Below are 87,836 nucleotides of genomic sequence, written 5' to 3'. Positions count from 1 at the left end.
GGCTTGCCGAGGACGGCATGGAGGAAAACCCCGTCAACCTCGATCCCCGCATGGCCAAGCTCGCCGGCGGCGTCCACCGCCTCGACGGTCAGCTCATGGTCGTCCTCGACGTCGATCGCGTCCTCGAACTCAAGACCGAAGTGCAGATGGCTGCGTGAGTCCCAAAAACATCGAAGCCGGAGAACCAAAATGAAGACGTGTTTGGTGGTCGATGATTCCAGCGTCGTGCGCAAGATCGCGCGCCGGATCCTGGAAGGCCTGGAATTCGAAGTCACCGAGGCCGAGGACGGATCCAAAGCCCTCGAGGTCTGCCAGCGCAAGCTGCCCGACGCGGTGCTGCTCGACTGGAACATGCCGGTGATGGACGGCTTCGAGTTCATGGGCCACATGCGCCGCCTGCCCGGCGGCGACCAGCCCAAGGTCGTGTTCTGCACCACCGAAAACAACGTGGCTCATATTGCTCAGGCGCTCAGCGGCGGCGCCAACGAGTACATCATGAAGCCCTTCGACAAAGACATCATCGCCGACAAATTTGCTGAAGTCGGCCTGATCCCGGTCGGACAGGCCATGGTCTGAGTGTCTGGCGGAGTGTTCCAGCCAGAGTGTTCCCAGTACAGCTTCCGAGAGGCTATCAGTGACCCCGACCGAGTATGAGTATCTGCGTAAGTTCCTGAGGGATCATTCCGGGCTCGATCTGTCCGCAGACAAGCAATATCTGATTGAAAGCCGGCTGCTGCCGCTCGCCCGCAAGGCCGGGCTCTCCGGCATCGGCGAACTCGTGCAGAAGCTGCAAGGCGCTGGCTCGGGCGCACTCGTCACCAGCGTGGTCGAGGCGATGACCACCAACGAGACCTTCTTCTTCCGCGACAAGGTCCCGTTCGATCATTTCCGCGACACCATCATGCCGGAGATCATCAAGGCCCGCGCCGGCCGCCGCAGCGTGCGCATCTGGTGCGCCGCCGGCTCGACCGGGCAGGAGCCCTATTCGCTGGCGATGAGCCTGAAGGAGATGGGTGCGGCCCTGACCGGCTGGCGCGTCGAGATCATCGCGACCGACCTGTCGCAGGAGGTGCTCGAGAAGGCCAAGGCCGGCATCTACAGCCAGTTCGAAGTGCAGCGCGGCCTGCCGATCCAGATGCTGATGAAATATTTCAAGCAGACCGGCGAGACCTGGCAGATCAATCCCGAGCTGCGGGCGATGATCCAGCACCGGCAGCTCAATTTGCTGCATGATTTCGCCCAGCTCGGCACCTTCGACGTCATCTTCTGCCGCAACGTGCTGATCTATTTCGACCAGGACACCAAGATCAACATCTTCAACCGCCTGGCACGCCAGATCGAGGGAGACGGCTTCCTGGTGCTCGGCGCGGCCGAAACCGTGGTCGGATTGACCGACACGTTCAGGCCGATTCCGGAGCGGCGCGGTCTCTACAAGCCGAACGATCCGCGTGTCGCAGCCGCCAGGCCGGCTCTCGCCGGCGCAGCGCCGCGCATGGCGGTCATGGCAGGACGATAGGCATGGCCGAGGATGGCAAGGGCGCGGAACGCGTGACGTTCAGTCGTGGCTATGATGTCTGCATCATGGCCATCGATGGCACCTGGCGCCGCGACTGCAAGCTCAACGCGATCTCCGACACCGACGCCATCCTCACGGTGGAAGGTTCGATTCAGGGCCTGAATCTGAAGGAGTTCTTCCTGTTGCTGTCGTCCACCGGCCTCGCCTACCGCCGCTGCGAGCTGGTGCGCGTCAACGGCCTCGAAATGGACATCCAGTTCCTGCGCGGCAAGAACCGGAAGAAGCGCGGCGCGGCCGGTGGCCGTGACGAGGCGGCGTGATCGTCACGTGCGTCTCGTCGCCGTTTGCTTAAGTCGTTGGTTCATATTTGCTGAAACATCCAACTGAATTTGCCGTAGCGACTTTACGTCGCCTAAGCGCGAACCGTGTATCCATTGCCGGTCTCAATCTCAGGATACGGTAATGCCCAGAAGCCCTCTCTCCCCCCTCCCGTCAAACCTGCCCGGCGGCGCCGAGCGGCGCGCATTTCAGCTTCTGGTGGTCGATGACGACGCCACGCAGCGCAGCCTGATCACGGTCGCGGCCAGACAGGCCGGCCATGAAGTCACCGTGGCGCCGTCCGTGGCGGAAGCGATCGAAAAGCTCCGCACCGCGCGCTTCGACTGCGTGACACTCGATCTCGTGCTGGAGGATGGCGACGGCATCGACGTGCTGGGCGAGATGGCAAAGGCGAAATTTGCCGGCGCCGTGATCGTCATCAGCGGCATGGACGGCAAGCGCCGCAGCGCCGCTCGCAGCTTCGCGCGTTCCGTCGGGATCGGGCTCCAGAGCCTGCCCAAGCCGCTGGATCTGGCGGCGTTGCGCATCAGCCTCGCCAATCTCGGCAAGACCGCGATGGGCCTGCCGGCGATCCACACCTGGGGTGGTGTCGCCACCGACGCGATCGTGGAACTGCACCGCGCCTGAGCTGCGGGGCTGCCATGCGATGCGATGCGGCCGCGGCCGCACCGATCGCGACCTACAGCGCGCTGCCAGCTTCCGACAGGCATTCCAGGGCGTGGCCGAGGCCCGCCCTGCAGGCGTCGAGGGCGGCGCACGCCGTGGCATACCGAGGCGTGACGTCGTCGAGTACGAAGACGTCGGCGGAACCTTCCGGATCGCTGCCGTGTTCTTGATCCATGGCTGTGGCGATCCGGCGCATGCTGGTCTCGATCTGCGAGATCAGCACGCGAAGGTCAGCCGCAATCAGCTCACGGCTCTCGACTTCGGGCATTGCGACCAGAGGCGGCGTACCGGCCAAATTTAGCATGGATATTCTCCGTCCTCTGCAATTAGGCGCGTTGCCGCTACTTGTGCGTTAAGTCCATGTCCCGTACAAATACGGGTGGGCCGAATCCGCGCCGAACGCCATAACGGTTGGCGCGGACGCGAGTCCTTCATGCCAACCGGATGTGTGGCACATGGCCGAACAAAGCTCTCGCGGTGAAATCTTCGTGGTCGACGACGACGCTGCCGTTCGCGACACCTTGTCGATGGTGTTGAAGGCGGCGGGCTATGAGGTGATCTGTTTTGCGGACGGCGCAGCATTGCTCTCCGTCGCGCGAAACCGCACACCTGCGGCGATCCTGCTCGATGTGCATATTCCCGGCAAGGGAGGTCTCGACATTCTGAAGGAGTTGCACGGCGAGGACTATCCGGCGCCGATCTTCATGATCTCCGGGCAGGGCGACATCGCGATGGCGGTGGGCGCCATCAAGAGCGGCGCGCTCGACTTCATCGAGAAGCCGTTCCGCGGCAGCGAGATCGTCGGCCGGCTCGACGAGGCGATCGGGGCCTATGCACGCAGGCAGGCGGAGAACGCGGCGCCGAAATTCGGCTCGCTGCATTTCCCCGGACGCGAGCCGTTGACGCGCAGGGAGCGCGAGGTGCTCGAGCAGTTCGCCGCCGGTGCCTCCAACAAGGAAGCCGGTCGCACGCTCGGCATCAGCCCGCGCACCATCGAGGACCACCGCGCCAACATCATGAAGAAGCTCGGTGCGCGCAATGCCGCCGACCTGATCCGCATCGTGATGACCGCGGCCCAGCGCGCGTCGTAAGTCTTTCGGTAGAGTTTTCGTAGCCCGGGTGAGCGAAGCGATACCCGGGAACGCTGCCGCAGAGTCCCGGATGTCGCTTCGCTCATCCGGGCTACGGGTTCGCCTTACCCGTTCAACGCCTTGCGGATGATCCGCGCCAGATCCGATTTGCGATAGGGCTTCGCCAGCAGCAGAACGCCGGAATCCAGCCGACCGTGATGGATGATCGCGTTCTCGGTATAGCCGGACGTGTAGACCACCCTGAGATCGGGACGCGTCCTCTGGAGTTCGTCGGCGAGCTGCCGTCCGTTCATCCTGCCGGGCATGATGATGTCCGTGAACAGGAGGTCGAACGGTTTTCCGGCGGCGACGATTGCGAGCGCCTCCGCGGCGTTCGCCGCCTGCAAGGTGACGTAACCCAGCGAATGCAGCTGCGCCAGCACGTAGTCGCGCACCAGCCGGTCGTCCTCGACCACCAGGATCGTCTCGTGTCCGCCCTCGATCGTCGCCGGCGTCACGCCCTCGCCGACCACCGTCGGCGTCTTGCCGGGCGGCAGGTACATCTTGATCGTGGTGCCGTGACCTTCCTCGCTGTAGATCTTGATATGGCCGGCGGACTGCTTGATGAAGCCGTAGACCATCGAAAGCCCGAGGCCGGTGCCCTTGCCTGGTCCCTTCGAGGTGAAGAAAGGGTCGAATACCCTGGCCAGCATGTTGGCGGGAATTCCGGTGCCGGTGTCGCTCACGGCGATCAGCACGTAGTGGCCTGGCCGGACGTCGTTGACGCTGGCATAGACCTCGTCGAGATAAGCGGCGCCCGTCTCCACGATCAGCTTGCCGCCGCGGGGCATGGCGTCGCGGGCGTTGAGCGCGAGGTTGAGCATCGCGGTGGTAAGCTGGTTGGGATCGACGATCGCGACGCAGCTCTCCGCCTCGAACACGGACTCGATCTGGATCTGCTCGCCCAGCGTCGGCCGCAACAGCTTCGCAGTGTCGATGATCAGCGAGTTGATATCGATCTCGCGCGGCTGGAGCGGCTGCTTGCGCGCAAACGCCAGCAGATGCTGCGTCAGCTCGGCGCCACGCCCGGCGGCCTCGTCGATCATCTTCGTGATCGCTGCAAGCTCCGGCTCCTTGGCTACAGCGTCGGCCAGGATCTCGATCGTGCCGGTGATGACGGTGAGGATGTTGTTGAAGTCGTGCGCCACGCCGCCGGTGAGCTGGCCGACCGCCTCCATCTTCTCGGCATGGCGGATGCGCTCCTCGGCCGCGATCTTGTCGGTAAGGTCGCGGTAGAACACGTTGAACAGGATGCCCTCGCGGCGCCGCAGCGCCGTGACGCTCAGCTCGGCCTTGAACTCCTTACCGTCGCGGCGGCGAACCATCAGCTCGCGGCGGCGGTTGAGCGTCCGGCCGTCCGCGGACTCGACGAAACGCGCGAGGCCGGCATTGACCCTCCTGCGCTCACCCTCCGCGACGATCAGATCGACCGCATTCTTGCCCAGCGCCTCGTCGCGCCGCCAGCCGAACAGCTGTTCGGCCCGCGAGCTCCAGTTCAGGATGCAGCTGGTCTCGTCGGTCTGGACGAAGGCGTCGAGCGAGGTCTCGACGATGTTGCGGGCGAGCCGCTCACTCTCGCGCAGGGATTCCTGCGCGAGCCGGGCCTCGGTCATGTCGCGCCCGACGAAGAAGAAGCGCTTGGCCTGGGCGGACCAGTTGCCGAGCCAGGACAGCCAGACCTCGTGGCCGTTCTTGTGCAAACAGCGGGTGTCGGCGAGCTTGGGACGTTCGCCGCGCCGCATCGCGCGCATCTCGCCGCGCGATTGGTCGAGATGGTCGGGATGAATGAAATCGGCGCCGCTGCGGCCGATCATCTGCTCGGGCCGGTAGCCGAGAATGACCTCGCTGCTCGGACTGATCTGCGCGATATGGCCGTGCGCGTCCATCACCATGATCAGATCCTGCGAGGTCTCGAAGATCTGTCGTCGTTCCTCGAGCTGCTGCTGCAGCGCCCGCTCGGTCCGTCGCGCCTCGGTCAGGCTGCGGGCCGACCCGGAGACGCCGATGATCTCACCCGACGGCCCCCGGATCGGGGAGAGGCTGAGCGAGATCTCCACCGGCGTGCCGTCCTTGCGCAGGCGCACCGTCTCGAAGCGCTCGATCGGCTCGCCCCGGGCGATCCGCCGTAGAATGTCCTTGCCCTGCTCGCGACGGTCGGGCGGGACAATGATCGAGGTGGATTTTCCGATGGCCTCGTTGGCCGAATGGCCATAGAGGCGTTCGGCGGCGGGATTCCAGCCGGTGATGATAGCATCGAGCGATTGCATCACGATCGCATCGTCGGAGGATTCGACCGCGGCGCTGAACAAGCGCTCGCGCGCTTCATGATGGCTTCGCGCGGCCTCGGTGCGGCGATGCTCCTCGACCTCGCGTTCGAGAGCGGCCGTCTTCGCTCGCGTCTCTTCGACCATCCGGGCAAAGGCCCGCGCCAGCACGCCGGTCTCGCCGCTGGCATCGACGGGAATGTCGGCGGGCCGTCCGCTTCCGATCGCCTCCACCGCCGCGGTCAGACGTCCGATCGGACGCGTCAATGAGCGCGCCAGAAGCACCGCGAGCGAAGCCGCGGCGAGGACGGCAAGCACGCCGACGAGCAGGGAGGTCTTTTGGATGGCCGCCGGCACGCGGGCGAACACGGACGGGGGAACTGTCTCGATGATTGCGACCCATTCCTTGCCCGCAAGCAGCGCCGGCGCGATCGCCGCGCCGCTCGGCCGGCCCGACCCGTCGGTCAGAAGCTGCGTGGATCCCTCCACCGTGCCAACCAGGGTTGCAAAAAATGGAAAGTCATTGCGCCAGTTGGTGGGGTGGCCTCGCAATGAGCCGAATTCTCGCGCGCGATCGGGATGGACGAGATAATCGCCGCGCGAGTTCACGACGTAAACCTCTCCCCCTGAGCCCGCGGCCGAGCGGACGCCGTCGAGTGCCGGACGCATGTCGATATTGGCGATGATGATACCGAACGGCTTGCCGTCCTGTGTGAACAGCGGCGTCGCGACTCGCAAAGTCGGCGTGTGAAAGACCGTGGTCCCTCCCTGGCGGGTGGCGAGATCGATCGGCGAAACGTAGATTTCGCCCGGCGCCAGTCGAATTGTTTCCTGAAAATAGGTTCGCTCGCTCTTGCGCTCCAGTTCGCTGTTGGGGACGATCCGTGCCGCTCTATTCGGGCCGGAGCGATCGACGCGGACCAGCTCGCGCTGGTCGTCGTCGAGACCGATGATTCGGAACTGTCCGTAGCGGGGTTTGGCCTCGATCTCGGCCGCGAGCCGCGCAGCGATGCGGTCGCGCCAGGTTTGCTCCGAAACGCCGTCAAGGGCGTCGATGCCTCCGCCGAGGTGAGCGCGGATCAGGCCATTGATGGCCGCAGCGGAGCGATAGCCCGCCAAATCGCCGCGAGCTCCGGCAACGTAGGATTCAAGATTGGTCGCCCGCAGGCGTGACTGGGCTTCGATGCGTTCCAGGACTCGCGGAATGACGGCTTGGGTGGTGTTGCGATAGCCCAGCCAGCCGACTGCGGCCACGGTCACCGCCACCAGCAGGATCATCGCGATGGCCAGCCGCGTGGTGAGCGTCATGGGGATGTTCGCACCGCTTCTCGAGGCGCCGCGCCTGTTCTGGTCTGGAACAGAACGGGCGTCCTCATCATCGGCTACTGGTGCTGACATCGGGCCCCTCCGGCTTGCCCGCGTCCAGGCAGCCGTCGACCGCGGCGAGCAGCGCCTCGGCTCTGAACGGCTTCTGCAGGCTCGCCAACGCACCGAGCTTGGTCGCCATCCTTAGAAAATCCGGCTCCGCATGGGCGTCAAGCGTGATCGAGCGGCCGGAAATGACAATGATCGGAATGGCCGCCTGTTGCGCCCGGATGTGGCGCATGGTCTCCAGCCCGTCCATGCCGGGCATGAAGATGTCGAGAAACAGCAGGTCGAATTGATTGGTCTCGAACAGCGCGAGCCCCGTGCGGCCGTCGCCGGCGACCGTCACGTGATGACCGGCCCTCTCCAGGAGCAGCCGGATCGTGAGCTGGACGGCCGGATCGTCATCCACGATCAGGATGTTGGCCACGTCTGGAATCCTCCGGGCCGGGTGGGACGTCTTCCGGCGACCGCAAATCAAAGCCATCGAGCACGAAATGGTTGCGCGGATTCTGCCCAGCCTGCAAGCACTTCGCGACCGGTGCGAGGGTTGGCCGCCACAACCGATTCCACTGATGCTTCCATATGCATGCCTTCGTGCACAAGACCTTGAGCGCATGGCGTAAGATCTTACGCCATCTCCGGAAAGACGGCGGAACTATATTTCTCGCCGTAGTTGCACGGAACCGGAGTTTCACCGAGAATTAAAAGCTCATCGATTAGAATTGCCGTCAGTTTCAGCAGTCAATTGTCAAGGCGTCGCATCGCTCACGTTTGGGCACCCAGCGAAACCGGCCGATCAGCCGATATCAGGACGAGATCCCAATGTTCAAATCGATGGCGGATACCGGAATTCGCACCCGGCTGCTCGGCGGCTTCGCGCTGATCTGCATCCTGCTCGCGGCGACCGTGATCTATACGGTCTCCGTCGTCTCCGACGTGTCCTCGCGCATCAACCAGGTCGTGCAACAACGGGCGCCGGTCGCGATCGCGAGCACCGAGCTGGTCGGCAATCTCTACTCCACGCTCTCGACGCTGCGCGGCTACCTCCTGACCGGCGACGCGCAGGCAAAGCGCGACCGCGCGGCGGTCTGGGCCGAGCTCGATCGCACCGCGGCCGCGGTCGACCACATGGCCGAGGGATTTTCCAGCCCGCAGAACCAATCCAATTGGCGCGAGGCGAGGGCGCTGATCGCGGGATTCCGCCAGGCCCAGGACAGGGCCGAGCTGGTCGCCTTCACCCCGGCGGCCTATCCGGCGAGCGAACTCCTGGCGAAGGAGGCCGCGCCGCTGATCGCGACGATGTTCGCCGAGATCACCGCGATGATCGACGAGGAGGAGAAGCTGGACGCGACGCCGCAACGCAAGCGCCTGCTCAAGACCTTCGCAGACGTCCGCGGCAATCTCGCCGCGGCGGGATCGCAACTGCGGCTCTACGTGGCCTCGGGTGAAGCCGCCGACCGCGACAAGTTCGAGAAGCCGCTCGCGACCTTCCGGGCCGCGCTCGCCTCGGTCGGGATGCAGGAGGAGCTGCTCACTCCCACGCAGGGGACCGCCTATCAGGCCATCGTCAAGGCCAACGAGGCCTTCGCGCCGCTGCCGGGGAAGATTTTCGCGATCCGCCAGACGCCGCAATGGAACGCGCCGGTCTTCCTCTTGTCCACCGAGGCGGCTCCCCGCGCGGCACGGATCCTCGATCTCCTCGACGGCAGGAAAGACGCCGAGGGCAAGCGCGCGGGCGGCCTGAAGAGCGACCAGCAGTCGAAGCTCGCGGAGGACGCCCGCAGCGTGGCCGACGAGGTCGAGAAGCTGCTCCTGCTGCAATGGATCCTGCTCGCCGCAGGGCTTGCGCTCGGGACGGCGATCGCCATCCTGGTGGCCCGCTCCATCACGGGTCCGATCGTCGAGCTGGTGGCCGATTCGGCGCGGCTGTCCAGCGGCGATACCAGCGTCGAATTCAGGACGGCGCAGCGCGGTGACGAGATCGGAATCGTCTCCCAGGCGGTGGCGAAATTCCGCGACAACGTCATCGCCCAGCAGCAGGCGGCGGCGAATCTCGCGCGTGAGGCCGAAGCGCGCGAGGCGGCCAACCGCAATGTGGAGCATGCGGTGGAGGAATTCCGCGTGACCTCGCACGATCTTCTCGCATTGGTCGGCGAGAATGCCGGCACCATGCGGATCACCGCACAGGGCCTGAGCGGCATCGCGAACGAGGCGACCAGCCAGGCGGCTTCCGCGGCGAACGCCTCCGAGCAGACTGCCGCCAACGTCCAGACTGTGGCCGCGGCGGCGGAAGAGCTCGCGAGCTCCATCGTCGAGATCGGCCGGCAGATTGAATTGTCGAACGCGACCGTGCGGTTGGCGGGCGACGTGACCGCGCGCTCCGAGGTCGAGATCGAGGGCCTCGCCCAGGCGGGCCAGAGGATCAGCTCCGTCGTCGACTTGATCGAGGCGATCGCCGCCCAGACCAACCTGCTGGCGCTCAACGCCACGATCGAGGCGGCGCGCGCCGGCGAAGCCGGCCGCGGTTTTTCCGTGGTGGCGTCCGAGGTCAAGGCGCTGGCCGATCAGACCCGCAATGCGACGCAGGAGATCAGCCAGCACATCGCCGCGATCCAGAATTCGACCGGCAGCGCAGTTGCCTCCGTCAAGGAGGTCGCAACCGCGATGCGCCGGATCGACGAGGTGACGGCGGCGATCGCCAGCGCCGTGGAGCAGCAGGGCGCGGCGACGCGGGAAATCTCTCAGAACGTCCAGATGGCGGCGTCGGGAACACAGACGCTCGCCACCAGCATTGTCACCGTCTCCGGCGCGATCTCGGAAACCAACCGCTCGGCCGACAACGTGATGGGGGCGGCGAACCAGGTTTCGGGGGCGGCCGAGCGTCTTGCCGCCGAGGTCCAGGCCTTCTTCGTCAAGCTGCGGAGCGGTCCGATGGACCGCCGCAAGGTTGCCAATTCCGAGTATCGCGAGCCGGAGCGGCGAACCGCCGCGCCCAAAGCATGATCCGGAAAAGTGCGAAGCGGGTTTCCGAAAAGATCATGCTCAAACAACAACCTAAAGCGCGATGATGATTCATCCTGATCTCATTGCGCTTTTAATCGGTGAGGTACTCGGGATAGTGGCTTCGGATCTTGTCGAGCTCGCTCAGCGTGCCCGACAGGTGCTTGCGCAGATGCTGTTGCGCGGCATCGGCGTCCCCGGCCTCGATCGCGCGCGTGATCAGCTTGTGGTGGCGGACGATGTTCTGGGCCTTGCCGGGTGAGGGCAGGTGCAGCCGGCGTAGCCGGTCGATATGTCCGCTGCGGCTGCGCACCAGCGTCCAGAGATCCTGCTTGCCGGAAGCGGCATAAAGCTGCGCGTGAAAATCATTGTCGCCAGCGATGAAGCTCTCGAAGTCTCCGGCCTTGGCGAATTGCTGCTGAAGCGCGATCGTCTGGTCGAGGCGGATGACCAGGGCGTCGTCATGCTGCTCCGCGAGCAGCCGGACGATTTCGAGCTCCAGCGCCTGACGAAGGAAATGGGCCTGCTCGGCGCGGCCGACATCGACCCGGCTGACGACGGTCGCGTGCTGCGGAAACACGTCGACCAGCCCTTCTTCCTCCAACCGCATCAAGGCATCGCGGATCGGCGTCGAGCTGACGCCGAATTGCGCGGCGAGGTCGGTGCGCGACAGCGGCGAGCCCGGCGGCAGTTCGAGCGCAAGAATGGCGTTGCGCAGCCGCTCGAACACTTGCGGTGCCGCCTGCCGGGCCCGGTCGAGCCGCGCGCCGGGGCGGGCGGCCGCGCGGGACGCGGGTTGGGCTGTTTCCATGCGAAGAGCTCCGGCGGCCTTGCCTTTGATGCACTAATGCATTAGTGCATCAGTCGGATCGCTCGTCAATGGCGGCCGGAGGAAACGAACAACAATGATCAAGCAATTGCAGTGTGGCCTCGCAGCCGTCGCCCTGATCGCCGCAACGGCGCTGTCGGCCTCGCCCGCGAAGGCGCAGCAGAAGTCCGAGATCGCACTGTCGCGGCAGCCCGGCATTTTCTACATGCCGAGCCACATCATGGAGAAGCAGAAGCTGATCGAGAAGCACGCAGCTTCTCTCGGCGTCTCCGGTGTCACCACCAAATGGATCACCTTCTCCGGCGGCGGCGCGCAGACCGATGCGCTGCTCGCAGGTGGCGTCGACATTCTCAACACCGGCACGGGCAATCTGCTGCTGCTGTGGGACCGCACCCGCGGCGGCGTCAAGGGCATCGTCGCGACCTCGGCGCAGCCGATGACGCTGATCAGCCGCGACGCCGACATCAAGTCGATCAAGGATTTTGGCCCCAGCGACAAGATCGCTGTGCCGACCGTGAAAGTCTCGACCCAGGCGATCGTGCTCCAGATCGCCGCCGCCGAGGCTTTCGGCGCCGACCAGTGGGCGAAGCTCGACGTCAACACCGTGCAGCTAGGCCATCCCGACGCCTATGCAGCGCTGTCCAATTCCAAGCACGAGGTGCACACCCACTTCTCGATCCCGCCCTTCACCTTCCTGGAGCTGAAGAACGTGCCGGGCGCGCATGTCGTGCTGAGCTCGCCGGACGTGATGGGCGGCCCGCTGAGCCAGGCGCAGTTCTTCACCACGACGAAGTTCGCCGATGCCAATCCGAAAATCATCCAGGCCGTGCGCGACGCCACCAAGGAGGCGCAGGATCTGATTCGCAGTGACACCAAACAGGCGGTCGAGATCTACAAGGAGATCACCGGCGACAAGACCTCGGTGGAAGAGCTGCTCGACCTGCTTAGGGAGCCCGGCATGATGGAGTGGAATCTCGAGCCGCAGGGCACGATGAAATTCGCCGCCCATCTGTTCAAGACCGGCACGCTGAAGACTCAGCCCAAGGCCTGGACCGACTATTATCTTCCCGTCGCGCACGATCTGAAGGGCAACTGATGGCGCTGCTCGACGTCAGCTCCGTGACGCTGCGCTACAAAACCTCCAGTGCCGTCGTCACCGCCACGGAAAGAGTGAGCTTCACCGTCGACAAGTCCGATCGCTTCGTGCTGCTCGGGCCGTCCGGCTGCGGCAAGTCGACCCTGCTCAAGGCCGTCGGCGGCTACATGGCGCCGAGCGAAGGCCGAATGACCATCAACGACCGCGAGATTCGAGGTCCCGGCGCCGACCGCATGATGATCTTCCAGGAGTTCGACCAGCTCCTGCCCTGGAAGAGCGTGCTTGGCAACGTGATGTTTCCGCTGCTCACCGCGCGAAAACTGTCGCGCAAGGACGCCGAGGCCCGCGCGCGCGCCTATATCGAGAAGGTCGGCCTGACACGCGTGGTCGAGGCCTATCCGCACACGCTGTCCGGCGGCATGAAGCAGCGCGTCGCGATCGCGCGCGGCATGGCGATGGAGCCGGATATTTTGCTGATGGACGAGCCGTTCGCCGCGCTCGATGCACTGACGCGCCGAACCTGCCAGGACGAGTTGCTCCAGCTCTGGAGCGAGACCAAGTTCACCGTGCTGTTCGTGACGCATTCGATCGCCGAGGCGATCCGGATCGGCAACCGCATCCTGCTGCTGTCGCCCCATCCCGGCCGCGTCAAGGCCGAGGTGGTCGACGTCGACAAGGTCTCCAATGAGGATGGCAGCGCCGGCCGGCTGGAGAAGGAGATCCACGATCTCCTGTTCGCCTCCGAAGCAACGGCGCATTGAAGGAGCCGCCATGGGCGAAGCCAGAATATTGCTGCGTGACGCGCCGGTCGCCGGCGGCGCAACCGAGGTCGAGCGCAAGCTGAGCGTGCTTGAGCTGTTGTGGAACGACGGTCTTGTTCGCAAGACCGTCATCATCCTGTTCCTGGCCGCGGTCTGGGAAGCCTACGGCCTCACGCTCGACAATCCGCTCCTGTTTCCGACACTGCACGACACCGTCATCACGCTGTTCGACCGCGTGAAGGACGGCACGATTCCGATGCGGGCCTGGGCCTCGCTGAAGGTGCTGTTCATGGGCTATTCGGCGGGCATCGTGCTCGCCGCGATCTTCACCGTGCTCGCGATCTCCACCCGCATCGGCACCGACTTCCTCGAGACGGTGACGGCGATGTTCAATCCGTTGCCGGCGATCGCGCTGCTGCCGCTCGCCTTGATCTGGTTCGGTCTCGGTAACGGCAGCCTCGTCTTCGTGCTGATCCATTCGGTGCTGTGGCCGGTCGCGCTCAATACCCATTCCGGCTTCAAGAGTGTCTCGAACACGCTGCGCATGGTCGGGCGGAATTACGGTCTGCGCGGGCTGCCTTATGTGGCGAAGATCCTTATTCCCGCGGCATTCGGCTCGATCCTCACCGGCCTGAAGATCGGCTGGGCCTTTGCCTGGCGCACGCTGATCGCGGCTGAGCTGGTGTTCGGCGTCTCCTCGGGGCAGGGCGGGCTCGGCTGGTTCATCTTCGAGAACCGCAACCTCCTCGACATACCTGCGGTCTTCGCAGGCCTCTTGACGGTGATTATCATCGGGCTTTTTGTCGAGAACCTGATCTTCCGCGCCATCGAGCGGAACACCGTGCAGAAATGGGGCACCCAATCATGACCAAGAAGAAAATATCGCCCGACCAGCTCCGTAGCGCGCGCTGGTTCGCGCCCGATGATCTCCGTTCGTTCGGCCACCGCTCCCGCACCATGCAGATGGGCTACGCGCCGGAGGAGTGGAAGGACCGCCCGATCATCGCGATCCTCAACACCTGGTCGGACGCGCAGCCCTGCCACATGCATTTCAAATCGCGCGTCGACGACGTCAAGCGCGGCATCCTGATGGCCGGCGGCCTGCCGCTGGAGTTGCCGGCACTGTCGCTGTCGGAATCGTTGTTGAAGCCGACCACCATGCTCTATCGCAATCTGCTGGCGATGGACGCGGAGGAGCTGCTGCGCAGCCATCCCGTCGACGGCGTGGTGCTGATGGGCGGCTGCGACAAGACCACGCCGGCACTGCTCCTCGGCGCCACCTCGATGAACATTCCGGCGATCTATCTGCCCGCAGGCCCGATGCTGCGCGGCAACTGGAAGGGCAAAACGCTCGGCTCGGGCTCGGACGGCTGGAAATACTGGGACGAGCGGCGCGCCGGAAAAATCTCCGACAAGGACTGGCTCGACATCGAAGCCGGCATCGCGCGCAGCTACGGCACCTGCATGACCATGGGCACGGCTTCCACCATGACCGCGATTGCCGAGGCGATCGGCATGACGCTGCCGGGCGCCTCCTCGATTCCCGCCGCGGACGCCAACCATATCCGCATGGCCTCTGAATGCGGCCGACGGATCGTCGAAATGGTCTGGGAAGATCTGACGCCGAAGACGATCCAGACCCGCAAGGCTTTCGAGAACGCCATCGCCGTGGCGATGGCGATGGGCTGCTCGACCAATGCGATCATCCATCTGATCGCGCAGGCTCGCCGCGCCGGTCTCGACATCGGCCTCGACGATTTCGAGATTGCGAGCCGCAAGGTGCCCGTCATCGCCAACGTGCGGCCGAGTGGCGATGCCTATCTGATGGAGGACTTCTTCTATGCCGGCGGCCTGCCGGCGCTGATGGGCCAGATCAAGCCGCACCTGCATCTCGATTGCATCACGGTCACCGGCAAGACTCTCGGCGAGAACATCGAGGGAGCCGAGGTTCACAATGACGACGTGATCCGCTCGATCGACAATCCCATCTACAAGGAAGGCGCGCTCGCCGTGCTCAAGGGCAATCTCGCGCCAGACGGCTGCGTCATCAAGCCCTCCGCCTGCGCCCCGCGGTTCCTCAAGCACACCGGGCCTGCCCTGGTGTTCGACGACTATCCCGCGATGAAGAAGGCGGTCGACGATCCCGATCTCGACGTCACCGAGGACCACATCCTGATCCTGCGCAATGCGGGACCGCAGGGCGGACCGGGCATGCCGGAATGGGGCATGCTGCCGATCCCGACCAAGCTTGTGAAGCAGGGCGTGCGCGACATGGTGCGGATCTCGGATGCGCGTATGAGCGGCACCAGCTATGGCGCCTGCATTTTGCACGTCGCCCCCGAATCCTATGTTGGCGGTCCGCTGGCGCTGGTGCGGAACGGAGATCGCATCACGCTCGATGTCGCCGCCCGCACCATCAATCTCGATGTGTCGGAGGCCGAACTGGAAAAGCGCCGCGCCGCCTGGAAGCCGCCGGAGCGCCGCTTCGAGCGCGGCTATGGCTGGATGTTCACCAAGCACATCAAGCAGGCCAATGATGGCTGCGACTTCGACTTCCTCGAGACCGATTTCGGCGCGCCGATCGGCGAGCCGTCGATTTACTAGAGAGCACCAAATGACCAAACTCACCGAAGCCACCCGCAACAAGCTCAAATCCGTCTCCACCGCCACGGTCGCCACCGCCTTGTTCAAGCGCGGCCTGCGCATCCAGATGATCCAGGATGTGCACCCGCTCGGTGCCGATCAGCCGACCATGGTTGGTGAGGCCTTCACGCTGCGCTACATGCCGGCGCGCGAGGATCTCAACACCATCGACGTCTTCAAGGACCGCTCGCATCCGCAGCGCAAGGCGGTCGAGGATTGTCCGGCAGGCAGCGTGCTGGTGATGGACAGCCGCAAGGACGCGCGCGCGGCGTCAGCCGGTGCGATCCTGGTCACCCGCTTGATGAAGCGCGGTGTCGCCGGTGTCGTCACCGACGGCGGTTTTCGCGATTCAGCCGAGATCGCCAAGCTCGGTATCCCCGCCTACCACCACCGCCCGAGCGCGCCGACCAATTTGACGCTGCATCATGCGATCGAGATCAACGTCCCGATCGGCTGCGGTGATGCGCCGGTGTTTCCCGGCGACGTCATTCTCGGCGACAGCGACGGCGTGATCGTGATCCCCGCGCATCTGGCCGACGAGATCGCCAACGAAACCTTCGAGATGACCGCGTTCGAGGACTTCGTCACCGAGGAAGTCAACAAGGGCCGCGGCATTTTTGGTCTCTATCCGGCGACGGATCCGCAGACGCTTACCGACTTCGCCGCATGGCGGAAGGCGAACGGCCGGTAAGGCCCACGCGCCGGCACCAAGTCATATCAAGAAACAGGCCGGCCGCACCAAGCGCCGGCCTTAATTCACCCAGGGAGGACGCTTATGAATTTCACACGACGCAATCTGTTGGCCGGCGCTGGCGTGGCGGCGGCTTCCACGTGTCTCGCCCGCGCCGCCGGCGCCCAGTCGTTTCCGTTCACGCCGAACCAGCGCTACCCGGACCCGGCCATCCAGATCCTCGATCCGGGCTTTGGAAAATACCGGCTCTATTCCTCGACGCTCGAGCAGGTCGCGACCGGCATGCGCTGGGCCGAAGGGCCCGCCTATTTCCCCGAAGGCGGCTATCTGCTGTTCTCGGACATTCCCAACAACCGGATCATGAAGTTCGACGAGAAGACCGGGCAGACCAGCGTGTTCCGCGCCAACGCCAACTACGCCAATGGCAATGCGCGCGACCGCCAGGGCCGCCTCGTCAGCTGCGAGCACTCCGTCACCCGCCGCATCACCCGTACCGAGAAGGACGGCAAGATCACCGTGCTCGCCGACAAGTTCGACGGCAAGCGGCTGAACGCGCCGAACGACATCGTGGTGAAATCCGACGACAGCATCTGGTTCACCGATCCGCTGTTCGGCATCAACGGCGAGTGGGAGGGCAAGAAGGAGAAAGCCGAGCAGGCCACCACTAACGTCTACCGCATCACCAAGGACGGCAAGATCAGCGCGGTCCTCACCGACCTCATCAATCCGAACGGCCTCGCCTTCTCGCCGGACGAGAAGAAGCTCTACATCGTCGAGTGGAAGGGGACGCCCAACCGCAGCATCTGGAGCTACAATGTCGGCGACGATGGCAGCCTCAGCGGCAAGACCAAGCTGATCGACGCCGCCGACCAGGCCTCGCTCGACGGTTTTCGCGTCGATCGCGACGGCAATCTCTGGTGCGGCTGGGGCTCCAACGGCGCGCTGCAATCGGAGCCGACCGACATCGGCGGCCGCAAGGTGTTTCAGCTCAAGGGCAAGCCCGAAGATCTCGACGGCGTGATGGTGTTCAACGCGGACGGCAAGCCGCTCGCCTTCATCAAGCTGCCCGAACGCTGCGCCAACCTCTGCTTCGGCGGCCCCAAGAACAACCGTCTCTATATGGCCAGCAGCCACTCGGTGTATGCGCTCTACGTGGAGGCGCACGGCGCGGTGTGAGGCGGCTTGATGTCGTCCCGGCGAAGGCCGGGACCCATAACCCCAGGGAATAGTTTGGCGAAGACTCGGAGTCGTCGTGTTTTCGCGCGGTACTGGCACCGACCTTTATCGGATAGATCACGCTGTATGGGTCCTGGCTTTCGCCAGGACGACGATGGGGAGGCATATGAGCGCCTACACCCCAGTCTCCGCCATCCCAACCGCCCACAGCGCGAACGCATAGACGATCGCGACTTCATCCAGCCGGTTGAAGCGCCCCGAGGCGCCGCCGTGGCCGGCGCCCATGTTGGTGCGCAGCAACACCGGGCCGCCGCCGCTCATGGTCGCGCGCAGGCGCGCGATCCATTTGGCGGGCTCCCAGTAAGTGACTCGCGGGTCAGTCAACCCGCCCATCGCCAGGATCGCGGGATAGTCTTTCGCCGCGACATTGTCGTATGGCGAGTATGACAGGATGGTGCGGAAATCGGTCTCGCTCTCGATCGGGTTGCCCCATTCCGGCCATTCCGGCGGCGTCAGCGGCAGCGTGTCGTCGAGCATGGTGTTGAGCACGTCGACGAACGGCACTTCGGCGACGATGCCGGCGAACAATTCGCCGGCACGGTTGGCGACCGCGCCCATCAGCATGCCGCCGGCCGAGCCGCCGTGGCCGACGATGCGCGTTGCGCGGGTGTACTTCGCATCGATCAGCGCGCGGGCGCTGGCTGAGAAGTCGTCGAACGAATTGGTCTTCTTCTCGCGCTTGCCGTCGAGGTACCAGCCCCAGCCCTTGTCGGCGCCGCCGCGGATATGGGCGATGGCGTAGACGAAGCCGCGATCGACCAGCGACAGCCGGTTGGCGCTGAACGAGGCCGGCATCGCCATGCCGTAGGAGCCGTAGCCGTAGAGCAGCAGTGGCGCCGCGCCGTCGAGCTTGAGCCCGCGGCGATGAAGGATCGACACCGGCACCTCGGCGCCGTCCTGCGCCTTTGCCATGATGCGGGTCGTGACGTAGTCGCTCGCATTGTGGCCCGACGGGATCTCCTGGCGCTTGCGCAGGGTGCGGGTGCGGCTGGCCATGTCGTAGTCATAGACTTCCGACGGCGTGGTCATCGACGAGTAGGCAAAGCGCAGCGTCGTCGTGTCGAACTCGTAGGAGCCCATCGTATCCAGCGAGTAGGCCGCTTCATCAAATGCGATGGCGTGTTCCTCGTTCGAGGCGAGGTCGCGGATCACGATGGACGGCAACGCGTTGGCGCGCTCCAGCCACACCAGATGGCCGGCATAGAGATCGAGGTCGATGATGTAGATGCCGGGACGATACGGGATCAAATCGCGCCAGTTCTTGCGCTCGGGAACGCTAAGCGGTGCGCTGACGATCTTGAAGTCGATGGCGTCGTCGGCATTGGTGAGAATGAAGAGCTCGTCGCCGCGGTCGGCGAGCGAATATTGCACGCCTTCCTCGCGCGCCGCGACCAGGCGCGGCGGCGCTTCGGGGTTACCGAGATCGATCAGCCGCTGCTCGGAGGTCTCGTGATCGCCGCCCGCGATCACGCAGAAGCGGCCGCTGGTACTCTCGTGCAGATGGGTGAACCAGCCGGAATCCTGCTCCTCGTAGACCAGCGTGTCGTCGGCCTGCCTGGTGCCGAGCTTATGCCGCCACACCTGCATGGGGCGATGATTGTCGTCGAGCTTCACATAGAAGAACGACGTCGCGTCCTTGCTCCAGACCACGCCGCCGTCGGTCTCCTCGACGACGTCGTCAAGATCCCTTCCGGTCGCCCAGTCGCGCACGCGGATGGAGAAATATTCCGAGCCCTTGGTGTCGGCGCTCCAGGCCTGCAGCTTGTGGTCATTCGAGTGCCGGCTGCCGCCGAATTTGAAATATGTGTGGTCCTTGGCGAGCGCATCGCCGTCGAGCACGATATGGCCCTCGCCGCCATCGCGCGGCATGCGGCCGAACAGCTCGTGCTGGCCGCCTTCGCGGAACTTGCGGAAATAGGCGAAGGGACCGTCCGGCGACGGCACGCTGGAATCATCCTCCTTGATCCGACCCCGCATCTCGCGCACCAGCGTCTTCTGGAGGGCTGCGGTATGGCCGAGCAAGCTCTCGGTGTAGCCATTCTCTTCGTCGAGATATTTGCGGATGTCGGGATCGAGCACCGCGGGATCGCGCAGCACCTCCTGCCATTTCTCGTCCTTCAGCCAGGCATAGTCGTCGGTCACGGTAATCCCGTGCCGCGTGAAGGAATGCGGCCGGCGCGGGGCGACGGGCGGCTGGGAAGGCGTTTTGGCTTGTGTCACTCGATCCTCGTTGCGTGTCACGTTCGTGCGGCGCTCCTTCTTTACCTCTCCCCGCTTGCGGGGAGAGGTCGGATCGCACTTGCGATCCGGATGAGGGGGTACAGGTCCGTCGACGATCTCCTGCGCGGAGAGAGGCCCCTCACCCCAACCCTCTCCCCGTAAGAACGGGGAGAGGGAGAAGAAAGCTACGCACTGTCTTATATCGTCTCGATTCCGCGAATTGCCAGCGCCGCTGCGCCAAGTCGCGGGGTTGTTGGGGCCCGGCTTGTATGCTTTAGGGACCATGTCCCCGCCGCCGGTCCAGCCTGATGCTGTTCAATTCCTACCCGTTCATCCTGCTGTTCCTGCCGGCTGCGCTGGCTGGCTATTTCTGGCTCGGGCGACGCAGCAATCTGGCCCCGGTGATCTGGCTCGCGGCCGCCTCGCTGGCGTTCTACGCCATCGGCAACTGGCAGTTCGTGGCCCTGCTGCTGGTGTCGATCGCCTTCAACTATGGCGTCGGCTATCTCCTGATTGCGGCGGAGCTCGCTCCCTCGCAGCGCCGGGCGGCACTTGCCCTCGGCGTCGCCGGCGATCTCCTGGTGCTTGGCCTCTTCAAATATGCCGGCTTCGCCGCCGACAACATCAACGCGCTAGCCGGGACGCACTTCGCGGTCCACTTCCTGCTGCCGGTCGGCATCTCCTTCTACACGTTCACCCAGATTGCGTTCCTGGTCGATGCTTATCGCGGCCAGGTCGCGGCTTACGCGCTGCCGCACTACGCGCTGTTCGTGACATACTTTCCGCATCTGATCGCGGGGCCAATCCTTCACCACAAGGACATGATCCCGCAATTCGAGCGGAAGGAAACGAAGCATCCGCATCCGCATCTGATCTTGTGCGGCCTCATCATCTTCGCGATCGGCCTGTTCAAGAAGACGTGCCTTGCCGACGGCATCCAGCCGCTGGTCGCGCTGGCCTTCGAGGCGCGTTCGCCGAGCTTCGACCAGGCCTGGCTCGGTGCGCTCGCCTACACGTTCCAGCTTTATTTCGACTTCTCCGGCTATTCCGACATGGCGATCGGGATATCGCTGATGTTCGGCATCTTCCTGCCGGTCAATTTCAACTCGCCCTACAAGGCTGCCAGCATCGTCGAGTTCTGGCGGCGCTGGCACATGACGCTGTCGCACTTCCTGCGCGACTATCTCTACATCCCGCTCGGGGGCAACAGGCGCGGCCGCGTGCTGCGCTATGTCAATTTGATGCTCACGATGCTGCTGGGCGGGCTCTGGCACGGCGCGGCCTGGACGTTCGTCGTCTGGGGCGCGCTGCATGGCGCCTATCTCTGCGTCAATCACGCCTTCAACGCGCTGGTGCCTGACATTCCGACGCTCCTTGCGCGCCCGGTCCGTATCGCCGGGGCCGTGCTGACTTTCCTTGCCGTCGTCGTCGCCTGGGTGTTTTTCCGGGCCGAGCGGGTCGATTGGGCGCTGCGGGTTCTCCACGCCATGGCCGATCCCGCGAACATCGCCTTCGGCCGCGAGGAGATCGCGGCGCTGGTGCAGGTATCGATCTATGCTGCGCTGGTGTGGCTGGCGCCGAACACGCAAGGACTCATGGGATACGACCACGCCAATCGCAGGGTCGGCGAGCGCTTGATGGCCGGACGGATGCGGCCTTTGGTCCTGTATGGCGCGTCGCTGGTGCTTGCGTTCGGGATTTTGGGCATCCAGAGCCACAGCGAATTCATCTATTTCCGGTTCTGATGCGAGGCGCGTTCACACATCCAAGGCGTCTTCTCCTCGCGAGCATCGCGTGCGTGCTGGGGGCGGCTGCGCTCACCTACGTCATCGATCCCCTGCAACTGTTTCGGCCCTCGCGTGTCGTCGCGCCGTTCTATTCCGACGATACGCGCGTGCAGAATGCCGGGCTGATCCGCAGCCAGTCGTTCGACGCCGCATTCATGGGCACCTCGCTCGCGATCCATTTCCGTCAGAGCGACATCGACCGTGCGCTCGGCGTGCACTCGCTCAAGCTGGCGATGACCGGGTCCAATTCGCGTCAGCAGGGCTTTGTGCTGGAGCACGCGATCGACCGCGGCGCGAGGCGGGTGATCTGGGCGATGGACGATTTTATCTTCGTCGATGCGGCAGACATCGAGTCGGATCCCTTTCTGTCCGTCGATCTCTATCGCGGGACGGCCAAGGGCATCGCGTCCTATCTGTTCAGCGCGGCGATGGCGAAGGAATCCCTGTTCGCTCTGCTGCGGTCGGTTCCACCGTTGCGAGGGCCGTTGTCCCGCGCGTCGCCCTTTCTCCCCGTCAAGTTTGCGCTGTCCGACGTCGACGACATCTACGCGCTGCCGCGCGATTTCGACGTCGCGCGTGGCTACAACGCAGAGAAGACGCTCGCGGCCTTCGCCTACATCACCAGTCCCGTACGCAGCCGCTTTCTCGGCGACGGCTATGGCTACGAGGCTATGGTGCGGCACTTCGAGCGCGATGCCGTCGGCCTGATCACGCGCCATCCGGACGTGACCTTCGACATCTACTTCCCGCCCTATTCGATCCTGCAATTCGTCGCGATGCGCGATGCCTCGCCTGCGACGCTGAAGATCGTTTACGACCTCACGGCTGTCATTGCGCAGCGCCTGACACAGTTTCCCAATGTGCGCCTGTACGATTTTCGGACGATCAAGGAAGTGACGCACGACCTCGACAACTACGGCGACGTCATCCACCATTCGCCGGTGGTGGACGCGAAGGTGTTGTCGTGGCTGGTGGGTGGGGAGTATCGGGTCGATCCGAAGGCGCCGCTCACATCACTGAATGAGCTGAAGGCGCAGGTTGAAGCGTATCGGTTAAAACAACCGGGTCGTCCCGGCGAAGGCCGGGACCCATAACCCCAGGGAGGAGTTTGGCGAAGACTCGCAGTAAAACGGTCTTCGGTACTACGACCGCGCTCTGTCGATAGATCACGCGGTATGGGTCCCGGCTTTCGCCGGGACGACCGCGGATACTACACCGCCACCTCTTCGCCGAGATACGCGACCGCGGCCTCGAGCCCGCCCTTGCCGTGCGGAATCTTCAGTGCGTTCAGCCCGATCTCGATCACCCCTAACGTGCCGAGCAGCATCGGGGCGTTGACATGGCCCATATGGGCGATGCGGAAGGCCTGTCCCGAGAGATCGCCGATGCCGGTGCCGAGCACCACGCCGCACTTCTCCTTGCAATAGCGTTGCAGGATTGCGGGATCGTGGCCGTTGCTCATGGTCACCGTGGTCACGGTGTTGGAGCGTTCGCTGGCTTCGGCGACGTTGAAGCCGAGCACCTGGCCTTCCGACCATGCGCCGACCGCGCGGCGCGCCGCCTCGCCGAGCAGGCTGTGGCGGCGGAAGGCGTTCTCCAGCCCCTCCTCGTGCAGGAGGTCGATGGCCTGGCGCAGCGCGAACAGCAGATGCACCGGCGCGGTGCCGGCATATTTGCGATAGTGCTCGGTGCCCTCGCGCTCGCTCCAGCTCCAATAGGGCGTGCTCATGTTGGCCTTCTTCTGCACCTCGAGCGCGCGCGCGTTGGCGGCGACGAAGCCGAGGCCGGGCGGCGTCATCAGGCCTTTTTGCGAGCCGGACATCGCGACGTCGATGCCCCATTTGTCCATCTCGAACGGCATGCAGCCGAGCGACGCCACGGTGTCGACCATGTACAGCGCGGGATGGCCACTCGCCTTGATCGCCTTGCCGATGCCCTCGATGTCGTTCTGCACGCCCGAGGCCGTATCGACCTGGACGACGACGACCGCCTTGATGGTGTGCTCCTTGTCGCGGCGCAGGCGCTCCTCGACCTCGTGCGGCCGTACCGCGCGGCGCCAGTCGCCCTTGAGCACCTCGACCTCGGCGCCCATCAGCGCCGCCGCATGGCCCCAGCCGATCGCGAAGCGCCCGCTCTCCAGCACCAGCACCTTGTCGCCGCGCGACAGCACGTTGCTCAGCGCCGCTTCCCAGGCGCCGTGGCCGTTGGCGATGTAGATGTAGGACTTGCCCTTGGTCGCAAACAGGTTCGAGATATCGCGGAGCAGGCTCTCGGTCAGATCGGTCATCTGTTTGGAGTAGATGTCGATCGCCGGACGGTGCATCGCCTGCAGCACCTCGTCGGGCATCGTGGTGGGCCCGGGGATGGCCAGAAATTCCCGGCCCGCGCGAACGGTCATTGCTGTTGGTCCTTGTGTCGTGAAGACGCTCTGGAGGGTAGACGACTGCGTTTCTACGCGGTGGAGGCGTCCAAGAAAAGCACGGAAAATGCAGGTCTGAAGTGGGTTATCGCTTCGTCTCGCGGCAGCCCGCGGCTTCGGCGTCCTCGACCGAGCAGAACCAGCGGGTACCCTTGCTGATCTTCATCTTGATCTGGGTGTACCAGCGGCTGTTTGGCTGGTGGTAGATGCACTCGCCGGCGCTGTTGACGTTGCCCTTGATGGTGCAGTCGGGCGAGGGCGCAACCGGCCCCGAGGCCGAGGCGAGCAGCACCGAATGCGCGCCGTCGGGCGGCTTGATCGCGCCCAATATCGTGGTCTTCTTGTTGCGTACGCGCCAGTCCCAGGGCGCGATGAAGGCGCCCTGCCACATCCCGGCTTTTGCCTCCCGCGCGGCGGCCTCATCGGCGTCATAGTCGTGCGAGACGCGGGTGTAGGACAGCGCCCAGCCGCTCCGCACCAGCCATTTCTGGATGTCCTCGCCGCCGACCTCGCAGCGCGCCACGGTGCGGCCGCGCCGGTCGGTCGACCTTGCATGGCAGACCCAGCTCTTGCCCTCGGTGTATTTGGCGAGCTCGTCGCGCGCCGCGATGCCGCAGGTCCAGCGCTCGTCCTTGGTGTTGAGGCAGAGCTGATCGGACGACGGCGCATCGATGCCGCCGAGCCGGATCCTTGTGTTGCCGATCAAGACGGAATCGCCGTCGCGGACCTTTGCCGTGCCGGTGATGTCGGCGGCCTCAGCCGGCGACGGCAAGCCGGGCAAGGATAAGGCGACCAATGACAGCGCAATCAGGAGTTTTCGCAACATGCCGGTCCGCGTCTGATGAAAATGGCGATAAACCCCGCAATTGTGGTCGGCTTTTGTCCGCCCGGCCAGCATATGCCTGACAGTTGGGCTTTCAACTTACTGTCATCGAGCCGGGGGATGAGACCATCTTACCCGCGCCCCGCCATCGCCCGCTTCGCCACCGCCAGCCCCATCAGCACGAACGCCGACGTGACCTCCGGACCGCCCACCAGGATCCGCGTCGGCGTCTTCATCTTGTTCCATTCATAGGCGCGGAACGGGCCGCGGCGGCCGCCTTCGCCGATGGCGCCGACGATCACGTTCAGCGCCGGCGCAAAGGCGCGCGGGTCGGCGCCGAGATGGCCGAGCGCGATCAGCGCCAGTGCCGCGTCGAACACGTTCATTTCGGCGGCCATCAGCTCGCCCTTGACGTAAGAGAGCACGCGGTGGCGGATGAAGTCGAAATCGCCGTCGGGATCGATCGCGGCCTGCGCCGCCAGCGGCAGCGCCAGGAACGCCGCGTAGCAGCGGCCGAAATAGGCGCTGTAGAGTTCCGGCAGATAATAGATGTGCGAGCGCGGATTGGCGAAGGCGCCGCTTGCGGCGAGCCGCTTCTGGAAGCCGATGATGCGATGAACGGTGGCAAGCCGCGCCGGCGTCTCTAATACCTTCCAGCGCGCGAGGTTGCGGAAGCTGACCTCGAGAATGTCGAGATTGAGCGTCGGATCGAGATCGTTGCCGTAGGGCCGCTCGCCTTTGAGGTTGTCGATCCAGGTCGCGACCCCGCCCTCGTAGTCGATATTCTCGTTGATCGGCACGGTCACGCGCGGCTCGTTGACGCCGGCGCGCACCTGATAGCCGGCGTAGAAATCCAGCAGCGGCTGGTCGAGGATCGGATCGGTGCAGCCGGCCTGCGTTGCCGCGGAGATCGAGCACGCCGTGGTGTCGCAATCCGGTACGTAGACGCCGAAACCGAGGTCCTGCTTGATCTGGGCGAAGTAGCGTGAGAAGCGCGGATGCGGCGCTGGCGCGAGCGCGGTGATGACGTTGAACCGCGCGCCGTCGATGCCTTCCACTTCCTCGCGGCTGATGTTGACGCAGAAATCGACCATGTCGGTGACCGCGCGCTCCGCCGCAATCTTGTCGGCGGCCGAGGCGAGCCCGGTCTCGACATAACTCAACAGCGCCTCGATGAAGAACGCATCGTAATAAGCCGAGCGGTGGCGGATCTGCACCGGCTCCCACATCGGTTCGGCAACCCCTCGCCAGGGCGGATTGACGACCGCGCGCGCCGGCGATCGCGCGATGAAGACACGGGCGAGGTTGAACAGCAGCGACGAGTTCTTGTAGCCGCGCGCGTTGAGGCCCGTGAGCGCCATGGTCAGCTCGCGCCCGCGGAAATCGGGATCGCCGATCAGGTTGAACGCGGCGTAGGTCGGGAGGAAACCGTTCTTGCGGTACGAGCCGAGCAGATGCTGCGCGCAGTCGCGGATCACGCCGTCGATCTGCGATTGTTGCGGCATGGAGCCGGTGAACATGGCTGGCGGCGGCTTGGGATGATCCAGCGCGATGCTGTCGACGAGATCGGCGACGGGCTGGCCGACCGCCGCCCAATCGGGCTCGGCCTCGTCGCGGGCGCGAACCAGCGCCTCGCGCAGCCGGGCCAGTTTGGCTTCGTTGCGCAGCTCGGGCAGGCCTGCGCGGCGGAGCAGCACCCGCAATGCGGGATTGCCGAGCGCGGTCTTGTAGAACTTGGCCAGATGCGGATCGCCGCTGGCCGCCACAGACAATACGGGATCGCAGACGTCGTAAAGCGAGGGGCCGTCCTTCCGCGCCGTCAGCGCCCGGCAGGCGGCGCCGGCAAAATATTGAAAGCTCATGAAATACCTGGTCGCGGGAATTTGGCCGGGGGCCGACCGGCACGCTCCCAGCCGCGCGCCACCCCCTGCAAGTCGTTGAAAAAGCTACCCGGATTCGCAGGAAATACAAATGTGATGGGAGTCACAGAAAAAGCCGGCACGAAGGCTGCATGATTAGGCTCCGAAAGGCTGCGGGGCGCGAAAGATGGAGACTTTTGGGCGGGAGAATTAACTAATGACTTCAGTGATTTAGCTCAAAATCTGGGCAATCTATTGCCGGGGAGGCGATATCCGGTTAAGGGTTTGTTTGGTGCGGCGCCGCAAATTGCGCGCAATTCGGGGGCACACCCCGGCCAATCCCTCAAACCTGAAGACGCAATCGCGCTACTCAAACAGTGTGCGCGCGCTTGGCTGGTCTTTGGCACAGGAACGAACCGAGATGAATTTAAGGCAGCTCGACCTTTCCCGACGCACGATCGCGGTCGCCGCAGCCCTCATCGGCACGGTGTCCCTCGTGATCGGCGCCCATGCTGCTCTCAACATGCGGGCGCTCGATGCCGCCAAGGCCGTCTCGACCGACCAGGTCACCGGCTCGATCGGCCAGGCCTCGCGTCTCGCCCTCGTCATCGGCAATGGACATTACCCCGACGCCAACGCGCCGCTGACGCAGTCGATCAACGACGCCCGCGCGCTGTCCTCGTCGCTGCGCAAGAGCGGCTTTGACGTCGACATGGTGGAAGACGCGACCAAGGACGACATGGTCCGCGCCGTCAATCGCCTGAAGTCCCGGATCAAGCGCGACACCGTCGTCATGCTGTTCTTCGGCGGCTACGGCGTGCAGGCCGGGCGCGAGAGCTACATGCTGCCGGTCGATGCCGTGATCTGGAGGGAAAACGATGTCCGCCGCCAGGGCGTCTCCATCGACGGCGTGCTCGACATGATGAAGGAGCAGGGCGCCAAGGCCAAGCTCGTCGTGGTCGACGCCTCCCGCCGCAATCCCTATGAGCGCCGCTTCCGCTCCTACAGCCACGGCCTCGCGCCGATCAGCGCGACGGACAATGCGCTGATCCTCTCCTCGGCCTCGCCCGGCAAGGTCGTCGACGACGGCAAGGGCGAGCACAGTGTGCTGGTCAGCGAGTTCCTCAATAACCTCAATGCGCAGGGCAGCGCCGAGAGCGTCTTCAACAAGACCCGTGTTGCCATCTCCCGTGCCAGCGAAGGCGACCAGGTCCCGTCCGTCTCCTCCTCACTGCTCGAAGACGTCCATTTCGGCGAAGCCGGCGGCTAAAGCATGATCCGGAAAAGTGCGAAGCGGCTTTCCGAAAAGATCATGCTCAAACAACAACCTAAAGCGCGATGATGATTCATCCTCATCTCATCGCGCTTTAGTTTTTCTTAAGTCCTGCGAAGTCGCGTGCCCCGGACACGGCGCATCACATGATGATGCGACGCCGAGCCGGGGCCTGATTTTTTTAACCGCACATCAAGCGATGGGTCCCGGCTTTGCGCAGCAGTGTTGCACGCTGCAGCGCGTCCGGGACACGAGCCACTTTACCTACTTCGCTGCTTCCGCGGCCATCACCGTGCGCACCGGGTCGCCTTCGCGCAGGAGCGCGCCGGCGCGGGCGACGACTATATCGCCTTCGTTGAGGCCGTCGCGGACCTCGATATTGCCGCCCGACATCAGTCCGACCTCGACGCGCTTGGTCTCGACGCGGTTGCGGCGGATCACCTGCACGACGGTGCCGGCGGAGGAATACTGCACCGAGGTCAGCGGCACCGCGACGTTGCAGCTCTGTCCGGACTTGATCAGCGCGCGCCCGCTCGCATTCAGCAACAGCCGCTTCTGCGACGAGATGCCGATATAGACCATGCCCTGCTGGATGTTCGGCTCGACGGTCGGGCCGATGCGGCGCACCTTGCCGTCGATATCGCCGGCGCCGGCGATGCGCACGGTCGCCTGCTGGTTGACCGCGAGCTTGCGCATATCGCTGGTCGCGACGAGGCCGACGAGATCGTATTCGCTGCGCGCCACGATCGTGAACAGCGCCTCGCCCTTGGCCGAGGCGAGGTTGCCGATCTGCGCGGTCGACGTCGCGATCACGCCCGCCACGGGGGCGGTGACCTGAAGCGTGCCGCCCTCGGGCAGCGCCAGCCGCGCCAGCACCTGCCCGGCGGTGGTGGTCTCGCCGGCTTCCGCCAGCACTTCCGTCACCTTCAGGCCGGGCCGCTCGGGCCGCACGGAGCTTTCCTCGCGCGCGATGATCGTGCCAGTGGCCTCGACGATGTCGGAGAAACAGGATTTTGCGACCTTCAGCACCGTGACTGCCGGCCCCTTGGGCGCGTCGTCATCGGCGGCAGGCGCGGGCTGGGCGGACAGCAACAGCAGTCCGGTGAGCGCAACGAAATGTCGGGAAAAGGAACGCGCAGGCAAAGGACGCATCGGTCATTCCGGTTGGGGCCGTGACGGCCTCATCGATAGCAGAAGCAACCGCGGCGGACCATGGGCCGGCCGAATGAGAATGCCGCAGCAAGCACGGGCGGCGCGATGCCGCCCGTGAATTAGTCTTCGGGACCGGCGCCAAGGTTCGCTGTCTTCCACCGTCCTTGCGGCCATCCTTCGAGACGCCCGCCTGCGGCGGGCCCTCAGGATGAGGTCGTGCTTCGCGGCGAGCTATCAGACCCTCATGGTGAGGAGCCCGCCAAAGCGGGCGTCTCGAACCATGCAGGCCGAGCTCATCCCGCAGCCTCCAGGGGAGAGCAATCTCACGGCAGGCTCAAGAACTCCACCCAGTTCGGCTTCTTGCCGGTGGCGTAGGATTTCAGCTTGGCGAGTGCGCCGCTGCTCTGGTCGATGGCATAGACCGTCATGCTGTCGGAGAGCTCGCCGACCGCGGCGAGGTAGCGCCCGCTGGGATCGATGTGGAAGCCGCGCGGCTGCTTCTCGGTCGGCACGCTGCCGATCGTGGTCAGCTTGCCGGTTGTTGCATCGACCTTGTAGGCCGTGAGCGTGTTGGTGGTGCGCTCGGATGCGTAGAGGAAACGGCCGTCGGGGCTGATGTGGATGTCGGCGGCCCATGGTTTGCCGGAAAACCCTTCCGGCAGCGCGGTGGTGCGCTGGATCTCGTCCCATGCGCCGCTCTTGGCTTCGTAGGCGAACGCCGCGACGTCGCCGTTCAGCTCGTGGACGAGATAGACGAATTTGCCGTTGGGGTGGAACACGAAATGCCGCGGCCCGGATTTCTCCGGCACCTTGTGGGTTGGCGGATCGCTCGGCGTCAGCGTACCGGTCGTGGCGTCGAACGCGAAGGCCAGCACCTGGTCGGAGCCGAGATTGGTCGCGAACACGAAGCGGTTGTCGGGCGAGGGCAGGACGGCGTGCGCGTTCAGCCCGGTCGGGATCACCTGCTTCGGCTCGCCCGCAACGCCGTTGGCGAGCAGCGGATTCAGCGCGACCTTGTTGCCGCCATAGGAGGCGCTGAACAGGAATTTGCCGCCGCGGTCGAAGGCGATATTGGCCATGCTGTCGGCGAGCGGGCCGTTGCCGATATGGCTGAGTTGGCCCGTCTTGGGATCGATCGCAAAGCTCACCGCCACGAACGGCTGCGAACGGATTCCGGCGATCAGCACGCGGTGGTCGGGCGTGATCGCGAGCGGCGTCGAGGAGCCGGGCTTTTCGACGCCGGTGAAGGCGGCCGTCTGCACGGGCGTCATCTCCCCGCTCTCGGCCATCTTGAACACGCTGATGTCGTTGCTATCGGCGTTGCCGACATAGGCGAAGGTCTCGGCCATGCCGGCGCGGACTCCAGAAATGAGAGTGAGGAAAGCGAGGGTGGTGGCGATCGCAGCGCGGGGCGCGCCGGATGCAATGCGTCGGGTCGGTTTCAACATGGGGTCCTCCTGGAAGCCGGTGCGGCATTGTCGTTTTGCCGGCGAGGATAGCGGCAGCCGCCCCGCCGCACCAAATTCCAATTGGGATCGATCGATGCCGAAATGGTATCGGTGGGAGGTCTACCGCACCGCCGCTGTGCGGGAGGGCGGATGCGCGCCGGACGTGTGGTCGGGCGGCCCGAGCACGGTCCACACGGTGACCGCGAGCAGCGCGCAGGTCAGGATCGTCCAGGCGACGAGTTGTTTCCGCATCGGGCCGAATCCGTCCGTCATATGAATCTGAATGCTCCCGGGGAGCGTGCCTTGCGATCGTGCACTGCAAACCGCGGCGATCCTATGAACTCGTTCACAGGCGAAACGAACCGATGCCGCGCGAGCGCATTGACCGGCATGCCCCCGCGAAAACGATCTCGAAGGTAAGCCCGACATGGGCGGCAAGCATGGCGGTCAGGCCGGCCAGCCCAAGCCGCCGCCGCGCCCGCATCAGGGCGAGCGCGATGAGGACGTCGTGGCAAAGCGCCACACCGGCCAAACCGATCGCAACTCCGCGCCGACCAAACCAAAATAGCGCCTCGCTCGCGCCGCGCTCGCTCTGGGAACGGCGGCCCCGCCTTGCCGTTACCCTGATCCCGCGGGCGGAGCAGATCGAAACGGAGGCTGGCACGTGTTTTGGATTTATTGGGACACCGCCTGGTCCCTCATCATCAGCGGCATCATGTTCGCCACCATCGTCACCCATCCCGACGCCGAGTTCGCCGAGATCCGTGCGGCCAAGCAGGCAAAGTGAGCCCGCGCGTCTTTAGGCTGCTCCGATCTCCGTGATCCAACCCAGTCCGGCTCGCCTGCGTCAAACCCGCGACTTCTCTATCCGCGGCAAGAAAAAAGAGGGTCGGTTGAGCCGGGCGGGACTGCGCTTCGCGCAGCCGCGCGGCTACCCCACGCTTACCAATCTGCATAACCTCAAGTCATGCTGCCGGGCATGAAGCAGCGGATCATGGCGCGGCCGTTGACGTAATACGGCCAGACCATGGTGCGACCGGCGCGGTTCGGCTCGGTGATCACAGTATCGTCGGGCACCTCGATCCAGTCGCCCAGAAGCCTGACGCGATAATGTCCGTCTCGCGTGTCCCAATCGACATCGTCGAGGGCGGTGCCGTCGGCGTCGGCGCAGCACGGACCGCCGCCCTTGCTGCGCAGGCTCTCGAACCAGCCCTTGAGGGGAGAGTTTGCATAGCGACCGTCGTCGCGGGCTTTTGCGGACAGGCCGATCATGGCGACAACAGCTACGAGAGGGATCATCCTGAATGCCACGATCGCCATATCGCCTCGCTCGATCTCGCGCGCGCAAGAGCGCAGACGAGAAGCCGCCTGCGCTGCACGTGACGCAATGCTGGCTGACGCCCGCCGACCGGGTTCCAGCCGTCTCAGCGGGGCGATAACCGCGAGGGTCGATGTTTGATCCAATTTTCAAGGGCGCGAACTCATCGATGCCATGAGTCCATACAACATGGGTCCATTCAATCAGTCCGCGCCCTGCTTCGGCTCTAGCCCGGCAAGCGGTCAGTAGTCCCAGAACACCGGGACCCAACGAAAGGCGTCGCCGTCGACGGCGACCCGGCCCACGGACGGGAACGGCAGGTGCGTGGCCACCAGCATCTCGCCGGTCTCGGCAAGCTCCCGCAACATACGGACACGAACGCGCGCGGCCTCCTCTGGGTCGTGTTCGAAACCATTGTGCCAGTCGGGCTGCTCGAACCCGACGGCAAACACGGCATCGCCGGCGAATGTCAGCGCGTCACCGCCGGACGCCATGCGAACCACGCTGTGTCCGGGGGTGTGGCCGCCAGTGCGACGCGCGATGACGCCAGGCGCAATCTCGTGCTCGTCATCGAACAGCCGCAGCTGACGGCCGTACTCCTTCACGAACCGCTTGGCGGTCGATCGCAGCGCGTCCGGGAACCCTTCCGGCATGGCAGTGCGGGAGAAATCAGGGTCTTCCCAGAACTTGACCTCGGCGGCCGCGACGTGGATCCGCAGGTCCTTGCGCAGCTGCTCCTTCACCCCGTCGACCAGCAGCCCACCAATGTGGTCCATGTGCAAATGGGTCAGCACCAGATCGGTCACGGACGCAAGATCGATACCCGCGGCCGCCAGTCGCTTGATCAACTGCCCGGCCCGCGGCAAGTTCAGGTTCGGGTCGGACCCCAGTCCGGCGTCGATGAGGATGGTCTTGCCGCCGCTGCGGACCATGACGGCGTTCAGCGCCCAGTCGAAAGCATCCTGCGGCAGGAACATGTCGTGCAGCCAGGTCGCCCGGACCGCCGGGTCGGCGTTGTGCGCGAGCATCTTGGTCGGCAGCGGCAGCACGCCATCGCTGACCACCAGCACGTCGATCTCGCCGATCTTCAGCGCGTAGCGCGACGGAACGAGCTCTTCGGGCCCCGATGTCACGGGATATGAGGTGTTGTGCAGATTCATGTTGGTCTCCTGTTTCAAGGTTAAAGGCTCCCGGCTGGTCTGTTGAGCAGGCCGCGCCGCCAGGAGAGCGCGGCCGTCATCGCTTCGCGCGTTAGAGGCTGGTCACGCGCTCCGGATCGGCCGCCGCGAGCGCCAGGGCGCGCTCCGCCTTCGGCGGATAGATCCAGACGGTGTTGATCTCCTGCTTGGTCTTCTTGGCGGTCGCGCCGACCATCTCGACCTTGCGCTCCCATCCACGCGTGAACAGCGCCCCGGCTTCGCCGAGGTCGAGGCAGGTGACATAGGCCTTCTGGTGATAGGGCCTCGTCGGCACGCCCAGCAGCTCGGCCGCGGCGTTGTTGCCGGCAAAGGCGCCCATCCGCGTGGCGTGCTGGCACGACATCAGCGCGTGATTGCCGTCATCGTCGCAGGCGGCTCGCGCAGCATCGCCGGTGGCGAAGACGCCCGCGGCACCGGGCACGCGCAGATCGCGGTCCACCAGCAACCGCCCGAAATTGTCGCGCCCGGCGGGAATCTGCGCGGTCAGCGGCGCGGCGCGAATGCCCGCCGCCCAGATCACGGTCTCGGTTTCGATGCGCTCGCCGTTCGACAGCGTCACACCGGATTCATCGAGCGAGGCGACACCGGCGCCGAGCCGCGTCTCCACGCCGAGCTTGCGCAGGGCTTCCTCGATGATGGGGCGGGCGCCTTCGCCCATGTCGGGTGCGATCGCATTGTTGCGCTCGACAATGATGATGCGGGGCCTGGCGTCCTTGCCGAAGATATCGCGCAGCCGCGCCGGCATCTCCGTGGCCGCCTCGATCCCGGTGAAGCCGCCGCCTGCGACGACCACCGTGTTGCGTCCGTTCGCGGCGGACCGCTCCGGAAGACCGTGCAGATGCCTGTCGAGCGCAACCGCATCGTCGATCGTGTCGACGCTGAAGCCGTGCTCGGCGAGGCCCGGAATGTTCGGACGGAACAGCCGGCTGCCGGTGGCCACGACGAGGCGATCGTAAGAGAGCGTCTTCCTGGTGCCCTTGGCGGTAGCGATCTGCACCGTTCGAGCTTCGATGTTGATGGTCTCGGCGCTGCCTTGCACATAGGCGACGTCGATGGCCTTGAGGACATCGAGCAGCGGCGCCGTCAGGGTCTCGGGCTTCGCTTCATAGAGCCGCGGGCGAACCACGAGCACAGGCGAGGGGGCAACCAGCGCGATCTCGAGCTGCTCTGGCGAGACGCCCTGGATCTCGCGCTGGCGCGCTGCGGAAAGCGCGGCGTACATGCCGGCGAAGCCGGCGCCGATGATGATGATTCGCATGGGTTTGCTCCTTGTTTGTGCTTGTCGAAAGTTCGCACGCGACCGCGTTGCTGCGTTGAGAGCAGCGTCCGGCAGCGGCACGAAGAGGTGGATTCGATCGCTGGTCTTAAGGCGCCATGCAGCGTTGCAGCGGCGAACGCGGCGGCAGGCTGTAGCGAAGGACGAGCGGCTGAGGCTCCATTGGACCCCAGTCCTGATAGGGCAGGCCGGGGCCATTTCGCGTCATGATGGAAACCAGCGGGTAGGTCGGGTGCATGGAGTACGCCGGAATTTCCACCTCCTCGCCCGTCGCCGACGTGAAGCGAACGGCCAGCGAGAGTCCGTACAAGGTTGCGGTCGCGAGGCTTCGGCGGCGTGACGCAATCAGCCGTCGGCTGACGAAGTTTTTCCAGGTCATCTTTGGTCTCCCTCGATTGGTCTGGACATGGTGATGATGTAGCCGACCCGATTTGCCGCTGCCCCAGCGCGATTGCCGTTCCTGTCGAGAGATTGCTGCTAACGCACGCGCCTGCGCCAATCGCTCGGCGTTTCATCCGTCAGCTTCTTGAATGCCGCGGCGAAGGCGGTTTGCGAGGAATAACCAAGCGCGGCCGCGATCGAGACGATCGAATCGTCGCTCTCCCGCAGCATGTTCATGGCCTGCTCGAGCCGGTGCTGGCGCAGCCATGCATGCGGCGAGAGCCCGGTGCTCTCCTTGAAGGACCGGCAGAAATGAAAGCGCGATAAACCGGCATCGGACGCCAGCGCATCGAGCGAGACGTCCGCGTCGCTGTCGGAGCGCAATCGTTCGATCGCACGGAGCAGGACCTTCGGCGACAGCCCGCCCATGGTCGGTTGGAACGTGGTGGGCGAGCCTGCGTGCGCCGCCAAAAGGCGCGTGGCCAGAAGATCGGTCAATTGATGCCGGAATAGCGTATCCAGCGCGCCATGGCCCTCCAGCGTATCTGCCGCGCTCAGGAGCAGTCGGGACGTGATGGGGTCAGGATGCGCCGTTCGCTCCAGCAGGTCGGCCGGTCCGGCGGTCCCGGCTTCGTCCGCAACGCGCTTCAGGATTGCATCGGGAAGATAGAGTTGAACTACGTCGACAGGCTTCGGGATATCCCATCGCGAGCTCGATCCTTCCGGAATGATAATCAGGGCCCCGGGACGAAACGTGCCGATCGCAACCGATTTTCCCGAGCGCCGCTCCATGCGCTGCATCACGCCGTTATAGGCCATGATCACGTGGTGGCTCATGGGCTCGACGACGTCGTGCAGCGGATCATGCTTCCAGTGCGCGATGCCGGCACCGGAGGAGTCCAGCGCCATGCGAAACGGCTCGGTTCTGAGTACGCGCGCCATCTCCGCGTCGGCGGCGCGGCGCTCGGACGTCGAACTGTCGTCTGGCTGTGCGCCAGGTGCGGGCGGCAAGCTCTTGTGCGAGGGATTGCGCATGAGTGCGGTGTTCCCGGTCATGGTGTGGCTCCTCCTGATCACCTCGGATTTTGGATCAGTCGTCCGTATTTGTACGGAACGGCGCATGTTCTATGCGCCGCGAATGCCCGGCGTATTTCCTGAAGCCGCGATTCTTTGTCCGATCCTGCTCCAAGCCGGCGCGCGCTTGCGCGAACGCACGGCGGGCGGGCGGCTGGAAAGGATGTCTATGACAACAAGTGCGACAGGCCGTCACGGGGCTGTGACGATTGGACCCGTTTTTGGCGCAGCAAGGCCGAATTTCGAAGCGGGAAAGCCTTCCGATTCTGCGACACCCCTCCAACGGAGGGTACGAGATGACCGTGCGCGGCTAAGCCGCCACCGCCTGCGCCGACAAGAGCTGCTTCAGCTTCGCCGCCGGCACGGCCGGGCTGAACAGCCAGCCCTGCATCTGGCTGCACCCGAGCTGCCGCAGCACATCGCGCTGGGCTTCGGTCTCGACGCCTTCCGCGGTCGTTGCCATGTGGCGGGCGGCGGCCATGTGCACCACGGCCTGCACGATCGGCGAGGAATCCTCAGGTTCGCCGATGTCGCTGATGAAGCTGCGGTCGATCTTGATCTTGTCGAACGGGAAGCGGTGCAAATAGCTCAGCGACGAATAGCCGGTGCCGAAATCGTCGAGCGCGATGCGGACGCCGAGCTCGCGCAGCTGCTGCAGGATCGTCAGCGCCTCCGAATCGTCGCGAATCAGGACGGTCTCGGTGATCTCGAGCTCGAGCCGTCCGGGCGCCAGCCCTGACTCCGCCAGCGCAGCTGCGACCTTGAGCGCCAGCGTCCTGGAGCGGAACTGCACCGGCGAGACGTTGACCGCGATATGGATGTCGCCGGGCCAGGAGGCGGCCTCCGTGCAGGCCTGCTTCAGCACCCATTCGCCGATCTCGCCGATCAGGCCGGTCTCTTCCGCGACCGGAATGAAGTCCGCAGGCGAGATCATGCCGCGCTCGGGATGGCACCAGCGCAGCAGCGCCTCGCAGCCGGTGACGACATTGGCGGCGAGATCGACCAGCGGCTGGTAGTGCACCTCGAACTCGCCGCGGGGCAGCGCCTGACGCAAATCGAGATCGAGCTGGCGGCGCTGCCGGGCCTTGGCGTCGTATTCGGGCGCGAAGACGCGGTAAGTGCGGCGGCCCTCGGATTTCGCCGCATACATCGCCAGATCGGCGCGCTTGAGCAGATCGTCGAGGGTGTCGCCGTGGTCGGGTGCGATCGCAATGCCGATGCTGGCATCGGTCGGGATTTCCTGGCCGTTGCAGTTCACGGGCGCGCGCAGCGCCGTCAGGATCTGCTCGGCAAGGGCCGTCAGCTCGGCCTGATCGCTGCTGCCGGCCTTGACGATGGCGAATTCGTCGCCGCCTAGCCGTGCGACCATGTCGTTGCCGCTGACGCACGCGCGCAGCCGGTTCGCGACCTGGCGCAGCAGCTCGTCGCCGACCTCGTGTCCCAGCGAATCGTTGACGCCCTTGAACTCGTCGACGTCGATATAGAGGATCGCGAACGGCTTGCCCTGACTGAGTTCCGCGACGCGGCGCTCCAGATGGCCGCGCATCAGCACGCGGTTGGGCAGGTCGGTCAGCGCGTCGTAATGCGCCATATGCGCGATGCGTTCGTCGGCACGGATGCGCTGGGTGACGTCGTCATGGGTCGCGAGCCAGCCGCCGGCGGCGCCGGGCTGGTTCTTGACCTCGATCAGGCGGCCGTCCGCGGTCTCGACGATCGTGCTCTGCGTCTGCCCGGCATTGCTCAAGATGCCGTCGCAATAGGAATCGACGTCGCCATGGAACGACCCGGTGTCGTGGCGATGCCGGATCACGTCGCGGAAATAGGCGCCGGGCTTCACCAATTCGGCCGACAGACCGTACATCTCGATGTAGCGGCGGTTGCAGACGATCAGCCGTTCGTCCTGATCGAACATCAGGAGGCCCTGCGTCATGGTGTTCATCGCGGTGTCGAGCTGCTGCTTTTCCACGGCGAGCCGGCGCGTCACCTGGCGGAAGATCAAATAGAGCGTGAGCACGAGCAGGCCGATCGACAGCACGGCGACGGTGACGAAAAATTTCGTTTGCGTATGCCAGGTCGCCAGCGTCGCATCCAGCGACTTGGTCGCGACCACGACCAGCGGCTCGCCGGTGAGGAGGCGCGAAGCGACGATGCGGTCTTTGCCGTCGATCGGGCTTGCGAGCTGCGTCGTGACGAAGCTGCGTTCGAACACGGCTTTCTGCTCGGGCGAGCCGGTGCGGTAATTCTGCCCGATCATCGCGTCGACATGAGGAATGCGCGCCAGCAGCTGGCCGTTCTGGTGGTGCATCGCGATCGAGGAATCCTCGCCCAATCCTGTCGAAGCGAAGTACGATTCGAGCTGCTCCGGCGTGATCGCCCGGGTGACCATGCCGAGGAATTCGCCATGCAGGCCGGACACGCGGCGCGCGATCACGATCGCCGGGCCATTGCCGAGCCGGCCGGGCACGACCTCGATCTCTTCCTGTGCGATCGGATCGTTCTTGAGCCGGTTGAAATAGCCGCGGTCCGCGACCGAAATATCGGCGACCGGCCAGCGCCGCGACGAGTTGACCAGCACGCCATTGGCGTCGAACACGTTGGCGCCGGCGACATCGGACCAGCCGCTCGCCTTCGCGCGCAGCTCTTCGTGCATGGCGAGCGTGCCCATCTCGCTGCGGAAGACGTCCGCCGATTCGATGCCGTGGCTTTCGAGTTCCGCGATGACGCTCTTCTGAAGCACCGCGAAGTCCGCGAACTCGCGGTCGAAATGACGGGCGAGCAGCCGGACCGCGCTCTCCAGGCTGTCGCGGCCGCTCTCGATCGCATTCTGCCGGAAGCGGTCGACGGTGAGCGCGGTGCCGATAGCCATTGCGGCCATCAGCACGAAGCCGCCGATGATCAGCCATGTCAGCGGCGCCCCGCGCCAACGGCGCAGCAACGCGCGCGTGCGCGCGCTCCACCGGATCGATGTGCCCATGCAGTCCTCCCGTCGGATGCAAGATGCAGCAAAACCGACAAGAGCCCGTTACCAGCGACGGTTAGGAAAACATGAATCGGAACGGAATCAGCGGGTTGGTTCCCGACGATCCGGGTGCGTTCAGCGGCGGATTTCCCATCTCAGCGCTTCCGCATTCGTCTTGGCGAACATCGCCGGCACGTCGAAGGTCCCGGTCTTGAGATCATAGCGGCAGCGCCAGTCGGCCAGCCCTTTCACGGCGACGTTCTTCGGATGCTTGTCCATTTCGCCCGACAACGAGATCACGAGGTAACGGTTGTCCGGCCAGTGCACGCCAAGCCCGCGATAGGCCTCTTCGCTGCCTTGCACGAGATTGGCCGAGATGTGGTAGTCGAGCTTCATCTTCCTGGTGTCCGGCCGGCTGTGGAAATAGGCCCAGGCGAGATCGCTGAGCGAGGTCTTCGTTGCGCTCGCGAAAGCGCCTTTCTCGACATGGTAGAGATAGAGGTCCTGCTCGCCGGAGCCGGTCTTCTGCATCCGCAGCAGCCATTGCGAGTCGGGGGTCCAACGGAAGCCGGCCGGATAGTCCTGCTCCGGCTTCAGCTCGGTCATCGCTTCGCCGTTGCGCGCCCAGACCTGCCATTTGATATCGAAATCTCCGCCGTCCTTCATGTACTGCTCGAGCCTGGTGGTTTTGTCGGGCGAGGTGAAGGCCAGTTCGGCATCGTCGCTGAGAGTGAACCCAGGCGGCGGGCCGGAAGCGGCCAGCGCCGGAGTTGCGACCAGCGTCAGGGCAAGCACCAGCAATTGTGCGGGACGGCAAAATGCGTTCACGGGGAAATTCCTCAAGAAAAATGCCGCGATGCGGCCTCGATGATTTGACGCCGGCGGGGTGGCGCCGGTTCATCCCTTGCGCGCTGGCTCATCATCCTATCGACCGTCTTGCTGCCGTAGCCAAAACGGCGCAACCTGCCGCCCCCGGCTGATTTGCAGGGTTCGTTCTGATCGAGGTTCGTTTACGATGGTGACCGCATCCAAGGCCTTCATTGCACTCTGTCTGCTCGCGGTGGGGGGCACCGTGCTGGTGATCGGCCCCGCCGAGCTGCGCCGCCTGCTGCCGAACGGGGCGAAGACCGACATCTCGGTCGCCTCCAAGCCGGAACTCAAGCCGGAAGAGCCCAGGCTTGCCGCGAACGCGCCGGCGCCGGCCGCGTCTCCCGCCCCCGAGCCGCGGGCGGGTGCGGTGGTCGAGACCGAGAGGCAGGTCACGGCCGCGCTTGCCGATCTTGCGCCGGTCAAGCCGCCGCCGGCGGTTGCGGATACCGGTCCCCGTTTCGACGTCGCGCGCGTCGATAATCACGGCGAGGCGGCGGTGATCGCGGGCCAAGCGACGCCGGGCGCCAAGGTCGAGCTGCTGCGCGACGGCAAGCCGCTCGACACGGTGGTGGCGGATGCGTCGGGCCAGTTCGTGATGACGCCGCCGCAGCTTCCTGCCGGTTCCTATGAGCTGACCCTGCGGGCGAAATCGCCTGACGGCACCGTCACGCAATCCAGCCGCAGCATGCCGGTAACGATCGCCGAAGCCGCGCCGCCGCCCGCGCGCGCCGCACCGGCCGCGAGGCAAGATACGAAGCAAGAGGCGAAGGCCGAGAAGCCTGATGACAAGTCGGATGTCGTGGCATCGGTATCGGACAGGTCCGCGGTCCGGCCCCGACTGATGGGCGCACCGAAACCTAAGGTCATGGCGCGGGCGCCCGCGGCCACGGCGGTCGCATCGGCGTCGCCGGCGGACGTCATCAGCGGTGCAGCCGCGGAAGCAGGTGGCAGCCGGGTGATCTCCCGCGGCGACAGCCTGTGGGCGCTGAGCCGGCTCGCTTATGGCGACGGCGCCCGCTTTGCCGTGATCTACAACGCCAACCGCGCCAAGATCCACAATCCCAATTTGATCTATCCCGGCCAGACCTTTGTGCTGCCGCAGAAGGCGGAGTGAGGGCGGCGCTTCGCCGCTGCGTTTGCAATCTTGCCGTCTAGACCCGCTGTTCTTCTCCCTCGCCCCGTTCTTACGGGGAGAGGGTGGGGTGAGGGGTTCTCTCCGCGAAGGCGCAGCCGGTTGGGACTCCCGCAGCCCGCGATGCTTTGCCCTGTGTGCTTCCGGAACTTTTGGTTCCCCTGCGCGTCATCGTGATGCGGCGCGATGCGCGCTTGGCGCCGGAGGAGGGCCAAGGTGGACAGGTCAGTGGTCATGTCGAGATCACGCTTGGGGCCCAGGCTGGGGCTGGCGCTATCAGGCGCAACCCTCGTGATGCTGGCGGCGCTGTTGCCAAATCGCGCCGAGGCGCAGTTCGGCTTGCGCGGCGGCCCGCTCGGCGTTGCACGCTTTGCCGTCGGCCACGTGATTGGCCTGTCGCGCTTGCGCCATGCCCGCATGGCGGTGCGGGGCGGCCGATACCGCTCCGCCGCGTTGAGGTCGCAAGATCCTCGCGGCGCAGAGCGTGGCCAGCCCGCCAATCCCCAGCCTGCGAATCCCTACGTCCTCCGTGCGGCGCTCACGGCGCAAGCTGCGCTGGCGGGCTGGCGTGGTGGCCGCCGGCCGCAGGGCTGGTGGCGCCATCCCGACGGCAGCTACGGCTGGGCCGGCCCGGTGTTCTGGCCGTTCGCCCATGACGATCTCACCAATGCAATCATCTTCGGCGATACGACCAGCATCTCGCTCTACGGCTATGGCGACATCTACGCCGCGATCTTCGCGCCCTATGCCGCCACGGAGCTTGCCGCCTACACCGCGCCGCAAGGCAGGCGCGCGCGCAAAATTCCGTCGGCGCAAAACATCTGCGACGTCAGTGATCCCGCCGGCTTCCCGGTGGATCGCATCGCCGCAGCGGTGCAGCCGAACGAATTGCAGCGCACCGCACTCGACGATTTCAGTGCCGCCTGGCTGGCTGCCCGCGACAGCATTCGTGCGGTCTGCCCATCGCAGGTGCCCGCGACCGCATCAGAGCGCCTCGGCCTGATGCGCGAGCGCCTCGAGGCCGTGATCAAGGCAACGGACGCCATCGCACCGCCCCTGGCGAAATTCGAAGGTCTCCTCGACGACGGCCAGAAGGCAAAGTTCGATGGGTTGGCCACGGACCGTCGCGCCGCGCTCGCGTCGATTCAGCAAAAGAATCCCCAGGCGGCATCGGCCTGCCAGGCGGACAGTGATCCCCGCTACGACGAGAAGGTGCAGCGCCAATACGAGCAGCTCGTGCAGCAGCAATGGCCTGCGGCCGACATCGCGTCCACGCTCAAGCTCGACGATACCGCCCGCGCCCGGCTCGACGTCCTCCAGGACACCACGCTGCGCACCATGGAGACGCTGAGCGCCTGTCCGTCCAAGGCTGAGCTCACGCCTCAAGCCCGCCTCACAGCGGTGAAGGCGCGGCTGGAGACGATGCTGCAAGCGGTGAACGGCGTCAGTGACGCGCTCGACGATTTCGAGGCGGACCTGAGCGACGAGCAGAAGGCGGGGTTCGAGGCAATCGGGCCGAAGCGCGGGGTGTGAGTAATGGCTGTATCGCCGATGATGCCGTCCAGCCGGTGTTTTGCCGGACGTGTCAAAGCGGCTTCGTAGCGTGCCGCGCAAGTCATTGATTCCACAGCCCCCGGCTACTGTGCATGGGGTTGTTTTCGCATTTTTTTGTTTTGGCTACCCTCGCCGCCTTGCCGCCGCGGCATCCACCACGTTCTCCACCTCCTCGCGCCACGACAAGATCTCCATCGCGAGCACGGGGTGGTTAAAACCCTTGAGCTGGAGATCATCGAGCGCGCCGGCTTCGACCCAGGGCTCGACGATGCCGTAGACGCGGCGGCTGACCACGATCTGGTTGGCCTTGGCCTCGCCGCAGAGGCGGGAGGCGAGGTTGGTGACGCTGCCGATCGCGGCATATTCCAGCCGCTGCTCGAAGCCGACCTGGCCGAGCGTTGCATAGCCGAGCGCAACGCCGATGCCGAAGCCGAGGCTGTGGCCGCGGTTGCGCCAGCGCTCGGTCAGCGGGCCGATCGTGTCGCGCATCTCCACCGCCATCTTCACGGCGCGCTTGGTGTGGTCCTCGAACTGGATCGGCGCGTTGAACAGGATCATCACGCCGTCGCCGGCATATTTGTCGAGCGTCCCCTCGTACTTGAATATCAGCGTGCCGAGCGCGGCGTGATATTCGCGCAGCACGTTCATCGCCTCTTCCGGTTCGGTCGCCTCGGTGAAGGCCGTGAAGCCACGCAGGTCGCAGAACACCACGGTCACTTCGCGGCGTTGGCTGGTGAGCAGCCCCTCGGGGCTGTCGGAGGAGGCGATCAGCTGCGCCACCTGCGGCGCCAGGAATCGCTCGAGCTTGCGGATGCGCTCGATCTCGCCGAGCTGGGTCTCGACACGCTCCTCCAGCGACTTGTTCCAGTCCTTGAGCTGCTCGGTCTGCTCGCGCAGCTTGTCGGCCTGGGCGCGGACGGTCTCGTTCGCAGCCGCGAGCTCGCGGCCCTTGTGGTCGACCTCGGTGAACAGCCGCGCATTACGCATCGCCAGCACGGCCTGGTTGGCGAAGGTGCGCATCAGGCCGATGATGCTGGCGGCGAACTCGCCGCTGGCGCGGCGCAGCACCACCAGCGAGCCGAGCGTGCCCTGCTGGTCGACCAGCGGCACCACCAGCACCGAATGGAAGCCGGCCTCGATCGCGACGTCGCGCAGCGGCTGCTCGGAGGCCTGGTCGAGATCGGCTAGCGCGATCGGCTCGCCGCTATCGGCGGCGTCGCTCAGGATGTTCGCGCCTTGCTCGATGGTGACATGCGCGCCGTCGGCGGATTTGTCGATGCCGTTGGCCTCGACCAGATTGAAGCGGCGCACCTCGGCGTCATAGCCGTAGATCAGCACCGCATCGGCATGGGTGATCTCGATCGCGCGGGCGGCGATGGTCGGCAGCACGGCGTCGAGATCGAGCGAGGCGGCGACCGCGCGGCCGACCTCTTCCAGCACTTTGAGCTCGTTGATCGACTGCGCGAGATCGCGGGTGCGCTCCTCGACCTTGGTCTCCAGGTCCGAATAGGTCTCCTGGAGCTGGCCGGCCATGCGGTTGAACTGGCCGGCCAGATCTTCCAGCTCGTCGGAGGTGTGCACGTCGATGCGGTGGCTGAAATCGCCCTCGCCGAGCTTGTGCGCGCCGTCGCGCAGCGCCGTGATCGGAATGATCATGCGGCGGGCGAGCAGCGTGCCGGCGAGGATCGCGACCAACAGGCCCATGCCGATCAGCAGCGCGATGCGCACCAGCTGGTCGCGGATCGGCATCAAGGCCTGCGTGGTCGGTTGCTCGAACAACACGCTCCAGCCGAGCTTCGGCACGGTGCTCGCGGCGCTCATCACCGAATGGCCGTTGAAATCGGTGCCGGACGTGTCGCCCTCGTGGCCAGGCGCGACCGCGGCCGCAACCTGCGGCAGCTTCGACAGGTCCTTGCCGACATCGGGCCCTTTCGAGGACGTCGCCAGCACGCGGCCGCGCGGATCGACCACATAGGCGAAGGCAGCCTTGCCGACCTGGGCGTCGGACAGGAAGTCGGAGAGAAAGCTGAGGTCGATCTCGGCCACGGTGACGCCGGCGTTGAAGCCGGAATGCGCCACCGAGATCGACATCAACGGCGTCCGGTCGGAGAACCAGGCCGGCGCGTAGCTGACGCCGCGGGCGACGGTGTCGGTGAAGCGCATGTCGCGGGAGAGGTCGGCATTGCTGCCGGTCGTGGTCGACTGGCGCGAGACGCGAAGCACCTCGCGGCCCTCGCCGTTGAGCTGGAACAGCTGGTTGACGACCGAGACCTGGTGCAGCAGCTGGGCGTAGTCGGCGCGGCGCTTCTCGAGCGTGTCCTGGCTCGCCCGCGTCACCCAGCTGATCTGGCGCTCGAGTTCGGAGATCGACTGCTCGATCCGCCGGGCGCCAGCCTGCGCCTTGTCCTCCAGACCGTCGGTCAGCGAGGTCCTGGTGGCGCGGTAGGAGATCCAGCTCTCCATCGCGCCGTTGACGGCGAGCACGAACACGACGAGGCCGACGAGGGAGACGACGTATTTGGCGAACAGGCCCTCGCGCAGAAACCGTGTCTTGTCGCTCTCTCCTGCCATCCCGATCCTCTCGCGCCGCCATCGACGCCGGCGCTACGGGCCGTACAGACCCTGCGAGCCTTCTACCACAATTTGGGCCAAGGGACTGGACAAGGGACTGCTTGACCGGTCGGTGTGGTTACCGGCTGTGGCCGCTGGGGGCAGGCGGAAGGATGGTGAATTGTCGCAGTCTCATCCGTTTGGAGGAAGCCGCGGCCGGGCGAGCCGATGTAAGGGGATGCTCTGGAGTCCAGCGCTTTGGTCCTGCAATCACCGATTAAAGAGCTGCCGCAGCACGTCGTTCATCGGCTGACTGTCCTGCTGCGCCGCCGGCGGGTCCTCCAGGGCGGGGGACGCGGGCGAGACCTGCGGCACCAGTGTGGATGTGGATGGCGCTGCCGGCAGGCTGCGGCTGCGGCCGGTGCTATTACCGGTGCCAGTACCAGTGCCGGTGCCAGTGCCGTTTCCCGCGCCACTGGAAAGCCCCTGCTGGATCAGATTGCCGATCGCCTCGCCCAAGGGACCGCCGAGCAGATTGTTCTGTCCCGGCTGCTGGGTTTGCGGATTGGCATTGCCGGCCGCATTGCCGCCACCTGGCGCGGTGGTCCCTCCGAGGCCGAGGTTGCCGCCAAGGTTACTGCCAAGACCGCCCAAAATATTGCCGAGCCCGGCACCATCAGCTCCGAACAGGCCCTTGCCCATCTCGCGCAGCTTGGCATAGGCGGCGTCCGGATTGTCCAGCATGCCGGTCATGTCAGGATAGATCCGCGGCTGCGACCAGGTGCCCTGGATCATCACGGGGATGCCGAAGCCGACCGGCTCCGAGGCGCGGCCCTGGCCTTCGGTCGTCATCACCAGCTTCGGCTCGACGCGAAAGCCCATCATCTTGGTGTCGAGTGCGATCGTGCCGGCGCCGGTCACGCGGACCAGCGGTCCGGTCAGATTGAGATCGGTGGTCACCGCCTGGCCCTTGTCGACACGGAAGGACGCCGAGAGCTGCGACAAATCCGTGCTCTGCTCCTTGCTGTTGTCCTGGTTGTCCTGCCAGCCGGACAGCGTGCCCGACGTCAGCGAGCGGATCATCTGTGCGACGTTGATGCCGCGAATGGCGCCGTCCTGGAAATTGACGAAGGCGGTGCCCTGCATGTTCGCCATCAGGGCGCGCTGGCTGGTGCCGGCACTGCGCAGCGCGAGCTTGGCCTGCAGCTTGCCGTCGATCCGGTCGAATTCGGCAAGGCCCTGGAGCAGCGGCAGCGCGCGCACGCCGGTGAGGTCGGAATGCATGGCAAAGCTCGGCGCGCCGCTGGTCGCATCCAGGATCACCTCGCCCGAGACCTGGCCGCCATAGGCGCCGAGATTGGCGGTGCCGGCCTTCAGCACGCCGCCGGCGAGTTTTGCATCGAGCGCCAGCGGAGCGAGGCGCGTATCGCCGATCACCGCCTCGTTCGCGGAGACCCTGATTTGTGCATCGACATAGTTGAGCCCGGACACGTCGATCGGCGCATCGCTCCAGGGCTGCCCGGACGCGCCTTCCGGCGATTTCGCCAGCGGAATCGCGAGCCGCTGGAAGTCGAGATCGAGCTTGACCAGAGGTTTGCTCGCGATATCGACCGAGGCCCAGCCGTTGAACGCGCCATCGCCGAGCGTGCCGTTGACGCCGTTGATCATCACGACATCGCCGCTCAGCCGCATCTCGGCACGACCTGCGAGCTGAGACTTCAGCACATCAGGCATGTCGATGGCGAAATCCACCGGGATGGTCGGCCGGTCGGCTGGCGGGGTCGGCATCGTCGCCTTGATGTCGAACTTGGTCGGATGCTCGCCGACCCGCGCGGTGCCGGTGATGTTGACCTTGCGGTCGCGACCGACAATTGCATCGGCATTGATGGCGCTGATGCGGCTCTCGACGCGATCCCGCACGCGCGCGAATGCGACCTCGCCATCTGTGACCTTGATGCGGTCGATGGCGGCGCCATCGGTATCGAGCGCGATCGGCTTCGACGCGCTGCCGGCATTCGGCAGGCGCTCACGCAGCAGCGGCTGGTAGAGCACGGGATGGGTGACGACGAGCTCGCTGATCTTCGGGCGGCCCGACCAAACGCTCGAGAGCGACATGTCGGCCTGCACGCTGTCGATGGTCAGGCGCGTGATGCCGCTGCGGTCCTTGGGGTCCTGAAGCGTGAGGTCGTTCAGCGTCACGTTCAGTGTCGGCCACAGGCTGATCCTGGTGGTGCCGTCGATCGACAGGCGATAGCCGGTCGCACTCTCGACCCGCGAGGCAATCGTCGAGGTCAGGAAGCCCGAGGGGATCCCGACCACCAGCAGGAGTGCGATCACGACGATGACGGCGGCCACCGCCGCGCCGGCGAATTTCACTGCTCTCATGTCGACTTTCCAACGACGGCCGATCGGCGTCGAATCCGGCAGATGACCGTCATTTGCACCCGTCCTTTGCGCCTGAGTTTATCCCCGGACGGGAAGCGACTCCAAGCGCGTAAAAATAGTCTGGGGGTGCTGCAAAGTTATGTGACTTGTGACACACTTCCCCGGCGCGGTTTTACGCGATCCTGATGTTGATGGTTCCAAGCGATTCGCCAAGGAAACTGGTCAAGGAAATTCACAAGGACATTGAAATGAGCAAGCAGGCCGAATTTGCGGTCATCCTGAAGATGAACGCGATGTTCGCCGATCTCGGCGCGGACGAGCTTCAGCGGCTGTCGAATCTCTGCCACACCCAGCATCTGGGGAACGGCGAGGTGCTATTCCAGAAGGGCGACGCGGGCGATGCGCTGTTCGGCGTGCGCCGAGGCCAGGTCCGTATCGAGACCGGCGTCTCCGACGGCAGCCGGCTGACGCTGAACTTCATGGGGCCGGGCGACCTGTTCGGCGAGGTCGCGGTGCTGGACGGCCAGAGCCGCACCGCGGATGCTTCCGCGGGCGAAGCCAGTGAACTATTCGTGCTGCGGCGCGAAGACTTTCTCGCTTTCCTCGAACGCGAGCCGAAGGTCGGGATCAAGATCATCGCGCTGCTGTGCCAGCGCATCCGCTGGCAGAGCGAGCGCATGGAAGAGTCCATGCTTCAGCCGCTGCCGGTCCGCCTCGCGCGGCGCCTTTGCGCGCTCGCCGCCGATTTCGGCTCGGAGGTGCACATCTCGCAGGAGCAGCTCGGCGTCTTCGTCGGGGCCGCCCGCGAGAGCGTCAACCGCCAGCTTCAGGCCTGGCGCAAGGAAGCGATCCTGGATCTCCAGCGCGGCCGCATCCTGCTGCGGAACATGACCAAGCTGACGGCGATCGCGCGGAACGAATAGGGAGGCAGTAGTCTTCGATCTTCTGAATGTCGAGGGTGGCGTTCTTGCCATTCGGAATCTGCATTTTTGTGGGCACCCTATCGCTCGCCCGGAATCTACTCCGCCGCAGGGTGCGCGATGTTCTTCGGCCCCGGCATCGCTTCGGCAGGCGCAGCGCCGTGATGACCGGCGTCCTTCGCATCTTCGCTGTGCACGACCAGCCGCTTGCCGAAGCGCCAGATCAGGGCGCCGAGATCGTCCATCACCATGAACATCGCGGGCACGAACACCAGCGACAGGATGGTCGAGAAGATCAGGCCGCCGATCACCGCGAGCGCCATCGGCGAGCGGAACTCACCGCCGGCGCCGACCGCGAGCGCGCTCGGCATCATGCCGGCGGCCATCGCGATCGTGGTCATCACGATCGGGCGGGCACGCTTCATGCCGGCGTCGATCATGGCTTCGTCGCGCGGTTTGCCGGCGTGAATGGATTCGATGGCGAATTCCACCAGCATGATCGCGTTCTTGGTGACGATGCCCATCAGCATCAGGATGCCGATCCACACCGGTGTCGTGAGCTGCTTGCCGGTGACGAGCAGGGCCGCGATCGCGCCGCCGATCGAGAGCGGCAGCGAGAACAGGATGGTGATCGGCTGCAGGAAGGTGCCGAACAGCAGCACCAGCACGGCGTAGACCATCATCAGGCCGGCCGTGATCGCGGTGGCAAAGCCGTCGGACAGTTCGTTCAGGCTTTCGGCGTCGCCGGAGGGTGACACCTTCACGCCCTTCGGCCGGCTCTTCATGACCGGAAGGTCGTAGATCTTCTTGGTGGCGTCGCCGAGCGCGGCGGAGCCGACGAGATCGGCCGCGACGGTGGCCTGTCGCTCGCGATCGTAGCGGTTGATGCTGGTCGGACCCTGGTCGAGCTTGACGTCGGCGATGACGGAGAGCGGCACGCCGCCCTTCTCGCCGTGCTCGCCGAGCGGCACGCGCAACTGCTCGAGCGTCTTCAGATTGCCGCGCGCGGCATCCTCGAGCTGCACGCGGATCGGCACCAGGCGGTCGCCAACGTCGAACTTGGCGAGCGCGGGACCGACGTCGCCGATGGTGGCGACGCGGATGGTCTGCGACAGGCTTTCGGTCGAGACGCCGAGCCGTGCGGCGAGATCGGCGCGCGGTTCGACGCGCAGCTCGGGCCGCTCCAGCGTGGTTTCCGAGATCACGTTGGAGATGGTGGGAATCCGCTTCATCTGCGTCGCGAGCTCGCTGGCGACGTTGTTGACGATGTTGGCATCGACGCCGGTCACAACCAGCGAGATGGCACGCAGGCCGTTCTCGTCGAGGAACCAGAAGCGGATGTCGGGAACGTTCTCCAGCTCCTGGCTGATCGAGAATTCGAGCTCGCGCTGGGTGATGTCGCGGCTGTCCTTGGGCGTGTAATTGATGATAAGGGCCGCACGCCGGACCTCCTGGGTCCCTGGTGGAACGCGGCCGCCGTCGACAAAGATGCTCTTGACCTCGGACCGCTTGCGCAGGCGCGCGACGATATCCTCGGTGACCTTTTCGGTGTAGGCGAGCTGTGTGCCCGGCGGCAGCTCGAGGGCCAGCAGCGAGCGCGCGCTGTCCTGCGCCGGCAGGAAGCCCTGCGGCAGCAGCGTGATGCTCCAGATCGAGGCGGCAAAGACGCCGAAGCCGACCAGCACCGTGATGAAATAGTGCTTCACCGACCAGGCCACGATCCTGTGATAGGACCGCAGCACGCGGCCGGGCGGCGGCTCTTCGTGATTGCCATGTTTGAGGAAGTAGGCAGCGAGCACCGGCGTGACGAAGCGCGCCGCGAGCAGCGAGAAGAATACCTGCACCGAGACGGTGATGCCGAACTGCTTGAAGAACTGTCCGGCGATGCCCGACATGAAGCTCGCGGGTGCGAAGATCGCGATGATCGTCAGCGAGATCGCGATCACCGCGAGGCCGATCTCGTCGGCGGCTTCGAGTGCGGCACGATAGGGCGACTTGCCCATGTTCATGTGCCTGACGATGTTCTCGATCTCGACGATGGCGTCGTCGACAAGAATACCTGTCGACAGCGTGATGGCGAGGAAGCTGACGAGGTTGAGCGAGAAGCCGAGGAGGTCCATCGCCCAGAACGCCGGGAAGATCGACAACGGCAGCGAGATCGCGGCGATGATGGTGGCGCGCAGGTCGCGCAGGAACAGCAGCACGATGACGACGGCGAGGATGGCGCCTTCGAACAGGGTCGAGATCGCCGCGTGGTAATTGCCGTTGGTATATTCGACCGAGGTGTCGATCACCTTCAGGTCGACGTCGGGATAGGTGGCCTTGAGCGCGTCGATGCGCTTCTGCACGGCCTCGGCCACCTTCACGTCGCTGGCGCCCTTGGAGCGCTTGATGCCGAGCGCGACAATCGGCTCGCCGTTGAAGCGGGCGAAGGTGCGGCGGTCTGCGATGGTGTCGGTGACGGTGCCGAGATCGTCGAGCCGGACCTCGCCGCCGCCGAAAAGCGGAATCATGGTGCCGGCGAGGTCGCTCAGCGTCTTGGCGCCCGCAAGCGTGCGGATCGCCTGGTCGTTCTTGCCGATCTCGGCGCGGCCGCCGGCGACGTCGACATTGGTGCCGCGCAGGCTCTGGCTGACATTGACGGCAGTCAGCCCCATCGCCTGCAGGCGATCGGGATCGAGCGAGACCAGGATCTCGCGCTCGACACCACCGATGCGCTCGACCTGGGCGACGCCGCGCACGCCCTGCAGCGCGCGCTTGACCACGTCGTCGACGAAATAGGAGAGCTGTTCCGGCGTTTTGCCGGGGGAGATCGCGGCGTAGGTGACGATCGGCAGACCGATGACGTCGACGCGCTGGATCAGGGGTTCGGTGACGTTTTGCGGCAGGTTGGAACGTACGCGCGTCACCGCGTCCTTGACGTCGTTGAGCGCACGGTCGGTGTTTGTTTCCAGCGCGAACTGGATGGTGGTCACCGACAGGCCGTCGGTGATCTGCGAGGTGATGTGCCTGACGCCTTCGACACCGGAGACGGCGTCTTCAACCGTCTTGGTGACCTGGGATTCGAGCTCGGCGGGTGCCGCGCCGAACTGCGATACCGCGACCGAGATCACGGGAATGTCGGCCGAGGGTAGCCGCGTCACCGCGAGCTTGGTGAAGGACACCCAGCCGAGGATCAGGAGGATGATGGAGAAAACGACCGACGGCAGCGGATTGCGGATCGACCATGCCGAGATATTGAGAGCCATCAGCGTACCCGCGTGCGATCGAGTTCATCGGCGAACATGGTCTTGATCTGGTCGCCGTCATGCAGCGAAGAGCCGGCGTCGGCGACGACGATTTCGCCGACGTCGAGGCCCTCCAGGATTTCCGTGGCGCTCTCGGACGACAGCCCGACCCGTACCTTGCGCGTCTCGACAATGTTGCCCTTGACGACCTGCACGGTGAGATGGTCGATCGCGGTCTTGGGAACCGCGACGCCGCAGCTTCGCTTGGCGTCGATCGAGGCGCGGGCGAACACGCCGACTTTCAGCGAGGGATTGTTGGTGACGCTGATGCGAACGCGGCCGAGTTGGGTGGCGCGATCGATTTCGGGCGCGACCAACCTGACCCGCCCGATCAAATCGGGCGCGTCGTCGCGGCTGATGCGCACGGTCGCGCCGGAGCTGAGCTTGGGCATGTGCACCGCCGGGACCTGCGCGTCGAGCTCGATCTCGTTGTTGACGGCGATGCGGAACATCGGGCCGGCCTGCGGCGAGGCCGGCGCGCCGACGATGGTGCGGACCTCGGTGACGAGGCCCGGCGCAGGGGCCTTCAGCGAGACCGGGCCTTGCGGGCCGGGCCGCTGCGGCTGGCCCGGGATCTGGGGCGGCGCGGTCAGGCGCGCCAGCTCCTGATTATCGGTGACAAGGGTGCCCTCGGTGACGAAGAGGTCGGTGACCCTGGACCCCTCCTGGTCGGCGAGGACCACGGCTTCGCGGCGCGGCACGAAGAAGCCGGTCACCCGGACCAGGTCGGAAAAGCAGGCATTGGTCGACTTCGTCACGATGACCAGCGCCTCGCTCGGCGTTTCCTTGGCCTCGGGGCGATGCCGGTGCTCGAACAGATAATAGCCGACGCCGAGCGCAACGACGAAGACCACCGTTCCGGCCGGCTTGAGATATTCGGAGAGGTTCATCGCCGGATCGTCCTGGCCTGGCTCACGGCCATCCGCACGCGGCCCATGGAGAGCATTTCCCTGAAACAAAGCAGCGTCCCGCAAGGCTGCGGGACGCGCTCTGGAAGCGAGACTTTACACCACATCACGACTTGTCACTTCATACGTCGTGGTCACTTCGATGCGGTGGTCTTGTTTTCCATGTTGACGACCTGCACGCGACGATTGACCTCCGCCATCGGCTGGCCCGGGTCCTTCAGCTTGCTCTTGCCGTAGCCGACGGTGACGAGGTCGGTCGCGGAGATGCTGTACTTGTCGACCAGATAGCGCTTGATCGAATCTGCGCGGCGCTCCGACAGGTCCTGGTTGTAGGCCTCGCCGCCGGCAGCGTCAGTGTGGCCGGCGACCACGAAGGTCGAGCCTTTCAGGTCAGGGCTGGTCAGCGCACGGCCGAGCGCCTGTACCGAGGTGAGCGATTTGGCGCTGATATTGGCGGAGTTGTAGTCGAACGTGATTTCCAGATCGATATTCGGCTTGTCCATGGCCACCGACGCGATTTCTTCACGCTCGGTCGACGAAAGCGAGCGCGTCGAGCGGCCGCGCACGGACTGGATCAGCTTGGTCTCCGACGCACTCGGCGCGGGATCGGCCTGCGGAGCGATCGAGAGGCCGCGGGTCAGCGGCTTTTTCGGCGGCGGCGCCAGCGCGCGGACGATCTCGTCCTCGGTGACGTTCTTGCTGTTGCCGTCGTCGCCCGCGAATGCCAGCGGGATCGTCAGCGACAGCGCGGCGCCGACGGTGATGATGGACAGGATTGCGGTAAGTCCCTTTGCAGCCAATCTCATAGCCAGTCCCTCCTGCGCAGCCAGCTGGCGCGATTCCAAAATCCTGCAATAAGCCCCCCGAAAGGCGGCCTGCGGCATCCGTTCGATTAGTCTTCGCCGGGCCGTCGAGGGTTCGAGGCGCATCGGCCCCGATTCAAAAAATATCAACGCACTCCGTAGCTTGCGAATTCCTGAACAATGTTCGGATCCATCGCCTTGGCATTGGCGATGTCGAGCGCGCCTTCCTGGGCCGAGCCGTTGCGCTGCTTGGCGATCCCGCGTCCGAACAGCGAGGAGGTCAGGCGCGGATTGATCCTCAGGGCCGCGTCGAAATCGGCGATGGCGTTCTTGGCCGCTCCCGATTTCAAATTGACGAGCCCCCGGCTGTCCAGTGCATCGACGAAGTTCGGCCGCAGCCGCAGGGCCTCGTTGCAATCCTTCAGCGCGCCCTGGAGGTCGCCGACCACGGTGCGGGTCCAGCAGCGGTTGTTCAGCGCCTCGACGTCTTTCGGGTTGATCCGGAGCGACTCGTCAAAATCCTTGATGGCCAGATTGTAGGCGCCCTTGCTGGCATAGACCTGGCCGCGCCGGTAGAGCGCGTTCACGTCGTCCGGATTGGCGGCGATCTTGGCCGTCAGGCCCTTGATAGTGGGATCCTCCGCCAGGGCGGCCGCGCTCGGCCCGCTATCCAAGCTCGGAGCGATGACGGGATCGGCCGGTTTCACCGGCGGTGGCGGTGGCGGCAAGGCGGCGTCGACCTGCGGCTTCGGTGACGGAGCAGCCGCCGTGTCGGCCGGTTTCGTTGGCGGAGGCGGCGATGGTGCGGGCGGAGCCGGCGGCGGGTTGTTGGCGACGACCGGCGGCGGAGCGGGAGGCGGCGGCGTTGTCGGACGCGACCCGCCGGCCCCCGGAATGAACGAGAAATCTTCGGCCAGTGAAGAGGATATCCACGGCACCTGCTCGCTCCGCGAGGCGCGGGTGACGCCCATCTTGGTGCGGTTCAGCGTCTCCTCGGCCATCAGGTCGGGCACGCGGATTTCCTTGAGGAGTTCCTGGACGAACAGGCTGTGCTCGCCGCCGGCATCCGACACCACCGAGGCCAGCGCCGCCGAATACATCACCAGCGTGCCGTTCGGCGCGATGACCGGGGTGAGGCCGGCCGAGAAACTGCGGAACCGGCGCTCGAACGGGTTGCGCCTGGAGGCATCGATTAGCGCGATCTTGACGCCGGCGCCGCGGGTGTTGAGCTCGCCGAGCACGGTTTCGAGGCTGATGCCGTCGCGGCGCACGTCGGATTCGGTCCAGATCTGCGCGTCGATCGGCAGCAGGTAGCTTTGCCGCGCCGACTGGATGCCGAAGCCGCTGAAGAACACCAGTGCCACCGACCCCGGCTTGATCTTGCCGTACAGCTTGTCGAAGGCGCGGCGCATGCCGTCTCCGGTCAGGTTCTCACCGGTTTCGACGGAAAAACCGTCGCGCTTGAGCTCGTCGGCGACGTCGCGCGCGTCGTTGAGCGGTTCCTTCAGCGGGGCGTCGGCGTCCGGATATTTGGCGTTGCCGATGACCAGCGCAAAGCGATCGCCGGCCGCAAGCGACGGAGCGGTCGGGATCAGCGCGACGAGCAAGGGCAGAAGGAAAAGGAAGCGAATTTTCATAATCAGCGCGGTCCAGCCAAAAAGGCGCCGTTTCCAGCTTGCGCCGCGGCGACCTTAACTTACGCAATGTGCATTATCAAACCGGGGAACGAGGGCGTCAACCGCTTGCAGATTCGGCGCTATCGCGACAATTGACCGCGACGCATGGGCACGTTGCGAGGGGAATAAACGGGTGGTCACGATTGTACGCGATCCATTGTGGTTGACATTGTGGCTCCATGTTAGGGCAGTCCTGATGTTAGGGCAGTCCTGGCGACAGAAATGTGATTGGTCTCACATTGCAGGCCGGCGCCCTTCGCGGCCTCTGGTGTTTGACCTTTGCGGCGGACAATGGCTTGGTGCGATCGATCGCTCCTGAAGGTCCACCCAGAAAAAAGAGCAAGATCAAAATCATGGGAAACGCCTACGAAATCTACGCACTGCGCTATGCGACGATGTCGCCCCGCACCCCCAATATGAATTTCCTGGCGCCCGATCCGCATGACAGCGCGGCGCAGGATCTCGACTATTTCGTCTGGCTGATCCGCGGCGGCGGCCGCGACATCCTGGTCGATACCGGCTTCAATGCCGAGGAGGCGGGCTTGCGAGCACGCAAGCTGACGCTCAATCCGGTCGATGCGCTGGAGCGCTTTGGTGTCGCGGCGCCAGCGATTCGCGACATCATCGTGACACATCTGCATTATGACCACGCCGGCAATCTCGACCGCTTCCCCAGCGCGCGCTTCCATCTCCAGGAGCGCGAGATGGCTTACGCGACGGGGCGCTGCATGTGCAACGGACTGCTGCGACATCCGTTCTCGGTCGAGCACGTCACGCAGATGGTCCGCCATGTCTATGGCGAACGCGTCAATTTCTATTCCGGCGACGGCGAAGTCGCGCCCGGCGTCACCGTGCACCGCGTCGGCGGCCATTCGGACGGCTTGCAGGTGGTGAGGGTCGAGACCGCCCGCGGACCGGTGGTGCTCGCCTCCGACGCCGCGCATTATTACGCCAATCTCCAGCGCCGGAGCCCATTCCCGATCGTCTACAATGTCGGCGACATGGCGGTTGGCTGGGAGACGATCGAGCGTCTCGCCGGCCATCCTGACCGGTTCATTCCCGGGCATGATCCGATCGTGACCGAGATCTATCCGCGCGCCAGCGACAAGGTCGATGCCTGGGCGCTGCATTTGCCGCCGTCGCGGTCGTTTGCCAAATGACTGCTTGCCGATCCTCATGGTGAGGAGGCGCAAAGCGCCGTCTCGAACCATGCAGGCCCAGCTGTCGCAGCTCGGTCTTCATCCTTCGAGACGCGCGCGAAGAGCGCGCTCCTCAGGATGAGGGTCTGGCGTCACGCGAGGTGTCAATACGCCTGCTTGGCGTCGGCCTCCTCGCTGGTCTGGATCAGGTCGAGGCTCTGTTCGATCTTGCCGAGCAGCGTCGATAGCTGCTTGCGCTCCTGCGCGGTGAGGCAGGCGAGGATCTCGTCTTCCCGCCGCAGCAATTGCGGAAACAGCTCCTCGTAGAGCGTGCGGCCCTTCTTTGTCAGCTGCAGGCGGAATTCGCGGCGATCAGCTTCGTTCTCGACGCGCTCGATCAACCCCTGCTGCAGCAGCATGGTCACCGCGCGGCTGATGGTGGATTTGTGCGTGCGGGTGCATTGCGCGACGTACTGCGCGCTGCAGGCATCGTTGCGGAAGCCGAGCGTCGCGATCACGCGCCAGGCCGGGATGTCGAGGCCGTGACGTTCCTGATATTCGACCGAAAGCGCGGCACTGACTTCCGCCGCGAGCCGGTTGAGGCGGAACGGCACGAACTTGAACAGGTCGAGCCGCGTTTTTGGCAGCGGTAAAGCCTCGTCGGCCACCCGTGTCTTCAGCGCGATGTCGCTGGATGTCCTTGCCAAGGAGAGCGCTCCGAATTCCAGTTGACGGCCGGCCGGCACCGGTCCAAAATAGTTGCACGTGAGACTATCTAGCAGATCAGTCCTCTCCTGACCAGAGCCGAGGTTAGCGCATGGCGCAAGCCAAGACCCACCAGGCCAAGACCCACCAGGCCAAGACCCAGTTCGGCTATCGCCGCCACCCCGATCAGGACCGTCCCGGCCAAGGCCCTGCCGAGCATCCGGTGGTGGTCGTTGGTGCTGGCCCGGTCGGGCTGTCGCTGGCGATCGACCTCGCCCAGCGCGGCCAGCGCGTCGTCCTTCTGGATGACGCCGACCGCATCGGCGATGGCTCGCGCGCGATCTGCTTCTCCAAGCGTTCGCTGGAATATTGGGACCGGCTCGGCGTCGGCGACCGCATGGTCGACAAGGGCGTGGTCTGGAGCGTCGGCCGCATTTTTCACGGCGAGTCCCAGCTCTATCAGTTCAACCTGTTGCCCGAAGACGGCCACAAGCGGCCCGCCTTCATCAACCTTCAGCAATATTACGCCGAGGCCTACCTGGTCGATCGCGTGCAGGATCTTCCGGGCATCGATCTGCGTTGGTGCAACAAGGTGACGGCGCTGGAGAGCCGCAACGATTCCGTCGCGCTGACGATTGAGACCCCCGAGGGCGCCTATCGCCTTCACGCGCAATACGTCATCGCCTGTGACGGTGCGCGGTCCTCGCTGCGGCAGATGGTCGGCGCCGACTTCGTCGGCCAGGTGTTCGAGGACCAGTTTTTGATCGCGGACGTCAAGATGACCGCGGAATTCCCGACGGAGCGCTGGTTCTGGTTCGATCCGCCGTTCCACGCCGGCCGCTCCGCGCTGTTGCACCGGCAGCCCGACGATATCTGGCGCATCGACCTCCAGCTCAGCCGCGACGCCGATCCCATCGTCGAGAAGAAGCCTGAGAACGTGCGGTCGCGGATCGCGCGCATGCTCGGCCACGACAAGTTCGAGTTCGAGTGGATATCGCTCTACAAATTCCAGTGCCGGCGGATGGATCGCTTCATCCACGGCCGCGTGATCTTCGCGGGAGACTCCGCGCACCAGGTCTCGCCCTTCGGCGCGCGCGGTGCCAATTCCGGGCTCGAGGACGCCGAAAACCTCTCCTGGAAGCTCGATCGCGTGCTGCGCGGCGCCTCACCCGCGAGCCTGCTCGAGAGCTATCATGTCGAGCGCAGCATGGCGGCGGACGAGAATATCCGCGAGTCCACGCGCTCGACCGATTTCATGGCGCCGAACTCGCATCAGGAAGCGCGGCTGCGCAAGGCGGTGCTGTCGCTGGCGAAAGAGACCGAGTTTGGCAAGCGCATGGCCAATGGGGGACGCCTGTCGGTGCCGTGCACCTACGACTCGCCGCTGTCGTCGGCCGATGTCGACATGTGGGGCACTGGGCCGCGGCCCGGCTGTTCGATGCCTGATGCCCCCGTTGCAACGCGCGCAGGTGAGCAGATTTATCTGACGGATGCATTCCGCGAGGATGGAACGGACTTCACATTACTATCGTTTGGCAATGGCGCGGTGATCGATGCGCCCGATGGCGTGAAGGATATCCGCATCGGTGGCGAGGGCGGATTCGCCGATCCGGAGGGTTTTGCCGCGAAGCGCTACGACGGGGAGCCCGGCTCAGCCTATCTGGTCAGACCCGACGGCTACGTGGCGGCCCGCTTCCGTCATCCGACGCGCGCGGCGATCGCGGCGGCGCTGTCACGCGCTCAAGGCTTGAATTGAATGGCTTGAATTGAGGTCTCGCATGCCGCTCTCCACCAGCTCCAACTTCGCGCGGCCGGACGACGCCTTTCGCGCTGTCGTCGAGGCGCATCGTGGCTTCACCGACGAGCAAAGCGCCGATTTCGACGCGGCGCTGGTGCTGATCCTCGCAAACCATATCGGCGATATCGACGTGCTGCGCGAGGCGATCGGGCTCGCCAAGCGCCGCATGATCGACGGCCAGCAACAACAACAGCAACAACAATAACCCAAGACTTAAGGATGAACTGATGGCGAAGAACTTCGCATCCACCGGCGATCTCTCCGAGAAGAAGATCACCTTCTCCGAGATTGGCACCGATCTCTACGCCTTCACCGCGGAGGGCGATCCGAACACCGCGATCATCGTCGGCGACGACGGCTGCCTGGTATTCGACGCGCAGTCGACGCCGGCGATGGCCAACAAGGTGATCGAGCGCGTCCGTACCGTCACCGACAAGCCGATCAAATATGTCGTGCTGTCGCATTATCACGCCGTGCGCGTGCTCGGCGCCTCCGCCTACAAGGCGCAGGGCATTGTCGCCTCGCAGGAGACCTATCGGCTGATCGAGGAGCGTGGCCAGCAGGATTGGGATTCCGAGTATGGCCGCTTCCCCCGCCTGTTCCAGGACGCCTCGAGCATTCCCGGCCTGACCTGGCCCACGTTGACCTTCGAAGGCGAAATGTCGATCTATCTCGGCAAGCGCGAGGTGCGCCTGATGCAGCTTGGTGCCGGCCATACCTCCGGCGACATCGTCGCCTGGGTGCCCGATGCCGAGGTGATGTTCTCCGGCGATCTGATCGAATACCACTCGGCCTGCTATTGTGGCGACGCGCACTTGCGCGAATGGCCGCTGACGCTGAACGAAATCCGCAACTTCAATCCCAAGGCGATCGCGCCGGGCCGCGGCGACGCGCTGAAGGGTCTCGCCACGGTGCGCGAAGCCATCGCGATGACGCGCGACTTCGTCACCTCGCTCTATGGCGCCGCCGAAATCTCGGTCGCCAAGGGCCGCACGCTGAAGGAATCGATGGCCGCGACGCGCGAGGTCATGGATCCGAAATTTTCAAGCTTCGCCATCTACGAGCATTGTCTGCCGTTCAACGTGTCGCGCGCCTTCGATGAAGCCTCGGGAATCGACGACCCCGTGATCTGGACCGACAAGCGCGACCAGGAGATGTGGGCCGCCCTGCAAGGAGGAGGATAGTCATGAACATCAATACTTCGCCCGATCAGATCGTTCGCAGCACCGCCCAGGTCACACCGGGCTACATGTCCGGTTTCGGCAACAGTTTTGAGACCGAGGCGCTACCGGGCGCGCTGCCCATCGGGCGCAATTCGCCGCAGCGTTGCGCCTATGGCCTCTATGCCGAGCAGCTTTCCGGCTCTCCCTTCACGGCGCCGCGCGGCACCAATGAGCGCTCCTGGCTCTATCGCATTCGCCCGTCGGTGAAACATTCGGGTCGTTTCGAGAAGGCCGACGACGGCCTGTGGCGTTCGGCGCCGTGCCATGAACACGATCTGCCGATCGCGCAGTTGCGCTGGGATCCGGCGCCGATCCCGAAGGAGGACATGACTTTCCTTCAGGGCGTGCAGACCATGACGACAGCCGGCGACGTCAATACGCAGGCCGGCATGGCCGCGCATATCTATCTCATCACCAAATCGATGGTGGATCAGCACTTCTACAATGCCGACGGCGAGCTGATGTTCGTGCTGCAGCAGGGCAATCTTCGCATCGTCACCGAGTTCGGCCGCATCGACGCTGAGCCCGGCGAGATCGTGGTGATCCCGCGCGGCGTCAAATTCCGCGTCGAGATTCCGAACGGGCCGGCGCGCGGCTATCTCTGCGAAAACTACGGCGGCGCCTTCACGCTGCCGGAGCGCGGGCCGATCGGCGCCAACTGCCTCGCCAATTCCCGCGACTTCCTCACCCCGGTTGCGAACTACGAGGACAAGGACACGCCGACCGAGCTGTTCGTGAAATGGGGCGGGTCGTTGTTCAAGACGCAGCTCGCCCATTCGCCGATCGACGTCGTCGCCTGGCACGGCAATTACGCGCCGTACAAATATGATCTGCGTACCTTCTCGCCGGTGGGCGCGATCGGCTTCGATCATCCGGATCCCTCGATCTTCACCGTGCTGACGTCGCCATCGGAGACCACGGGCACGGCGAATATCGACTTCGTGATCTTCCCCGAGCGCTGGATGGTCGCCGACAACACCTTCCGCCCGCCCTGGTACCACATGAACATCATGAGCGAGTTCATGGGCCTGATCTACGGCGTCTACGACGCCAAGCCACAAGGCTTTGTTCCGGGCGGCATCAGCTTGCACAATTGCATGCTGCCGCACGGCCCCGACCGCGACGCCTTCGAGCACGCCAGCAATGGCGAGCTGAAGCCGGTGAAGCTGACCGGTACCATGGCCTTCATGTTCGAGACCCGCTATCCGCAGCGCGTCACCGCGCACGCCGCGAATTCTGCGACGTTGCAGGACGACTACGCGGATTGCTGGAAGGGCCTGGAAAAGCGGTTCGATCCGAACAGGCCGTAACGTTCTTCCCCTCTCCCCTTGTGGGAGAGGGTGGCTCGCCGCGTAGCGGCGAGACGGGTGAGGGGTGTGTCTCCGCGAACAGGCCTCTCTCATTTCGACTCGCGGATAGAACCCCTCATCCGGCGCTTCGCGCCACCTTCTCCCGCAAGGGGAGAAGGAAAAAGGACCGGCGAAAGTGACAACCCACCCCAACGATCCCAGCCTCCGCTCCTTCATCGAAATCGATCCCGCCTCCGACTTCCCGATCCAGAACCTGCCCTACGGCGTGTTCTCGACGGCTAAGACGAGTCCACGCCTCGGAGTCGCCATTGGCGACTTCGTGCTCGACCTCTGGGAATTGGAGCAGGAGGGGCTGATCAGCGTCGGGGATCCCGGCGTCTTTGCCGTCGGTCTCAACGCGCTGATGCATAAGGGGCCGCAGGTCTGGTCTCGGACGCATGCACGCATTTCCGAGTTGCTCCGCCATGACAATCCGGAGCTGCGCGACAACAAGCAATTACGTGACCAGGTGCTGATCCCGCGGGCAAGCGTGACGATGCACATGCCCTTCACCGTCTTCGGCTACACCGATTTCTATTCCTCCAAGGAACACGCCACCAATGTCGGCGTCATGTTCCGCGGCAAGGACAATGCGCTGCAGCCGAACTGGCTCCATATGCCGATCGGCTACAACGGCCGTGCCTCGACTGTCGTGGTCTCCGGCACGAAGGTGAAGCGGCCGCGCGGGCAGCTCAAGCTGCCGAATGTCGAGGTGCCGAGCTTCGCGCCATGCAAGCGGCTCGATTTCGAGCTGGAGATGGGCGTCGTGGTCGGCCAGCCCTCGCCGATGGGCGGCATGCTCACGGAGAGCCAGGCCGAGGAGATGATTTTCGGCTTCGTGCTGCTCAACGACTGGAGCGCGCGCGATATCCAGCAATGGGAGTATGTGCCGCTCGGTCCGTTCCTCGCCAAGGCGTTCGCGACCTCGATCAGTCCGTGGGTGGTGACGCGTGAGGCGCTGGAGCCGTTCCGGCTGAAAGGGCCGGAGCAGGAGCCGGTGCCGCTCGATTACCTCAAGCAGGGCAAGCCGCAGAACTACGATCTCGAGCTCGACGTCTCCCTGCGCGCCGCCGGCGCGAATGCGCCTGCCGGCATCAGCCGCACCAATTTCAAGTACATGTACTGGTCGTCGGTACAGCAGCTGATGCACCATGCCTCCTCCGGCTGCGCCATGAATGTCGGCGATCTCCTGGGAAGCGGCACCATCTCCGGCCCGGAGAAGAACCAGCGCGGCAGCCTTCTGGAGATCAGCTGGAACGGGAGCGAGCCGGTCGAATTGCCCGGCGGCACCAAGCGGTCGTTCCTGGAGGATGGCGACAGCCTCGTCATGCGCGGCTGGTGCCAGGGCAGCGGCTATCGCGTCGGTTTTGGCGAGGTCGAGGGGACGATTCTGGCGGCGGAGTGATATGCGCCAATCAATGCTATTTAAGGTGCCAGCCCTCTATGTGCCTACATGTCCAGGCCAGCTTTATCGAGCTCATCTCTCATTCGATCTGAAAAATCGACGATCTGCCGCTTGTCGAAACCACAATACGTTGGGAGAGATTTCTCGGGCACATTTTGCGACAGCGCTGCGCCGCACCGAATTATGTACCTAAGCTCTTCCGGCGTTACTTCAATTTTCATTCCAGGCCCCACAGGTTCACCGCGCCTCCGGCGGCACGCCGCGTATCCTCGCGCAGTGCGCCGCGACATCCTCCAGACTGTATTTCAAATGCACCCGCTTGTCCGACGGAACGTGCTTCGTCACGCACACGCCCGACCGCCATTCCTGCGTGGGCCGGATCGGGCGCGCGACAAAACCGCCGCCGCAGTTCGGGCAGACGTTGGATAGTTTCGTCTCCACGCAGTCCGCACAGAAGGTGCATTCATAGGAGCAGATCCGCGCATCGGTTGCGTTCGGCGGCAGGTCGCGGTCGCAATATTCGCAGTTCGGTCGAAGCTGGAGGGCCATGGCTGAGTCTCCGTAGATTGGCCCGGATCATCGCAGATCGCACGCGCAGCACGAATGCCGCATTTCCCTCGATTTCAGCCGGGTTTGATTTCTTTTAGCGGCAGACGCGTGCTTTCCTTCAACCGGTCAAGCACGATCGATGAGCGCACATGCGCCACGCTCTGGTGCGGCATCAGCACGTCGTTGACGAGGTTGGAGAGACCTTTCAGGTCGCGCAGCACAGCCTTCAGCACATAGTCGGCGTCGCCGGTGAGCGAATAGGCCTCCTGGATCTCGTCGATTCGATTGACCAGCGCACGGAAGCGTTTCGAGTTATCCGGTGAGTGAGTCGCCAGCGTCACCTGGATAAAGGCGATCACGCCGAAGCCGAGGGCCTCGCTGGAGAGATCGGCGTGGTAGCCTGATATCACCTTCTCCTCCTCCAGCCGCATCCGCCGGCGCGAGCATTGCGAGGCCGAGAGGCCAGCGAGCTCGGCAAGCTCCTGGTTGGTGAGGCGGCCGTCGTCCTGGAGCGCGCCCAGGATCTTGAGATCGAAGGCATCCACGGAAGTCATGTGCCATTTTCCTGTTTTATGCACAGATCGTGCACAAGATAGCCAAAGAGCGTCCCGTTTGCACGCCCATTGCATGCCCTGTGAACGATAGTTCCTGACAGCAGCAATTTGGGAGAGCTCCATGGGTCCGTTTCCGCACGATGCACCGCCGGCCACGATCAGCGCCGACAATCCGATGGGCACAGACGGGTTCGAGTTCGTCGAATATGCGCATCCCAATCCGGAAGAGCTGCACGCCCTGTTCAAGCTGATGGGCTATGCGCCCGTCGCGCGCCACAAGTCCAAGACAATCACGGTCTATCGCCAAGGTGACATCAACTATCTCGTCAACGAGGAGCCCGGCACCCACGGTCACGACTTTGTCGCCGCGCACGGCCCCTGTGCCCCGTCGATGGCGTTTCGTGTCGTCGATGCGAAGAAGGCCTATGACCGCGCGATTGCGCTCGGCGCCGAACTTGCCGATGTGTCCTCGGCGCAAAAGACGCTCGATGTCCCCGCGATCAAGGGTATCGGCGGCAGCCTGCTCTATTTCGTCGATCGCTACGGCGCCAAGGGCTCGGCCTATGACAGCGAGTTCGAATGGCTTGGCGCCCGCGATCCGCAGCCCGCAGGGGCCGGCCTGTTCTATCTCGATCACCTCACCCACAACGTCCATCGCGGCCGCATGGACGTGTGGACCGGCTTCTACGAAAAGCTGTTCAACTTCCGCCAGATCCGCTTCTTCGACATCGAGGGCCGCGCCTCAGGCCTGTTCTCGCGCGCGCTGACCAGCCCCGACGGCAAGATCCGGATTCCGATCAACGAGGACGCCGGCGATTCCGGCCAGATCGAGGAATATCTGAATATCTATCGCGGCGAGGGCATCCAGCATATCGCCTGCGGATGCCACGACATCTATCGGACCATCGAAGGCCTGCGCGAGGCGGGCCTGCCCTTCATGCCGGCGCCTCCGGAGACCTATTTCGAGAGGATTGACGCGCGTCTGCCTGAGCATGGCGAGGACCTTGCGCGGCTCCAGAAGAATGGCATCCTGATCGACGGCGAGGGTGTCGTCGACGGCGGCCAGACCAAGGTGCTCTTACAGATATTCTCGGCGAACGCGATCGGCCCGATCTTCTTCGAGTTCATCCAGCGCAAGGGCGACGACGGCTTTGGCGAAGGCAACTTCAAGGCCCTGTTCGAATCGATCGAGGAAGATCAGATCCGGCGCGGGGTGTTGAAGGTGGATGCGGCAGCGTAAGCGGCCGTTGACGGGGACGCGGTGGCATTAAATGCCGCCGTCGTCCTGGCGAAAGCCGAGACTCATACCCCCAGGACCCATTGCCCCAGGGAGCGGTCGGTGGGCGGACTGGTAACTCCGAGTCTTCGTCAAACCACGTCTTCGTCAAACCACGTTTTGTGGCTATGGGTCCCGGCTTTCGCCAGGACGACCCGGAGTGTGATGCGACAGCGGAGGTCTTAACGCCCCGCTTTCCACTCCTTCGTCACCGCGCCGATCTCCGCGCCCTCTGGCTCGCGCACCACAGACGGTGTCCGTGAAAATCGCGGCGCCGGCGCCGGCTGCTTCACGCCGTGGCGTTCGACGAACACTTGGCGGGCGACCATGTGCGGATGCTCGGTCGCTTCCGACATGGTCAGCACTGGCGCGAAGCAGATGTCGCTGCCTTCCATGATCTTGCACCAGTCCTCGCGCGTCTTGCTCTTGAACACGGCCTGCAGCTTCTGCTTCAGCGCCGGCCAGGCCTTGCGGTCCATCTGCGCGTCGAAATCGGCATCGGTCAGGCCGGCGTGCTCGCGCAGCAGCGCGTAGAACTGCGGCTCGATCGAGCCGATCGAGACGAAATGGCCGCAGGCGCATTCGTAGACGCCGTAGAAATGCGCGCCGCCGTCGAGGAAATTCTGGTTGCGGCCTTCGGTCCAGCGGCCGAGCGTGGTCATGTCGAAGAAGAACGACATCAGCGATGCCGCGCCGTCGCACATCGCGGCATCGACGACCTGACCCTTGCCGGACTTCGAGGATTCCAGCAGCGCTGCGAGCACGCCGACGACGAGATAGAGTGCGCCGCCGCCGAAATCGCCGACCAGGTTGAGCGGCGGCACCGGCGCTTCCTTGGTGCCGATCGCTGCGAGCGCGCCGGTGATGGAGATGTAGTTGATGTCGTGGCCGGCGGCGTTGGCAAGCGGGCCCTCCTGGCCCCAGCCGGTCATGCGGCCGTAGACCAGCTTTGGATTGCGCGCGAGCACCACATCAGGCCCGAGGCCGAGCCGCTCCATCACGCCGGGACGAAAACCCTCGACCAGCGCGTCGGCATTCGCAAGCAGGTCGAGCACCTCCGTGATCGCTGCCTTGTCCTTGAGGTCGAGCTCGATCACCTTGCGGCCGCGGCCTGCGACCGACTTCATGCTCTTCTTGGCGCCGATCCGGTCGAGCGTGACGATTTCGGCGCCCATGTCGGCCAGCATCATGCAGGCGAACGGGCCGGGTCCGATGCCGGCGAATTCGACGATGCGGAAGCCCGATAGCGGGCCGGAGGTGCGGACGGAAGAGGTGGGGGCCGGTTGATCGAGCACGTTGTTGTTTCCTCGGGTCGCGGGCGGATTGCCGATGGTGCGGCAATCGCCTCCGACATTCCTCTGTGGGCGAGTTAATTGGCTGATTAACTTTTCTCGCCTTCACGCCAGCGAGGCAAGCGGTTTTCGTGCCGCACGGCCAAAATAAAAACGGCGCGCACCGAAGTGCGCGCCGCGGCAAATTTGCGTCGAGGCGCTATCAGCCGGCAGCAGCCACCGCGCGCTGTGCCATCACCTTGATCAGGTTGGCGCGGTACTCCGCCGTGCCGTGGATGTCGGCCAGCAGATTGCTCGACGAAATGCTGACGCTGTCGATCGCCGACGGTGACCAATTCGCCTTCAGCGCCGCTTCGATTGCGGGGACCCGCATCACGCCGCTCTGCGAAGCGCCGGTGGCGGCCACCCGAATCTCGCCCGACTTCGTCTGCGCGACGAACACGGCGGTCAGTGCGAAGCGCGAGGCCGGGTGGCGCATTTTTTCATAGCCTGCCTTCGCCGGAACCGGGAACGACACGGCGGTGATGATCTCGCCGTCTTCCAGCGCCGTCGTGAACAGGCCCTGGAAGAAGTCATCCGCCGCAATCGACCGCTTGTTGGTCTTCACGGTGGCGCCGAGCGCGAGCAGCGCGGCCGGATAATCCGCGGCGGGATCGTTGTTGGCGATCGAGCCGCCGATCGTGCCGCGATAGCGCACGGCGGGGTCGCCGAGCACCGAGGTGAGATAGGCGATTGCGGGAATCGCCTTCTTCACATCGGAATTCTGCATGATGTCGAAATAGGTCGTGCCGGCCTTGATGGTCAGCACGTCGCCGGAGAGCTCAACGCCCTGCAGCTCCTTGATCTTGCCGAGGTCGATCACGTCGGAGGGGCTGGCGAGGCGCTGCTTCATGACCGGTAGCAGCGTCTGGCCGCCGGCGAGGAATTGCGCCTCGCTCGCTTTGCCGAACAGGCTGACGGCTTCGTCAACCGAGGACGCGCGATGATAAACGGTCTGGTACATCTTCGTTCCTCCCCTTATGCCGCGTGGATCGTGCGCCACACCCGATCCGGGGTTGCGGGCATTTCCAGATTGTTCTTGCCGATAGCATCCGTGATCGCATTGATCACGGCCGCAGAGGCGCCGATCGCGCCGGCCTCACCGCAACCCTTGATGCCGAGCGGATTGCCCGGGCACAGCGTCGTGGTGTGGGAGAGGTTGAACGAGGGCAAATCGTCGGCGCGCGGCATGGAGTAATCCATGAACGAGGCCGTGACCGGCTGGCCGTTGGCGTCGTAGATCGCGTGCTCGAGCAGCGCCTGCCCGATGCCCTGGGCGAGGCCACCATGGACCTGGCCTTCGACGATCATCGGATTGATCAGTCGGCCGAAATCGTCGGCCGCGACGAAGTTGACGAAGGAGGTCTTGCCGGTGCCGGGATCGACTTCGAGCTCGCAGATGTAGGCACCGGCGGGGAAGGTGAAGTTGGTCGGGTCGTAGAAGGCGCTTTCCTTCAGGCCCGGCTCCATCCCGTCAGGCAGATTGTGTGCGGTGTAGGCCGCAAGAGCGACCATCGGGAACGCGATCGCCTTGTCGGTCCCGGCCACCTTGAACTCGCCGTTCTCGATGACGATGTCGCCTTCCGAGGCTTCCAGCGCATGCGCGGCGATCTTCTTGGCCTTGGATTCCATCTTCTCCATTGCCTTCAGGATCGCGGTGAGGCCGACGGCTGCGGATCGCGAGCCGTAGGTGCCCATGCCGAACTGCACCTTGTCGGTGTCGCCATGCACGATCGAGACCTGGCTGATGGGAACGCCTAAGCGCTCCGCGACGAGCTGGCAGAACGTCGTTTCGTGACCCTGGCCGTGGCTGTGCGATCCTGTCAGGACCTCGATTGTGCCGACCGGGTTGACCCGCACCTCGGCCGATTCCCACAGGCCGACGCCGGCGCCCAGGCTGCCGACCGCCTTCGACGGCGCGATGCCGCAGGCTTCGATGTAGCAGGACACGCCGATGCCGCGCAGCTTGCCGTCGGCTTTCGCCTGGGCCTTGCGGCCGGCAAAGCCGGCATAGTCGATCGCCTTCATCGCGGCGTCGAGCGAGGCGTTAAAGTCGCCGGTGTCATAGGCCATGATCACCGGCGTCTGGTGCGGGAACTGGGTGATGAAGTTGGTCCGGCGCAGCGCGGCCGGATCGACCTTCAATTGCCGCGCCGCCGTTTCCATCAGCCGTTCGATCAGATAGCTCGCCTCGGGGCGGCCGGCGCCGCGATAGGCATCGACCGGTGTGGTGTTGGTGTAGACCCCGATCACCTCGGCATGGATCGCCGGGATGTTGTACTGGCCCGACAGCAGCGTCGCGTAGAGATAGGTCGGCACTGACGAGGAGAACAGCGACATGTAGGCGCCGAAATTGGCATACGTCTTCACCTTCAACCCGGTGATCTTGTTGTTGGCGTCGAACGCCATCTCGGCATGAGTGACATGGTCGCGGCCATGCGCGTCGGTGAGGAAAGCCTCGGTGCGGTCGCCGGTCCATTTCACGGGACGGCCGACCTTCTTCGAGGCCCACAGCGCTACCATCTCTTCGGGATAGATGAAGATCTTCGAGCCGAAGCCGCCGCCGACGTCGGGCGCGATCACGCGCAGCTTGTGCTCGGGCGCGATGTTGTAGAACGCGGACAGCACGAGGCGGGCGACGTGCGGGTTCTGCGAGGTCGTGTAGAGCGTGAAATGCTCTTCCGCCGCATCGTAATCGGCAATCGCCGCGCGCGGCTCCATCGCATTCGGCGCGAGACGGTTGTTGGTGACGTCGAGCTTCACCACGTTGGCGGCCTTGGCGAAGGCGGCATCCGCCGCGCCTTCGTCGCCGATCACCCAGTCATAGACCTGGTTGCCGGGGGCCTCGGGATGAAGCTGCGGCGCGCCGGACTTGATTGCGGCATGGACGTCGGCGACCGCGGGCAGCTCTTCGTAGTTCACGACCACGGCTTCGGCCGCATCGCGCGCCAGATTCTTGCTCTCGGCGATCACGACTGCGACGGCCTGACCGACGAAGCGCACCGTCTCCGGCGCCATCGCCGGCCATGCGCCCATCTTCATCGGGCTGCCGTCCTTGGAGGTAATGGCCCAGCCGCAGATCAGGTTGCCGACCTTGTCGTCGACGATCTCTTGTCCCGTAAGCACGGCGACCACGCCCGGCATGTTGAGCGCGGCGGAGGAGTCGATCCCCTTCACCTTGGCATGCGCGTGCGGGCTGCGGATGAAATGGGCATGGGTCATGCCCAGCAATTTGATGTCGTCGACGTAACGGCCCTTGCCGGTAATGAAACGCTTGTCTTCCTTGCGCACGACGCGCGCGCCAATGCCTTCAACACCCATTGTCTGGTCCTCCCGACCGGAATTGTTTTCACCGCGCTTTCCCTCGAAAGCGGCAGCGGTGGTTCGTATTTCGAGGCGGGCCGCTTACTCGGCCGCCTGCGAGACCTTCATGCGTCCGGCCGCATCCAGCACGGCTTTGACGATGTTGTGGTAGCCGGTGCAGCGGCAGATATTGCCTTCGAGCTCTTGACGGACGGTGGCCTCGTCGAGCTCGCCACCATGACGATGCACGATGTCGATCGCCGACATGATCATGCCCGGCGTGCAATAGCCGCACTGCAGGCCGTGATTGTCGCGGAAGGCGGCCTGCATCGGGTGCAGCTCGTCGCCCTTGGCGATGCCTTCGATCGTGATGACGCTGGCGCCGTCGGCCTGGCCCGCCAGCATGGTGCAGGATTTCACCGCCTTGCCGTCCATATGGACGACGCAGGCGCCGCACTGGCTGGTGTCGCAGCCGACATGTGTTCCCGTGAGATTGAGGTGATCGCGCAGCAGCTGGACCAGCAGCGTGCGGTCCTCGACGTCGACAGCAACGGCCTTGCCGTTCACCGTCAGTTTGACTGTAGACACGGTTGAGGTCCTCCCGGATTGATTTTGATTGTTTCTAATTAGAGACAGCGACCCGGAACTTTGCAACTGGCATTTTGGTCGCCGGCGTCATGGAAAAGTCACTGATCCAGACGGACCTGCGTTAATTTGGGGGGCGAGTCGCCAGGATCGCAGGCGGCGCCGGGCGGATCTGGGATGCCAGCCTCTATATCCCTATGCGGTCCGCCCTGGCCGATAGAGCCGGAAACTCTGCGGGCGCGCCGAATTTACCGCCCCTTATCGATTCTGCCTTAGTTTTGCCCAGCCAGGTCAGGGGGCGGCCCCCCGGATCGCGGCTCAATAGAAAATGGGGGTGGGAATGTCCGGGCGTATCGCGTCGTCCTCGAAGCGCACAATAATGCCGACCCTCAGGTTCCGCGCCAAGATCATTCTGGGCTTTACCGCCGTGCTGGTGATCTCCGCCGGCAGCATGGCTTTCTCCTATTTCGGCTTCGAGCGGGTCTCGTCCGGGGTCGGGTCCTACCGCAGCAGCGTCACCGAGGCCGATCTCGCCCGCAATATCGACCGCGAGCTGCTCGCCTATCGCTCGGCCGTCAAATTTTTCGTCGTCACCGGCAAGGAGGACGACGCCAAAGCGGCGCTGGACACGGAGACCGGCCTGAAGAGCGCCATCGACCAAGCCATCAAGAGCGCCAAGAAGCCGGCGCGCCAGGAGAGCCTCAACAAGCTCGCCAAGGAGTTTTCCAACTTCTCCGCGACCTTCGCAAAGGTCCTCCAGGCCAAGCGTGACAGCGCGCTGCTGGTGCAGAACCAACTCACGCGCAACGCCAACCTCCTGAAATACAAGCTCGACGACGTCGGCAACAACGCCTCCGATTCCGAGGCGCAGGCGATCGAGTTCGGCACCAAGCAGGTCAATGCCCAATTCCAGACCGCGAACGCGGCGGCGACCAATTTCGTGCTGACGTCCGACCAGGCGATCGCGACCAGCGCGCTGGCGCGGCTGAAATTCGTAGAGAACTCGCTCGGCGCGGTCTATTCCATGGACGACAAGATCGTCGCCGGCCTGAAGGACGCCAGGGCGCTGTTAGGGGCCTATCGCGAAGCGCTGGAGAAGCTGATCGCCAACGCCAGGATGGTCGACGATCTCGTCACCGAGATGAGCGGCTCGGCCGGAGCGATCCTTCAGGGCGCCACCGCCACGAAGGCGGACCTCGTTGCCGAACAGCAGCGGCTGGAGTCCGAATCGGAAGCGACCATCGGGAAGACCGAGCAACTGGTGCTGATGCTGGCCGTCGGCGGCACGCTGCTCGGCGCGGTCCTCGCCTTCCTGCTCGGCACCGGCATCTCGCGTCCGATGATCGCGATGTGCAAGGCGATGCGCGAGCTTGCCTCGGGCAATTTCGACGTCGTGCTGCCGGGCCTGGGGCGCAGGGACGAGATCGGCGAGATGGCCGGCGCGGTCGAGGAGTTCAAGGTGCAGGCCGTTGCCAAGGCGGAGCGTGATGCCGCCGCGAGCGAAGTCCAGAACAAGGAAGCGAGCGCCGCCCGCCGCTCCGAACTGATCCGCTTCGCCGACGATTTCGAGAGCGCGGTCGGCGCCATCGTCTCCAACGTCTCGGCCTCTGCCGTGCATCTGGAATCGGCAGCCTCGACGCTGACCCGCACCGCCGAGACCACGCAGAGCCTGTCGAGCCAGGTCGCCGGTGTCTCCGAGCAGGCCTCCAGCAACATGCAGTCGGTCGCGACCGCGACGGAAGAGCTCTCGGCCTCGGTCGAGGAGATCGGCCGTCAGGTCCGCGATTCCAGCCGCATTGCCGAGGCCGCCGTGGTGCAGGCGAAGGAGACCGATGGTCGCATCGGCAAGCTCTCGCATGCCGCCCAGCAGATCGGCGAAGTTGTAAAACTGATCACGGCGATCGCCGAGCAGACCAATCTTCTGGCGCTCAACGCCACCATCGAGGCGGCACGCGCTGGCGATGCCGGCCGCGGTTTCGCCGTGGTGGCCAGCGAAGTGAAGTCGCTGGCAAGCCAGACCGCGAAGGCGACCGACGAAATCTCCTCGCACATCGCCGGCATGCAGGGCGCCACCGCCGAATCAGTTGCGGCGATCAAGGAGATCGGCGCGACCATCGGCCAGATCTCGTCGATCTCGACATCGATTGCGAGCGCAGTCGAGCAGCAAGGCGCGGCGACGCAGGAAATCGCGCGCAGCGTCCAGACCGTCGCGCAGGGCACTCAGACCGCCGCCACCGACATCGGTCAGGTCAACCGCGGCGCCGCCGAGACCGGCTCGGCCTCGGAAGAGGTGCTGCACTCGGCCAAGACGCTGTCATCCGAAAGCAGCCGTCTGCGCGCCGAGCTCGACCGCTTCATGGGGAATATCCGGGCGGCGTAGCGTTCCGCTGCCGCACCACCTCCAATGTCGTCCTGGCGAAAGCCAGGACCCATGACCCCAGTGAGGAGTCCTGGTGCGACGCCGGTAACCCCGAGTTTTCGTCAAACCACCCCTGTGGCTGGGTCCTGGATTGCATGTTGTTGGCGTCTTCCTGAAGGAAGATGGGACGACGAGGGAGGCGCGTCGCCTAACCGCCAGTTGCGGCGCCACAAATTTACCGCCGCTTATCCTTTGCCCCTTACCGTGCTCACGAGTCAGGAAGCGGGCTGCTTCCAGGCTGCGCCTGGTTTTCCGCGAATGGAATGGGGTGGGGAATGCCCGTCAAGTCGAAGCCGAACACATCGAAGCTGCTCACCTTGCGCTTTCGCGCAAAAATCATCCTCGGCTTCGTGGCGGTGCTGGCCATCCTCGCCATCAGCATGGCTTTCGCCTATTTCGGCTTCGAGCGGATCCAGGCCGCCGTGGCCTCCTATCGCGCCAGCGTGGCGGAAGCGGACCTTGCGCGGACGGTCGATCGCGAGCTGATCAGCTATCAGGGGCTGGCGCGGGCCTATACGCTGACCGGGGCGCCGGACGACGAGACCGCGGCCAAGGCCGCCGAAGATAATTTGAGGGTGGCGATCGCAAAGTCGACGGCCGCCACGACCGGCGCGGCGCGCCGCGAGCAGATCGGCAAGCTCGAGGCCGAGTTCCAGCGTTTTACGAAGGTGTTCAGCGAGATCATCACGCTGACGCGCGAGAACAACAAGATCGCGGCCGATGAGCTCAACAGCGTCGGCAACAAGATCCGCTTCAAGTTCGACGATCTCGCCGACACCGCGGCGCTGGCGGGGCTTGCATCCGTTCAGACCACGGCCAAGGACATCACATCGCAATATCTTGCGGTCTCCACCTCGGTCAGCGCCTTTGTCTCCAAGCCGGAGCCGAAGACCGCCGACGGCGTGATCGCCCGCATCAAGTTCCTGGAGACCTTGCTGGTCTCGATCTATGCCAACGACCAGAAGATCACCGAACGCGTCACCGAGATCGGCAATCTCCTGAAGCAGTACCGCACCTCCTTTTCGAAGCTGACCGAGAACGTGAAAGTGATCGTCAAGTCGAATGGGGAGATGACCAAGACGGCAGGGACCATCCTGAAACTCTCGGCCGAGCTGCGGTCGGAACTCTCAGCCGATCAGCAGCGCATCGAGGCGAGCGCCAATGCCACCATTGGCGACACCGAGCGGACGATGCTGATGATGGCGCTCGGCGGCCTCGCCATTGGCGCCGCGTTGGCTTGGATGCTGGGCAATGGCATTTCGCGTCCGATGATCGCGATGTGCAAGGCGATGCGCGAGCTTGCCTCGGGCAATTTCGACGTCGTGCTGCCGGGCCTGGGGCGCAGGGACGAGATCGGCGAGATGGCCGGCGCGGTCGAGGAGTTCAAGGTGCAGGCCGTTGCCAAGGCGGAGCGTGATGCCGCCGCGAGCGAAGTCCAGAACAGGGAGCAGGCCACAAGCCGCCGTTCCGAACTGATTCGTTTCGCCGATGATTTCGAGAGCGCGGTTGGCGCCATCGTCTCCAACGTCTCGGCCTCTGCCGTGCAGCTGGAATCGGCAGCCTCGACGCTGACCCGCACCGCCGAGACCACGCAGAGCCTGTCGAGCCAGGTCGCCGACGTCTCCGAGCAGGCCTCCAGCAACATGCAGTCGGTCGCGACCGCGACGGAAGAGCTCTCGGCCTCGGTCGAGGAGATCGGCCGCCAGGTCCGCGATTCCAGCCGCATTGCCGAGGCCGCCGTGGTGCAGGCGAAGGAGACCGATGGTCGCATCGGCAAGCTCTCGCATGCCGCCCAGCAGATCGGCGAAGTCGTCAAGCTCATCACTGCGATCGCCGAGCAGACCAATCTTCTCGCTCTGAATGCGACTATCGAGGCGGCGCGCGCCGGCGAAGCCGGCCGCGGTTTCGCCGTGGTCGCCAGCGAAGTGAAGTCGCTGGCAAGCCAGACCGCGAAGGCCACCGACGAGATTTCCTCGCACATCACGGGGATGCAAGGCGCCACCGCCGAGTCGGTTGCGGCGATCAAGGAGATCGGCGCGACCATCGGCCAGATCTCATCGATCTCGACATCGATTGCGAGCGCAGTCGAGCAGCAAGGCGCGGCGACGCAGGAAATCGCGCGCAGCGTCCAGACCGTCGCGCAGGGCACACAGACCGCCGCCACCGACATCGGTCAGGTCAATCGCGGCGCCGCCGAAACCGGCTCGGCCTCGGAAGAGGTGCTGCATTCGGCCAAGACGCTGTCATCCGAAAGTAGCCGCCTACGCGCCGAGCTCGACCGCTTCATGGGGAATATCCGGGCGGCCTAGGGCTTCGTTACGCTTGAGCGAGGGGCGCGCTTTCCGCGCTCACTCCCTCCCGAACGCTCGCTTCAGCTCCACCTTGGCTCGCTCCAGCCGCGTGCGCTGCGTCTGCGGCAGCGTCTTGCCGGCGCGGTTGATGTAGAACGTCAGCATCGACAGCGCCGAGCGGTAGGCGCCGGTCTTGCGGCGCGCGCTGTGCTCGGCCGAACGCTTCAGCGAAGTCGCGATCTTCTTCGCGCTGGTCAGCTTGAATACGCCTTGTTTGAGGTCGAGCGCGTCGCTCTCCCTCGTCACGCGCTGTGACCAGCGCTTTGGTGTGGCGCGTTTGGTGCTCTTGCGCGCCGCCGTTTTGCGAGAATGTGTCGTCTTTCTGACATGAGCCATGCGTCAACTCCCTGCGGCTCCATCGAAAACCAGCGGGGCGAACGGCCGTTCCCACGGGAACCTGCCCTCGCCGCAGACGTTGTCGCAGGTGGCAGGCGGAATGCCGCACCGGGGCCATGTCCATTGGTCAGATGCAACAACGCGATGGAATTGCAGCGAAGCCCAGCGCCGAATGATGGACCCGTGGTCTTCACGGCGGCCGCGGCCGACCGCATCATCGAGACCAGCATTCCCGCACGGCTCGACGCGCTGCCGTGGAGCGGCTTTCACACGCGCGTCGTGCTCGCGCTCGGCATCACCTGGATTCTGGATGGCCTCGAGGTGACACTGGCCGGCGCGCTCTCCGGCGCGCTGAAGCAGAGCCCCACCCTGCATTTCTCCAATCTCGATCTCGGCGTTGCCAATTCCGCCTATCTTGCGGGTGCGGTGCTCGGCGCGCTCGGTTTCGGCTGGCTCACCGACCGCATCGGCCGCAAGAAGCTGTTCTTCATCACGCTCGCGCTCTATCTCTCAGCAACGGCTGCGACCGCTCTGTCATGGGACGTCGCGAGCTACGCGCTGTTTCGTTTCCTCACCGGCGCCGGCATCGGCGGCGAATACACCGCGATCAATTCGACCATCCAGGAACTGGTGCCGGCGCGCTATCGCGGCTGGACCGATCTCGTCATCAATGGCAGCTTCTGGATCGGTGCTGCGATGGGCGCCGTGGCGGCCATCGTGCTGCTCGATCCCGCTGTGATCGGTCCGGATCTCGGCTGGCGCCTTGCTTATCTCATCGGCGCGGCCATCGGCCTCGTCGTGCTGCTGATGCGGATGTGGATTCCGGAGAGTCCGCGCTGGCTGATGATCCACGGCCGTCCCGACCAGGCCCACGCCATCGTCGACGAGATCGAGCGCTCGGTGATCGGACGCGACCAGGATACGAGCGACGGGCGCTTCGCCAAGATCCGGCTGAAGATGCGCGATCACACGCCGATCCGTGAGGTCGTGCACACGCTGTTCTCGGTCTATCGCCGACAGGCAATGGTCGGCCTCGTGCTGATGATCGCGCAGGCTTTCTTCTACAACGCCATCTTCTTCACCTTCGCTCTGGTGCTGACCGATTTCTACGGCATCAGCGCCGATCATGTCGGCTGGTATCTGCTGCCTTTTGCCGCCGGCAATTTCTTCGGGCCGCTACTGCTCGGCCGCCTGTTCGATACGCTCGGCCGCCGCACCATGATCATGTTCACCTATGGTGCGTCGGGCCTTTTGCTGGCGCTGTCGGGTTATCTGTTCTCGATTGGCGCCTTGAGCGCGCAGGGGCAGACCATCGCCTGGATGGTGATCTTCTTCTTTGCCTCGCCTGCCGCGAGCGCCGCCTATCTCACCGTCAGCGAAACGTTTCCCCTGGAGGTCCGCGCGCTGGCGATCGCGGTGTTCTACGCGGTCGGCACCGGCATCGGCGGCGTCATCGGCCCCGCGCTGTTCGGTGCGCTGATCGACACGGGATCACGCACGAGCGTGTTCGCGGGCTATTTGCTGGGGGCATTCCTGATGATCGCGGCCGCGATCGTGGCGTGGCGCTATGCCGTCTCAGCGGAACGCAAATCGCTCGAAGAAATCGCGCGGCCGCTTGCGTGGATGGAGTAGACTATGAAATCGGAACTGGCGGACATGGCATTGAACGACATGGCATTGAACCAGGAGCGCACCATTCCTGACGAGACGCCGGACGCAGTCCCGGTGCCGCATGCGCTCGTCCCGCATCTCGGCGAAACAGCGATCTTGCTCGACATCGACGGTACCTTGCTCGACCTGATGCCGACGCCGCGCGAGGTGTGGGTGCCGCCAGGTCTGTCGGAAACGCTGAACCGGCTGACGGAGCGCACGGCGGGCGCGCTGGCGATGGTCAGCGGCCGTTCGCTCAACGACATCGATCTGATTTTCGCGCCCGACGTCTTCCGCGCCGTCGCCGGCCACGGCGCGGAAATGCGGCTTTCCATGGACAACGAAGCCGACGCCGTCAGCGCGCCGCCGCTGGACAAGGAGCTGAAGCGGCGGCTTGCGGCGGTTGCCAAGCTCAGCCCCGGCATTCTGCTCGAAGACAAGGGTTATTCGCTAGCACTGCACTACCGCCTTGCGCCGCATGCGGAGAAGGCGATCTATGAATCCGTCTCGCTGATCCGCGCCGACCTGCCCAATGCGCCGATCGAGGTGCTGCCCGGCAAGTTCGTCTGCGAGATCAAGCATTCCGGGTTCACCAAGGCGACTGGCGTGCGCGAGTTGATGAAGCACGAGCCTTTCAAGGGACGCCGTCCGATCTTCATCGGCGATGACGTCACCGACGAGACCGTGTTCGCGATCATGCCTGACATGGACGGTCTCGCCTTCTCGGTCGGCCGCCGCGCCATCGGTGTCAACGGCCATTTCGATGCGCCGAACGATGTGCGCGCGTTCCTCGCGCGGCTGCTCGACGACACAAGATTGGAATAAGGCATCGACATCTCAGAGTCGCATTATTGCTCGCCTGGGTTCACCTCTAATTCCCTTGTAATTCTCTTGTAATTCTCTTGCGCGCAATTCGTGCTGCGCAACACAGCCACGAAAACCGACTTTGTTCAGTGAAATCCCCGGGTTCCGTGAAGAAAGCTGGTTCCAACGCGCACGCCTGAATTTGGTTTCAATTGGTTGAAACGATGATCAGGAACCATATTGATGAACGGCAGTTAAATGGGGTGGAATGAAACAGGAGGGGACGACCTGTGAATTTAGTCGTCGTTTCGAATCGCGTCGCGCGCGGCAAGCCCAATGAGCCCATGACGGGCGGTCTCGCGGCGGCGTTGCTACCTGTCGTGGAACATTCGGGCGCGATCTGGGTGGGTTCCTCGGGCCGCGTGCGTGACGGTCATCAAAAGGAACCGTTCGCCGAGATCGAAGCGCTGGGTTCGGGTGCGATCGCGACGCTGGATCTGCCGGCGGCGCACTACGGCGGGTACTACGAAGGCTTCGCCAATTCGGCGCTGTGGCCGGCGCTGCATTCTCGCAGCGATCTGATCCGCGTCTCGCGTGACGACTATGTCAGCTATCGCGAGGTCAGCGCCTTCATGGCGCGCGCCTTGATGCGCTTCCGGAAAGCAAAGACGGCGTTCTGGGTGCAGGATTATCATTTCCTCGCGCTCGGCGCGTCGCTGCGCGATCTCGGTGTCGACGATCCGATCGGCTTCTTTCTGCACACGCCGTGGCCGGTCGCCGCGGTGATGCAAGGTGTGCCCAATCATCGCGAGCTGATCACGGCGATGCTGGCCTACGATCTGCTCGGCTTCCAGACCAATGACGATTGCCAGAATTTTCTCGGCTATGTCGCGGGCGAGCTGGGTCTCGTTGTCGAGGACGGCGTTGCGATCTCGCAGCATGGCCGTACACGCTGCGAGGTCTTTCCGATCGGCATCGACGCCGAGAAGTTTGCGCAATATGCGGCGAAGTCGGCTTCGCACCCGGACGTCTCGCGGCTGCGGCGCAGCCTCAACGGCGAGCGGCTCGCGATCGGCGTCGACCGGCTCGACTATTCCAAAGGCCTCGTCAACCGCATCAGCGCGTTCGACCGGCTCTGGACCGAGCAGCCGCAGTTCTCGCGCAGCATTTCGCTGCTTCAGATCGCAAATCCCTCGCGCGGTGCCATCGAGGCCTATGGCAACCTCCAGAACGAGGTCGCGCGTCTCGTGTCCGACGTCAATGGCCGCCACGGCGAGGCCGACTGGACGCCGATCCGCTATCTCAACAAGGGCTTTAGCCAGGCCGTGCTCGCGGGTCTCTACCGCACCGCGCAGATCGGCGTGGTAACGCCGCTGCACGACGGCATGAACCTGGTCGCCAAGGAATACGTCGCCGCGCAAAACCCGGCCGATCCCGGCGTTCTGGTGCTGTCGAAATTCGCCGGTGCGGCCAACGAGCTCGACGCTGCCCTGCTGGTCAATCCACATGATATCGACGGCATGGCGCGCGCCATCGCGGTCGCGGCCGCGATGCCGCTGATCGAACGCAAGATGCGCTGGGAAGCGATGATGAAGAAGCTGCGTGGCCACACCATCCAGCAATGGTCGACGGATTTCGTCGCTGAGCTGGAAAAGTGCCGGACCGAGAAGATCGCAGCGGCGCCGCTCGCCGCGCAGCCGCCGCAGGCGTTGCGCTGGCTGAAGTCGGCGATCTCGGGTGTGCGGTTGATCTAGTTCTTCTCGCCCCATCCTTCGGGGAGAGGGGCCGCTTTCCGAGAACTCATCCGTTTCCGTTTGCTCGACTGTTTCCTCTCGTCATGGCCGGGCTTGTCCCGGACATGACGGAGTCTCCGGCGCGCGCGTGATACGGCATCTCAATAGCAATACGATACCCCCTCCAAAATCGCGCATTGTCGCTTGTTCGGCGCGTTCGGATCGTCCAGCGGCACCATGCCCTTGCCCTGGCCGACGAACACGCCAGGCCCGACATGCACCGAGCTCTTGTTGCCGATGATCACGCTCTGATGTGGAGTCGAGCTCGAGCGCGTGCCGTCCGGCCAGAGGATGGCATCGCCCGAAAGCATCCCGTGCCGTCCGTCGTCACAGCTGACGTCGGCCCCTTGCCGGGTGCAGACCTGTGCGGCGGCCGGTACGGCGAAGGAGGCGGCAAGGCCCGAAATCAGGCTCAGCGCGGCGATGGTGCTGCGGATGGTCACGGTGCCTCCCGACTTGTTTGACGGCCTTGAGTGAATCGTCGCGCCAAACCCACAGCCGGTTCAGCCGGCGGCCGGTTCCGAGCGTTAGAGTGGCACCTGATATTCTCTATGAAATACAACATCTTACGGAAATTTCACCCGATTTCCCCGCGATCCCTTGCAAAATCATCGGCGCCCCTTCAAGAGAGTGCGCTCCGGAGAGATGGCCGAGTGGCTTAAGGCGCACGCTTGGAAAGCGTGTGTGCGGGAAACCGTACCGTGGGTTCGAATCCCACTCTCTCCGCCACTCGTCACCCCACTACCACCCTCCACCGCCCATCCCCCGCCCGTTTCAGCGCGGGATCGCTCACCCGCACATGCTCCGCCAGAAAATCGATGAACGCACGCACGCGGGCCGGCAGGGGCGCAGTGTGGCCGACATAGACGGCGTGGATGTCTTCGCGGTCGCCGGGATTGTAGTTTTGAAGAACCGGAACGAGATGTCCGGATTCGATGTCGGGGCCGATGTGGAAGAGGGCGAGGCGGGCGAGCCCGACGCCGCCAAGCGCGAGACGGCGGGCGATTTCGCCGTCGCTGGCGCGCGCGACGGGCGGCGGCACGGCTTCTTCGGTGTGGTCGCCGCGCTTGAATGGCCAGCCACGGATCGTACGCGGGAAGGTCCAGCCGATGCCGCGATGCTCGGTGAGCTCCGCCGGAATCTTCGGCGTGCCGCATCGCGCGAGATAGTCCGGCGCGCCGACCACGACCATCCGGCTGGTGCCAAGCTTTCGCGCGACGAGACGTGACGCTCGCAAGGGACCGACGCGGATTGCGACGTCGGCGCGCTCCTGCATCAGGTCGATCAGCGTATCGGTCAGCACCAGGTCGAGCGTGACGTCTGGATGCAGTTCGAGGAAGCGCGGGATCAGCGGCATCACATGCAGCATGCCGAAGGGAATGTTGCAGTTGACCGTGAGTCGGCCCCGCGGCGTCGCGCCGGAGGCCGCCTCGCGCTCGGCTTCCTCCATCTCGGCGAGGATGCGCACCGTGCGCTCGTAGAAGGCTTGGCCTTCCTCCGTCAGCGTGAGCTTGCGCGTGGTGCGGTTGATCAGCCGCGAGCCGAGCCGCGCTTCCAGCCGCGAGATCAGCTTGCTCACGCCCGACGGCGTCAGGCGCAATTTTCGCGCGGCCTGGGTGAATCCGCCTAAGTCGACGACGCGGACGAAAACCTCCATCTCGGCGGAGCGATTGGTGTCGAAGCGGGCCATGTTGAATTCATGTCACAAATGATTGGATTATGGACATCCTAATCACTTTGCCGCGGTGCGGCTATCTGCGTGGCCTCGTCTCATGCATTGGAGCCACGCATGCCTCCCGCCGTCCTCGCCCTCACCGCTGGTGCCTTCGGCATCGGCACCACCGAATTCATCATCATGGGCCTGCTGCTCCAGGTCGCCGCCGACATGCACGTGTCCGTTCCGGTCGCGGGTTTGTTGATATCGGGCTATGCGCTCGGCGTGTTCGTCGGCGCGCCGGTGCTGACACTGGCCACGCGGCGGATGCCGCGGAAAGCCGTGCTGCTCGCGCTGATGGCGATTTTCACGCTGGGCAATGCGGCCTGCGCACTGGCGCCGAACTACGAATTGCTGATGGCGGCGCGCGTACTGACCTCGCTCGCCCATGGCACCTTCTTCGGTGTCGGCTCGGTGGTCGCGACCAGCCTTGTCGCCGAGGACAAGCGCGCCTCCGCGATATCGACCATGTTCATCGGTCTCACGGTCGCGACGCTGCTCGGCGTGCCCTTCGGCGCCTGGTTCGGCCTCATGCTCGGCTGGCGCGCGGCGTTCTGGGCGGTGACCGCCATCGGCGTGATCGCCTTTGCGGTGGTGGCGGCGCTGGCGCCCGGCCATGTCGGCAACGGCGACAAGCCGATCTCGCTCGCCGAGGAAGTATCGGTCCTCGGCCGTCCGCAGGTTCTGCTCGGCCTCGCCATGACCGTGTTCGGCTTCGCCGGCCTGTTCGTCGTCTTCACCTATATCCAGCCGATTCTGACGCGCTTCACCGGCTTCCCGGAGACCGCGGTCTCACCGATCCTGCTGGTATTCGGCGCAGGTCTCGCGATCGGAAACGTCGCCGGCGGCAAGCTTGCCGACCGTGGCCTCGCCCGTGCGCTGATCGGAACGCTGGCCGCGCTCGCCATCGTGCTGCTCGGCCTTGCCGCCGTGCTGTCGGTCAAGATCCCTGCCGTCGTGCTGATCCTGCTGCTCGGCATCGCGGCCTTTGCAACCGTTGCCCCGCTCCAGCTTCGCGTGCTGGAAGCCGCCGGCCCCAGTGGACGCACGCTCGCTTCGAGCCTCAACATCGCCGCGTTCAATCTCGGCAACGCGCTCGGTGCCTGGGTCGGCGGTGTCACCATCGACCGCGGGCTCGATCTCTCCGCGCTGCCTCTGGTCGCGGCCGGCATCACGGCGGTTGGCCTCGTGCTGGCGCTGTGGAGCCTTCGGCTTGACCGGGCACAGGCCGCCGTTGCGGCTTGCCCGGCGGAATAGAGGAGAGCGATCATGGACCACCGCAATCTCGGCGCTTCCGGCCTTAGGGTACCCGTCCTCAGCTTCGGCACCGGCACGTTCGGTGGCCAGGGTCCGCTATTCTCGGCCTGGGGCCGCAGCGGCATTGAGGAGGCGCGCAGGCTGATCGACATCTGTCTCGATGCCGGTGTCAATTTGTTCGACAGCGCCGACGTCTATTCGAATGGCGCCTCCGAGGAGATCCTCGGCGCTGCGATCAAGGGCCGCCGCGACAAGGTGCTGATCTCCACCAAGATGAGCCTGCCGATGGGCGATGGCCCGCTCGATGCCGGCTCGTCGCGGCAGCGACTGCTGACCTCGGTCGACGCAGCGCTGCGCCGCCTGGGCACCGATCATATCGACCTGCTCCAGCTCCACGCCTTCGACGCATTTACGCCGATCGAGGAGGTGCTGTCGACGCTGGATATGCTCGTGCGCGCCGGAAAGCTGCGCTATGTCGGCGTCTCGAATTTCGCGGGCTGGCAGCTGATGAAGTCGCTCGCCATCGCCGACCGGCACGGCTGGCCGCGTTATGTCGCGCACCAGGTCTATTATTCGCTGCTCGGCCGCGATTATGAGTGGGAGCTGATGCCGCTCGCGCGCGACCAGGGCGTGGGCGCGCTGGTCTGGAGCCCACTCGGCTGGGGCCGGCTCACCGGAAAGATCCGGCGTGGCCAGCCGCTGCCGCAAGGAAGCCGCCTGCACGCCACCGCACAGTTCGGCCCGCCCGTGGACGAGCAGCGCCTTTACGCCGTGATCGACGTGCTTGATACGATTGCTGCGGAGATCGGCCGCACTGTGCCGCAGGTCGCGATCGCCTGGCTGCTGGCGCGCCCCACCGTCTCCTCCGTGATCATCGGTGCTCGCGACGAGGCGCAGCTGCGCGACAATCTCGGGGCGGTCGGCTGGTCGCTGAGCGCGAATCAGATCAAGCGCCTCGACGAGGTCAGCGCGGTGATGCCGCCCTATCCCTATTACCCCTATCGTATCCAGGAGGGTTTTGCGCGGCTGAACCCGCCACCGGTGTGAGCGGCGGCGGTCGCTGACAATTCGTCGCATTGGCCGCGCCCGCCAGCGCGCCATGCAGAAACGCTGCTGTACAGGCCACATCGCTCTCCGTAACGTCCGCCGCGCAATTTCAGGAGATGCGACGTGGCGAAGAAGACGGCGACCAAGAAGAAAAGCGTTTCAAAGAAAACAGCGAAGACCTCCAGCAAGAAAAGCACCGTTCGCAAGGGCGTGGTTGCGAAGGCCGCAGCGAAGACGGTCAAGAAGGCCGCTCCGCGCAAATCGTCCGCGCCACGCCGCCCCAAAGGGCCAGCCTGGCAATGGTCTGCGGTCGAGACCGCAGCCGCGATCCGCTCCGGCGCGATCTCCGCTGTCGAGACCGTCGAGGCGCATCTCGAACGGATGCGTGCCATCAATCCGAGGCTGAACGCCGTCGTCGTCGATCTCTCGAAGGAAGCGTTGGCTGCGGCGCATGCGGCCGACAAGCAGCGCGCGAAGGGCCGCGAACTCGGCCTCCTGCATGGCGTACCGATCACGATCAAAGAGAATGTCGACTACGAAGGCCGTCCAAATTTCAATGGCGTTCCCGCCAACAAGGGCCTCATCGCGCCGTCGGATTCCCCCGTGGTGCGCAACCTGAAGAAGGCCGGCGCGATCGTCATCGGCCTCACCAACACGCCGGAATTCTCCTTCCGCGGCTTTACCGACAATCCCCTGCACGGGCTGACGCTCAATCCCTGGGATCCGAACATCACCTGCGGCGGCTCCTCCGGCGGGGCGGGTTCGGCGGTCGCCGCCGGCATCGGCACCATCGCGCATGGCAACGACATCGGCGGCTCGCTGCGCTGGCCGGCGCATTGCAACGGCGTTGCAACCATCAAGCCGACGCAGGGGCGTATTCCCGCGTTCAACGGAAGCGCAACCGCCGAGCGGCCGATGCTGGCGCATCTGATGTCGGCGCAGGGGCCGCTCGCCCGCCACGTCGCCGACGTTCGTCTCGCGCTGGAGGTGATGAGCCAGCGCGATCCGCGCGATCCCTGGTGGGTGCCGGCACCGCTGGTCGGGCCAAAGCCGAAGGGACCGATCAAGGTCGCGCTGGCCAAGATCCCCGAGGACATGGACGTCGATCCGTCTGTGCGAACGGCACTGCGTCAGGCCGCCGATCATCTGGAACGTTCGGGCTATCGTGTCAGCGAGGTCGATGTGCCCGACATCAACGGCGTCTGGCAGACCTGGTGCGACATCATCACTAACGAGACGATGGTGATGCAGGAAGCCGGCATGCTGGAGGTGACGTCTGAAGACTTCCACAAGGCGTGGGGCGGCATGAAGGCCAAGGCCAACGTGCTCGACCTCAAGGCCTGGATGCAGGCCACCGCCGCGCGAAACGGCCACATCCGCGCCTGGCAATTGTTCTTCGAGGAGTATCCGGTCGTGCTGGCCCCGACCACGGTGAAGCCGACGCCAGGCCCGCGCGAGGACACCGTCAGCCCCGAGCGTGTGCGCGAGATCTTCTGGGGCGAGATCCGCTTCATCTCCGCGATCAACGTGCTGGGCCTGCCCGGCGCCGTGGTGCCGGTGGCCTTGCATGATGGCAAGCCGATCGGCGTGCAGCTCATTGCCGGGCGCTATCGCGAGGACCTCGCACTCGATGCGGCAGCCGCGATCGAGAAGCGCGCCGGCGTGCTCGCCCATCGGCTGTGGGAACAGATGGGCTGATAGAGTACGAAGGTCTCACCTTCTCCCCCCTGCACAAGGGGAGAAGGGAAACCACTCAGCTGGCTGCGCAAAACTTCATTCATCCAATTTGACTCGAATTTTGGCCAATTCACCAATAACCGTTAGGGTTACTTCCTCGATCTCTAGACGAATTATTGTCCGCTTTACCACCCGCCTCTAACAGAGGGACGGCGGACAACGCACATGCCTCATACAGGCCAATAAGTGCGGCCCGCTCCACGCGGAGGTGGCACGATGCGCAACGAGACGATCGCTATTCACGCCGGCTACGAGCCCGAAGCCACCACGCACGCGGTTGCCGTGCCGATCTACCAGACCGCGGCCTACGCCTTCGACAGCGCCGATCACGGCGCGGCGCTCTTCAATCTCGAGGCCGAAGGCTATCGCTACAGCCGCATCGCCAATCCGACCAGCGCGGTGCTGGAGAAGCGTATCGCCGAGCTCGAGGGCGGCGTCGGCGCGCTTGCGGTCGCGACCGGGCAGGCCGCGTTGCATTTCGCCTTCGTCAACGTCGCCGATCACGGCGGCAACATCGTTTCTATGCCGCAGCTCTACGGCACCACACATACGCTGCTCTCGCACATCCTGCCGCGGCAGGGCATCACCGGCCGCTTCGCCGAGAGCGACAAGCCTGAGGCGGTCGAAAAGCTGATCGACGAGAACACCCGCGCCGTATTCGCCGAAACCATCGGCAATCCCGCCGGCAATGTCTGCGACATCGAGGCGCTGGCGAAGATCGCCCATGCGCACGGCGTACCGCTGATCGTCGATAACACGGTCGCGACCCCGATCCTGCTCAAGCCGTTCGATTACGGCGCCGACATCGCTGTCCACTCGCTCACCAAGTTTCTGGGCGGCCACGGCACGACGCTCGGTGGCGCCATCGTCGATTCCGGAAATTTCCCGTGGGCGAAATACGCCGATCGCTTCCCCGGCTACAACAAACCGGACGCGTCCTACCACGGCCTTGTCTATGCCGAGCGCTTCGGCAAGACCGCCTATATCGAGCGCGCGCGCAGCGTCTATCAGCGCACCATGGGTTCGGTGCTGTCGCCGTTCAACGCCTTCCTGCTGCTCCAGGGCATCGAGACCGTGGCGCTGCGGATGGAGCGCCATGTCGAGAACGCCCGCAAGGTCGCCGAATTCCTGCGCAACGACCCGCGCGTCGCCTGGGTCAATTACACTGGCTTCCCGGACAGTCCCTATTATCCACTGGTGCAGAAATATCTGGACGGCAACGCGTCCTCCCTGTTCACCTTCGGCATCAAGGGCGGCATGGAAGCCGGCAAGTCCTTCTATGATGCGCTGAAGCTGATCACGCGCCTCGTCAATATCGGCGATGCCAAGTCGCTGGCCTGCCATCCGGCCTCGACCACGCATCGGCAGATGTCGGCGGAGCAGCAGCGCGTCGCCGGCGTTTTGCCGGAAACGATCCGCCTCTCGATCGGCATCGAACATTTCGCCGATATCATCGAGGACCTCGACCAGGCGCTGGAAAAGGCCTGCCCGTCCGCGCGCCTCCAGGCCGCGGAGTAGGCGGCAGCGCCGATGACGATCTTGATCGACAGGGATCAAGGCATATCGAGCCCGGCGCTGGTGCCGGGAGAGGGCGATCTGGCGCGCGAGCGCGGCGGCGCCGAGCTCACCATCGGGTTGATCAACAACATGCCGGATCCGGCGCTGAAGGCGACCGAACGGCAGTTCATGAAGCTGCTCCAGACCGCAGCAGGTCCGCGCCGCATCCGCTTCCACTGCTTCTCGTTGCCCTCGGTAAAGCGCTCGCCGGAAGCGAAGTGGCATGTCGAGAGCGAATATTCGGAGCTCGCCGAGCTCACGCGCCACAAGTTCGACGGGCTGATCGTGACCGGCGCCGAGCCGGTTGCGCCCGAGCTCGACCAGGAACCGTACTGGCGCGATCTCACCGAGCTGATCGACTGGGCCAAGGTCAACACGCGCTCGACGATCTGGTCGTGCCTCGCCGCGCACGCCGCGGTGCTGCATCTCGACCGCATCGAACGGCGGCGGCTGCCGGCCAAATGTCACGGCATTTTCGACTGCGAAGCCGTGACCAGCGATCCGCTGACGCGCGCCGCGCCTGCGCCCCTCAAGGTCTCGCATTCGCGTCTCAACGAGATCGCCGAGAGCGACCTCGCGCAGGCCGGCTATCAGGTGCTGACGCGTTCGGCGAAGGCCGGCGTCGATATCTTCGTCCGACAATATGCCAGCCAATTCGTGTTCTTCCAGGGCCACCCGGAATACGACGCGCTGTCGCTTCAGCGCGAATATCTGCGCGATATCGGCCGTTATCTCGCGCGGGAGCGCGACAATTATCCGCAGCTGCCCGTGAGCTATTTTGACGCAGTGACGGAGGAGAAGCTTGCCCGCTTCGAGAAACAGGCAAGGCACCAGCGCCACCCCGCACTCAGCAACGAACTGCCTGCGCTGAATTTACGCGCCGATATCGCGGCCGGTAGCGCGGCGGCGGCATTGTTTCGGAACTGGCTGCAATATCTCGGCGCGGGGACCGATGCGTCGGTGCTTGCGCGTTAGCAGTCTGCTGAAGAACCCCCTCGCCACGGAGGGGGCTTGATGATTCACTTTATCCATCTCGAATCGTCAGAGGCGATCATGCGCGGCAGGTTTAAGGACCAGGGCGGCCTGTTTTCGTACATCGCGCCCGATAAGCGGGTGCCAGCGAACCATCCGCTGCGGAAGGT

At 64.7% G+C, this 87,836-nt stretch carries 72 protein-coding genes, 1 tRNA gene and 1 pseudogene; 38 read left to right on the top strand and 36 right to left on the bottom strand.

Annotated elements, in window-relative coordinates; genetic code table 11:
• From QCM77_RS26425 to QCM77_RS26405, 5 genes and pseudogenes are all read left to right on the top strand, one after another.
• A pseudogene (locus QCM77_RS26425) lies at nt 1-158 on the top strand (chemotaxis protein CheW); the annotation flags it as partial.
• A 31-nt stretch (nt 159-189) separates the two neighbouring features.
• Nucleotides 190-576: a response regulator gene (locus tag QCM77_RS26420; protein ID WP_027568377.1), complete on the top strand. Its 387-nt coding sequence runs from the start codon at nt 190-192 to the stop codon at nt 574-576.
• 58 nt (nt 577-634) lie between these two features.
• Complete coding sequence (locus QCM77_RS26415) at nt 635-1,516, top strand: CheR family methyltransferase (RefSeq protein ID WP_279685526.1); 882 nt, start codon at nt 635-637, stop codon at nt 1,514-1,516.
• 2 nt (nt 1,517-1,518) lie between these two features.
• Nucleotides 1,519-1,836 (top strand): PilZ domain-containing protein, encoded by a 318-nt coding sequence (locus QCM77_RS26410; RefSeq protein WP_279666926.1) that lies wholly within the window; start codon nt 1,519-1,521, stop codon nt 1,834-1,836.
• A 142-nt stretch (nt 1,837-1,978) separates the two neighbouring features.
• On the top strand, nt 1,979-2,482 hold the full coding sequence (locus QCM77_RS26405; RefSeq protein ID WP_279666927.1) for a response regulator: 504 nt from the start codon (nt 1,979-1,981) through the stop codon (nt 2,480-2,482).
• Nucleotides 2,483-2,534: 52 nt separating this feature from the next.
• Here the strand turns inward: QCM77_RS26405 and QCM77_RS26400 are convergent, their stop codons facing one another.
• On the bottom strand, nt 2,535-2,825 hold the full coding sequence (locus tag QCM77_RS26400) for a hypothetical protein (RefSeq protein ID WP_279685524.1): 291 nt from the start codon (nt 2,823-2,825) through the stop codon (nt 2,535-2,537).
• A 151-nt stretch (nt 2,826-2,976) separates the two neighbouring features.
• Between QCM77_RS26400 and QCM77_RS26395 the strand changes: the two genes are divergently transcribed.
• Nucleotides 2,977-3,612, top strand: a complete 636-nt coding sequence (locus tag QCM77_RS26395) for a response regulator transcription factor (RefSeq protein WP_279666929.1) — start codon at nt 2,977-2,979, stop codon at nt 3,610-3,612.
• Nucleotides 3,613-3,716: 104 nt separating this feature from the next.
• Here the strand turns inward: QCM77_RS26395 and QCM77_RS26390 are convergent, their stop codons facing one another.
• Together QCM77_RS26390 and QCM77_RS26385 are read right to left on the bottom strand one after the other, a co-directional pair.
• Nucleotides 3,717-7,313, bottom strand: a complete 3,597-nt coding sequence (locus tag QCM77_RS26390) for a PAS domain S-box protein (RefSeq protein ID WP_279685522.1) — start codon at nt 7,311-7,313, stop codon at nt 3,717-3,719.
• Nucleotides 7,291-7,710 (bottom strand): response regulator, encoded by a 420-nt coding sequence (locus tag QCM77_RS26385; RefSeq protein ID WP_279685520.1) that lies wholly within the window; start codon nt 7,708-7,710, stop codon nt 7,291-7,293. Before QCM77_RS26385 ends, QCM77_RS26390 begins: the two co-directional genes overlap by 23 nt.
• Before the next feature lie 395 nt (nt 7,711-8,105).
• Here QCM77_RS26385 and QCM77_RS26380 point away from each other — a divergent pair, with 395 nt between their 5' ends.
• On the top strand, nt 8,106-10,286 hold the full coding sequence (locus tag QCM77_RS26380) for a methyl-accepting chemotaxis protein (protein ID WP_279685518.1): 2,181 nt from the start codon (nt 8,106-8,108) through the stop codon (nt 10,284-10,286).
• A 91-nt stretch (nt 10,287-10,377) separates the two neighbouring features.
• Here QCM77_RS26380 and QCM77_RS26375 read toward each other — a convergent pair whose 3' ends face one another.
• Nucleotides 10,378-11,094 carry a GntR family transcriptional regulator gene (locus tag QCM77_RS26375; RefSeq protein WP_279685516.1) on the bottom strand — a complete coding sequence of 239 codons (717 nt, stop codon included), beginning with the start codon at nt 11,092-11,094 and terminating at the stop codon, nt 10,378-10,380.
• 94 nt (nt 11,095-11,188) lie between these two features.
• Here QCM77_RS26375 and QCM77_RS26370 point away from each other — a divergent pair, with 94 nt between their 5' ends.
• The 6 genes from QCM77_RS26370 to QCM77_RS26345 all read left to right on the top strand — a co-directional run bounded on the left by QCM77_RS26370 (nt 11,189) and on the right by QCM77_RS26345 (nt 17,479).
• A complete protein-coding gene (locus QCM77_RS26370; RefSeq protein ID WP_279685515.1) occupies nt 11,189-12,208 on the top strand; it encodes an ABC transporter substrate-binding protein in 1,020 nt (339 codons plus the stop codon).
• Nucleotides 12,208-12,969: an ABC transporter ATP-binding protein gene (locus tag QCM77_RS26365; RefSeq protein WP_279685514.1), complete on the top strand. Its 762-nt coding sequence runs from the start codon at nt 12,208-12,210 to the stop codon at nt 12,967-12,969. The genes QCM77_RS26370 and QCM77_RS26365 overlap by 1 nt, the downstream gene beginning before the upstream one ends.
• A 10-nt stretch (nt 12,970-12,979) precedes the next feature.
• Nucleotides 12,980-13,837, top strand: a complete 858-nt coding sequence (locus tag QCM77_RS26360) for an ABC transporter permease (RefSeq protein ID WP_279666936.1) — start codon at nt 12,980-12,982, stop codon at nt 13,835-13,837.
• Nucleotides 13,834-15,573: an L-arabinonate dehydratase gene (gene araD / locus QCM77_RS26355; RefSeq protein WP_279685513.1), complete on the top strand. Its 1,740-nt coding sequence runs from the start codon at nt 13,834-13,836 to the stop codon at nt 15,571-15,573. The genes QCM77_RS26360 and araD overlap by 4 nt, the downstream gene beginning before the upstream one ends.
• Before the next feature lie 10 nt (nt 15,574-15,583).
• The gene (locus tag QCM77_RS26350; RefSeq protein ID WP_279685511.1) at nt 15,584-16,303 is read left to right on the top strand and encodes a ribonuclease activity regulator RraA; all 720 of its coding nucleotides are present in this window, start codon (nt 15,584-15,586) and stop codon (nt 16,301-16,303) included.
• 84 nt (nt 16,304-16,387) lie between these two features.
• The gene (locus QCM77_RS26345; RefSeq protein WP_279685510.1) at nt 16,388-17,479 is read left to right on the top strand and encodes an SMP-30/gluconolactonase/LRE family protein; all 1,092 of its coding nucleotides are present in this window, start codon (nt 16,388-16,390) and stop codon (nt 17,477-17,479) included.
• Between the two features lie 174 nt (nt 17,480-17,653).
• Here QCM77_RS26345 and QCM77_RS26340 read toward each other — a convergent pair whose 3' ends face one another.
• Nucleotides 17,654-19,759 (bottom strand): S9 family peptidase, encoded by a 2,106-nt coding sequence (locus QCM77_RS26340; RefSeq protein ID WP_279685509.1) that lies wholly within the window; start codon nt 19,757-19,759, stop codon nt 17,654-17,656.
• 308 nt (nt 19,760-20,067) lie between these two features.
• On the opposite strand from QCM77_RS26340, the gene QCM77_RS26335 reads away from it, so the two are divergent.
• Entirely contained in the window at nt 20,068-21,504 is a 1,437-nt protein-coding gene (locus QCM77_RS26335; RefSeq protein ID WP_279685508.1) for an MBOAT family O-acyltransferase, read from the top strand.
• Nucleotides 21,504-22,640, top strand: coding sequence for a hypothetical protein (locus QCM77_RS26330; RefSeq protein ID WP_279685506.1), 1,137 nt, complete (start codon nt 21,504-21,506; stop codon nt 22,638-22,640). Before QCM77_RS26335 ends, QCM77_RS26330 begins: the two co-directional genes overlap by 1 nt.
• Nucleotides 22,641-22,756: 116 nt before the next feature.
• On the opposite strand, the gene QCM77_RS26325 is transcribed toward QCM77_RS26330, so the two are convergent.
• The 3 genes from QCM77_RS26325 to QCM77_RS26315 form a co-directional block, all read right to left on the bottom strand.
• Nucleotides 22,757-23,944: a pyridoxal-phosphate-dependent aminotransferase family protein gene (locus tag QCM77_RS26325; protein WP_279666943.1), complete on the bottom strand. Its 1,188-nt coding sequence runs from the start codon at nt 23,942-23,944 to the stop codon at nt 22,757-22,759.
• A gap of 106 nt (nt 23,945-24,050) precedes the next feature.
• On the bottom strand, nt 24,051-24,791 hold the full coding sequence (locus QCM77_RS26320) for a thermonuclease family protein (protein ID WP_279685505.1): 741 nt from the start codon (nt 24,789-24,791) through the stop codon (nt 24,051-24,053).
• A gap of 128 nt (nt 24,792-24,919) precedes the next feature.
• Entirely contained in the window at nt 24,920-26,650 is a 1,731-nt protein-coding gene (locus QCM77_RS26315; protein WP_279685503.1) for a hypothetical protein, read from the bottom strand.
• Between the two features lie 418 nt (nt 26,651-27,068).
• On the opposite strand from QCM77_RS26315, the gene QCM77_RS26310 reads away from it, so the two are divergent.
• Nucleotides 27,069-27,917 (top strand): caspase family protein, encoded by an 849-nt coding sequence (locus QCM77_RS26310; RefSeq protein ID WP_279685502.1) that lies wholly within the window; start codon nt 27,069-27,071, stop codon nt 27,915-27,917.
• Between the two features lie 267 nt (nt 27,918-28,184).
• Here the strand turns inward: QCM77_RS26310 and QCM77_RS26305 are convergent, their stop codons facing one another.
• The 4 genes from QCM77_RS26305 to QCM77_RS26290 all read right to left on the bottom strand — a co-directional run bounded on the left by QCM77_RS26305 (nt 28,185) and on the right by QCM77_RS26290 (nt 31,052).
• Nucleotides 28,185-29,072 (bottom strand): efflux RND transporter periplasmic adaptor subunit, encoded by an 888-nt coding sequence (locus QCM77_RS26305; protein ID WP_279666947.1) that lies wholly within the window; start codon nt 29,070-29,072, stop codon nt 28,185-28,187.
• 323 nt (nt 29,073-29,395) lie between these two features.
• Complete coding sequence (locus tag QCM77_RS26300; RefSeq protein WP_279666948.1) at nt 29,396-30,520, bottom strand: lactonase family protein; 1,125 nt, start codon at nt 30,518-30,520, stop codon at nt 29,396-29,398.
• A gap of 120 nt (nt 30,521-30,640) precedes the next feature.
• A complete protein-coding gene (locus tag QCM77_RS26295) occupies nt 30,641-30,772 on the bottom strand; it encodes a hypothetical protein (RefSeq protein WP_279666949.1) in 132 nt (43 codons plus the stop codon).
• Nucleotides 30,773-30,866: 94 nt separating this feature from the next.
• Complete coding sequence (locus QCM77_RS26290; RefSeq protein WP_279685500.1) at nt 30,867-31,052, bottom strand: hypothetical protein; 186 nt, start codon at nt 31,050-31,052, stop codon at nt 30,867-30,869.
• 132 nt (nt 31,053-31,184) lie between these two features.
• Here QCM77_RS26290 and QCM77_RS26285 point away from each other — a divergent pair, with 132 nt between their 5' ends.
• The gene (locus QCM77_RS26285; RefSeq protein WP_279666951.1) at nt 31,185-31,307 is read left to right on the top strand and encodes a hypothetical protein; all 123 of its coding nucleotides are present in this window, start codon (nt 31,185-31,187) and stop codon (nt 31,305-31,307) included.
• Between the two features lie 173 nt (nt 31,308-31,480).
• Here the strand turns inward: QCM77_RS26285 and QCM77_RS26280 are convergent, their stop codons facing one another.
• From QCM77_RS26280 to QCM77_RS26250, 7 genes are all read right to left on the bottom strand, one after another.
• Nucleotides 31,481-31,840 (bottom strand): hypothetical protein, encoded by a 360-nt coding sequence (locus QCM77_RS26280; RefSeq protein ID WP_279685498.1) that lies wholly within the window; start codon nt 31,838-31,840, stop codon nt 31,481-31,483.
• A gap of 240 nt (nt 31,841-32,080) precedes the next feature.
• Nucleotides 32,081-32,998: an MBL fold metallo-hydrolase gene (locus tag QCM77_RS26275; RefSeq protein WP_279685496.1), complete on the bottom strand. Its 918-nt coding sequence runs from the start codon at nt 32,996-32,998 to the stop codon at nt 32,081-32,083.
• A gap of 91 nt (nt 32,999-33,089) precedes the next feature.
• Nucleotides 33,090-34,295, bottom strand: coding sequence for an NAD(P)/FAD-dependent oxidoreductase (locus QCM77_RS26270; protein WP_279685495.1), 1,206 nt, complete (start codon nt 34,293-34,295; stop codon nt 33,090-33,092).
• 106 nt (nt 34,296-34,401) lie between these two features.
• Nucleotides 34,402-34,692, bottom strand: a complete 291-nt coding sequence (locus QCM77_RS26265) for a hypothetical protein (protein WP_279666956.1) — start codon at nt 34,690-34,692, stop codon at nt 34,402-34,404.
• 98 nt (nt 34,693-34,790) lie between these two features.
• Entirely contained in the window at nt 34,791-35,750 is a 960-nt protein-coding gene (locus tag QCM77_RS26260; protein WP_279685494.1) for a helix-turn-helix transcriptional regulator, read from the bottom strand.
• Between the two features lie 328 nt (nt 35,751-36,078).
• The gene (locus tag QCM77_RS26255; RefSeq protein ID WP_279685493.1) at nt 36,079-38,742 is read right to left on the bottom strand and encodes a bifunctional diguanylate cyclase/phosphodiesterase; all 2,664 of its coding nucleotides are present in this window, start codon (nt 38,740-38,742) and stop codon (nt 36,079-36,081) included.
• A 120-nt stretch (nt 38,743-38,862) separates the two neighbouring features.
• Nucleotides 38,863-39,555 (bottom strand): TolB-like translocation protein, encoded by a 693-nt coding sequence (locus QCM77_RS26250; RefSeq protein WP_279666961.1) that lies wholly within the window; start codon nt 39,553-39,555, stop codon nt 38,863-38,865.
• Between the two features lie 187 nt (nt 39,556-39,742).
• Between QCM77_RS26250 and QCM77_RS26245 the strand changes: the two genes are divergently transcribed.
• Both QCM77_RS26245 and QCM77_RS26240 read left to right on the top strand, forming a co-directional pair.
• A complete protein-coding gene (locus QCM77_RS26245; protein WP_279666963.1) occupies nt 39,743-40,711 on the top strand; it encodes a LysM peptidoglycan-binding domain-containing protein in 969 nt (322 codons plus the stop codon).
• Nucleotides 40,712-40,963: 252 nt separating this feature from the next.
• On the top strand, nt 40,964-42,262 hold the full coding sequence (locus tag QCM77_RS26240; RefSeq protein ID WP_279685492.1) for a Spy/CpxP family protein refolding chaperone: 1,299 nt from the start codon (nt 40,964-40,966) through the stop codon (nt 42,260-42,262).
• A gap of 144 nt (nt 42,263-42,406) precedes the next feature.
• Here QCM77_RS26240 and QCM77_RS26235 read toward each other — a convergent pair whose 3' ends face one another.
• Nucleotides 42,407-44,854: an adenylate/guanylate cyclase domain-containing protein gene (locus QCM77_RS26235; RefSeq protein WP_279685490.1), complete on the bottom strand. Its 2,448-nt coding sequence runs from the start codon at nt 44,852-44,854 to the stop codon at nt 42,407-42,409.
• 249 nt (nt 44,855-45,103) lie between these two features.
• The gene (locus QCM77_RS26230) at nt 45,104-47,218 is read right to left on the bottom strand and encodes an AsmA family protein (RefSeq protein ID WP_279685488.1); all 2,115 of its coding nucleotides are present in this window, start codon (nt 47,216-47,218) and stop codon (nt 45,104-45,106) included.
• 248 nt (nt 47,219-47,466) lie between these two features.
• Here QCM77_RS26230 and QCM77_RS26225 point away from each other — a divergent pair, with 248 nt between their 5' ends.
• Nucleotides 47,467-48,141 carry a Crp/Fnr family transcriptional regulator gene (locus QCM77_RS26225; RefSeq protein ID WP_279685487.1) on the top strand — a complete coding sequence of 225 codons (675 nt, stop codon included), beginning with the start codon at nt 47,467-47,469 and terminating at the stop codon, nt 48,139-48,141.
• A 95-nt stretch (nt 48,142-48,236) separates the two neighbouring features.
• On the opposite strand, the gene QCM77_RS26220 is transcribed toward QCM77_RS26225, so the two are convergent.
• From QCM77_RS26220 to QCM77_RS26205, 4 genes are all read right to left on the bottom strand, one after another.
• On the bottom strand, nt 48,237-51,386 hold the full coding sequence (locus tag QCM77_RS26220; protein ID WP_279666969.1) for an efflux RND transporter permease subunit: 3,150 nt from the start codon (nt 51,384-51,386) through the stop codon (nt 48,237-48,239).
• Nucleotides 51,386-52,315, bottom strand: coding sequence for an efflux RND transporter periplasmic adaptor subunit (locus QCM77_RS26215; RefSeq protein WP_279685486.1), 930 nt, complete (start codon nt 52,313-52,315; stop codon nt 51,386-51,388). The genes QCM77_RS26220 and QCM77_RS26215 overlap by 1 nt, the downstream gene beginning before the upstream one ends.
• Nucleotides 52,316-52,467: 152 nt before the next feature.
• Nucleotides 52,468-53,139: an OmpA family protein gene (locus QCM77_RS26210; protein WP_279666971.1), complete on the bottom strand. Its 672-nt coding sequence runs from the start codon at nt 53,137-53,139 to the stop codon at nt 52,468-52,470.
• A gap of 143 nt (nt 53,140-53,282) precedes the next feature.
• Complete coding sequence (locus QCM77_RS26205; RefSeq protein ID WP_279666972.1) at nt 53,283-54,773, bottom strand: caspase family protein; 1,491 nt, start codon at nt 54,771-54,773, stop codon at nt 53,283-53,285.
• Between the two features lie 392 nt (nt 54,774-55,165).
• On the opposite strand from QCM77_RS26205, the gene QCM77_RS26200 reads away from it, so the two are divergent.
• Entirely contained in the window at nt 55,166-55,972 is an 807-nt protein-coding gene (locus QCM77_RS26200) for an N-acyl homoserine lactonase family protein (RefSeq protein WP_279666973.1), read from the top strand.
• A gap of 143 nt (nt 55,973-56,115) precedes the next feature.
• Here the strand turns inward: QCM77_RS26200 and QCM77_RS26195 are convergent, their stop codons facing one another.
• The gene (locus QCM77_RS26195; RefSeq protein ID WP_279666974.1) at nt 56,116-56,658 is read right to left on the bottom strand and encodes a MarR family winged helix-turn-helix transcriptional regulator; all 543 of its coding nucleotides are present in this window, start codon (nt 56,656-56,658) and stop codon (nt 56,116-56,118) included.
• A 110-nt stretch (nt 56,659-56,768) separates the two neighbouring features.
• Here QCM77_RS26195 and QCM77_RS26190 point away from each other — a divergent pair, with 110 nt between their 5' ends.
• The 5 genes from QCM77_RS26190 (at nt 56,769) to fahA (ending at nt 62,431) form a co-directional block, all read left to right on the top strand.
• Nucleotides 56,769-58,412: an FAD-dependent oxidoreductase gene (locus tag QCM77_RS26190; protein WP_279685485.1), complete on the top strand. Its 1,644-nt coding sequence runs from the start codon at nt 56,769-56,771 to the stop codon at nt 58,410-58,412.
• A 22-nt stretch (nt 58,413-58,434) separates the two neighbouring features.
• Nucleotides 58,435-58,659 carry a DUF2783 domain-containing protein gene (locus QCM77_RS26185; protein WP_279685483.1) on the top strand — a complete coding sequence of 75 codons (225 nt, stop codon included), beginning with the start codon at nt 58,435-58,437 and terminating at the stop codon, nt 58,657-58,659.
• A gap of 22 nt (nt 58,660-58,681) precedes the next feature.
• On the top strand, nt 58,682-59,638 hold the full coding sequence (locus QCM77_RS26180) for an MBL fold metallo-hydrolase (RefSeq protein ID WP_279685482.1): 957 nt from the start codon (nt 58,682-58,684) through the stop codon (nt 59,636-59,638).
• Between the two features lie 2 nt (nt 59,639-59,640).
• Nucleotides 59,641-60,987, top strand: a complete 1,347-nt coding sequence (gene hmgA, locus QCM77_RS26175; RefSeq protein ID WP_279685480.1) for a homogentisate 1,2-dioxygenase — start codon at nt 59,641-59,643, stop codon at nt 60,985-60,987.
• 175 nt (nt 60,988-61,162) lie between these two features.
• Nucleotides 61,163-62,431, top strand: a complete 1,269-nt coding sequence (gene fahA / locus QCM77_RS26170; RefSeq protein WP_279685479.1) for a fumarylacetoacetase — start codon at nt 61,163-61,165, stop codon at nt 62,429-62,431.
• A 44-nt stretch (nt 62,432-62,475) separates the two neighbouring features.
• Here the strand turns inward: fahA and QCM77_RS26165 are convergent, their stop codons facing one another.
• The 3 genes from QCM77_RS26165 to QCM77_RS26155 all read right to left on the bottom strand — a co-directional run bounded on the left by QCM77_RS26165 (nt 62,476) and on the right by QCM77_RS26155 (nt 63,534).
• Nucleotides 62,476-62,652, bottom strand: coding sequence for a hypothetical protein (locus QCM77_RS26165; protein WP_279685478.1), 177 nt, complete (start codon nt 62,650-62,652; stop codon nt 62,476-62,478).
• Between the two features lie 16 nt (nt 62,653-62,668).
• The gene (locus QCM77_RS26160; protein WP_279666981.1) at nt 62,669-62,980 is read right to left on the bottom strand and encodes a DUF1272 domain-containing protein; all 312 of its coding nucleotides are present in this window, start codon (nt 62,978-62,980) and stop codon (nt 62,669-62,671) included.
• 74 nt (nt 62,981-63,054) lie between these two features.
• Complete coding sequence (locus QCM77_RS26155) at nt 63,055-63,534, bottom strand: Lrp/AsnC family transcriptional regulator (RefSeq protein ID WP_279666982.1); 480 nt, start codon at nt 63,532-63,534, stop codon at nt 63,055-63,057.
• 121 nt (nt 63,535-63,655) lie between these two features.
• Between QCM77_RS26155 and hppD the strand changes: the two genes are divergently transcribed.
• Complete coding sequence (gene hppD / locus QCM77_RS26150) at nt 63,656-64,774, top strand: 4-hydroxyphenylpyruvate dioxygenase (RefSeq protein ID WP_279685477.1); 1,119 nt, start codon at nt 63,656-63,658, stop codon at nt 64,772-64,774.
• A gap of 218 nt (nt 64,775-64,992) precedes the next feature.
• On the opposite strand, the gene QCM77_RS26145 is transcribed toward hppD, so the two are convergent.
• The 4 genes from QCM77_RS26145 to QCM77_RS26130 all read right to left on the bottom strand — a co-directional run bounded on the left by QCM77_RS26145 (nt 64,993) and on the right by QCM77_RS26130 (nt 70,032).
• Nucleotides 64,993-66,105, bottom strand: a complete 1,113-nt coding sequence (locus QCM77_RS26145) for a CaiB/BaiF CoA transferase family protein (RefSeq protein ID WP_279666984.1) — start codon at nt 66,103-66,105, stop codon at nt 64,993-64,995.
• 199 nt (nt 66,106-66,304) lie between these two features.
• Nucleotides 66,305-67,105 (bottom strand): FAD binding domain-containing protein, encoded by an 801-nt coding sequence (locus tag QCM77_RS26140; RefSeq protein WP_279666985.1) that lies wholly within the window; start codon nt 67,103-67,105, stop codon nt 66,305-66,307.
• A 14-nt stretch (nt 67,106-67,119) separates the two neighbouring features.
• Nucleotides 67,120-69,462 carry a xanthine dehydrogenase family protein molybdopterin-binding subunit gene (locus QCM77_RS26135; protein WP_279666986.1) on the bottom strand — a complete coding sequence of 781 codons (2,343 nt, stop codon included), beginning with the start codon at nt 69,460-69,462 and terminating at the stop codon, nt 67,120-67,122.
• 84 nt (nt 69,463-69,546) lie between these two features.
• Nucleotides 69,547-70,032: a (2Fe-2S)-binding protein gene (locus tag QCM77_RS26130; protein WP_279666987.1), complete on the bottom strand. Its 486-nt coding sequence runs from the start codon at nt 70,030-70,032 to the stop codon at nt 69,547-69,549.
• A gap of 337 nt (nt 70,033-70,369) precedes the next feature.
• Between QCM77_RS26130 and QCM77_RS26125 the strand changes: the two genes are divergently transcribed.
• Together QCM77_RS26125 and QCM77_RS26120 are read left to right on the top strand one after the other, a co-directional pair.
• The gene (locus QCM77_RS26125; protein WP_279685476.1) at nt 70,370-72,409 is read left to right on the top strand and encodes a methyl-accepting chemotaxis protein; all 2,040 of its coding nucleotides are present in this window, start codon (nt 70,370-70,372) and stop codon (nt 72,407-72,409) included.
• Nucleotides 72,410-72,723: 314 nt separating this feature from the next.
• Entirely contained in the window at nt 72,724-74,757 is a 2,034-nt protein-coding gene (locus tag QCM77_RS26120) for a methyl-accepting chemotaxis protein (protein ID WP_279685475.1), read from the top strand.
• Between the two features lie 39 nt (nt 74,758-74,796).
• On the opposite strand, the gene QCM77_RS26115 is transcribed toward QCM77_RS26120, so the two are convergent.
• Nucleotides 74,797-75,135: a DUF3175 domain-containing protein gene (locus tag QCM77_RS26115; RefSeq protein WP_279685473.1), complete on the bottom strand. Its 339-nt coding sequence runs from the start codon at nt 75,133-75,135 to the stop codon at nt 74,797-74,799.
• Between the two features lie 144 nt (nt 75,136-75,279).
• Between QCM77_RS26115 and QCM77_RS26110 the strand changes: the two genes are divergently transcribed.
• The 3 genes from QCM77_RS26110 to QCM77_RS26100 all read left to right on the top strand — a co-directional run bounded on the left by QCM77_RS26110 (nt 75,280) and on the right by QCM77_RS26100 (nt 79,343).
• Nucleotides 75,280-76,767, top strand: a complete 1,488-nt coding sequence (locus tag QCM77_RS26110) for an MFS transporter (protein ID WP_279685471.1) — start codon at nt 75,280-75,282, stop codon at nt 76,765-76,767.
• 3 nt (nt 76,768-76,770) lie between these two features.
• Entirely contained in the window at nt 76,771-77,610 is an 840-nt protein-coding gene (gene otsB / locus QCM77_RS26105; protein WP_279685470.1) for a trehalose-phosphatase, read from the top strand.
• A 269-nt stretch (nt 77,611-77,879) separates the two neighbouring features.
• Nucleotides 77,880-79,343 (top strand): trehalose-6-phosphate synthase, encoded by a 1,464-nt coding sequence (locus QCM77_RS26100; protein WP_279668452.1) that lies wholly within the window; start codon nt 77,880-77,882, stop codon nt 79,341-79,343.
• A 140-nt stretch (nt 79,344-79,483) separates the two neighbouring features.
• On the opposite strand, the gene QCM77_RS26095 is transcribed toward QCM77_RS26100, so the two are convergent.
• Nucleotides 79,484-79,825, bottom strand: a complete 342-nt coding sequence (locus QCM77_RS26095) for a hypothetical protein (protein WP_279668451.1) — start codon at nt 79,823-79,825, stop codon at nt 79,484-79,486.
• A 196-nt stretch (nt 79,826-80,021) separates the two neighbouring features.
• On the opposite strand from QCM77_RS26095, the gene QCM77_RS26090 reads away from it, so the two are divergent.
• Nucleotides 80,022-80,111: transfer RNA gene (locus tag QCM77_RS26090), tRNA-Ser, on the top strand.
• Nucleotides 80,112-80,115: 4 nt separating this feature from the next.
• Here QCM77_RS26090 and QCM77_RS26085 read toward each other — a convergent pair.
• Nucleotides 80,116-81,072 (bottom strand): LysR family transcriptional regulator, encoded by a 957-nt coding sequence (locus QCM77_RS26085; RefSeq protein ID WP_279668450.1) that lies wholly within the window; start codon nt 81,070-81,072, stop codon nt 80,116-80,118.
• 99 nt (nt 81,073-81,171) lie between these two features.
• On the opposite strand from QCM77_RS26085, the gene QCM77_RS26080 reads away from it, so the two are divergent.
• The 5 genes from QCM77_RS26080 to metA all read left to right on the top strand — a co-directional run bounded on the left by QCM77_RS26080 (nt 81,172) and on the right by metA (nt 87,669).
• Entirely contained in the window at nt 81,172-82,353 is a 1,182-nt protein-coding gene (locus QCM77_RS26080; protein WP_279685469.1) for an MFS transporter, read from the top strand.
• A 12-nt stretch (nt 82,354-82,365) separates the two neighbouring features.
• Nucleotides 82,366-83,400 carry an aldo/keto reductase gene (locus tag QCM77_RS26075; protein ID WP_279685467.1) on the top strand — a complete coding sequence of 345 codons (1,035 nt, stop codon included), beginning with the start codon at nt 82,366-82,368 and terminating at the stop codon, nt 83,398-83,400.
• A gap of 123 nt (nt 83,401-83,523) precedes the next feature.
• Nucleotides 83,524-85,098: an amidase family protein gene (locus QCM77_RS26070; protein ID WP_279685465.1), complete on the top strand. Its 1,575-nt coding sequence runs from the start codon at nt 83,524-83,526 to the stop codon at nt 85,096-85,098.
• A gap of 255 nt (nt 85,099-85,353) precedes the next feature.
• Nucleotides 85,354-86,655 (top strand): O-acetylhomoserine aminocarboxypropyltransferase/cysteine synthase family protein, encoded by a 1,302-nt coding sequence (locus tag QCM77_RS26065; RefSeq protein WP_279685464.1) that lies wholly within the window; start codon nt 85,354-85,356, stop codon nt 86,653-86,655.
• Between the two features lie 12 nt (nt 86,656-86,667).
• On the top strand, nt 86,668-87,669 hold the full coding sequence (metA, locus tag QCM77_RS26060) for a homoserine O-succinyltransferase MetA (RefSeq protein WP_279685462.1): 1,002 nt from the start codon (nt 86,668-86,670) through the stop codon (nt 87,667-87,669).
• Nucleotides 87,670-87,836: the final 167 nt, after the last annotated feature.

The organism is Bradyrhizobium nivariense (assembly GCF_029846695.2).
Taxonomy (GTDB): domain Bacteria; phylum Pseudomonadota; class Alphaproteobacteria; order Rhizobiales; family Xanthobacteraceae; genus Bradyrhizobium.
The sequence above is the reverse complement of the archived record's forward strand: the minus strand, read 5'-3'. Positions and strand labels throughout refer to the sequence as shown.

Bases quoted from the DNA above. Each gene is read 5' to 3' on its own strand.
- QCM77_RS26065 (WP_279685464.1), top strand. From the start codon at position 85,354: ATGCGCAACGAGACGATCGCTATTCACGCCGGCTACGAGCCCGAAGCC.
- QCM77_RS26075 (WP_279685467.1), top strand. From the start codon at position 82,366: ATGGACCACCGCAATCTCGGCGCTTCCGGCCTTAGGGTACCCGTCCTC.
- QCM77_RS26125 (WP_279685476.1), top strand. From the start codon at position 70,370: ATGTCCGGGCGTATCGCGTCGTCCTCGAAGCGCACAATAATGCCGACC.
- QCM77_RS26330 (WP_279685506.1), top strand. From the start codon at position 21,504: ATGCGAGGCGCGTTCACACATCCAAGGCGTCTTCTCCTCGCGAGCATC.
- QCM77_RS26360 (WP_279666936.1), top strand. From the start codon at position 12,980: ATGGGCGAAGCCAGAATATTGCTGCGTGACGCGCCGGTCGCCGGCGGC.
- QCM77_RS26205 (WP_279666972.1), bottom strand. From the start codon at position 54,773: ATGAAAATTCGCTTCCTTTTCCTTCTGCCCTTGCTCGTCGCGCTGATC.
- QCM77_RS26245 (WP_279666963.1), top strand. From the start codon at position 39,743: ATGGTGACCGCATCCAAGGCCTTCATTGCACTCTGTCTGCTCGCGGTG.
- QCM77_RS26345 (WP_279685510.1), top strand. From the start codon at position 16,388: ATGAATTTCACACGACGCAATCTGTTGGCCGGCGCTGGCGTGGCGGCG.
- QCM77_RS26300 (WP_279666948.1), bottom strand. From the start codon at position 30,520: ATGTTGAAACCGACCCGACGCATTGCATCCGGCGCGCCCCGCGCTGCG.
- QCM77_RS26135 (WP_279666986.1), bottom strand. From the start codon at position 69,462: ATGGGTGTTGAAGGCATTGGCGCGCGCGTCGTGCGCAAGGAAGACAAG.
- QCM77_RS26115 (WP_279685473.1), bottom strand. From the start codon at position 75,135: ATGGCTCATGTCAGAAAGACGACACATTCTCGCAAAACGGCGGCGCGC.
- QCM77_RS26335 (WP_279685508.1), top strand. From the start codon at position 20,068: ATGCTGTTCAATTCCTACCCGTTCATCCTGCTGTTCCTGCCGGCTGCG.
- QCM77_RS26110 (WP_279685471.1), top strand. From the start codon at position 75,280: ATGGAATTGCAGCGAAGCCCAGCGCCGAATGATGGACCCGTGGTCTTC.
- QCM77_RS26420 (WP_027568377.1), top strand. From the start codon at position 190: ATGAAGACGTGTTTGGTGGTCGATGATTCCAGCGTCGTGCGCAAGATC.
- QCM77_RS26315 (WP_279685503.1), bottom strand. From the start codon at position 26,650: ATGAGCTTTCAATATTTTGCCGGCGCCGCCTGCCGGGCGCTGACGGCG.
- hppD (WP_279685477.1), top strand. From the start codon at position 63,656: ATGGGTCCGTTTCCGCACGATGCACCGCCGGCCACGATCAGCGCCGAC.
- QCM77_RS26380 (WP_279685518.1), top strand. From the start codon at position 8,106: ATGTTCAAATCGATGGCGGATACCGGAATTCGCACCCGGCTGCTCGGC.
- QCM77_RS26185 (WP_279685483.1), top strand. From the start codon at position 58,435: ATGCCGCTCTCCACCAGCTCCAACTTCGCGCGGCCGGACGACGCCTTT.
- QCM77_RS26210 (WP_279666971.1), bottom strand. From the start codon at position 53,139: ATGAGATTGGCTGCAAAGGGACTTACCGCAATCCTGTCCATCATCACC.
- QCM77_RS26275 (WP_279685496.1), bottom strand. From the start codon at position 32,998: ATGAATCTGCACAACACCTCATATCCCGTGACATCGGGGCCCGAAGAG.
- QCM77_RS26390 (WP_279685522.1), bottom strand. From the start codon at position 7,313: ATGTCAGCACCAGTAGCCGATGATGAGGACGCCCGTTCTGTTCCAGAC.
- QCM77_RS26260 (WP_279685494.1), bottom strand. From the start codon at position 35,750: ATGACCGGGAACACCGCACTCATGCGCAATCCCTCGCACAAGAGCTTG.
- QCM77_RS26365 (WP_279685514.1), top strand. From the start codon at position 12,208: ATGGCGCTGCTCGACGTCAGCTCCGTGACGCTGCGCTACAAAACCTCC.
- QCM77_RS26325 (WP_279666943.1), bottom strand. From the start codon at position 23,944: ATGACCGTTCGCGCGGGCCGGGAATTTCTGGCCATCCCCGGGCCCACC.
- QCM77_RS26375 (WP_279685516.1), bottom strand. From the start codon at position 11,094: ATGGAAACAGCCCAACCCGCGTCCCGCGCGGCCGCCCGCCCCGGCGCG.
- QCM77_RS26410 (WP_279666926.1), top strand. From the start codon at position 1,519: ATGGCCGAGGATGGCAAGGGCGCGGAACGCGTGACGTTCAGTCGTGGC.
- QCM77_RS26280 (WP_279685498.1), bottom strand. From the start codon at position 31,840: ATGGCGATCGTGGCATTCAGGATGATCCCTCTCGTAGCTGTTGTCGCC.
- QCM77_RS26140 (WP_279666985.1), bottom strand. From the start codon at position 67,105: ATGTACCAGACCGTTTATCATCGCGCGTCCTCGGTTGACGAAGCCGTC.
- QCM77_RS26395 (WP_279666929.1), top strand. From the start codon at position 2,977: ATGGCCGAACAAAGCTCTCGCGGTGAAATCTTCGTGGTCGACGACGAC.
- QCM77_RS26320 (WP_279685505.1), bottom strand. From the start codon at position 24,791: ATGTTGCGAAAACTCCTGATTGCGCTGTCATTGGTCGCCTTATCCTTG.
- QCM77_RS26225 (WP_279685487.1), top strand. From the start codon at position 47,467: ATGAGCAAGCAGGCCGAATTTGCGGTCATCCTGAAGATGAACGCGATG.
- QCM77_RS26405 (WP_279666927.1), top strand. From the start codon at position 1,979: ATGCCCAGAAGCCCTCTCTCCCCCCTCCCGTCAAACCTGCCCGGCGGC.
- QCM77_RS26270 (WP_279685495.1), bottom strand. From the start codon at position 34,295: ATGCGAATCATCATCATCGGCGCCGGCTTCGCCGGCATGTACGCCGCG.
- metA (WP_279685462.1), top strand. From the start codon at position 86,668: ATGACGATCTTGATCGACAGGGATCAAGGCATATCGAGCCCGGCGCTG.
- QCM77_RS26240 (WP_279685492.1), top strand. From the start codon at position 40,964: ATGTCGAGATCACGCTTGGGGCCCAGGCTGGGGCTGGCGCTATCAGGC.
- QCM77_RS26215 (WP_279685486.1), bottom strand. From the start codon at position 52,315: ATGAACCTCTCCGAATATCTCAAGCCGGCCGGAACGGTGGTCTTCGTC.
- hmgA (WP_279685480.1), top strand. From the start codon at position 59,641: ATGAACATCAATACTTCGCCCGATCAGATCGTTCGCAGCACCGCCCAG.
- QCM77_RS26180 (WP_279685482.1), top strand. From the start codon at position 58,682: ATGGCGAAGAACTTCGCATCCACCGGCGATCTCTCCGAGAAGAAGATC.
- araD (WP_279685513.1), top strand. From the start codon at position 13,834: ATGACCAAGAAGAAAATATCGCCCGACCAGCTCCGTAGCGCGCGCTGG.
- QCM77_RS26165 (WP_279685478.1), bottom strand. From the start codon at position 62,652: ATGAAAATTGAAGTAACGCCGGAAGAGCTTAGGTACATAATTCGGTGC.
- QCM77_RS26350 (WP_279685511.1), top strand. From the start codon at position 15,584: ATGACCAAACTCACCGAAGCCACCCGCAACAAGCTCAAATCCGTCTCC.
- QCM77_RS26230 (WP_279685488.1), bottom strand. From the start codon at position 47,218: ATGAGAGCAGTGAAATTCGCCGGCGCGGCGGTGGCCGCCGTCATCGTC.
- QCM77_RS26295 (WP_279666949.1), bottom strand. From the start codon at position 30,772: ATGCGGAAACAACTCGTCGCCTGGACGATCCTGACCTGCGCGCTGCTC.
- QCM77_RS26085 (WP_279668450.1), bottom strand. From the start codon at position 81,072: ATGGCCCGCTTCGACACCAATCGCTCCGCCGAGATGGAGGTTTTCGTC.
- QCM77_RS26220 (WP_279666969.1), bottom strand. From the start codon at position 51,386: ATGGCTCTCAATATCTCGGCATGGTCGATCCGCAATCCGCTGCCGTCG.
- QCM77_RS26400 (WP_279685524.1), bottom strand. From the start codon at position 2,825: ATGCTAAATTTGGCCGGTACGCCGCCTCTGGTCGCAATGCCCGAAGTC.
- QCM77_RS26155 (WP_279666982.1), bottom strand. From the start codon at position 63,534: ATGACTTCCGTGGATGCCTTCGATCTCAAGATCCTGGGCGCGCTCCAG.
- QCM77_RS26265 (WP_279666956.1), bottom strand. From the start codon at position 34,692: ATGACCTGGAAAAACTTCGTCAGCCGACGGCTGATTGCGTCACGCCGC.
- QCM77_RS26235 (WP_279685490.1), bottom strand. From the start codon at position 44,854: ATGGCAGGAGAGAGCGACAAGACACGGTTTCTGCGCGAGGGCCTGTTC.
- QCM77_RS26160 (WP_279666981.1), bottom strand. From the start codon at position 62,980: ATGGCCCTCCAGCTTCGACCGAACTGCGAATATTGCGACCGCGACCTG.
- QCM77_RS26305 (WP_279666947.1), bottom strand. From the start codon at position 29,072: ATGCGTCCTTTGCCTGCGCGTTCCTTTTCCCGACATTTCGTTGCGCTC.
- QCM77_RS26310 (WP_279685502.1), top strand. From the start codon at position 27,069: ATGAATTTAAGGCAGCTCGACCTTTCCCGACGCACGATCGCGGTCGCC.
- QCM77_RS26190 (WP_279685485.1), top strand. From the start codon at position 56,769: ATGGCGCAAGCCAAGACCCACCAGGCCAAGACCCACCAGGCCAAGACC.
- QCM77_RS26200 (WP_279666973.1), top strand. From the start codon at position 55,166: ATGGGAAACGCCTACGAAATCTACGCACTGCGCTATGCGACGATGTCG.
- QCM77_RS26080 (WP_279685469.1), top strand. From the start codon at position 81,172: ATGCCTCCCGCCGTCCTCGCCCTCACCGCTGGTGCCTTCGGCATCGGC.
- QCM77_RS26370 (WP_279685515.1), top strand. From the start codon at position 11,189: ATGATCAAGCAATTGCAGTGTGGCCTCGCAGCCGTCGCCCTGATCGCC.
- QCM77_RS26120 (WP_279685475.1), top strand. From the start codon at position 72,724: ATGCCCGTCAAGTCGAAGCCGAACACATCGAAGCTGCTCACCTTGCGC.
- otsB (WP_279685470.1), top strand. From the start codon at position 76,771: ATGAAATCGGAACTGGCGGACATGGCATTGAACGACATGGCATTGAAC.
- QCM77_RS26255 (WP_279685493.1), bottom strand. From the start codon at position 38,742: ATGGGCACATCGATCCGGTGGAGCGCGCGCACGCGCGCGTTGCTGCGC.